The 115,343-nt window shown below is 68.4% G+C and carries 87 protein-coding genes and 4 pseudogenes (2 of these 91 running past the window's edge); 28 read left to right on the top strand and 63 right to left on the bottom strand.

Going from position 1 to position 115,343, the window contains the following annotated elements; translation table 11 throughout:
- The 4 genes in view from CFB49_RS06935 to CFB49_RS06920 are tightly spaced (at most 49 nt apart) and all read left to right on the top strand, a layout consistent with a single transcriptional unit that may run on beyond the window.
- Positions 1–244, top strand: partial view of a XapX domain-containing protein gene (locus CFB49_RS06935; RefSeq protein WP_050018056.1) — the 3' portion only. The gene continues 17 nt to the left of window position 1, outside the view; only the last 244 of its 261 coding nucleotides appear in the window; the start codon falls outside the window, past its left edge; its stop codon occupies positions 242–244.
- A 25-nt stretch (positions 245–269) separates the two neighbouring features.
- The gene (locus CFB49_RS06930) at positions 270–1,850 is read left to right on the top strand and encodes a cation:proton antiporter (RefSeq protein ID WP_089490970.1); all 1,581 of its coding nucleotides are present in this window, start codon (positions 270–272) and stop codon (positions 1,848–1,850) included.
- 49 nt (positions 1,851–1,899) lie between these two features.
- Complete coding sequence (locus CFB49_RS06925; RefSeq protein ID WP_089490969.1) at positions 1,900–2,292, top strand: OsmC family protein; 393 nt, start codon at positions 1,900–1,902, stop codon at positions 2,290–2,292.
- A 37-nt stretch (positions 2,293–2,329) separates the two neighbouring features.
- Positions 2,330–3,214: a pirin family protein gene (locus CFB49_RS06920; RefSeq protein ID WP_089490968.1), complete on the top strand. Its 885-nt coding sequence runs from the start codon at positions 2,330–2,332 to the stop codon at positions 3,212–3,214.
- A gap of 55 nt (positions 3,215–3,269) precedes the next feature.
- On the opposite strand, the gene CFB49_RS06915 is transcribed toward CFB49_RS06920, so the two are convergent.
- Genes CFB49_RS06915 through bcsB form a run of 9 tightly spaced genes read right to left on the bottom strand, consistent with a single transcriptional unit; the run spans position 3,270 to position 18,038 of the window.
- On the bottom strand, positions 3,270–3,467 hold the full coding sequence (locus tag CFB49_RS06915; protein ID WP_069617189.1) for a hypothetical protein: 198 nt from the start codon (positions 3,465–3,467) through the stop codon (positions 3,270–3,272).
- Positions 3,449–5,005 (bottom strand): cellulose biosynthesis protein BcsG, encoded by a 1,557-nt coding sequence (gene bcsG, locus CFB49_RS06910; RefSeq protein ID WP_089490967.1) that lies wholly within the window; start codon positions 5,003–5,005, stop codon positions 3,449–3,451. Before bcsG ends, CFB49_RS06915 begins: the two co-directional genes overlap by 19 nt.
- Positions 5,006–5,032: 27 nt before the next feature.
- Positions 5,033–7,570 (bottom strand): UDP-forming cellulose synthase catalytic subunit, encoded by a 2,538-nt coding sequence (gene bcsA / locus CFB49_RS06905; RefSeq protein ID WP_089435338.1) that lies wholly within the window; start codon positions 7,568–7,570, stop codon positions 5,033–5,035.
- A complete protein-coding gene (bcsQ, locus tag CFB49_RS06900; RefSeq protein WP_089490966.1) occupies positions 7,567–8,346 on the bottom strand; it encodes a cellulose biosynthesis protein BcsQ in 780 nt (259 codons plus the stop codon). Before bcsQ ends, bcsA begins: the two co-directional genes overlap by 4 nt.
- A complete protein-coding gene (locus CFB49_RS06895) occupies positions 8,343–8,606 on the bottom strand; it encodes a hypothetical protein (RefSeq protein WP_089490965.1) in 264 nt (87 codons plus the stop codon). Before CFB49_RS06895 ends, bcsQ begins: the two co-directional genes overlap by 4 nt.
- Entirely contained in the window at positions 8,603–10,594 is a 1,992-nt protein-coding gene (gene bcsE / locus CFB49_RS06890) for a cellulose biosynthesis protein BcsE (protein WP_089490964.1), read from the bottom strand. Before bcsE ends, CFB49_RS06895 begins: the two co-directional genes overlap by 4 nt.
- An 8-nt stretch (positions 10,595–10,602) precedes the next feature.
- A complete protein-coding gene (locus CFB49_RS06885) occupies positions 10,603–14,487 on the bottom strand; it encodes a cellulose synthase subunit BcsC-related outer membrane protein (protein WP_089490963.1) in 3,885 nt (1,294 codons plus the stop codon).
- On the bottom strand, positions 14,472–15,701 hold the full coding sequence (bcsZ, locus tag CFB49_RS06880) for a cellulose synthase complex periplasmic endoglucanase BcsZ (RefSeq protein WP_089490962.1): 1,230 nt from the start codon (positions 15,699–15,701) through the stop codon (positions 14,472–14,474). The genes CFB49_RS06885 and bcsZ overlap by 16 nt, the downstream gene beginning before the upstream one ends.
- Positions 15,702–15,704: 3 nt before the next feature.
- Positions 15,705–18,038: a cellulose biosynthesis cyclic di-GMP-binding regulatory protein BcsB gene (bcsB, locus tag CFB49_RS06875; protein ID WP_089490961.1), complete on the bottom strand. Its 2,334-nt coding sequence runs from the start codon at positions 18,036–18,038 to the stop codon at positions 15,705–15,707.
- A 278-nt stretch (positions 18,039–18,316) separates the two neighbouring features.
- On the opposite strand from bcsB, the gene CFB49_RS36705 reads away from it, so the two are divergent.
- The 3 genes and pseudogenes from CFB49_RS36705 to CFB49_RS36695 all read left to right on the top strand — a co-directional run bounded on the left by CFB49_RS36705 (position 18,317) and on the right by CFB49_RS36695 (position 19,212).
- Complete coding sequence (locus tag CFB49_RS36705; protein ID WP_249190248.1) at positions 18,317–18,628, top strand: hypothetical protein; 312 nt, start codon at positions 18,317–18,319, stop codon at positions 18,626–18,628.
- A 142-nt stretch (positions 18,629–18,770) separates the two neighbouring features.
- Positions 18,771–18,914 (top strand): annotated as a pseudogene (locus CFB49_RS36700) (GAF domain-containing protein); the annotation flags it as partial.
- A gap of 157 nt (positions 18,915–19,071) precedes the next feature.
- The gene (locus CFB49_RS36695) at positions 19,072–19,212 is read left to right on the top strand and encodes a diguanylate cyclase domain-containing protein (RefSeq protein WP_249190276.1); all 141 of its coding nucleotides are present in this window, start codon (positions 19,072–19,074) and stop codon (positions 19,210–19,212) included.
- A 16-nt stretch (positions 19,213–19,228) separates the two neighbouring features.
- Here CFB49_RS36695 and CFB49_RS06865 read toward each other — a convergent pair whose 3' ends face one another.
- Genes CFB49_RS06865 through CFB49_RS06850 form a run of 4 tightly spaced genes read right to left on the bottom strand, consistent with a single transcriptional unit; the run spans position 19,229 to position 23,521 of the window.
- On the bottom strand, positions 19,229–19,681 hold the full coding sequence (locus CFB49_RS06865; protein WP_089490960.1) for a hypothetical protein: 453 nt from the start codon (positions 19,679–19,681) through the stop codon (positions 19,229–19,231).
- Positions 19,681–21,090: a phosphatase PAP2/dual specificity phosphatase family protein gene (locus CFB49_RS06860; RefSeq protein ID WP_089490959.1), complete on the bottom strand. Its 1,410-nt coding sequence runs from the start codon at positions 21,088–21,090 to the stop codon at positions 19,681–19,683. The genes CFB49_RS06865 and CFB49_RS06860 overlap by 1 nt, the downstream gene beginning before the upstream one ends.
- On the bottom strand, positions 21,087–22,856 hold the full coding sequence (locus tag CFB49_RS06855; protein WP_089490958.1) for a bifunctional alpha/beta hydrolase/class I SAM-dependent methyltransferase: 1,770 nt from the start codon (positions 22,854–22,856) through the stop codon (positions 21,087–21,089). Before CFB49_RS06855 ends, CFB49_RS06860 begins: the two co-directional genes overlap by 4 nt.
- Before the next feature lie 59 nt (positions 22,857–22,915).
- Entirely contained in the window at positions 22,916–23,521 is a 606-nt protein-coding gene (locus CFB49_RS06850; protein ID WP_069617178.1) for a CDP-alcohol phosphatidyltransferase family protein, read from the bottom strand.
- Positions 23,522–23,991: 470 nt separating this feature from the next.
- Between CFB49_RS06850 and CFB49_RS06840 the strand changes: the two genes are divergently transcribed.
- Positions 23,992–24,624 (top strand): lysophospholipid acyltransferase family protein, encoded by a 633-nt coding sequence (locus CFB49_RS06840; protein WP_089435337.1) that lies wholly within the window; start codon positions 23,992–23,994, stop codon positions 24,622–24,624.
- A 39-nt stretch (positions 24,625–24,663) separates the two neighbouring features.
- Positions 24,664–25,593 carry a phosphatidate cytidylyltransferase gene (locus CFB49_RS06835; protein ID WP_006481850.1) on the top strand — a complete coding sequence of 310 codons (930 nt, stop codon included), beginning with the start codon at positions 24,664–24,666 and terminating at the stop codon, positions 25,591–25,593.
- A 55-nt stretch (positions 25,594–25,648) separates the two neighbouring features.
- Here CFB49_RS06835 and CFB49_RS06830 read toward each other — a convergent pair whose 3' ends face one another.
- The 4 genes from CFB49_RS06830 to CFB49_RS06815 form a co-directional block, all read right to left on the bottom strand.
- A complete protein-coding gene (locus CFB49_RS06830) occupies positions 25,649–26,473 on the bottom strand; it encodes a topoisomerase IV (RefSeq protein WP_089490957.1) in 825 nt (274 codons plus the stop codon).
- A gap of 408 nt (positions 26,474–26,881) precedes the next feature.
- On the bottom strand, positions 26,882–27,193 hold the full coding sequence (locus CFB49_RS06825; RefSeq protein WP_089490956.1) for an AtuA-related protein: 312 nt from the start codon (positions 27,191–27,193) through the stop codon (positions 26,882–26,884).
- Positions 27,193–28,551: an acyclic terpene utilization AtuA family protein gene (locus CFB49_RS06820; RefSeq protein WP_089491429.1), complete on the bottom strand. Its 1,359-nt coding sequence runs from the start codon at positions 28,549–28,551 to the stop codon at positions 27,193–27,195. The genes CFB49_RS06825 and CFB49_RS06820 overlap by 1 nt, the downstream gene beginning before the upstream one ends.
- A gap of 39 nt (positions 28,552–28,590) precedes the next feature.
- A complete protein-coding gene (locus CFB49_RS06815) occupies positions 28,591–29,889 on the bottom strand; it encodes a CitMHS family transporter (RefSeq protein WP_089434872.1) in 1,299 nt (432 codons plus the stop codon).
- Positions 29,890–29,986: 97 nt separating this feature from the next.
- On the opposite strand from CFB49_RS06815, the gene CFB49_RS06810 reads away from it, so the two are divergent.
- Positions 29,987–30,883, top strand: coding sequence for a LysR family transcriptional regulator (locus CFB49_RS06810; protein WP_089490955.1), 897 nt, complete (start codon positions 29,987–29,989; stop codon positions 30,881–30,883).
- Positions 30,884–30,916: 33 nt separating this feature from the next.
- On the opposite strand, the gene CFB49_RS06805 is transcribed toward CFB49_RS06810, so the two are convergent.
- Both CFB49_RS06805 and CFB49_RS06800 read right to left on the bottom strand, forming a co-directional pair.
- Positions 30,917–31,501, bottom strand: a complete 585-nt coding sequence (locus CFB49_RS06805; protein ID WP_069617172.1) for a flavin reductase family protein — start codon at positions 31,499–31,501, stop codon at positions 30,917–30,919.
- Positions 31,502–31,633: 132 nt separating this feature from the next.
- On the bottom strand, positions 31,634–32,059 hold the full coding sequence (locus CFB49_RS06800; protein ID WP_089434869.1) for a VOC family protein: 426 nt from the start codon (positions 32,057–32,059) through the stop codon (positions 31,634–31,636).
- A gap of 112 nt (positions 32,060–32,171) precedes the next feature.
- Between CFB49_RS06800 and CFB49_RS06795 the strand changes: the two genes are divergently transcribed.
- Positions 32,172–33,062, top strand: a complete 891-nt coding sequence (locus CFB49_RS06795) for a LysR family transcriptional regulator (RefSeq protein WP_089490954.1) — start codon at positions 32,172–32,174, stop codon at positions 33,060–33,062.
- Here CFB49_RS06795 and CFB49_RS36690 read toward each other — a convergent pair.
- Positions 33,035–33,246 (bottom strand): annotated as a pseudogene (locus tag CFB49_RS36690) (hypothetical protein); the annotation flags it as partial. The gene CFB49_RS06795 and the pseudogene CFB49_RS36690 overlap by 28 nt on opposite strands.
- A 438-nt stretch (positions 33,247–33,684) precedes the next feature.
- Positions 33,685–34,734 (bottom strand): annotated as a pseudogene (locus tag CFB49_RS06785) (RNA-guided endonuclease InsQ/TnpB family protein); the annotation flags it as partial.
- Between the two features lie 89 nt (positions 34,735–34,823).
- Between CFB49_RS06785 and CFB49_RS06780 the strand changes: the two are divergent.
- Both CFB49_RS06780 and CFB49_RS06770 read left to right on the top strand, forming a co-directional pair.
- Entirely contained in the window at positions 34,824–35,984 is a 1,161-nt protein-coding gene (locus CFB49_RS06780; protein ID WP_089490953.1) for a porin, read from the top strand.
- Positions 35,985–36,376: 392 nt separating this feature from the next.
- The gene (locus CFB49_RS06770) at positions 36,377–37,603 is read left to right on the top strand and encodes a transglycosylase SLT domain-containing protein (protein WP_089490952.1); all 1,227 of its coding nucleotides are present in this window, start codon (positions 36,377–36,379) and stop codon (positions 37,601–37,603) included.
- A 56-nt stretch (positions 37,604–37,659) separates the two neighbouring features.
- Here the strand turns inward: CFB49_RS06770 and CFB49_RS06765 are convergent, their stop codons facing one another.
- From CFB49_RS06765 to CFB49_RS06715, 11 genes are all read right to left on the bottom strand, one after another.
- Positions 37,660–39,783, bottom strand: coding sequence for a phospholipase effector Tle1 domain-containing protein (locus tag CFB49_RS06765; protein WP_089490951.1), 2,124 nt, complete (start codon positions 39,781–39,783; stop codon positions 37,660–37,662).
- A gap of 5 nt (positions 39,784–39,788) precedes the next feature.
- Entirely contained in the window at positions 39,789–40,268 is a 480-nt protein-coding gene (locus CFB49_RS06760; protein ID WP_089490950.1) for a DUF3304 domain-containing protein, read from the bottom strand.
- Between the two features lie 8 nt (positions 40,269–40,276).
- Positions 40,277–40,651 (bottom strand): DUF805 domain-containing protein, encoded by a 375-nt coding sequence (locus CFB49_RS06755; protein ID WP_089490949.1) that lies wholly within the window; start codon positions 40,649–40,651, stop codon positions 40,277–40,279.
- Positions 40,648–41,541, bottom strand: coding sequence for a DUF4123 domain-containing protein (locus CFB49_RS06750; protein WP_249190250.1), 894 nt, complete (start codon positions 41,539–41,541; stop codon positions 40,648–40,650). The genes CFB49_RS06755 and CFB49_RS06750 overlap by 4 nt, the downstream gene beginning before the upstream one ends.
- Before the next feature lie 5 nt (positions 41,542–41,546).
- Entirely contained in the window at positions 41,547–44,354 is a 2,808-nt protein-coding gene (locus CFB49_RS06745; protein WP_089490947.1) for a type VI secretion system Vgr family protein, read from the bottom strand.
- Positions 44,355–44,698: 344 nt separating this feature from the next.
- Positions 44,699–45,625 (bottom strand): hypothetical protein, encoded by a 927-nt coding sequence (locus CFB49_RS06740; protein WP_089490946.1) that lies wholly within the window; start codon positions 45,623–45,625, stop codon positions 44,699–44,701.
- A complete protein-coding gene (locus CFB49_RS06735) occupies positions 45,622–49,323 on the bottom strand; it encodes a type VI secretion system Vgr family protein (RefSeq protein WP_089490945.1) in 3,702 nt (1,233 codons plus the stop codon). Before CFB49_RS06735 ends, CFB49_RS06740 begins: the two co-directional genes overlap by 4 nt.
- A 61-nt stretch (positions 49,324–49,384) precedes the next feature.
- Entirely contained in the window at positions 49,385–51,784 is a 2,400-nt protein-coding gene (locus tag CFB49_RS06730) for a T6SS phospholipase effector Tle1-like catalytic domain-containing protein (protein WP_089490944.1), read from the bottom strand.
- A complete protein-coding gene (locus CFB49_RS06725; protein ID WP_089490943.1) occupies positions 51,781–52,401 on the bottom strand; it encodes a DUF3304 domain-containing protein in 621 nt (206 codons plus the stop codon). The genes CFB49_RS06730 and CFB49_RS06725 overlap by 4 nt, the downstream gene beginning before the upstream one ends.
- 84 nt (positions 52,402–52,485) lie before the next feature.
- Positions 52,486–53,346 (bottom strand): DUF4123 domain-containing protein, encoded by an 861-nt coding sequence (locus CFB49_RS06720; RefSeq protein ID WP_089490942.1) that lies wholly within the window; start codon positions 53,344–53,346, stop codon positions 52,486–52,488.
- 2 nt (positions 53,347–53,348) lie between these two features.
- Positions 53,349–56,144, bottom strand: coding sequence for a type VI secretion system Vgr family protein (locus CFB49_RS06715; protein WP_089490941.1), 2,796 nt, complete (start codon positions 56,142–56,144; stop codon positions 53,349–53,351).
- A gap of 481 nt (positions 56,145–56,625) precedes the next feature.
- Between CFB49_RS06715 and CFB49_RS06710 the strand changes: the two genes are divergently transcribed.
- Together CFB49_RS06710 and CFB49_RS06705 are read left to right on the top strand one after the other, a co-directional pair.
- On the top strand, positions 56,626–56,889 hold the full coding sequence (locus CFB49_RS06710; RefSeq protein ID WP_089490940.1) for a PAAR domain-containing protein: 264 nt from the start codon (positions 56,626–56,628) through the stop codon (positions 56,887–56,889).
- Between the two features lie 37 nt (positions 56,890–56,926).
- Positions 56,927–58,324 carry a hypothetical protein gene (locus CFB49_RS06705; protein ID WP_089490939.1) on the top strand — a complete coding sequence of 466 codons (1,398 nt, stop codon included), beginning with the start codon at positions 56,927–56,929 and terminating at the stop codon, positions 58,322–58,324.
- 217 nt (positions 58,325–58,541) lie between these two features.
- Here CFB49_RS06705 and CFB49_RS06700 read toward each other — a convergent pair whose 3' ends face one another.
- Both CFB49_RS06700 and CFB49_RS06695 read right to left on the bottom strand, forming a co-directional pair.
- Positions 58,542–58,877, bottom strand: a complete 336-nt coding sequence (locus tag CFB49_RS06700; protein WP_089490938.1) for a hypothetical protein — start codon at positions 58,875–58,877, stop codon at positions 58,542–58,544.
- A 279-nt stretch (positions 58,878–59,156) separates the two neighbouring features.
- Positions 59,157–59,903 carry a MipA/OmpV family protein gene (locus CFB49_RS06695; protein ID WP_069617166.1) on the bottom strand — a complete coding sequence of 249 codons (747 nt, stop codon included), beginning with the start codon at positions 59,901–59,903 and terminating at the stop codon, positions 59,157–59,159.
- A 245-nt stretch (positions 59,904–60,148) separates the two neighbouring features.
- Between CFB49_RS06695 and CFB49_RS06690 the strand changes: the two genes are divergently transcribed.
- On the top strand, positions 60,149–60,874 hold the full coding sequence (locus tag CFB49_RS06690; protein ID WP_089434864.1) for a response regulator: 726 nt from the start codon (positions 60,149–60,151) through the stop codon (positions 60,872–60,874).
- Positions 60,875–62,257, top strand: coding sequence for an ATP-binding protein (locus CFB49_RS06685; protein WP_069617164.1), 1,383 nt, complete (start codon positions 60,875–60,877; stop codon positions 62,255–62,257).
- 46 nt (positions 62,258–62,303) lie between these two features.
- Here the strand turns inward: CFB49_RS06685 and CFB49_RS06680 are convergent, their stop codons facing one another.
- From CFB49_RS06680 to CFB49_RS06655, 6 genes are all read right to left on the bottom strand, one after another.
- On the bottom strand, positions 62,304–63,344 hold the full coding sequence (locus CFB49_RS06680; protein ID WP_179234865.1) for a FecCD family ABC transporter permease: 1,041 nt from the start codon (positions 63,342–63,344) through the stop codon (positions 62,304–62,306).
- On the bottom strand, positions 63,341–64,333 hold the full coding sequence (locus CFB49_RS06675; RefSeq protein WP_089490937.1) for an ABC transporter substrate-binding protein: 993 nt from the start codon (positions 64,331–64,333) through the stop codon (positions 63,341–63,343). Before CFB49_RS06675 ends, CFB49_RS06680 begins: the two co-directional genes overlap by 4 nt.
- Complete coding sequence (locus CFB49_RS06670; protein WP_089490936.1) at positions 64,330–65,115, bottom strand: ABC transporter ATP-binding protein; 786 nt, start codon at positions 65,113–65,115, stop codon at positions 64,330–64,332. The genes CFB49_RS06675 and CFB49_RS06670 overlap by 4 nt, the downstream gene beginning before the upstream one ends.
- A gap of 11 nt (positions 65,116–65,126) precedes the next feature.
- Positions 65,127–67,337, bottom strand: coding sequence for a TonB-dependent receptor (locus tag CFB49_RS06665; protein WP_373453179.1), 2,211 nt, complete (start codon positions 67,335–67,337; stop codon positions 65,127–65,129).
- 319 nt (positions 67,338–67,656) lie between these two features.
- A complete protein-coding gene (locus CFB49_RS06660; RefSeq protein WP_069617160.1) occupies positions 67,657–68,097 on the bottom strand; it encodes a nuclear transport factor 2 family protein in 441 nt (146 codons plus the stop codon).
- 56 nt (positions 68,098–68,153) lie between these two features.
- Positions 68,154–70,178 (bottom strand): oxidoreductase, encoded by a 2,025-nt coding sequence (locus CFB49_RS06655; protein ID WP_089490935.1) that lies wholly within the window; start codon positions 70,176–70,178, stop codon positions 68,154–68,156.
- Positions 70,179–70,329: 151 nt separating this feature from the next.
- Here CFB49_RS06655 and CFB49_RS06650 point away from each other — a divergent pair, with 151 nt between their 5' ends.
- Entirely contained in the window at positions 70,330–70,896 is a 567-nt protein-coding gene (locus CFB49_RS06650; RefSeq protein ID WP_179234864.1) for a PadR family transcriptional regulator, read from the top strand.
- Between the two features lie 147 nt (positions 70,897–71,043).
- Here CFB49_RS06650 and CFB49_RS06645 read toward each other — a convergent pair whose 3' ends face one another.
- The 5 genes from CFB49_RS06645 to wecB all read right to left on the bottom strand — a co-directional run bounded on the left by CFB49_RS06645 (position 71,044) and on the right by wecB (position 78,625).
- Positions 71,044–72,024, bottom strand: a complete 981-nt coding sequence (locus CFB49_RS06645) for an NADPH:quinone oxidoreductase family protein (RefSeq protein WP_069617157.1) — start codon at positions 72,022–72,024, stop codon at positions 71,044–71,046.
- A gap of 142 nt (positions 72,025–72,166) precedes the next feature.
- Positions 72,167–73,996, bottom strand: a complete 1,830-nt coding sequence (locus CFB49_RS06640; RefSeq protein WP_089490933.1) for an acyl-CoA dehydrogenase — start codon at positions 73,994–73,996, stop codon at positions 72,167–72,169.
- Between the two features lie 175 nt (positions 73,997–74,171).
- Entirely contained in the window at positions 74,172–76,496 is a 2,325-nt protein-coding gene (locus tag CFB49_RS06635) for a xanthine dehydrogenase family protein molybdopterin-binding subunit (RefSeq protein ID WP_089490932.1), read from the bottom strand.
- A complete protein-coding gene (locus CFB49_RS06630; protein WP_069617154.1) occupies positions 76,493–76,954 on the bottom strand; it encodes a (2Fe-2S)-binding protein in 462 nt (153 codons plus the stop codon). The genes CFB49_RS06635 and CFB49_RS06630 overlap by 4 nt, the downstream gene beginning before the upstream one ends.
- 453 nt (positions 76,955–77,407) lie before the next feature.
- Positions 77,408–78,625: a non-hydrolyzing UDP-N-acetylglucosamine 2-epimerase gene (gene wecB / locus CFB49_RS06625; RefSeq protein ID WP_069617153.1), complete on the bottom strand. Its 1,218-nt coding sequence runs from the start codon at positions 78,623–78,625 to the stop codon at positions 77,408–77,410.
- Positions 78,626–79,807: 1,182 nt separating this feature from the next.
- Between wecB and CFB49_RS06615 the strand changes: the two genes are divergently transcribed.
- The 9 genes from CFB49_RS06615 (at position 79,808) to CFB49_RS06575 (ending at position 92,314) form a co-directional block, all read left to right on the top strand.
- On the top strand, positions 79,808–81,361 hold the full coding sequence (locus tag CFB49_RS06615; protein WP_089490931.1) for a glycosyltransferase family 2 protein: 1,554 nt from the start codon (positions 79,808–79,810) through the stop codon (positions 81,359–81,361).
- A gap of 3 nt (positions 81,362–81,364) precedes the next feature.
- The gene (locus CFB49_RS06610; RefSeq protein ID WP_089490930.1) at positions 81,365–82,360 is read left to right on the top strand and encodes a polymer-forming cytoskeletal protein; all 996 of its coding nucleotides are present in this window, start codon (positions 81,365–81,367) and stop codon (positions 82,358–82,360) included.
- Positions 82,361–82,370: 10 nt separating this feature from the next.
- Entirely contained in the window at positions 82,371–83,381 is a 1,011-nt protein-coding gene (locus CFB49_RS06605; protein WP_089490929.1) for a YaiO family outer membrane beta-barrel protein, read from the top strand.
- Between the two features lie 13 nt (positions 83,382–83,394).
- Positions 83,395–84,165, top strand: coding sequence for a hypothetical protein (locus tag CFB49_RS06600; RefSeq protein ID WP_089490928.1), 771 nt, complete (start codon positions 83,395–83,397; stop codon positions 84,163–84,165).
- Positions 84,166–84,500: 335 nt separating this feature from the next.
- Complete coding sequence (locus CFB49_RS06595; protein ID WP_069617148.1) at positions 84,501–86,639, top strand: polysaccharide deacetylase family protein; 2,139 nt, start codon at positions 84,501–84,503, stop codon at positions 86,637–86,639.
- Positions 86,640–86,731: 92 nt separating this feature from the next.
- Positions 86,732–87,820, top strand: a complete 1,089-nt coding sequence (locus CFB49_RS06590) for a hypothetical protein (RefSeq protein ID WP_089490927.1) — start codon at positions 86,732–86,734, stop codon at positions 87,818–87,820.
- Between the two features lie 49 nt (positions 87,821–87,869).
- Complete coding sequence (gene glmS, locus CFB49_RS06585) at positions 87,870–89,687, top strand: glutamine--fructose-6-phosphate transaminase (isomerizing) (RefSeq protein WP_089434853.1); 1,818 nt, start codon at positions 87,870–87,872, stop codon at positions 89,685–89,687.
- Positions 89,688–89,943: 256 nt separating this feature from the next.
- Positions 89,944–91,020: a glycosyltransferase family 2 protein gene (locus tag CFB49_RS06580; RefSeq protein WP_089490926.1), complete on the top strand. Its 1,077-nt coding sequence runs from the start codon at positions 89,944–89,946 to the stop codon at positions 91,018–91,020.
- A gap of 16 nt (positions 91,021–91,036) precedes the next feature.
- Positions 91,037–92,314: a glycosyltransferase family 87 protein gene (locus CFB49_RS06575; protein WP_249190251.1), complete on the top strand. Its 1,278-nt coding sequence runs from the start codon at positions 91,037–91,039 to the stop codon at positions 92,312–92,314.
- Here CFB49_RS06575 and CFB49_RS06570 read toward each other — a convergent pair.
- The 15 genes from CFB49_RS06570 to CFB49_RS06500 form a co-directional block, all read right to left on the bottom strand.
- Positions 92,278–93,318 (bottom strand): TadG family pilus assembly protein, encoded by a 1,041-nt coding sequence (locus CFB49_RS06570; protein WP_069617143.1) that lies wholly within the window; start codon positions 93,316–93,318, stop codon positions 92,278–92,280. The genes CFB49_RS06575 and CFB49_RS06570 overlap by 37 nt on opposite strands.
- Complete coding sequence (locus CFB49_RS06565) at positions 93,311–93,739, bottom strand: TadE/TadG family type IV pilus assembly protein (RefSeq protein ID WP_069617142.1); 429 nt, start codon at positions 93,737–93,739, stop codon at positions 93,311–93,313. The genes CFB49_RS06570 and CFB49_RS06565 overlap by 8 nt, the downstream gene beginning before the upstream one ends.
- Entirely contained in the window at positions 93,736–94,593 is an 858-nt protein-coding gene (locus tag CFB49_RS06560) for a tetratricopeptide repeat protein (RefSeq protein WP_089490925.1), read from the bottom strand. The genes CFB49_RS06565 and CFB49_RS06560 overlap by 4 nt, the downstream gene beginning before the upstream one ends.
- Positions 94,590–95,531: a type II secretion system F family protein gene (locus CFB49_RS06555; RefSeq protein ID WP_089434848.1), complete on the bottom strand. Its 942-nt coding sequence runs from the start codon at positions 95,529–95,531 to the stop codon at positions 94,590–94,592. The genes CFB49_RS06560 and CFB49_RS06555 overlap by 4 nt, the downstream gene beginning before the upstream one ends.
- Positions 95,528–96,505, bottom strand: a complete 978-nt coding sequence (locus CFB49_RS06550; RefSeq protein WP_089434847.1) for a type II secretion system F family protein — start codon at positions 96,503–96,505, stop codon at positions 95,528–95,530. The genes CFB49_RS06555 and CFB49_RS06550 overlap by 4 nt, the downstream gene beginning before the upstream one ends.
- A complete protein-coding gene (locus CFB49_RS06545; RefSeq protein WP_089491425.1) occupies positions 96,502–97,944 on the bottom strand; it encodes a CpaF family protein in 1,443 nt (480 codons plus the stop codon). Before CFB49_RS06545 ends, CFB49_RS06550 begins: the two co-directional genes overlap by 4 nt.
- Positions 97,941–99,164 (bottom strand): AAA family ATPase, encoded by a 1,224-nt coding sequence (locus tag CFB49_RS06540; RefSeq protein ID WP_069617138.1) that lies wholly within the window; start codon positions 99,162–99,164, stop codon positions 97,941–97,943. Before CFB49_RS06540 ends, CFB49_RS06545 begins: the two co-directional genes overlap by 4 nt.
- A 21-nt stretch (positions 99,165–99,185) precedes the next feature.
- Entirely contained in the window at positions 99,186–99,569 is a 384-nt protein-coding gene (locus CFB49_RS06535; RefSeq protein WP_089434845.1) for a CpaD family pilus assembly lipoprotein, read from the bottom strand.
- A gap of 14 nt (positions 99,570–99,583) precedes the next feature.
- Positions 99,584–100,966: a type II and III secretion system protein family protein gene (locus CFB49_RS06530; RefSeq protein WP_069617136.1), complete on the bottom strand. Its 1,383-nt coding sequence runs from the start codon at positions 100,964–100,966 to the stop codon at positions 99,584–99,586.
- Between the two features lie 63 nt (positions 100,967–101,029).
- Positions 101,030–102,064 (bottom strand): Flp pilus assembly protein CpaB, encoded by a 1,035-nt coding sequence (gene cpaB / locus CFB49_RS06525; RefSeq protein WP_069617135.1) that lies wholly within the window; start codon positions 102,062–102,064, stop codon positions 101,030–101,032.
- Between the two features lie 17 nt (positions 102,065–102,081).
- Positions 102,082–102,564 carry an A24 family peptidase gene (locus CFB49_RS06520; protein WP_089490924.1) on the bottom strand — a complete coding sequence of 161 codons (483 nt, stop codon included), beginning with the start codon at positions 102,562–102,564 and terminating at the stop codon, positions 102,082–102,084.
- An 89-nt stretch (positions 102,565–102,653) separates the two neighbouring features.
- Positions 102,654–102,836, bottom strand: coding sequence for a Flp family type IVb pilin (locus CFB49_RS06515; protein ID WP_050013708.1), 183 nt, complete (start codon positions 102,834–102,836; stop codon positions 102,654–102,656).
- Between the two features lie 600 nt (positions 102,837–103,436).
- Positions 103,437–106,022: an EAL domain-containing protein gene (locus CFB49_RS06510; RefSeq protein ID WP_373452640.1), complete on the bottom strand. Its 2,586-nt coding sequence runs from the start codon at positions 106,020–106,022 to the stop codon at positions 103,437–103,439.
- A 55-nt stretch (positions 106,023–106,077) separates the two neighbouring features.
- Complete coding sequence (locus CFB49_RS06505) at positions 106,078–109,767, bottom strand: response regulator (RefSeq protein ID WP_089434841.1); 3,690 nt, start codon at positions 109,765–109,767, stop codon at positions 106,078–106,080.
- Positions 109,768–109,809: 42 nt separating this feature from the next.
- Entirely contained in the window at positions 109,810–110,886 is a 1,077-nt protein-coding gene (locus tag CFB49_RS06500) for an ABC transporter substrate-binding protein (protein WP_256979899.1), read from the bottom strand.
- A 627-nt stretch (positions 110,887–111,513) separates the two neighbouring features.
- On the opposite strand from CFB49_RS06500, the pseudogene CFB49_RS06495 reads away from it, so the two are divergent.
- Positions 111,514–112,137, top strand: a pseudogene (locus CFB49_RS06495) (transposase); the annotation flags it as partial.
- Positions 112,138–112,411: 274 nt separating this feature from the next.
- On the opposite strand, the gene CFB49_RS06490 reads toward CFB49_RS06495, so the two are convergent.
- From CFB49_RS06490 to CFB49_RS06480, 3 genes are all read right to left on the bottom strand, one after another.
- Entirely contained in the window at positions 112,412–112,822 is a 411-nt protein-coding gene (locus CFB49_RS06490; protein WP_249190252.1) for a hypothetical protein, read from the bottom strand.
- A 65-nt stretch (positions 112,823–112,887) separates the two neighbouring features.
- On the bottom strand, positions 112,888–114,639 hold the full coding sequence (locus tag CFB49_RS06485; protein WP_249190253.1) for a DUF4150 domain-containing protein: 1,752 nt from the start codon (positions 114,637–114,639) through the stop codon (positions 112,888–112,890).
- On the bottom strand, positions 114,632–115,343 hold the 3' portion of the coding sequence (locus CFB49_RS06480) for a DUF2169 family type VI secretion system accessory protein (RefSeq protein WP_089434838.1). Its footprint extends 632 nt past the window's final position; 712 of the gene's 1,344 nt are visible here — the last part of the coding sequence; the start codon falls outside the window, past its right edge — the gene reads right to left on this strand; its stop codon occupies positions 114,632–114,634. Before CFB49_RS06480 ends, CFB49_RS06485 begins: the two co-directional genes overlap by 8 nt.

Here is a 115,343-nt window from a genome sequence, read left to right as displayed (position 1 = left end):
GTCGCTGCTCGCCGGCATCCTCGCCGGCGTCATCTACGGCGCGATCGGCGTGAACTCGCCCGCGCCGCCGGTCATCGCGCTCGTCGGCCTGCTCGGCATGCTGGCCGGCGAACAGATCCTGCCCGTCGCGCGGCGCATGCTGTCCGGCCATCGGCTGAACACCGCATGGCGCGACGCGAAGTGCAGCCAGCACATGTTCGGCGCGTTGCCGGGCGGCGCCGCGAACGACCGCAAGCCTTCTTGATCCACTCCATCGCCGCCCGCCGCGCATGACCAACGTCGAGCTGTTCCATTACCTGTTGCTGTTGATCTGCGGCGCGGGCGCGCTCACCTGGCTCGCCGAGCGAATCTCGATTCCGCCGGCCGTCGTGCTGCTGCTCGGCGGCTGCGTGGTCGCCGTCGCCGGCAAGCGCGTGCCCGACATGGACCCGGCGCTGTTGCTCGCGGCCGTGCTGCCTCCGCTCTTGATGTCGAGCGGGTTCTACACCGCGTGGAAGGAATTCCGGCAGGAGCTCGCATCGATCGCGTCGCTCGCGCTCGGGGCCGTGGCGTTCACGACCGTCGCGGTCGCGCTCGCGGTGCATGCGGCGAATCCCGCGCTGCCGTGGGCCGCATGCTTCACGCTCGGTGCGATCGTGTCGCCGCCCGACGCGGTCGCCGCGAAGGCGATCCTCCAGCGCCACCCGCTGCCCGCGCGGCTCGTCGCGGTGCTGGAAGGCGAAAGCCTCGTCAACGATGCGTCGGGCCTGCTGCTGTACCAGATGGCCGTGTCGGCCGCGCTCGCCGTATCGATCACGGCGGCGAGCGCGACCGGCCTGTTCTTCTCGCTCACGCTGATCGGCATCGCGGTCGGCCTCGCATGCGGCCACGCGATGTGCTGGGTACTGCAACGCCTGCGCGAGCCGATGCTCGGCATCGTCGTGACGTTCGCGATGGCATGGGGCAGCTACGGGATCGCGGAAGCCGTGCACGGCTCCGGCGTGCTGTCGGTCGTCACCTGCGGCCTCGTGCTCGGCGTGCGCCAGCATCGCGTGTTCGGCGCCGACATGCGGATCAAGGCGAAGGCGACGTGGGAAGCGATCGTGTTCGTGCTCGACGCGCTCGTGTTCATCCTGATCGGCCTCGCGCTGCACGCGATCCTCGCGGGCGTGAACCACGAAGGCGCGGTGCTGATGGCCGGCCTGCGGGTCGCGCTGCCGGCGACGGCCGCCGCGATCGGCGCGCGCATCGTGTGGGTGTTCGTCGCGATGTGGCTGCCGGGCCGCCTGCGTGCACGGCGCGCGGGCCACGCGGCGTGGTCGTGGCGCGAAGCCGTCGTGCTCGGCTGGTCGGGCATGCGCGGCGTCGTGAGCCTCGCGGCCGCGATCGCGCTGCCGGCCAACTTCCCGGGCCGCGACCTGATCCTGTTCAGCACGTTCCTGCTGATCATCGCGACGCTCGTCGTGCAGGGCGGCACGCTCGCGCCGCTGATCCGTGCACTGAAACTGCGTCCGGCCGCGCGCCGCACGATGTCCGAACACGCGGTGCGCGCGCACACGTTCGGCGCGGCGCTTGCCGAGCTCGACGCGCGCGAGCAGCGCGGCGCCGGCCTCGAACGCGCATCGCTCGACCGGCTGCTGACCGAATACCGCAGCCGCGTCGCGTTCAACGAACGCGCGCATCGCGACGGTGCGGAGCCCGCGGACGTGCGCGCGCGAATGCTGCGCGTCGAGCTCGAGCTGGTCGGCGTGTCGCGCGACGCGCTGCTCGGCCTGCATCGCGAGGGCCGGGTCGACGACGCGGTGCTGCACCGCATAGAATCCGAACTGGATTTCGAGGAGCTGCGGCTGCAGCGCCTGCTCGAACCCTGACGTCCGGCCTGCCCGGCAGGCCCGTCCCCTTTCCCCACCTGGAATTTCAATGAGCGAACTCACCGTCGAAGCGAGCATCGGCCCGGTCGATTACCTCGTCCACTTCACCGACGGCGTCCACCAGTGGCGCGCCGACGAACCCGCGTCGCTCGGCGGCGGCGATACGGCGCCGACGCCCGTCGCGCTGCTGCTGTCGAGTCTCGGCGCGTGTACCGCGATCACGCTGAAGATGTATGCGCAACGCAAAGGCTGGCCGCTCGACGAAGTGCACGCGAAGCTCGCGCACGAATCGGGCAGCGCGGGGAGCACGATCGTGCGCCGCATCACGCTCGACGGCGACCTGACCGACGAGCAGCGCGAACGCCTGTTGCAGATCGCGAACGCGTGCCCGGTGCACAAGATCCTCACGCACCCGATCGCGATCGACACGGCGATCGCCTGAGCGCCTTCCGTCACCGCCCCGCCACGAGATTCCCGCCATGTCCGCTCCGATCAAGACCCTGCTCACGCCGCGCGAAAGCGATATCGGCAACCTCGTCGTGCGCCGCGTGCTGCCCGCACGCGCCGCGCGCCTCGTCGGCCCGTTCATCTTCTTCGACGAGATGGGCCCGGCCGTGTTGCCGGCCGGCCGCGGCATCGACGTGCTGCCGCATCCGCACATCGGGCTCGCGACCGTCACCTACCTGTTCGACGGCTCGCTGATGCATCACGACAGCCTCGGCTTCCGGCAGAAGATCGTGCCGGGCGACGTGAACTGGATGACGGCCGGCCGCGGCATCGTGCATTCGGAGCGCTCGCCCGACGAGGATCGACCGCGCGAGCAGCCCGTGCACGGCATCCAGACCTGGGTCGCGCTGCCGGTCGAGCATGAAGACACCGCGCCCGCGTTCGTTCACCATGCGGCCGACACGCTGCCGTCGTTCACGCGCGACGGCGTGACGGTGCGCGTGATCGCGGGCACCGCGTTCGGGCGCGCGTCGCCGGTCGCCGTGTTCTCGCCGACACTCTATGCGTATGCGGCATTCGCGCCGGGCGGGCAGCTCGCGCTCGATGCGGAGCACGACGAACGCGGCGTGTATCTCGTCGACGGCGACCTGAGCATCGACGGCACGCCGCTCGCCCCGGCGACGATGGCCGTGCTCGAACCGGGCGCCACCGTCGCGCTGGCGAGTACGAACGGCGCACGCGTGATGCTGCTCGGCGGCGCGCACCTGCCGGGCGAGCGTTTCATCGAATGGAATTTCGTGTCGAGCGAACGCGCGAAGATCGATGCGGCGCGCGCCGCGTGGGCCGATCAGACGTTCGGCAAGGTGCCGGGCGAAGAAGACGAATGGACCCGCCAGCCGGAACGCAAGACGCAGTAGGCGGGTTCGCCCGACGAAGCCACGACGGCCGGCGATCATGCCGGCCGTCGTACGTTTACCGCTTCAATCCCATCAGCTTCGCGAGCGTCGGCCAGCGATCGAGCGACGCGTCGAACGCGCGGCGCGCCTGCTCGTCGACATAGCGCTCGGGATCGAGCGCGGGCAGATGCCGCGCGAGGCCGATCACGTCGTTCGGTTGCGACAGGCGATCGTCGTCGCCTTCGCCGGAAATCGTTACTGTTCGTCGATCCATACGCCGTCCGGAGTTTTCACCGCGTAACCCGCGGCGGTCTGCATCGTCACCGTGCCCTCGTTCTCGCCGATCATCCGCGTGCGCGGCAAATCGGTCGCGTATTGCGCGAGCGTCGCGCCCGGCTTGAACGGACTGTTCGACACGAGATTCGACAGCAACTGCGCGAGCGCGAGGAAGCTGGTCGGCTGCTCGATCACGGTCGTCGCGCCGTGGTTGCCGGCGAAGCCGACGAGCCGCACGCCGACCGGCCCGTGCACGATGCGCGGCGTCGGAATTTCGCGCAGCCCCGCGACCTGGTTCTTGTCGCCGCGCAACGCGGCGCCGTGCTCGGGCACGAACACGATCACCGCGCGGCGGCCCGATTGCGCGATCAGGTCGGCGAGACGGTCGAAGTCGGTCATCAGCTTCGTCGCGCGCTGCGGATACGAGTCGATGCTCGTCAGCGCGCTGCCGACGACGCGGTTGCCGTCGTGCAGGCTGATCGTGTTGTAGTACAGCGCGACGGGCCCCGGCACCGCCGCACGCTGCGCGTACCAGTTCGCGAGCGTCGAATAGTCGTCCTTGATCGCCGAGCCGTCGAACGCATGCATCGCGACCGGCGCGGCCGCGTTCGAGATCATCGGCGCATCGGCCACGCCGATGTTGTCGTGGATCACCTGCAGGAAGTTGTCGAAATGGCCGTCGTGGTTCAGCAGCGACTGCACCGTGTAGCCGGCGCCCGCCAGTTGCGAGAACAGATGGCACTGCTGCGGCGCGCTCTTGTACAGGTCCGCATGCGCCTCCTGCCCGCAGCTCGCGCGCAGCACGCGGATCGCCGCCGGGCCGCTGTAGCTCGCGGCCGTGCTGAAGTTCGTGAACAGGTAGTCGAAGTGGCTCAGCATCGGATGGTTGCGCACCTTCGCCGCATCGAGGTCGTCCCACGACAGCGAGCAGATGTGCAGCACGATCACGTCGAACTGCGCGGCCGGATCGCTGCCGAGATGGCCGAACGCGACCTGCCGCTGCGACTCCTGCGCACGGAACGTCGCGAGCGCCGCGTTGTGGTCCTCGGGCTGGTCGACGCGCGTGGCGCCCGCCGCGTTCGCCTGCGGCTGCGCCGGTGCGGCGACGCGCGCCATCAGGCCGCTGCCGGCCTGCCACAGCGGCATCACGACCAGCACGGCCACCACGAACGTCGCGACGCGCAGCCAGCGATTGACGATGAAATAGACGATCAGCACGCCGACGATCGTCAGCGCCAGCACGGGCGGCAACAGGCGCGGCAGCAGCTCCATCCAGTAGTCGAGGCGGAACGTGCTGACTTCGCGCGCGGCCTCCGCGAGACGGGCGAGCGGCGGCGCATGCAGTTCGCGCGCGAGCAGCGGCACCGCGATCGCGATCGCCACGACCTGCCGGACGATGCGCCACACGCGCGACCGGATCGGCGCGCTCGCCACGAGCGCCACCGCGAACGCGAGGTTCGCGAGCCAGAACGGCTGCAGGCGCCCGGTCGCGAACAGCGCGAACTTCAGGATGAAATACAGATTCCAGAACGTCATCTAACCCACTCCATGATGCGCGCCGCGTCAGTCGCGCGCGCGATCGAGTTTCGGCGCAAGCATGGCCTGCACGCCGCGCGCCGCACCCTTCCACATTCGTACATAGCCGTCCAGCCCGATCCGCAGCACTTCCTTGAGCCCGCCGAGCGGCGTGTCGGGCCGCGCGCTTTCGTGCCAGTCGAGCCACGCATCCGCGCGGCCGAACGTGCATTGCACGAGCTGGCGTTCCTGCTCGAGCGTCAGTTCCTCGAAGCTCACGCCGACATGGGTCGGCGTCGCACGGGTCACGCGCACCGGGAACGGAAACGCGCGGTCGCCGCGCGTCACGCACACCGTCAGCGTGTCGCCGACGGCGAGCGGCAGCCCCGGCACCGCTTCGAGCCCGAGGCCGCCGGTCGAATAGTCGCTCGTGAAGCACGCGGCGGTCGAGCCGTCGGCGAGCAGCAGCATCGCCGGCACGCGCATCGCGATCCGGTGCGTGACGCGCACCTGCTTGGTCTCGCGCGCGACGGCCAGCGCCGCACCGAGCATCGCGAGGTTGTAGACGGTCCAGCCGAGCGTGATCAGGATCGTCGACGCCTCGTCGCCCTGGTCGGCCACGAGCCGCCACAGGCCGGCGACGATCGCGAGCACGTTCAGCGCGAACAGCACGAGATACGGCTTCGACGTCGACCAGTCGACATAGCCTTCGTCGATCTTGCCGCCCTTGTCGGTCACGTTGAACTTGCCGTGCTTCGGGCTGAAGAACGCGACCGTGGTCGGCAACGCGATGTACCACGCGAGCACCGATTCGTAGACCTCGGCCCAGAACGAATGACGGTAGCGCCCCTGCATCCGCGAGTTCGCGACGTTCGCGAGCACGAGGTACGGGATCACGTAGCTCGCGAGCGCGAACGACGACGCGTTGATGAAGTACAGGTGGAAGAACAGGTACGCGAGCGGGATCGTCAGGAACACCAGCCGCGGAATCCCGTAGAAGAAATGCAGCATCGCGTTGCCGTAGCAGATCCGCTGGATGAACCCGAGCCCGCGCCCGAGGAACGGGTTGTCGATGCGGAAGATCTGCGCCATCCCGCGCGCCCAGCGCGTGCGCTGCTTCACGTGGCCGGCGAGGCTTTCGGTCGCGAGGCCGGCCGCCTGCACGGTCGGCAGGTACGCCGACGTATAGCCGCGCCGATGCAGCTTGAGCGCCGTGTGCGCGTCCTCGGTCACCGTCTCGACCGCGACGCCGCCGACCTCCTCCAGCGCGCTGCGCTTGAGCACCGCGCACGATCCGCAGAAGAACGTCGCGTTCCACAGGTCGTTGCCCGACTGCACGAGGCCGTAGAACAGGTTGCCCTCGTTCGGGACCTCGCGGAACGTGCCGAGATTGCGCTCGAACGGATCGGGCGAGAAGAAATGGTGCGGCGTCTGCACGAGCGCGCATTTCGGGTCGCGCAGGAACACGCCCATCGTCGTCTGCAGGAACGAGCGCGTCGGCACGTGATCGCAGTCGAAGATCGCGATGTAGTCGCCGTGCGTCTTGGGCAGCGCGCGGTTGATGTTGCCGGCCTTCGCGTGAAGGTTGTCGTCGCGCGTCAGGTAGTCGATGCCGGCCTCGGCCGCGAAGGCCGCGAACTCGGGGCGCCGGCCGTCGTCGAGCAGGTACACGCGCAGCTTCGCGCTCGGCCAGTCGATGCTCTGCGCGGCGAACACGGTCGGCTTCACGACCGACAGCGGCTCGTTGTAGGTCGGGATATAGACGTCGACGGTCGGCCAGGTGTCCGGATCGTCGGGCAGCGGCACGATCGGCCGGTCGAGCGGCCACGCGGTCTGCACGAAGCCGAGCAGCAGGATCATCCACGTATAGGCTTCGGCGCCGTACAGCAGGTAGCCGGCGACGGCTTCGACCGGGCTGCGGAAGTCGAGCGTCTGCGTCGTGCGCCACCACACGTAGCGCAGCGTGGCCAGCAGCGCGAGCGACGCGAGCGCGAGGGTCGGCAGATGGCCCGGCAGGCGGCGCAGCGCGAGCGCGAGCACCGCGACGATCGCGAAGAACGCGAACTGCGCGCCGGGCATCAGCGGCGACATTCCGGCCGCGGCCCACAGCACCGCGCCGGCGACGAGCAGCAGCGGCGCGAGCCAGCGACGTCGGCCGACGCCGTTCGCGCGCGCATCGAGCCAGCCGCCCCAGCGCGCCCACGGCAGACGCTCGAGCATCGCGTTGACGCGCCGGCCGACCGCACGCGCGGCCACGTAGACGGGCACGACGAACGTGTCGAACCACGCGAGCGGATCGCGCGCGGGCCGGCCGCCGGCCGCACGCGGCGCGCGCACGATCGCGCGCCACAGCCATTCGCGCACGCTGAGCGGCTGCAGCACGCCCCAGTCGTGCGCGAGCCGCAGGAACGCGACGCGCACCCAGCGGCGCACATGATCGGGCCGGCCGGGGGGCGGCGCGTGGAAGAACAGCCGCACGAACCAGTCCACCCGCGTGCGTTGCGCCGGCAGCCCGATGCCGCGCGCGCACCAGTCTGCCGCGCGCCGGCCGAACGCGCGCAGTCGCGACGCGAGCGCGGCCTTCATCGCGCGGCTCCCGCGCGGCCGGCGACGGCCGCCGTCAGCCACGTGTCGACCCAGTTCGCGACGCCGTTCAGGTCGTGCGACGCCTGCGAATACGGCGCATCGTCGAAGATCCAGCTGCCGCGCGCGAGCGCTTCGGGCATCGCCGCGTCGACGTGGATGCGCTGATCGAGCATCGACGCCGGCCCCGCGACCGCGCGCAGCATCGCCAGCGCGTCGCGCTGCATGTCGCGCGCCGGGTTCAGCCGGTTCACGACGATCCGCAGTTCGCCGCGGCCGGCCCGCAGCACGCCGAGCCGCGCGGCCGTCGTCGCGCAGGCGACCGGCTCCGGCGGCACGACGACGAGCGTCAGGTCCGCGCGGCGAATCGCCTGCTCGGCCTGCGGCGACGGATAGCGCGCTGTGTCGACCAGCACGACGCCGTCGGCCGGCAGCGCGATCTCGTCGAGCGCGCGCGACAGCCAGGCCGGATCGGCGACGAGCCGCGCATCGCACGCGGCGGCGCCGGCCGCATCGACCTGCCCGTACGGCACGAACAGCACGCCGTCGGCGTTGCGCCACGTATGCGCGTGCCACGGTTCGGCGCCGCCCAGCAGGCTGTGCGCGAGACCGTGTTCGGCCACCGTATCGAGGCCGAGCGTCGCGCCCATCAGGTTCTGTGCATCGAATTCGACGGCAACGACCGGCCGGCCGCGGCGCGCGAGCAGCACCGCGAGCGCGGCGGCCAGCGTCGTGCGGCCCGCGCCGCCTGCCGTCGACGTGAGGGCGATCGTCTTCATCGTGCCGCCTTGCTGTCGCGGTTATCGCGGTTATCGCGGTTATCGCGGTTATCGCGCTTGTCGCTTTCTTCGCCGCCGGCACCCGGCAACAGGCGGCCGCGCAGCGCGACCGGCACGAGTTCGCACGGCACCGCGTCGCGCCGGTCGATGCCGCGCGGCGCGTGGAAGCCGCGGCCGATGCCGAGGTGCTGCGCGACGATCCACACCGGCACCGCAATCACGATACCGACGATGAAGCCGATGACGAGTTCGCCGATCATGCGTTCTCCTGCTTGCGCAGCGGCATCGCGCTGCGGACGGCGCCGCGCGCACGCGCGGCGGGAATGACGGGCTCCAGTGCAGACGCGTCGACGGCATCGGCGGCGGCGGAATCGGACGCCCGCGGTGTGCCGATCGCGTCGAGCGTGACGACGGTATCGATCGCCTCGATCGCATCGCTCACCTCGCTCGCGTCGGGCAGCGCCGCGCCGGCGTCGACTTCGACGTGCGCGGGCGCGGGCGCGGCGCGTGCGGCGTGCGCCGGCTGCGTCGCCGCGAACAGGTCGCTGTAGTCGGCGATCGGCGCGCGCCGGTTCTCGGCCTTCAGCGCATCGAGCTCGGTGTCGATGCTGCCCTGGCCGAGGCATACGACGCGATCGGACAGCGTATCGACCGGCACGTCGAAGATCCGCGCGAGCGCATCGTCGGCGTCGACCGGCTCGCACGCGAACAGGAACACGAACAGGTGCCCCGCATCGGCCGTCACGACGTCGCCCGCGCGGCGCGGCCGGCAGTGCCGCAGCGCGTCGACGTGCGACACGCCCGGCAACAGCGTGAGCTTCGCGAGCGTGTGCGGCAGCGCAAGCACCGCGCCGCGGTCGAGCACCGCGCGAATCCGCAGGCAGAACGCACCGACCGGCAGATAGCCGAGCACCGAATCGCCGAGCGCGGCCGCGAGCGCCGCACGATAGTCGGCCGCGACGGGCCGCGCGTAGAGCTGGCCGTGCAACGCGTGCACGGCCGCCTGCATCCGCGAGACGGGCAGGTCGCGCGCGACGACCCGGTTCGCGCCGACGCTCAGCACGAGCACCTCGAACTGCTGGCGCAGCACCTCGCCACGCTCGACGACCGCGATCTTCAGCGCGCCGCCGCACTGCCGGCGCAGTGCGTGCACGTCCGCGCACAGCGCTTCGAGCTGCGCGTGCGAGCGGAACACGAGCACCGCGGTCGCGGCCTGCGCGGTCACGCACGCGGCGACGACGGCCGCGTTGTCGTCGACGATCTCCCAGCCGTCCGGCACGCGGCTCACGCCGTCGAGCACCGCGCGGCTGACCACCACGCGATCCTCGTCGCTCGCCAGCTTCATCCGGCGGGCCGGTTCGATCGCGCCGCCATCGACGCTCGCCGACAGCCGGCCGCCCGGCGCAAAGCGCAGCGGCCGCACCTCGCCGGCCGCGAGCGTGTCGCCCGCGCGCCAGAAATCGACCACCCACAGCAGCTCGCCGTGGGTGCGCTGCAACTGCGCGACGCCCGAGCAGATCCCGTGGAAGCCGCTGCGCGGCGTACGATCCGCGTCGCGCACGAGCGGCGCATCGTCGGTGCGCGCGTCGTCGCCCGCCCGGGTCGCTTCGGGGTCGAGCAGCAGCACGAGCGCGATCCGGCGCGTGCGGCACCAGTCGGCCAGCGCGTGCGCTTCATCCGCGAGCGCGACCGGATCGTCCCAGCTGAACCAGCGCTGCGCACCTTCGACGAAATACAGCGAACGGGCATGCAGCCCGTAGCGCTTCATCGCGCGCAACCCGCCGGTCAGCCGCGCGAACGGGCCCGGCGCCACGCCGCGCGGCGCAGCGGCGGTCACGCCGGCGTCGGCACCGGCGTCGGCCGGCTCGGCCGCCGGCGGCATCGCCAGCACGTTCAGGTTGCGCGGCCAGCCGGCCGGCTGCGCGCCGCCCGCGAAGCCGAGCGATTCCATGTGCGCGGCGACGCGCACCGGATCGCGCGCGAGCACGATCGTGACGTCGCGCGTGCGCGCCTGGCGCGCGCTTTCCCACACGAGCGCGTCGCATCCCGGCGTGCCGCCGGCCGCGTAGATCGCGTAAAGACCGCCGGCCTCCAGTTGCGTCCACGTATCGGGCAGGCCATCGATCGCGAGCCGGCTCAATGCGCCGGCGCGGCCGCGCGCCGATCCCGCGCGCAGCAGCGCGCGCAGGCGGTCGACCAGGCCGGTGGCGCCGGGCGCGTGGCGGGTGGCATCGAATTCCGTATTCACGCGTTCCCCTAGTAATCCGAATAAAGCCGCACGGGCGTCGGCGTCACGAGCCAGTTGCGCGGCGCGCGCGCATCGAACGCATAGCGCAGGTACACGAGCGCCGAGCTCGGCGCATAGTCGTGCGACCGGTCGATGTGCAACTGCGCGCCGACGCTCAGGTGCGGGTTCACGCGATACTCGACGATGCCGTTCACGCCGTACGAGAACGACACGCCGCGCGTCGAACTGCCCGCGTACACGAACCCGGCGGCGACCTGGGCGGCGCGCTGGCCGGTGAGCGTCGGGTAATACAGCGAATCCTTCTCGTAGCTGTTCGAGATCCCGCCGGTGACGGTCAGGTCCCACGACAGCGCATCGTGCCGCCCCGCCCATTCGATCGGCACGCCGAGCGACAGATAGCGCTGCGGGCTGTAGTAACCGCCCTGCCCGTACGTGTAGTAGCGCAGGTTCTGCGCGTAGTGCCACGCATTGCCGACGAGCCCGGTGCTGACCTTCATCGTCGCGCGCTCGTACACGGGCACCGTAAAACCGGTGCGTAGCGTGACTTCCGCATTGCGCTCGACGTTGCGGCCGGACAGCACGCCCGCGCCGAGTTCCGCGAACAGGTTCGTGCGGCCGACGTCGACCGACGCGCGCAGGCTCACGCCGTCGCGGCGCACGCCGCCCCACACCGCGCCGGTCCACGGGTCGCGCATCCCCGCGTACGACAGCACGCTGCTCGTTTCGGGCCGCCGCGACGCATTCACCGAGAAACTCGCGGGGCCCGCGTCGAAGCGGTAGCGCACGCCGCCGACGAGGTAATGCACGGGGAAGCCGAGCGGCGACGTGCCGAGATCGAAGCGCCACGCATCGGACAGGTAACCGGCGCCGAGCGCGACGCCCGTGGTCGACTGGTGCAGCGAGCCCGGCGGATTCGCGAGCAGCGCGGCGGCCGGCGGATTCGGCTGCGCCCTGAACGCCGCGTACGTGCCGAACGTCTTCAGCGAATACGCGTTCAGGTCGCTGGTATCGAGCGTGCCCGGATCGAGGTGTACGGTGTCGATCTGCGCGAACACGTGCCCGTCGTAGCGGACCGGCAGCTGCATGTAGATCGGCACCTGCTGGGCGCGATACGACGAGATGCCTTCGTCGCCCGACTTGTACGCGGGTATCCAGCCGGTCTCGATCTCGGGATTGCGCCGCTGCGCGAGCTCCGCGAACGCGGCCTGCGCGGGCGTGAGCCCGTCGCGACCGGGGCTCACGCCCGTCGCGCGTTCCTGCGACTGCGACAGCCGGTACAGCGACGCCGCGTCGTCATAGCGGCCCTGCGCCTCGGCCACGCGCCCGGCCGCGACCGTCACGTCGGCGCGCGCCGGATACGCGGCCTGCAGCCGGTCCGTCACCTGCGCGGCTTCGTCCGGGCGGCGCAGCGCGTTCAGGCGGCGCACGGCCGACAGTTGCGTGTCGACGTCGTCGTCCGGCGTGCGCGCCAGCACGGCCTGCACGCGCTCGCGTGCGGCGGCACGGTTGCCGCTGTCCTCGTCGATCCGGGCAAGCGCGAGCTGCGTATCGGCATCGTCCGGCGTACGCGCGACGACCGGCGCGAGCGCGTCGCGCGCCGCGTCGTAATGCCCCTGCGCGCGTTCGAGATCGGCGAGTTCGAGCGCATAACGCTTGTCCGCGCGGCCGGCCGGGCTCGCGCGATCGAGCAGCGTGCGCGCCCGTGCATAGTCCTGTCGTGCGATCGCGTCGTCGGTCTGCCGCAGCACGAGCCGCAGCGACTGGTCCTCCAGTCGCGCCGTCTGCGCGGGCGTCAGCGACGGATCGCGGCGCAGCGTGTCGAGCCACGCGGCGAGCGCCTCGTCGCGCCCCGCGCTGCCGAGCAGGTCGCCGTAGCGCAACCGCACGTCCGCGTCGGCTTCGCGCGGATGCGCGGCGATCCAGTCGCGCAGCGGCGCGAGGCCGCGCTCGGGGTCGCCCGCGTCGATCCACTGCGCGCCGATCGCCGCGAGCATGTCGGGATCGTCCGGCGCGCTCGCCTGCGCGTGCGCGAGCGTGGCCGCGAAGGCCGCGCGGTCCCCGCGTGCATGCGCGCCGCGCGCGTCGGCCAGCGCGCGTTCGGCATCGAGCTTGCGCGCGAGCGCCCGCATCCCGTCCGACCGGTGCGCGTCGTCGACCGGCGCCAGCGCGGCCTGCGCGCCCGCGACGTCGTCGATCGAGTTGCGATACAGCGCGCTCGCGTAGCGCATCTCGGGCGTGTCGCTCCGCGCGAGCCCGTCGTCCATCACCGTGCGGCCGAGCTGCGGCAGCCCCATGTCGCGATAGAGACGCGCGAGCGCGAAGCGCGTCCATGGCGCGTCGGGCGCCGCGCGCACGGCCGCCTCGTAGCGCTGCGCGGCCGGGCCGCGCGCGCCCTTGTCGGCCAGCGCCCGCGCTTCGTTCGCGAGCACGTCGCCGCGCAGGCCGTCGAGCGTGCGGCGGTCGTCGGCGCCCGTCACGCGCCCTTGCAGCGCGTCGAGTAGCGGGCCGATCCGGTCCGCGCGGCCGGTGTTTTCATACAGCGTGGCCGTGTCGCGCACGGCCGACAGGCTCGGCGAACGCGCGGCCAGCAAGCCGCGCAGCAACGGCTCGGCCCGCGCCCAGTCGCGCTGCGCGAGCAGCGCATCGGCGAGCTGCAGCTTCGCGTCGGGGTTGTCCGGCTGCATCGCGAGCGCCGCACGCGCGGCGCGCTCGGCATCCTGCGCGCGCCCGGCGCTGGCCGCTTCGCGGCCCTGGGCGAGCAGCCCCCAGAACTGCGCGGTACGCGCGAGGCCTTGCCATTTGCCGCGCTGGTCGGTCGCACGCGTCGCGGCCCGCGCGAACAGCGCGCGCGCTTCGTCGTGCCGCCCTTCGCGCAGACGCAGCAGGCCGAGGCCGCCCAGCGCATCGGCGTCGTCCGAGCGCGCCCGCGCGGCACGCGCGAGCAGCGGATCGGCGGCGGCCAGGTCGCCGCGCGCGAGCGCCTGCAACCCGCGCTGCTGCGCGATGTAGTCGGGATCGCGTTCGAGCCGGCGCTGCGCGTCGCGCTGCCGGTCGAGGCCGGCAGCGCGATCGCGGAATTCGGTATCGTCCGGCGCGAGCGCGAGGTACGCGTGCAGCGCATCGAGATACGCGGGGTCGCTGCCGGCCGACTGCAGCACGCGCCGCCACAGCGCCATCGCTTCCGTATGGTCCGCGTCGGCGCGCTTCGCGAGCGACCACGCGATCCGGTTCGCTTCCGCGCGCGTGTCGTCGCGCTGATTCAACAGCCGCGCGAGCGCGACCGACGCGCTCGTGTCCCGCGGATCGGCGGCGACCGCGCGGCGCAGCGCGGCGATCGCCGGCTCGCGCCCGCCCGGCGCATTCGACACGATCTGGTAATACTCGGCGCCCAGCGCGCCCGACGGCGCGCCGTTCGGAAACAGCGCGACGATCCGCCGGGCCGCCTCGTCGGCGCGGCCGCTGCGCGCGAGCAGCCGGATCTGCGCCATCTCGCCGCGCCCGCTCGTCGCGACGCGGTATTCGTCGGCCACCCGCCGCGCGGCAGGCGCATTCGGCGACTGCGCCTGCAGCCGCGCCAGCGACGCCTGCGCGCCTTTCGCGTCGCCGAGCCGCAGCAGCACGCGCACCTGTTCGGCCAGCAGGTCGGGATCGCCCGGCGCGATCAGCAGGCCCTTGCGCAACGCATCGCTTGCGAGGTCGTCGCGATGCTTGATGCCCCACATCCGCGCGGTGTCGAGCTCGCGCCGCGCATCGGCGGCAGCCGAGGTCGCCGGTGTCGCGGGGTTCGCGATCGCCGTGCCCGTGGCAGCGCCCGGCGCCGCCGCGCATACCGACGACGCGAGCCACGCGAATCCCGCGACGTGCGGCGCGGCGCGCTTCAGCGGGCGGCGCACGAACGGCCTCCCCAGCGGGTGTCGAGCGTGCCGTCCGCCCCGAACCGGTAGCGGCCGTCCCGCCAGCCGAGGCCGAACAGCGTCAGCACGCTCGTGTAATAGCCGGGCGCCGACTGGCGCGCGAGCGTATCGACGCGGGCCGCCTGTGCATCCGCGAGCGCGTGCTGTCCGCGCGCGTCGAGGAACGGCACGGCGGCCGCGGAGAAGCCGCCGTTGCCGTCGTTGGGCCCCGCGACGCCCGTCGTCGTATCGACCTTCTCGGGCGGCGCGCCATGCGCGGCGATATGGTCGGCGAACGGCGCGAAGCGCGCGAGCAGCGGCGCGGCGAGCGGATCGGCGCGGTCGAGCGTGCCGGCCCACAGGTACACGCGGATCGCGTTGTACGCACTCTCCGCATGCGTGTCCGGATCGGGCCCGAAGCCCTTGCCCGCGCGATACAGCGCCCAGTCGGGCGAGAAGCCCTTCGGCGCGGTGTCGAGCAGCACGCGAGCGGTGCTGGATGCCAGCGCGACCCAGCGCCGGTCGTCGGGCAGCCGCGCGCCGAGCGCGCGAATCACCTGCGGCGGCGAATAGCTCGGATTCACGCGCCATTGGCCGTTCGCGAGCTTGAAGCCGGTCGGCCCCGGCAGCAGCGTGAGACCGAGGCCCGGCACGGTCGCCGTCTCGTCGTCGAGCACGCGCTTCGCGAGCAGCGCGCCGCGCGCCGTATAGCTGCGCTCGTGCCACAGCCGCCCGGCCTCGACGAGCACATACGCGATCCACAGGTCGGCGTCCGACGCCGCGTTCGCGTCGAGCACGCGCCACGCGCCGTCGGGCGCGCGGCCCCACAGCCACGCCGGCAGGTGCGCGCTCAGGTCGCCCTGCGCGAGGTTGTTCTCGGTCCATGCGAGGATCGTGTCGAACATGCGCCGGTCGTTCGCGACCAGCGCGAAGAAAAGTCCATACGCCTGCCCCTCCGATACCGTGCGCGAATCGGCCGAGCCGACGTCGATCACGCGGCCGTCGGCCGAGATGAAATCGCGCTTGAACGCGTCCCAGCGCGGCCACGCCGCGCCGCATCCCGCGCCCGCCGCATCGGCCGCACCGGCCGCCGCGGCGTGCGCGCGCGTGGTCATGCCGACCGCCGCGCACGTCATCGCAACCGCCAGCGCGAGCGTCGCGCCGACACGCCGCGCCGGCTGCGTTGCCCGTCGCTTCGTCATTGCCCGCGCCATCCGTTACATCCCCCGTCGACGCGCGGCGATTCGCTGCAGCACGCTGAACACGCCGAGCGCGAGCAGCAGCCCCGCGACGACGCCGACCGCGCCGAGCACGACCGGATGCCGCGCCGCCTCGGTCCACACGCGCGCATACCACGGCACGAAGCCGACCACGTAAGGCTCGCCGACCCGCAGGCTGTCGACCTGCCCCGGCCGTACCAGCGCGAGGTCGCCCTGCAGTTGCGACACGAGCCCGGCGTTCTCGAACACGTCGAGCAGATCGCCGAGGCGCGGCTGGCCGGTCGCCGTCAGCGCGACGACGCTGCGGCCGCGGCTGCCCGGCAGCTCGAAACCGGCGAGCGCCGCGAGCGGGCCCGCCTGTTCGATGTGCGCGCCGCCGTCGGCGACGCCCACGCCGTTGCGCCAGCGCTCCTTCACCGTGAACGCGACGCGCGTCGCGCCCGCGCCGCCGGCCCCGCCCTGCTCGCCGATCGCGAGCGGCAGCGCCGTTCGCCACTGCGCGAGCAGCGGCGACGCGGGCGAGCCGTCGATCACGAGCAGGTCCTTGTGCCCCGACAGCGCGGCGACGTCGCCGGGCCGCGCGACCTGCACGCGCAGCGCCGGGAAGCCGGTCCATTCGCCCATGTGGCCGAGCATCGTCAGATAGGCCTCGAGTTCCTGCGGCGACGGCCGGTCGGGCAGTACGACGGCCGTCTGCGACAGGTCGGCGAAGCGCGTGAACGGGAAGCCGCTGTTCGCGAAAAACGCCAGATTCGGCAATTGCGCGTAATGGACGAAGTGCGAGAAGTCGATCGTCGAATCGGGATCGATCGCCGCGCGCTGCGGCTCGGTGGCCGTGCTCGAACACAGGCCCGTCTTCTGCGAATCGAGCGTGAAGCGGAACTGCAGCTGGTTGCCGCTGCCGACGCGGAACGCGGGAATGTCGACGTCGCTCGTCACGCGCCCTTCCGGCACCGACAGCAGCGGCAGCTGCATGCGGCCGTGCGCGTCCTCCGCCTGGGCCGGCCCGAGCCGGTACGACTTCACGAGCTGGTCGTTGATCTCGACCGCGAGCGTCGAATTGTCCTGCACGGTCGGCGCCGTGTAGCGGTAGCGCAGCGTGATCGGCACGCCCGCGCCGTTCCACGAATGCAGATCGGCCGGCACGCGCAGGTTCAGCCGGATCGCGTCGGGCGTCGTGCCGCGCACTTCCAGCTGGCGCGGGTCGTTCACGAGTTCGCGGAACGCGATCGGCCGGTTCACCGGCAGCCAGCGCGGCGCGTCGTACGGCTTGCGCGGCGCGCCGAGATCGACGTGCGCAACCGTCGCCGCCGGCCCCGACAGCGCCGCGCGGCCGAGCACGAGCGTCGCGACCGCGTCGTCGACCTCGGCCGCCGTACGGCCCGTGACGACCAGCAGCTTGCGGCCCGGCGCGGCCGGGTTGTCGGCGACCGCGAGCAGCGGGCCGTTCACGGGCGGCAGCGCGAGACCGGCCGGCAGCGTCGCGGCCGTGCCGACCACGACGGCCTGGTCGTCGGCCGGCAGCGTGGTCGCTACCGGGAAGCGCGCATGCCGATAGTCGGCCAGCGCGCCGAACCACGACGCGAGCACGCCCGCGCTGCGCAGCGTCGCCGAATCGGGCGCGGCAGGCAGCACGAACGGCAACCGCACGCGGCCATTGTCGCGGCGGTCGAAGAACGGCGCGGGCAACAGCGCGAGATCGTTCGGCAGGCGCACCGGCGATTCGTCGAGGATCAGCTCGCTCGTCGGGCTCACGTCGGCCCACAGCGCCGAGTTCGTCGGATCCTCGCAATGGTCGAGCGTGTAATGCGCGATCAGGCGCAGGCCGATCTGGTTGAAATCGGAAAAGTAACGCGGATCGATCGGGATTTCTTGCGTGACCGTACGGCCCGCGCGCGCGGCGTCGAACGGGACGGTCGCGACCACCTCGCCGTTCACCGACACCTTCAGGTGCGACAGCGGAAAGATCAGCGACGGCGAATACGCGTAAGTCAGGCGCAAGCGCGCGCCCGCGATCACGCGGTCGAGCCGCACGCCGGCGTTGATCGTGCGGGCGTCGTCGGCGCCGCGCAGACGCAGCGGATCGAACGCCCCGAGCGATGCGAACGGCACATGAACGGTCGTCGCCGGCAGGCCGGCGGCCGGCGCGCTGGCCGCCGGCGCTGCCGCGGGCACCGCGGCCGACGCCGCATCGGGCGCCGCCGCGTGAGCGGCCCCGGCCGTCGAGGCGGCGGCCGGCACGGCCGGCATCGGTGCGGCCGACAGCGCGGCCGTATGGAAAGCGCCGGTCATCGCGGCCGTCAGGACGAACAGCGACACGGCGGGCTTCATGCGCGGCCTCGCGTCGTCACGATCGTGCGGTGATCCTGCGCGTCGCAACCGACGCGCGCAAAGCAGCTATGCCCGTGAGTGCACATCCCCTCTGCTTCCCCTCATATCTGGCTTGATTGCATTTATCGGTACGACGCGGCGGATGCTTGAATAACCGGTTCGTCGCGCTGAGGGACGCCTGGCATCGGCGCCCATCATTCGTCACACTATCTCAAAAATAGAACAAAACTTACCGTGATTCGCGACTGAGAAGCGAAAAAATCTCAATTCGGTCGGAAATGCTGCGCAGGAAGAGTGAATGGCAAGAATTGCGCCGTTGCCAGCCGGACGGCTGGAACGGCATACCGCCGGCGCGATACGGCTGGCCGGGCATCGGCCACGTTCCGTTGCGGACCGGCCGGAATGCGCTGCCGCAAGCGGCGCGTATGCTACCGCAAGTACGCGCCGCGCGACGTACTTTCTTCATGGAAAACCGACCTGGATCAAATCGCCGGCTCCGCCACCCCATCCGCCGATCGCTGCTGCGCAGCAGCGCGGCTCAGGCCGAAATCGCGAAACTCGGCCTCGACCTCGGCAGGGTGATGGCCTAGCAGGTGCCGCAGCTCACCGGCGCGAGCGCCGCCGCGGTCGAATTCGCCGAAGGCGACGACATGGTGTACCGCGCCGCGTCGGGCACGGCCGCCGGGATGTTCGCGCTACGGTTGCGGCTCGGGCAGCCTGTCGGGCCTGTGCGTGCAGCAAGGCGAGTTGCTGCACTGCAGCGATTCGGAAACCGGCCCGCGCGTCGATCGCGATGCGTGCCGCCGGGTCGGCCCGCGCTCGATGCTCGTGATGCCGCTCACGCATGCCGGCACGACGATCGGCGTGCTGAAGGTGATATCGCCGGCCGATTCGGGCACGCTGCGGCTGATGGCCGACCTGATCGCCGCCGCGATGTTCCACGCGGCCCGCAACGAAGCGAACGAACGCTACCTGCGCGCGACGCACGACGCGCTCACGGGCCGGCGAGCCGTTCGAATTCGACGGGCATGCGCTGCGGCTCGGCGTCAGGGTCGGCATCGCGATGCTGCCGGACGACGGTACCGACGTGAATGCGCTGATCGAGCATGCGGACCAGGCGATGTACGAGCCAAGCGCACGCGGACGCAACGGACGGCCCGCGCGTCACGCGTGACGCGTCGCATGCAGCGCTAGCCGATCGGCGACACCGCGATCGCGATACCGACGACGAGCCACTGCACGACCGCGACGAGCACGGCGGCCCGGCACAGCCCGACCGCGCCGCGCACGCGCGCGTCGAGCGCGCGCCCGGCCTTCGTCGCATCGATCCAGTCCAGATCGGCGAGCGCGCGGTCGAGCGCCGCGAGCCCGTCGTCGACCGACCCGTCGCCGTCCACCGCCCGCGCCAGCGCGGCAAACAGCCGCCGATCGATCTCGATGCGCACCGCGTACCACAGCGCCGCGATCCCCGATCCGGTGCTGACGACGACCAGCAGCACGCGGGCGAGCGTCGCCGGCGGCCAGCCCGCCGCGATCCATCCGCCCGCGCCGGCCGCGGCCAGCGCGACCGCGATCGCCCACGCGCCCGCATCGAGCACGCCGCGCGCGGCGGCGATCCTGAACGGGCCGGACCGATCGCGCATCACACCGGCTCCGCGTCGCGACGGCGATCGATCCACTGCTGCAGCACGGCCACGCCGTCATCCGACCACACCGCGTGCGGCCGGACCGCGCGCACCGCGGCCAGCGCGTCGCGCGCATCCGTCAGCCCGCGCCGCGCGGCCAGCCAAGCGGCCGCGCACAGCACGCTGCGTCCGTAGCCGAGCGCGCAGCAGACCAGCACGTCACGCCCGTCGTCGTGCAGCCGCCCGAGCGCCGCGACGGCCTGCGCGAGCTGCGCCGCCGTCGGCGCGACGAGGTCGAGCTGCGGCACGCACGCATATGCGAGCGAGGCATCGGCCGCCGCCCAGCGCGGCATCTCGGCGGTCAGGTCGATCAGTGCGGTGAAGCCGTGGCGCCGGATCTCGCGCGTCGTCGGCGTCCGGCCGATCGACACGCGCTCGTCGATCCGCACCGGCGCCGGGTGCCGGAACGTCCACAGCCGTGAATTGACGAACGCGCCGGCGATCGTCGGCGCAAGCAGCCAGCCGATGGAAACCGGAAACCGCCCCTCCGCATCCTTCTGGAACGCGCCGGGCGCGCCGCGCCGGTATGCCCATGCGACGCAGGCGAGCGCCAGCGCGACCCACCCTGCCGCCAGCACCCACCCCGGCGCACGCGGCACGCACGCCAGCGCCGCGAGCGCGACCAGCGCGGCGCCGAACGCATAGCGGCGCGCGAGCGCGCGACCGGCCGCGGACGGCGACGCCTCGGCGCCGGCCAAGCGGCCCGCCGCATCGCGCAGCGGAAACAGGAACAGCGCGAGACAGCCGACGGCCGCCCCGGTCGGCACGTCGATCGCGTGATGCTGGTAAGTCGTCAGCACCGACACGCCGATCGCCGCGAACCACAGATGCAGCACGACGCGCGCGAACGTGCCGCGCACGTGCTTCGCATAGACGGCCCACAGCACGACGAGCAACCCGATATGCAGCGACGGCGCCTGGTTGAACGGCTTGTCGAAACCCATCAGCAGCGTGAACAGCGCACCGGCCACGCCGCCCGCGTCGGGCCGCTCGAAGCCGAAGCGCAGCGGCCACGCGACGAAACACGCGACCGACACCAGTTGCACGGTCAACAGCCGCTTCACGTGATCGAGCAGATCGTCGCGGCGCGTCCAGAAGAAGAACGACAGCGCATACAGCAGGTCGATCGACCAGTACGGCACGATCGTCCACGGCACGAACGGGATCGCATGCTCCCAGCCGAACGCGAACGTCGGCACCGCTTCGCGGCGCGCGGCGAGCCAGTTCGCGAAGCCGTACGTCGAGAAGAACACGGCGCCCATCGCCGCAAGCCAGCACAAGCGCAGCGCGAACGACGCGTCGCGCGCACCGGCCGCCGGCTCGGCCAGCCCGCCGCTCGCGTCCGCGCCGCCGCCGAGCGCGCTCATGACGCGTCGACCCGCTGCGCGAGGCTGACCGTGAAGATGCCCATCTCGTCGATCCGCTGGTCGAGCTTGCGGAAACCCGCCCGCGCGACGAGCTCGTCCATTTCGGCCTGCGAACGGCGGCGCATCACCCAGGTCGACTCGCCGCGGTGGTTGTTCAGCGCACGCGCGATGAATTCGAGCTGCGGATGCCACGGCTGCCCCGTATAGACGAGATAGCCGCCCGGTGGCACGGCCTGCGCGAGCCCGCGCAGCGAGCGCTCGATCAGCGCGTTCTCGCCGAACAACTCGTACAGGCCCGACACGATCGCCAGCGTCGGCCGCGGCTCGAGCGTCGCGAGCGATGCCTCGTCGAACGCATCGCCGCGCTCGAAGCGCGCGATCGGCTCGAGGCCGCGCTGGGCGATCAGCACGCGGCCGGCCTCGACGTTCGGCGGGCTGTAGTCGCGCAACGTGATGTCGTCGGGCGCCGCGCCGTCGCGCTCGGCGGCCGTGGCGATCGCGTCGAGCACGTAGCGCCCGTGGCCGGCCGCGATGTCGACGATCCGCACCGGCGTGCCGTTCCCGCGCAGGCGGCCGATCGCCGTGCCGATCAGTTCCTGCAGATGCACCTTGCGCTGGCGGATGCCGACCCAGCCCGGCGAATCGAGATACGTGCGGTCGATCAGCGCGCCGATGCCGAACCGCCCCTGCGCGCGGTTGCGGTACACGTAGTCGAGCGTCGAGCCCGAATCGAAGCCGAGCCGCAGCCCGAGCGCGATGCCGTCGGACAGCGCACCGCCGGCTTTCAGGCCGGCGCGCGTGAGCGCCCAGTACGCCCGCGCGAACACGCTGGCCGGCGGCCGGCCGAGCGCCGCGTATTCGTCGTGGAACGCGCCGCGGCGGTCGGCGTCGGCAAGCGACACGCGCGGGCTCGGCGCATCGAACTCGCGCAGCACGAACGCACGCAGCGGCGCGAGCGCCTGCGCGCGGTCGCGCTCGCCGAGCGTGTCGTGATAGAAGCCCGGCAGCACGATGCGCTCCTTGCGCGCCGCGCCGAGCCGTTCGAAGAAGCGGTCCTGCGGGCCGCGATGCACGACCCAGTCGGCGCCCGAGATCAGCAACTGCGTCGGCACGGTGATCGCGGCGGCATCGGCGACGATCCGCTGCGCGGTATCGTGCAGGTCGAGCAGCATGTTGACCGCGATCGGCCGCGTGATCAGCGGATCGGACGCGTAGCTCGCGATCCGCTCCGGGTCGTGCGTGAGGAATTTCGGCTTCACGTAGCTGTTCACGTAGAACAGCCCGCGCAGCTTGTGCATCAGCCGCAGCCCCGGCCGCGCGAACGGCACGTAGAGCTTGATGTGGAATGCCGGGGACGCGACGACGAGCGCGCGGATCGGCGGCGCGTAATCGTGCACCCAGGCCGCCGCGAGCACCGCGCCGACGCTCTGGCCGACGACAGCCAGCTCCTCGATCGCGATGCCATGCGTGTCGCGGATATGCTCGACGAAGGTCTGCAGGTCGCGCACCGACGCGGCCGCGCTCGGACTGTAGCCGCGCGCGCCCGGCGAGCGGCCGTGGCCGCGTGCATCCCACGCAAAAAAGGCGAAATCCGGCAGGTCGAGCTCGTCGACGAGGTGCGCGACGCGCGCCGAATGTTCGTGCCCGCGATGCAGCAGCACGATCGCGCCGCGGCAGCGCGGGCCCGTCGCGGGCCAGTGACGATAGAACAGCGTTGCGCCGTCGTGCGTGATGAAATCGGCCTCACGGGCCGTGCGTGCGTTCATGCGATCTCTCTCGTTTCGTTATTCGAATGGTGTGGCGCCGCCCTCGGGCGCCGGGTCCGTCAGCGGCCCGCTTCGGCGATGCCGGCCCGCACGCGCCGCACCGCCGTCACGATCGACAGCACGATCAGCAGCCGCCACAGCCACGCGGCGACGCCGCCGACCGGGAAGCCGAGGCCGATCCACAGCGCGAACGCGCCGAGGGCCAGCGCGCGGTCGCTCTTGCCGAACGGGCCGTCGTAGCGGCGCGTCGCGCCGACGAGCGGGCCGATCAGCCCCGCGCATTCGACGATCACCGCCGTCAGCGCGAACAGCCAGACGTCCGCCGGAGCGAACGCGGGAATGGCGAGGAACGGCAGCACGAGCGCGACGTCGGACACGATGTCGCCCAGTTCGTTCAGGTACGCGCCGAGCGTGCTCTTCTGCCCGTGCTCGCGCGCGAGCATCCCGTCGATCGCATTGAGCGCCATCCGCGCGAACAGCCACAGCGGAATCAGCAGGAACAGCGCGCGGGCGAATACGCCGAGCCCGGCGAGCGCGCCGACGACGATCGAGCCGCCGGCCGCGAACAGCGTGACCTGGTTGGCCGTGACGCCGCGTTCGGCGAGCGAATTCGCGAACGGGCGCAGATGGTTCTGGAATTTGGGTTTGAGTGCGTAGAGGCTCATCGTTTCGTATTCGTATTATTCGCGCGGCACGGTCGGATACGTTTCCCGCCGCCATGCCCCGGGCGGCGAAACGGCCGTCGTCGGCCTGGATTGAACGGCCCTCATCGTCGCCGAGCCGCCCCGATGCGTCAAGCATGCGGCCCGGCCCGCCCGCGTGGCGCCAATCTGGCGTTTTTCGGCGAAACTCGCGATAATCCGCTGGCCCGATCGCCGCGAGATTCCATTCGAACTGCAGACGGGCACTCGTGCAACAGCCGATTATCACGCCGCCGACCGGCGCATTCGCCGCGACGCAACCGCGTGCGACGGCGAATCGTCCGATTATCGCGGACCTGCGACAGGCAGCCACGAACTTTGAAAAAATTTAAACAAGAGCCGTTCGGCGCGCATCCTGCCGCGCCGGCATTCCGGGGTTCCGTCCGCCGCGCGTGCGCGACGGGCCGGGCATGCACGCAGGAGGCCACGCGCCGATGAACATCCTCAACGTCTGGCAGCGTGACTTCCTGCTGTCCATCGTGCGGCTCGTCGCCGGCGCGTATCCGGTCTGGCATCAGGCGCCGCCGTCCCCGACGCAGAAGATCTACTTCTCGAACCACACGAGCCACATCGACACGCTCGCGATCCTCGCCGCGCTGCCGCGCGACGTGCGCGCGGTCGTACGGCCGGTCGCCGCGCGCGACTACTGGGACAGCAGCGACGTGAAGCGCCACATCGCGCAGAAGCTGCTGAACGTCGTGCTGATCGACCGTCACCGCGAATCCGGAGGCGATCCCCTCGACCCCGTGCGCGACGCGCTGCGACAGGGTCACTCGATCATCATCTTCCCGGAAGGCACGCGCGGCGCCGACGTGCTGCCGCAGCCGTTCAAGAGCGGGCTGTTCCATCTCGCGACCGAGTTCCCGGACGTCGCGCTCGCGCCCGTCTACCTCGAGAACCTGCAGCGCATCATGCCGAAGGGCGCGATCTGGCCCGTGCCGCTGATCTGCAAGGTGCATTTCGGCGCGAACGAAGCGCTCGGCGCCGAGGAAGACAAGCCGACGTTCCTCGCCCGCATGCGCGACGCGGTCATCGCGCTCGCGCCGCCGCAGCGGCCGGCCGGCTGAACGCGGCGCGCCCCCTTCTCCCTTTTCCGGATACCAACCATGCGAACCCTCTTCTGGGAACTGGTCGCGGGCGTCACGGGCGTGCTCGTCGTCGCGACCGTGATCGGCGCGATTCTCGGCGCGCGCAGCGGCGGCACCAGCGCGACCATCGTCAACCTGAACCAGCGCATCCGCGCATGGTGGGCGATGATCGCGATCATGGCCGTCGCGATCGGCCTCGGCAACAACGTCACGTACCTGGTGTTCGCGCTGCTGTCGTACCTGACGCTGCGCGAGTTCATCACGCTCACGCCGACCACCGCGAGCGACCATACGACGCTCTTCATCGCGTTCTTCGTCGCGATCCCCGTGCAGTACCTGCTGCTCGGGATCAACTGGTACGGGATGTACTCGATCTTCGTGCCCGTGCACCTGTTCTTCGCGATGTCGCTCGTGTCGGCGCTCACGCAGGACACGCGCGAATTCCTGAGCCGCAACGCGAAGATCAACTGGGCGCTGATGGTGTGCGTGTACGGGCTGAGCCACGCGCCGGCCGTGCTGATCCTCGACATCCCGCGCTACGCGGGGCAGAACGCGCTGCTGCTGTTCTTCTTCCTGTTCGTCGTGCAGATCAGCGACGTGCTGCAGTACGTGGTCGGCAAGCTGTTCGGACGCCGCAAGATCGCGCCGCAGCTGTCGCCGTCGAAGACGATCGAGGGCTTCGTCGGCGGCGGCCTGCTGGCCACGCTGTGCGGCGCGTCGCTGTATCGCGTGACGCCGTTCAGCTTCGGCGCGGCGTTCGGGATCTCGCTCGCGATCGTGATCGCCGGCTTCGTCGGCGGGCTCGTGCTGTCGGCCGTCAAGCGCTCGCTCGGCACGAAGGACTGGGGCTCGATGATCGCCGGCCACGGCGGGATGCTCGATCGCGTCGATTCGATCTGCTTCGCCGCACCGGTGTTCTTCCACCTGGTGCGCTACCTGTACGTGTGACGCAGTTGCGCGATACGCGGGCGGCGCAATGCCGCTCGTTCCTGCGCGCGAGGGATCAGTACCCGTCGCGCAGCGCCTTCGGCACGACGTAGCGGCCGCGCGCGGCGTCGAACTTCACCGTGTAGCGTGCATGGATGGCCTTGTCGCCGCGCGTGCCCGTTTCCGTGACCGTCAGCGGATAGACGTCGCCCGTGCCGGTCGTGTCCGGCGCGATCTCGAAGCGGCGCTCCTCGCAACGCGCGCGAGCATGCGCGCATTCCGTCGACTCGGCATTGTCGAGCGCCTCGTCGATGCGCGCCGCCGCATGCAGCAGTGCATCGCCGTATGGAAGCCAGATCGAACGAAAGCGTTGCGTGTAGCCTTGCCGTGTGTCGCTTTCGCCGATGACGAACCCGAATAGGCGCGGCCCGAGCCGCTCGATGCGCACCGTACCCGGTTCGCCGCGCTGGCCCGATGCGATTTCCGTTGTCTTCGCGACCGGCTCGAGCGTCGTGCCGTCCGAAGAAGGCCTCAGCACGTACAGGTCTACCGCGCCCGGCGTCACGTCCGAATCCATGCCCGGCATCCCGTTCTGCACCGCCGCCTCGGTCTCGCCGCACATCGCGAGCAACGTGCGCGGGCCGTCCGCGGTCGCCACGCGCAGCATGCCGCACGGCGAATGGATGAAATCGCCGTCTTCCGCCTGCCAGCCCTTGCGGTCCGCGCGCCAGTTGCCGTACGTGTCGTGGATGAAGGTTTTCAGTTGACGGTCGAGCTGGGGCGGCTCGGCGGCATGAACGGCCGACAACGCGGCGAGCGCCGTGAGTGCCGTGAGCGCGCCAAGGGCGGTGAGCGAAGCCGCGAGCGACTTGAGACGTCGGTTCCGGTTCTGGACAGTCATAATGAGATCAGGTCGGATTAAGGTGTGGCCGATCGTTGCAAACTCAACGGAGCAAGGTTGCCAGGGCGATACCGGCGGCGCCGCGGCGGCCAGAGGCGGGACCACGACGCCCGCCGCGCCCTTCCCGCCGGCCGGCGTCACGATCTCGTTGTTCATTCCAGGCATCCGTTCGATACGCGCGGGAATCGGCCCGCGAGGCCGTAGCGTACACGCACGGGGACGCGCCGCAAGCGTCGAGCGGCCAGCCCGACATGGATACGCGCGTGAGCCCGACCTTGAAGCACGTCGTCTGGCACCGTTCGGTCGGCACCTCATCACGTCGCGAGTGAACGCATCGAGCATGCGGACGGGCGTCGCGAACTGCTGATCCCGTGAACGCCCGGCCCCGTCCCGGCCGCGATGCCTGCGTCACGCCGGGTCGGGCACCTCGATCGCCAGCAGCGCCGAACTGACCGACTTGCCGTGCGCGTCGAGCGCGAGCGAGCGCGTCACCCCGCCGCCGAGCGCATCGCGCAGCACGAAGTTGAACGCGCCGAGCGCGGGCAATTCGTAGCGTACGACGTCGCCGTGCACGATGCCCGAGAGCCACGCCTTCACCGCGTGCGCATCCAGATGCGTGCGCAGATGGTCGTAATGGCGCGGATCGCGGCAGATGACCGACACGTTCAGCGTATTGCCCTTGTCGCCGGTGCGCGCATGCGCGAGTTCACGCAGTTGCATCAGGCCTCCACGAATGAAAACGACGGCGTCACGGCCGCGCGCGGCAGCAGCACCGACTGCACGGCGATCACCTCGCGCGTCGACTTGAACGCGCCGCCGCCGCCGGCCGGCCCGTTCGTATAGAGCGTCTCGACTTCGTTGCCGATCCGCGCGGCTTCGGCGGCGTTCGCCGCGCGGCCGGCCACCCGCACGCGCACCTCGGCCGGCTCGCCGCGCACGGCCGGCGCCGCGTCGCCATACAGCGCATCGACGCCGATCAGGTCGAAGCGCAATTCGCTCGCCGCGACGCCGGTCAGCGCGAGCCGCTCGCGAACGATGTCGAGCGCGAGACGCGCACGCGCGAGCGCACCCGGCCCGCCGTACGAGATCTGGCCTTCGCCGATCCAGCCGTCGACGTACGCCACCGACACCTTCAGCGTATCGGGGCGCGCCGTGCCGCGCCCGCCCGTCACACGCACGCGATCGGCCGCTTCCTCGGCGACCGCCACGCGCGTGAAATCGGCCACGACGTCGGGTTGCAGATACCGCGCCGGGTCGTGAATCTCGTAGAGCAGCTGCTCCTTGCAGGTCGCCGCGCTCACGCGGCCGCCCGCGTGCGGCACCTTCGTGATCACGACCGTGCCGTCGGCCGCGACCTCGCCGATCGGAAACCCGAGCCGCGCGAGATTCGGCACGTCCTTGTAGCCGGGATCGGCGAAATAGCCGCCCGTCACCTGCCCCGCGCATTCGAGCAGATGGCCGACGACGGTCGCAGCCCCAAGCGCGTCCCAGTCGTCCATCCGCCAGCCGAACGCGTGGATCAGCGGCGCGGCGAACAGCGACGGATCGGCGACGCGCCCGGTCAGCACGACGTCCGCGCCGGCCGCGAGCGCGTCGACGATCGGTGCGGCGCCGAGATACGCGTTCGCGGACACGATGCGGTCCCGATACGCGGCGACGTCGTCGCCCGATTCCTCGAAGCGGAACGCGCCGCGCAGCACGACGTCGAGCACGTCGTCGCCTTCGACCGCCGCGACTTTCAACCCCGCGATGCCGAGCGACTGCGCGATCCGCGCGGTACGTCGGGCGGCCTCACGCGGGTTCGCCGCGCCCATGTTCGACACGATGCGCACGCGCTTGCCCGCCGCGACCGGCAACACCGCGTGCATCCGCGCGTCGAGCAGCGGATCGTAGCCGAGCGCCGGATCCTTGCGGCGCGCCTGCTGCGCGATCGCGATCGTGCGCTCGGCCAGGCATTCGAAGACCAGGTAGTCGAGCTGCCCGTGTTCGGCCAGTTCGACCGCGGGCTCGATCCGGTCGCCCGAGTAGCCGGCGCCCGCGCCGATGCGCACGCGCCGTTCAGGTTGCTTTGCTGTCATGTCCGTACCGTCGTCCGGCGAGCGCATCGCCGGCAGGAATCAAAAAACGCCGAGCACGACGCACGCGATCGTCATCACGATCGACGCGCCGAACAGCAGCGGAAACGTGAATTTCTGATGCTCGGCCAGCTCGATTCCGCACAGCCCGACGACGAGGAACGTCGCCGGCGTGAGCGGGCTGACCGGAAAGCCCGTCGTCATCTGGCCGAGCAGCGCCGCCTGTCCGACCTGCACGGCCGGCACGCCGAGCTGGCCGGCCACTTCCGCGATCACGGGCAGCACGCCGAAGTAGAACGAATCGGGATCGAACAGCATGCTGAGCGGCATCGACGCGAGGCCGAGCGCGACCGGAATATGGCCGGCCATCGACGGCGGCACGAAGCCGACCGCCGCCTGCGCCATCGCCTTCAGCATCCCGCTGCCCTGCATGATCCCGGTGAACACGCCGGCCGCGAGCAGGATGCCGGCCATCATCAGCGCGGCACGCGCATGCGCGTCGATGCGCTTGCGCTGCATGTCGACGTCGGGGTAATTCACCATCAGCGCGATGCACAGCCCGACCATGAACATGATCGCGGGCGGAATCTTCTCGCCCATCACGACCATCGTGCCGAGCACGACGAGCGTCAGCACGAGGTTGAACCAGAACAGGTGCGGCCGGCGCAGCGCCTGCTCGTCGGGCGTCAGTTCGCGCCGGGGCAGCGGGATCGACGCATCGTCGCGCGACAGGCCGAGCCGCTTCTCCTCGCGCCGCCCGAGCCAGTACGCGACGCCGAACACGAACACGAGCCCGATCGCCTGCACCGGAATCAGCGGATTGAACAGCGCCGACACCGGCAGGTGCAGCGACGCCGACGCGCGGATCATCGGGCCCGTCCACGGCAGGAAGTTGATGCCCGCGGCCATCGACACGGCCGCGGCCAGCACGCGCCGGTCCATCTTCAGCCGGTCGTACAGCGGCAGCACCGCGGGAATCGTCACGAGAAAGCACACGGCGCCCGAGCCGTCGAGGTGGATCAGCAGCGCGAGCAGCGTGGTGCCCATCACGATGCGCGTGGGCCGCGTGCCGACCGCGCGCAGGATCCGGTCGATGATCGGGTCGAGCGTGCCGGCGTCGGTGATCGTCCCGAAGTACAGGATCGCGAACACGAACATCCCGACGACGGGCGCGAGCCCCTTCAGCCCGTCGATGACGAATTTGCTGGTGTGCAGCCCGAAGCCGCCGAGCAGCGACGCGGCGATCGGCACGACGATCAGCGCGACGAGCGGCGACATCCGCTTCGACAGAATCGCGGCCAGCAGCACGACGATCGTGCCCAGCCCGAGTAACGGCAGCATCCGTGTCTCCTACCTTGTCTTTTGTTGGAGACGAGCGTAAGGTCGGCGCAGCGATAGCACAATTGAAATGATTTGATCGCAGCAATCACGAACCGTTATGGATCTGAATCTTCGCGACATTCGCGCGTTCGTCACCGTCGCGCACGTCGGCAACTTCACGCGCGCGGCCGCGCGGCTGCACCTGTCGCAGCCGGCGCTGACCGTGCAGATCCGCCGGCTCGAGGAAATCGTCGGCGCGCGCCTGTTCGACCGCAACAGCCGCAGCGTCGCGCTCACGCAGACGGGGCGCGAACTGCTGCCGCTGTTGCAGCGCTCGCTCGACGACATGGAGCGCGTGCTGCGCGATGCACGCGCGCTCGGCGAAGGCGCGAGCGGCACGGTGCGGCTCGCGTGCCTGCCGACCTTCGCGTCCAGCGTGCTGCCGGAGCTGATCCAGTCGTTCCGGCGCGACGTGCCGCGCGCGGGCTTCGAGATCCGCGACGGCGTCGCGAGCCTCGTCACCGCGCTGGTGCGCAACGAGGACGCCGATCTCGGGCTCACCGGCGGCGATACGTTCGATGCGTCGCTGGACGTGCTGTATGCAGGCGCCGACCGGCTCGTCGCCGTGTGCCCGCAGGATCATCCGCTCGCGCGCAAGCGCCGCGTCACCACCGCAGACGTCGCCGGCGTGCCGCTCGTGCTCACCGCGCGGGGCACGAGCGTGCGCAGCGTCGTCGACGCCGCGCTGGACGCGGCCGGCTGCACGCCCGACATCGCGTGCGAGCCGACCTACATGATGACGGCCGTCGCGATGGTGCGCGGCGGCCTCGGCGTGACGATCCTGCCCGCGACCGCCCGCGAGGTGCGCGCCGAACCCGAACTGGTCGCGAAGCCGATCGACGATCCCGCGTTCGTGCGGCCGATCGCGCTCGTCGCGAAGCGCGGGCGCACGCTGCCGCGCGTCGCGCAGGCGTTCGCCGACCTCATGCTGGCCGAATTGAAAAAGCGCGCATGAAGCGCGCCCGATTCGGGAAAGTCCGCGCGGCGCTTACTGCGCGTCCGGATCGACGTGCAGCGATTCGCCGATCGCATAGAAATTGCCGCCCGCGATGTAGTGCAGGCTGCGCAGCGCGGGATCGGCCGATTCGAAATACCAGTGGCCGTCGCGAAACACGCGCGTGTCCGACCATGCGCCGATCACCTCGCCGATGAACAGGTCGTAGGTCTGCTGATTGTGCGGTTCCGGAATCAGCCTGCACGCGAGCCAGCCCGAGCAGCCGGCGACGAACGGCAGGTCATGACCGTCGACGTCGAACAGCGTGACGCCCGCTTCGCGCAGCTTGTCGGGCCGCTCCGCGAGGCTGCGGCTGCCGACCGCATGCGTGAGCTGCAATTGCGCGGCCGTCGGCACCTGGATCACGAACGTGCCGCTGCGCTCGACGAGCTCGCGCGTCTTCGCGGATTTGTCGAGCACAACCGTCAGCTTCGGCGGCTGGAAGTCGAGCGCGCACGCCCAGGCGGCGGCCATCACGTTGTCGACGCCGTCGTGGCGGGCCGACACGAGCACGGTCGGGCCGTGATTGAGGAGACGATAGGCTTTGTTCAGCGCCACCGGCGCGATGTGACTGTCCATACGGATTCCTTGGAGAACGAGGCGCACGGACCCATACCGTGCGGCGCGGCGCCGGCCGTCGCACGTGCGTGCGGCCGGGCCGAAGGCTGCATTCTCGCACCCGATTTCAATCGGCGCCGGCGCCGTGGCCGGTCACTTCGCGAACAGCTGACCGATGTCGCGGAACGCCTTGAATTCGAGCGCATTGCCGCACGGATCGAAGAAGAACATCGTCGCCTGTTCGCCGACCTGCCCCTGGAACCGCACATACGGCTCGATCACGAAAGTCACGCCGAACGAACGCAGCCGCTCGGCCAGCGCTTCCCAGCTCGCCCAGTCGAGCACGATCCCGAAATGCGGCACCGGTACGTCGTGGCCGTCGACCGCATTCGTATGCGCGCCTTCCTGCGACGCGGTTTTCGGATGCGCGTGGATCACGAGCTGATGCCCGTAAAAGTTGAAGTCGACCCACTGCGCACTCGAACGCCCCTCTTCCAGCCCGAACACGCGGCCGTAGAAATCGCGCGCGGCCGGCAGGTCGTAGACCGGAATCGCCAGGTGAAACGGGGAAAGACTCATGATGGCCTCGTAAAGGAACGCTCGCGTGTCGCGAGGACGGCACCATGGTAGACAACGCCGCTCAAAAATTAAATCAATATAAAATTGGCTGATTAACAAACGGAATTGATGAATGATCCGCGAGCTGAAAACCCTCGTCGCCGTCGCCCGCGAAGGCACCTTTGCCGCGGCCGGCAATCGTATCGGGCTCACGCAGGCGGCCGTGAGCGCGCAGATGCAGCGCCTCGAAGCCGAGCTCGGTTTCGCGCTGTTCGACCGGCAAGGGCGATCGGCGCGGCTCAACGAGCGGGGCCATCACGTGCTCGACCAGGCGCAGGCGCTGATCGGCCTGTACGAGAACCTGAGCTCGACCGCGCCCGGCTCGCCGGACGCCGTGCGCGTGACGATCGGCGCGATCGCGTCGGTGCAGAGCGCGCTGCTGCCGGCCGCGCTGGCCGATTTCCATCGCCGGCACCCCGGGTGCCGCACGCGCGTGATACCGGGGCTGTCGATCGAGCTGGTCAACCGGGTCGACGCGGGCGAAATCGACATGGCCGCGATCATCCGGCCGCCGTTCGCACTGCAGAGCGACCTGCACTGGACGACCCTCGCGCAGGAACCGTTCAGGCTGATCGTGCCGCGCGGCGTGAAGGGCAAGGACTGGACCGCCCTGCTCGCGAACGAACCGTTCGTGCGTTACGACCGCGCGTCGTTCGGCGGCCGTCAGGTCGACCGCTTTCTGCGCAAGATGCACATCGCGGTGCGCGACACCTGCGAACTCGACGAGCTCGACGCGATCGTCAAGCTGGTCGAAAACGGCGTCGGCGTCGCGATCGTGCCGCAGACCGCCGTGTATCGCCGCTGGCCGGCCGGCGTGCGCGCGATCGACCTCGGGCATCACACGTTTCACCGCGACATCGGGCTCGTGCATCGTGCACGGCGCACGATGTCGGAGCCCGCGCAAGCGCTGGCGCAACTGATCGAGGCGGCGTCGCGGCGGCGCGCGGGCGCGAGCGTTTCGTAGTCCATCGTCGCGCCTTTCTCGTACGCGAAGATCGCGGCGTTGTCGGGTTGACCGTACACGGTCGCGATCGTGATCGCACCGAGCCCGGCTTGCCCCGGCTCATCGGCGCCTGCTTGCCGTACGCGTTCGTCGCGCCGGCCGGCAGCCCGGCCGCGACCGGATGCGGCGCGTTGACGAGCCAAGGCGAGTTCGCGGCCCGAGTTTCAACGTGCGGCGGCTACGACGCACCGACGGTTCGTGACGTGGCGAGACGAGGCCGTCACCGCTCACGCGCGACGCGCATCTATCACATTCATTTCAGCGCAGCCGATTCAATTCGTTAAATAACGATTTGACGGATCGAAAACAATATCGAGATTGCGGTAGTTCACCCGCAAAACACGCCGAATTATCACGACATGCGCAAAGCCCACTGAAAAACCGGCGGAATGGCAACCCATTGATACGCGCTTATCAATAATCCCGATCCCTCAACGGTGAATTCCGGGAAACATCCCTGTCTGCATCAGGCCACAACGAAGAATTCCATTTTTGCCGTTTCAGTGCGGCTCTGTAGTCTCGTGCCCTTCCGGATCACGAACCCACACCCATGCGCAAAGGAGTTGACGTCCTCCCCTCCCTGAAGGGAGAGGATTCCCACATCTGGCGATGCACGTCCGCATCGGAGAATGTTCAACGCAGCGTTGATATCACGATCATGTTCGACACCACAGTCACTGCAGGTCCACTCTCTTATTCGCAGTCCCGCGATACCTTTCGGCCGCGTCGTGCTGTCTTTCGACCCGCACGCCGAACAGGACTGGGTAGAACCGCTTTCGTCCACTTCCTCGAACGTGGCTCCGTGCGCGATCGCTTTGTAGCGGAGCTTGTTTCGGAAGGACGACCAGGATGCGTCGTAGACGCTTTTCGCCATCCTGGTTCTGGCGAGTTTGACAGCCGACACGTTGCCGACCGCGATGTAATCGAAGCGCCGCACCAGATCGAGCGCGAGCTTGTGTTGGAAGTCGGCTCGGGCATTCGCGACCTTGGCGTGCAGCTTTGCGATATGCCGCTTGTGCTTTCGCGCCCGCTGCGCTTTCGCCAGCTTTTCCGCCGCGCGTCGACCGAACCGATCATTGGGCAGCTTCTCGCCGGTCGAAAGTGTCGCGAAGTCTTTCAGGCCAAGATCGATGCCGACACCGGAACGGATCGGACGAGCCTGAACATCCGGCATCTCGATCACGATGTTCAAGAACCAATTGCCGCGTGCATCCTGCGCAAAGTTGGTCCCGTCCTTGATCTTGCCTTCGGGAAGCGTCCGGCTGTTGAATACGCGAAAGGTGTTGCCGGCGAAACGGAACGCGTCGCCCTCGCGCTTCAGGTCACGTCCCTTCAGCGGCACCCAGCCGAGCGACTTCCTGCCGCGATAGCGCAGGTACGGGCGACGGTGCTGGCTGCGCGACTTCGTGTATTGCTCACACGTCGCGTTGATCGTGCCGGAGTGGATGCCGAGCGCCTTGCTGCTGCCGGTCGTGAGCACATTCAAGTCGAAACCGGTCGGCCACTTCTTGCTCCACTTGAGCGCGTGCTTCTGCGTGTCGTTGCAGAAGTTCCAGACGTAGTTCACCGCGCGGCTCTGCTTGTTAAGCAGTCCGTTGAGCGACTTCACGCGGTAGCGGTAGACAAGGATCATGCCGGTGATCCTAACCCGTGGAAGAAGCTGTCTGTCAACAGCACCCCTTTCCTCCCCGTCCTGAAGGACGGGGTTTCTCGGAGCAACTGATGAAACGCACGGCCCTCTCGATGATTGCCCTCGCGTCGTTCGCGGCGATGTCCGTCGCGCATGCGCAGTCGAGCGTCACGTTGTATGGCGTGATCGACACGTCGATCACCTATGTGAACCATGCCCAAGGCAAGGACAACGCATGGATGCTCGGCAACAGCAGCGCTGGCAACCTGGCCGGCAGCCGCTGGGGCGTGAAAGGCACCGAGGACCTCGGCGGCGGTCTGAAGGCGCTGTTCCAGTTGGAGAACGGCTTCGACCCGAGCAACGGCCGGCAAGGCCAGGGCGGCCGCCTGTTCGGCCGTCAGGCCTTCGTCGGCCTGACGAGCGACCGCTACGGCACGCTCACGTTCGGCCGGCAGTACGACCCGCTCGTCGATCTCGTGCAGGGCATCACCGCCGACAACTATCTGGGCAGCGCGTTCGCGACGCCGGGCGACGTCGACAACTACGACAACAGCTTCCGCGTCGACAACGCGGTCAAGTACACGTCGGCCGTCTATTCGGGCCTGCAGTTCGCGGCGATGTACTCGTTCGGCGGCATCGCCGGCAGCACCGGCGCCGCGCAGTCTTACTCGGCCGCCGTGTCGTACAACAACGGGCCGTTCAGCGTCGCGGGCGGCTACTTTCACGCGACCAACAGCCCCGCGTCGAACGGCGTGCGCAACGGCTGGACGAGCTCGTCGGACGGCACGTTCGACGGCCCGATCAACAGCGGCTATGCGAGCGCGCACTCGTTCGGCATCGCACGCATCGCGGGCCAGTACGTCGCCGGCCCGTTCACGTTCGGCGTCGGCTACAGCAACGCACAGTACCGCCGCGACGCAAGCTCGGTGTTCGGCTCGAACGAGCACTACAACACGGGGCAAGGTTTCGTGAACTACCAGGCGACGAACGCGCTGCTCGTCGGCGTCGGCTACAGCTACACGCGCTCGGGCGGCGACACGTCGGCGACCTATCACCAGGTATCGGCCGGCGCCGACTACAACCTGTCCAAGCGCACCGACGTCTATCTGACCGCCGCGTACCAGCACGCGAGCGGCCAGACCGGCGACGGCAACGGCGGCTCGATGGCCGCGCAGGCATCGATCGGTTCGTACGGTTACGCGGGCACGAGCTCGCAGACGATGGTCAACCTCGGGCTGCGTCACCGTTTCTGACGGCGACTACCTGAGGATGGCCGGCCGCGCGCCGCGCGGCCGGCCGAATCCGCATGGCGCAAACGGCGGCTTCGGCCGCCGATTTTTTTATCTTTTCTTTCGCCCCGGGCGATTTTCCTGTTCGCCCGCTTCATCGCCGGTTTCATCGTGCGCCTGACGTAATACGTCAGGTTTCCATCGCCGCCATTGCATCGGCACTCACGCCAATGCCGGCCATTTTTACCGATCCGCGATCGCCTCGAACCGTGATCCGGCGCGATAAAAGTGCGCGGTGCCCGCACGGACAAATGCAAAGGAAAGTTTGACGCGAGCCATTTGCCCGCCTGCTATGGCACACTTCGCGTCTGCGTAATTTCCTTGCACCGGGCGGTCGGATTCCGCCCCATCCTGCCATGCCGCGTCATACTACTCGCCCGCTCAGCCGCCACACGCTGACCATCGCCTCGACGATCGCGCTCTCGTGCGCGCTCTCTGGCGTCGCGCGGGCCGATTGCCTGGACGACGCGGCCGCGTTCCAGCACGTGAGCGTCGCCCTGATGCGCGGCATCGCGCAGGTCGAGTCGGGGATGAATCCGAACGCGGTGAACACGAATACCAACGGCACGGTCGACATCGGGCTGATGCAGATCAACAGCACGTGGCTGCCGACGCTCGCGCGCGAAGGGATCACGCGGGAAAGCCTGTTCGATGCCTGCACGAACGCGTACGTCGGCGCGTGGATCCTGTCGCAGAACATCCGCCAGCTCGGCCCCAACTGGAACGCGATCGGCGCGTACAACTCCGCATCGCCCGACAAGCGCCTCGCCTATGCGCGCAAGGTCTATGATGCAATCCGGACCATGCCGGATTCGCCGGATACTCCCATGCCCATCCTTCCACCGTCCTTTACGCCGCCGCAACAGGCACAGACGTACAACCCGTTCGCGAGCCTGAGCGTGTCGGCGCCGCCCGTCACGCGCGCACGCACGATCTCGCCGGGCTCTGCGCCTCCGCCGCCGCAGGGCGGCCCCGCCGGGCCGGCCGGCACGTACAACTTCGGATGGACGGTCACCGGCGCCGACCAGGCCAAGCCGACCCAGGTGTTCGACGACGGCGCGCGGGTCTATGTGCAGTTCAGCGACATGAAGCACGTGCCGGCGATTTTCACCGAGACGTCGGCCGGGCGCGTGCTGATGTCGTGGGAGCTGCAGTTTCCGTATGCCGTCGTGACGCGTCCCGCGCAAACGTTGATCTTCCAGCTCGGGCCGTTCGAAGCGCGCGCGCAGCGCAGTGCGGCGGCCGCAGGCATGACCGCGCAGGCCGGGACGGCCGGGACGGCGACGGCCGGGGAATCGGCCTCGGCATCGAAGAAGTCGGCAGGGACGACGACGAATGCGGCGACAAACACGGCGTCCAAGGCGGCAGCGAAACGCACCGCGTCGGCCGATGCGCTGTGGTACGTGAATACGCCGTCGACGTCGGGAACGGCGGCGGCCTCGCCTTCGACCGCGAATATTCCCGCCACGCTGCCGACCGCAATCACGTCGAATACGCCGCCGCCCGCGCCGGCTCAACGACCGGCTGCGACCGCTCAGCCGTCGCGCGCCAGCGTGGACGCGCTGTGGTACATCTCGAAGTAACGCGCGGGCCCGGCTGCCTAGCGGCAGCCGGTGTCGGCGAGAGGCGGACGACCGGACTATCGAACGACCGTCGTGCCGGACGGTGTCGATACGGTCGATACCAGCGATTGGTACACGTCCGCGACGCGGTCCAGGAACGACTTGTCGGGTGCGGTCGCGATTTTCTGCATCGCCCGCGTGTTCATGTAGTTCTTGATCGACACGAGGTGGCTCCACACCGCCTCGACATCGCTCTCGGCCATGCTGTCGTGCACGTGCTTCACGAACAGCGGATACATCGCCTCGACCTGAGGTAGGCGCTCGCCCGGATTATTCCAGAGCCAGAAGAGCGCCTGCGCCTGCGGGTCGGTGTTGAATATCGACGGTGGCAACTCGCCGCCGAGCTGCTTCATTGCCTGCTTGCCATCGAAGCCGTATCCCGGGCGCGTACCGTGCTGCTTCTGGAAATCGATCTCGCGCACCAGCTTCTCGTAACGTCCGTACGCCAGCGGATTGGCCGCGCCGCCGAGCCAACCCGGCTTGCGCTGCGCCGCAGCCGCGCGATTCTCGGCCTGGTCGTACCACATGCGCAGCCACTGGATATACACGACCATGTGGCCCTTGAGCTCGCCCTGGATGTCCTTCGGCAGATCGGTCACGACGATCGGGCGCGGCGGCGCGGGATCGGGCACGCGGCAACCGTCCGTCATGTCGGGCACGGGTTTCGGATGGAGAAAATCGAGCGGCCCGATCGACGGCTTGAGCGTCGCCGACGGATAGCCGATCCCTGTGCCCAGTGGCGTGAGCGGCGGAATCTCGCGTGTCGTCGCCACGAGCTTCTTGACTGCCAGCCGGTAGTCGAGCTGGAAATTCTGGATCTCGGGCGGCGCGACGATTTGCTGATACAGCGCGCCGTCCTCGTTCGCCAGCGCGGTCAGGCTCGGCATCGGAATGCCCGCGCCGTACGCGCGGTGGTACATCATCTCGAGCGGCACGCGCGCCAGCTTGTCGGAAATGCCGTCCTCGCCTTCGATCGCGCCGCCGCCCACGTCCACCTGAGCGCCGGGAAACAGGCGCTCCTGCCGCCGACCGCGCATGTCGGACGGGTCGACACCGAGCATCGTCAGCGGCTTGTACACACGCAGTTCGTGGGCGGCCGCGTAGTGCACGCATTTCTCGATGTCCGGCGACAGGATCAGATCCGACGACACCGCGTTGCTCAGCGGGATGTAGCCCGTCAGCAGGTTGTCGTCGAAGCGGTTCGTCACGCAATCGAACAGCCCCATGAACTTGATCTTGACCTGAACGCCGTCGTATTTTCCGCCCTTGGCGACCTCGTCGAGCAATTGCTTGGCAAAGGCGAGCGCAAGGCCGCCGCCCATGTCGTAGCCGAAGATCGCGACATGGATCCTGTTCACCGTGCCGGCTTGCTTCGCACCGGCCACCGCCGCCTTGAAATCCTCTTCCGCCGCCTTCAGGCGCGTATCCACGCCCGTATTGAACAGTGCGGCGCCCAGCTTCGTATCGCGCGCGAGCTGGAACGACTCGGCCGCCGCGCCCAGCGATTCCTTGCCGACCTCCTTCAGCACGGTTTTCGGAATCCGGTATGGATATTTGACGACGTCGCGCCAGAAGCCCTTCCATTCGTGCCGCAGATAGCGCAGTGCGCGATTCTTTTCCGATCCGGGCCGCTCGATCGCGCGCTCGATCCGCTTGCGCGCGTCGCCCAAGCTGTCTTTCGTCTTGCCAACCAGCGTATCGAACGTGTCGCCCACGCGATTTCCGAACGTAGGATTGCCGATCTTGCCGCTCTGCTTCCACGCGTCCTCGGCGGCCTTCTGCACCTTTTCCTTGGCCTTGTCGACCGTCTGCTCCTTGAGCTTGTCGCCGACCTTCTCGCTGACCGTATCCGTTGCCTTGTCCTTCAGGACCTCGCGCAGCACGCCGGCCTCGGGATCGAAATCGGCGCCGAGCCCCGGATAGTAGAAGCGCCGCATGTTCTTGTTCTTCTTGTCGTACGCGGCGTTGAACAGCTTCAGGATATTGGTGCGCGGACCGTCCTTCTCGCCGAAGCCGAAGCCGTCGAAATAGAAGCTGACCCACAGCATGTGTTCGCATGCGGGACACATCTGCTCGGCCTCCGCCTTGACGCGGTCCGTCTCCGCGGAGACGGCGTCCTTCTTCAGGTTGATTTCGGCCATGGCACTTACTTCTCCTGCGTCGGCTTGAGTTCGGGCGCATTCATGTCGTCGACCCACTGCAACTCGGCCGTGCCGTTCTTGCGGAAATACACACGCAGATAGCGCGACGTCGGCGATTCCGGCTGGGGAATGGTCACGTCGATCGTCTTGCGCTCGGGCTGGATGCCGCGCTGAATGTCGTCCAGCGGCTGCGCGAATTCCCAGAACAGCTTTACCTTCTGTCCTGGCGTGACCTTGCAGCCGCAGGCAAAGCCGCCGCCGCCACCGAACGCCTCACCGTCCTCACGTGCCGACGGATTGCCGAAGCATCCCGACTTGTGCTCGTTGTCGAGCCAGAATTCGTGCAGCTTGCGACTGTACTCGTTGTATCCGGTGACGCACACGTTATGCGGCTCCGCCGACGCATCGACACCGTGCTTGCTGCATGCGGCGAGCACAGTCAGCCCGACCAGCGCCAAAACGTGCATCCCTGCTCTGAATTTCATCGATACCCTCACAAACTTGCGTCGTTGTTGCCTGCGTCCGGCGATGGCGGACCGAACCGGTTGCGCGCGTCGTCCCCGCGATAGAACCCGTTCATCGCAATGGCGATGAATGCGCCTCCGACAGGGATCGCATGAAGAAGCATCCACCACCCGGACTTGCCGATGTCGTGCCAGCGCCGCACCGACACCGCGACGAGCATCCAGATCATCACGATCGCGAATGCCCAGCCGACGACATCGACGAACGTCTGAGCCCGCTGCGCGGCGGGCAGATCGGCGAGCGCGTCGAGCGCGGAGCCGGCGAGCAGCAACGGCACGGTCACGCACCACCATTGCAAGCGCCCGGCCCGGCCGCGCAGTGAAAACAACGCCGGCACGCTCATCGCTGCGCCCCGTGTTTCGTCTCGGCATCCGCGGCATCGCTCCGCTCAATCAGGCGATCGAGCAATGCGTCGCACAACGCGTCGTGATCGTGCCGATAGGCAGCAATGCACTCGGCGACGACGCTCTCGTCGTCGAGCCCCACGTGGCCGACCATCGCCCATGTCGCGCCGATCCGGTAGGCGAGTCGATCGTCACTCAAGCCCTGCGCGTCCAGCACGCCGATCAGACGGCGCATGCGCGCGTAAGTGTCGAACGGATCCGCGTCGACGGGGATCCGGCCGTTGCGTCGCAATTCGGCGAGCACGGCGTCCGGCCGGCGCTCGTGCCGCAAGGCGTCGAGCTCGCGGGCATCCACCCGTGGATAGAAGATCCGTTCGTGCCGGCGCGGATGCCGCACCGTACCGACGGTGCCATCGCGACGCACCCAGGTCCACGACACGCACGGCGACAACAGCGCCTGATAGCGCGGCTCGGACAGCGCGCCCGCCAGCGTCTGAAACACCGCCGCGTCGTAGAACCGCAGCAGCCCGTCGCGATCGTCGGGCAGCGTCACGCGCGTCCTGATGCCGAGTTTCAGCACGAGTTCATCGAGCGGATATACGCTGACCAGCGACAGAAACGCGAACGGCCGCCGCGCGAGCTGCCGTTCAAGCAACGCCGGCACATGCGGCGCGCGATAATCGCACACCAACGCGCAGACCTCCGGGTCGCTCGCCTCGGGCTGGCCAGCGAGCACGTTGTGAACCTGTCCTTGCGCAATCAACTCGCGCCAGGGCGCCGCGTTGATCGGCAACTGCGACGCATCGGCCAACAGATAGCGATGGGCATCCGGAAACGCCGCATGCTCGGCGGCCGCCGTCGTTTCCCATGTCTGGAGCAGCGCCGTCATCGTCGTCATCCGCGCGTGGCGATCGCTTCGTGGCGATGCGCGAGATCCCGCATGCATTCGACGCATGCGGGCTTGTTCATCGACGGCAACTGGACGTTCGCGGATCGCGGGCCAGTCAGCGTGTGCTGGGCCGCATGGAACGTCGCCTTGCCCGGCGCGCCGATCACGATGTCGTTGCCTTCCATCTTCAGGAACGCGTTGGCCGCCGTCAGCAGCAGCCGCTTCGGGGACTGCAGCGCGACACTTGCCTGCGCGCTCGATACAGTCACCGCACGCTGCGCACTGGCGTCGAGCGTCCCGGCGTTCTGCGCCTGCACAGTGACGGCGCCCGTCGCGGCATGAAGCGCTATCCCGACGGCCGGCACGGGGCGGCTGCCGCCCGGGGTGCCGTGCGTGTACAGCGCGATGCCATCCTTCGCGACGATGCTCGACTTGCCCTGGACCGTGACCTGCACGTCGCGTCCGGCGCTCAGCACGGTTTGCGTGCCCGACGTCCACACGTGGCTTTGCGCCGTCAGCGCGGCGACGCCGGCCGCGCCGTGCGCGACCAGATGCGGATGCTGCCACGCAACCGCACCGCCGCCGCCCGCCCCGCCCGCGCCGCTGCCTTCGCGCGTTGCGCCGAGCGACACCTGGCTTTGCTGCAAGCCCTCGATCGCCGCAAGCTGCGATGTCGTGTCGCCGACAGTCGCGACACCACCGGGCTGCGCCATGCGCGTGCCCGGCTCCGCACCCTGCTTGCGCGCGAAGTTCGCGAGCCCCTGCAGCATCTCGCGTTGCTGCGCGAGCACCTGGCTCGCCGCACCCGCGTCCATCTGGTTCACGCCAGGCGCCGTGCTGATCAGCAAGCCGGCGCCGGCGCGCAGCGCAGCGGCGGCCTGCGTCGACAGTTCGGCGCCGTAGCCGCGATCGGCCAGACGCCGGTTGTCCTGCACTTGCTTGATGTGCCCGAGCGTCAGGCCGCTGCCGTGATCGGTCGTATAAAGGCGCGCACTCGACTGCCCGGCCGTATCGTCCAGCATGAATTGTCGCGAGCCACCCGCGCCGGTCTGACTCGCATTCAGGTCCTGCGTCTTGAAGCCGGTCAGCACGGCCGCGTGGTCGTTGCCGGCAAACCAGGCCGCCGCATTGGCCGTGCTGCCGCTCGGGCCGCCCGCCAGCGCATTGTGCTGCGCGTCCGCGTTGCCTTGCCCGTTGTACAGCGCGGCGACCGCGACCGGCCGGTCGGGCTGGCCTTCCAGCCATTCGGTCCAGACTTCCTGACCGACGCGCGGCACGCTCACCCCGCCCCAGTTGTCGCCGCCGACCGGTGTCACCATGCGTGTCCAGGTGCCCGCGCCGCGATCGGCCGGCGCGTTCGCCGCGCGCGGATGTTCGTCGCGACTCGCGGAATTCTGCCCGCGCTGCGCATGATGCTGGATCCGGATCCGGTGATCGCGTTCGGTATGAACCGGATCGCCCGCGCCAACCACGATGCTCGTGTGGGCGCCCGGCATCACCGCGACCGGATGCACGCGTGCACCGTGCCCGCTCGGCGCCAACGGCCGGTAAGCCTGGTCGAACGGCAGCGCGGCGAAGCGGTTCCGGTACACCTCATCGCCGTCTACCAGTGCGCCGCCAGCGTGCGTCGTGGCGTCGAATGCCGCGTGCAGCGCCTGCGCGCCGCCCTGCTCGCCGGGCGCGGCATCGAGCATCGGCGGAATCGCGCCCAGCCGTTGTGCGATCGCGCCGTGCACGTCGGCGCTCACGTTCGCACGCGCGTCGTGCTCGACGCGCAGGCACACGAACGCGCGCGATGAATCGAGCGACGGATGCTGCGACATCGCGAAGTGCAGCCCCGGCCGCAAATCGCGACGCGTGCCACTGCCTTCGGTCTGCAGCGCCGCCACGCGCTGCGCGTCGAGTTGCTGCTGCGCGCGCTGATCGCCGATCGCGGCGGTCTGGAACGCGTACGGACCCGCGACATCGCGATCCTCGCCCGGCGCGACCGCGCCGCTCGCGCGCACGGCGGACGGACGGGTCGAGAGGCTTCGGTGATCCCAGCTTGCGCGCGCGACGCTGCCGATGCGCCAACGGCGCGCATTCATGAATTGCCGAATGCCGCCGCGCGGATCGCCGTCGCTCGTCTGATGGAAGCCGACGACTTCGGGTTCAGCCGGGGCGAAACGCTGGTTCGTATCGGCGAGGACGAGCGTGTGCTTGCCAAGGTCCGTCGAGCGCGCATCGCCTTCGTGTTCGAACCAGTAGAAGATGCCCTCTTCAGCCCACAGTCGTTCGAGAAACGCGAAGTCCGATTCGCCGGCTTGTGCAGTCAGGCTGCGGTTCGCATATTTCGCCGGGTCGGCGAGCGCCCAGCGCCATGCCGGCGCGATCGCGCCACGCGCGTAGTGCGCGAAGATCTGCTCGCTGATCTCGACCACGCTCGCGTTCACGAAGTTGTAGCTGTCGACGCGCTGATGCAGCAGCGCGAGCCACGGCTCGACGACGAGCCGCACGCGCGCGAGCCCGCCGTTGTAGCCGACGAGTTCCGCGGCCGTCACATGGCCGTGGAACGGGCGCCGTGCCTCCTGCCCGTCCGCGGCCTGCCATTCGACGAGGATCGGTGCACCGATCAGCTTGTCGAGCGGCACGTCGGGACGCTCGGTCAGCGCGGTGACCTGAAACCGGAAGCCGCCGCGATCGAGCGACTCCCATCCGTGCAGGCTCTCGGCGACGAGTTTGTCCGCGCCCAGCGGCGTGGTCAGCCACAGAAACCGGTCGTGCTGCGACCAGCCGCGGAAGAATGCCTGGATGAGGTCAGATTGGGTCGACATGTTTGGTTCGGGGTTCGCTGCGCTATGTCTCAAATCGGTTCTGCCGTGTATTTTTCGATGCCCGTATACTTCGCCGGCGCGACGATGCCCATATCCCGATCGGCACCTCACACGGGGAAACGTCAATCAGCATCGCGCCGCTCCCGCGCCGTTGCTCCGCTCGACTTCGACATATTGCCGACTCGGGATCGCAAGATTGTTTGTCCAGATATCCATTCCATCGATGCGCGGCCCGTGCCGCCGTCACCACCTGAATTCGAGTGCGACCGGCATGCGATTCGAGTGGGAGCGAATCGACAATGCCGGGTCGGACGGCGATGCGTGTAGCCTGCATCACGTCAGGATCACTTCCCCGTCAGTTTCACGTTTTCCAGCCGGTTCATCGGCGTAAAGAACCGCCCGTCCATTTCCTGCGGATGCAGGATGTCGAGGTTCACCGTGCCGACGAAGAGGTAGTTGCCGGCATCGACACGCCGCATCGCCGAATGACCGGTAAAGGTCAGCGCTGCGTACGGCACGACAAATTCGACCCGCTCGCGGTGGCCCGGCCCGACGACGATTTCCTGGCGGTAACGGCGGGACGTGTCGCTCAGATATTTGCTGACGAGTCTGACGTCGAATTCCACATTGTCGCTGCCGCCACCGATCTGCACGTATTGCAAATCGGGACGCGCCAAATCCGCCGACCAATGATCCGGACCGTCGACCGTCACGTCCTGCTTGCCATCGTTCGAGAACGTTACCTCGATCACAAGATGCTCTTGCGCGGGCCGCACCGAGAATGTCGGATGCAGATTGATTTCCGGGGTGCCGCGCGCCAGCAAATCATGGGCAAGATCGTAAAGTACCGAGAGCTTGTCGTTGAATTGATCGTCGAACTGGTAGTTGTACGTGCCCTCGTAATGCTGGCCGCCCTTGTCAAACGAATAGACGAGAACGGCCCCCTTATTGACTGCATGGATCTGGGGAATCGCCCTGCTGCTCAACGTCGCCTTCACCAGGTCGACATGCTGGCGATAGGTTCCTGTGAGACTCGCCGTATATTTTCCGATTCCAAGGTAACTCGATGGCGGCATCGGGTCGATATCCCGGCCCCGAGAAAAATACGACACCTTGTGGCCATCGGCCGTGAAGACCATCGACGGCGACGGATTCATCTGTCCCTGTCCACTACGAATCTCGAAATAATCCGGGCGATCTTGCGCAAGCGCCATGTCCAACACTCCGAAAGAAATCATCGACATCACAACAACGAGAAAAAAGCGCTTCATTTCAGCACTTCCCAGTCAATTCCGGTCTTTTCGTTGAACCAGTCACGGAAGCCATACATGTAGTACTTCGGAATTTCCGGCTTTTGCGTGAACATTCCGCGGCCCATCAAGTTCGTTTCGGTGGAGCGCTGCCAGTTGTCGTCGAGCTGTGCCATCGTCACGTCGACCAGATGTCGCGAATTGATGTACTTCCCGAACACGGCGCCGCCGTCAGTAAAGTATTCATCTGGCCAGCCGAACAGATGCCCGCTCTCATGCGCGATCGCATTCTGGGTCGATACCGGGACATACCGTTGCTGCCGCGGGTTCCACTCGACTTGCACTTCCCCCCAATTCTCCGAGTTCGCCCGCGTGACCTTCGGAAAGAGGTTGATCTCGGCATGGCATCTCCCGGTTTGAACGAGTTCGACTTCAAGTTTCACCTTGACCTTGCATGTACATGCCTTGCCGAGCGGACATGCCTTCGGCTGCATCGAGTAATTCCCCCGGTTCAGTCCTTCCTCGATGCGCTTCTTGAAGCCCGACACGGCAGCAAGACCACCGGGTCGGTCCACTACCCTGATGATCAAGCCTTCCCGTATGCCGTCGCTGTTGTACGGCACCGAAAAAGGCTTGCCCGTCGACGGATCCATATGGACACGCCCCTGGTTGATCCAGTATTGATCCTTCAAATGAACCTTGATACGGACGGTTGCCGTCAACGTCGCCGTCGCAGGTGCATAGCCGATATCGTACGTCCCGGTCGATGCCGCATATTGAAGCCAGTTGAGTTGCCCATTCTTCAGCTTCGGATTGCCGCCCTCATCCGTCTCATAATAGTCGGCGGCCCCCATACTGACGGTGTGCTCTTCCTTCTTGATCGCGGGAACGTGAAGGTTGCACGGTCCACCGTGCGCAGCCGCACCTTTTTTCGGCATGCCCTCCAGCTCACTGGACACAGGTGGCGGCGTCGAATAACCGAGCGAAGGACCCGGCCCCCTTCCCGCCGCGGTGGGTGCAGCCGCGGAAGGCGCGGGCAGCGGTTGACCGGGCGCACGGGAAAATGCCTGCGCCGCGCCCACGGCACCGCCCGCTGTCGGTAGCGTCGTACCGGCGATCGAATTCGCCGCACCCACCAAACGTCCGCCCCCCGCGACCGCCCCGCGCCCCGCCGGACTTGCCGCCAGCGCCTGCACGAGAAAGTCGCACGGATCGCCCTGCGGCAACACCGGCAGCGCCGGCAGCTTCACGCTCGTCGCGCGCGGCCCCGGGAACGGATGCCCGCCCGCCTTCACCGCGAACTGCCCCGGCGTCTCGACGACGATGTCGCCCCCCTTCAGCGTGATCCGGTTCGGCCCCTGCTGCAGCACGATCGCCTCCTGCGCGAGCACGTCGACGCGCTCGTCGGTCGACGTCACGCGCACGGTCTGGTCGGCGAGAATCTCCATCGTCGACGCATGCGCCTCGATGCTCACCGGCCCTTCGCCCGCGATCGCCTTGAGCCCGCCCGCCACGCTGTACAGGCTCATCGCATCGCCCGTCGCCGCGGCCACCGTCGCACCGGCGCCCACGTGTGCATCGCCTTGCGACGTCAGATGAACGTGCTGCGCCGCATACGACACCGCGCTCTCCGGCGTCGTCACCACGATGTTCTCCTGCGACTCCATCAGCACCGCGGGGGTCGCGAATCGCTCGACGGGGTCGCCGCCGTCGCGCTGTGCCGCGGTCGGCTTGGTCGCGCTCTGGCCGCCCACGCTACCCGCATACTTGCCGTCCTGCGCGGGATCGATCGCCTTCAGGAAATCAGTCTGCGCCTTGTTCGCGCTCAGGCCGACCGCGTGCGCACCCGTCGCCGCCGTGTCGAGTTCCCGCGCCGTTTTCGCCGCGTCCTTCAGTTGCTCCACGCGTTCGGCGACATCCATCTGCGTCGACGCGCCGAGTCGGCGCGCGGTACTCGACAGCAGCACGCCCGCGCCGGCTCGCACGACACCCCAGCCCTGCGTCGCCAGTTCGAAGCCTTCACCGCGATAGGCGCCGCGCATCGTGCCCTGCTGGTCGATCAGATAGCCCTGCGCGAGGCGCGTGTCGGCAGTCGAATTGCTCAGCTCGTGACGCAGTTGTCCGGCCGCATCGTCCATCACCCAGCGACTGCCGGGTTGCCCATCGAGGGTTTGCGTCTGCAGGCCCGTCAACGTTCCCGAATGATTCGCGTCGCTGCCATCGCCGGCCGCGAACGGCGGACGCACGCGCCCGCCATACACCTGGCCGAGCACGACCGGCGCATCGATGTTGCCCGACTCGAAGCCGACCACTACTTCCGCCCCCACGCGAGGCACAAACGCATGACCGAAATTCGGCCCGGCCGCCTGTTCGGCGACGCGAGCCAGAATGCCCGAACGGTGATCGCCCGGCGCGTGGCCGGCGGGATTGGACCGGCTGGCCGTATCCGTCAACCCGCCCGGCAGCGGCGCGACACCGCGCATCCACGGAAACTGAATGCGGACCTGGTGATCGCGCGTGCTGCTGACGCGCCCACCCGGCTCGCCGACGACGATCGCAGTCTGCACCCCGTACACCGTCGGCCGGTCGCGGAACGGCGGCACGATAGGCGTGTCCTCCGGCACCGCGACGAAGCGGTTGCGATACAGACCCTTGTCGAGCTCGCCGCGTCCGAACAGCTGCCCGATCTGCGCGCCGAGGTTGTTCACGGCCTCGTGCTCGATCGACAGCGGCACGAATCGCACGGTGCCGCCCAGATAGTCGTTCAGCGTATGGATCTTGCCGGTCTCGAGCGTGCGCGACGAGCCGCCACCACGGTAGACCCGTTTCGCGAGCTGCAGCGCGTCGAGACGTTGTTCGGCATAACGCTGCGCATCGCCGCTCGTGTCGAAGCGGCCGGCGCGCTGGCCGTCGTAAATCTCCCGCACCGGCAGCAGCGGCGCGTCGGCGTCCGCGGGCTGTTGCGCATGGCCGGCAAGCGCATGAAGTTCGCTGGCTTTCCAGCTCGTCGCCACCACGCGATCCGGCACGAGCTGACGCCGATCGGAGAATTGCGTCATCACGCCGTCCGGATCGCCGACGTCCTGCGCATTGAATGCGATGGCGCTGCCGTCGGGCAGCCGCGCATGGCGGTCGAACACAACGACGGTATGGTCGCCCGACGGCGCCTTCCCCCCGTCCTGCCCGTGCTCGATCCGAAACGACAACCCGGCCTCGGACAACTGCCGCAACACGAACTCGAGATCGGTTTCGCGATACTGGCCGCGCAAGCGAAACGATCGCAGCGGCTCGACGAGTTCGTAGCGCCAGTGCGCTTCCGGATAGTCGCCGAACACGCGCTCGCAGATGCGCTCGGCATCAACGTCGACGAAATACAGGCAATTGCGGCGCAGCTGCAGCAGCGCGAGCCACGATTCCATCGTGAGCCGATAGCGCGTGAACTCGCCGTCACTCTCCGCATAAGCGGCATGCGTGACGTAGCCGTTCCAGCATCGTTCGCCCGCCGCCGTCGCGAGACGCAGCCGCACGGCGCTGCCGATCAGCGGCGCGAGATCGAGAAACGGCTCGCTCGACAACACGTCGATCTCGAACCGGAACGATTCGCTGATCCCTTCACGACCGTGAAAGCGCTCGACCACGAAGGCGCCCGGCATCGCGGTATCGATCTGGATATGACGGGTCGCTTGCCCGTACCCCGTTAACGCGGCAACTAGATCCATGTCGTTTCTCGGCAATGGCGCGCGAATGCGTGTCGCGCCGGCTGGTTCGTATCCAATCGGTTCATCGGAACAGCTTGCTCATGTCGACGTTGCGCTGCAGCTGCTGACGCATCGCCTCCATGTCTTCCTGCACGCTCGGCACATGGGGCGCGTCCCAGCGCACGCCGTTCACGTAGACGGTGCGCCAGCGCAGGTAGCCCCAGACGAACGAAAACTCGCGTCCCGAATCCTGCAGCGCGAGACCACCGGTGACTTTCGGGTCGGTCAGCACGGCGCTGTCGGTCGGCGCGGCGGCATCCCGGGCCGCGCGGGCTTTCTGTGCAGCCTGCTGCGCGGCGTCGTAATGTTTCAGGATGCCGGCCTGCTGCGCGGTCAGCGGCGAACGCGGTTCGGGCTCCGGCGCGACGTTGGCGGCCGGCCCGAGCCCGAGCGCACCCGCCCCCATCATCTGCATGATCTGCGACGGTCCCGGCACGCCGAGTTGCTGGCGCTTCTTCCACTCGGCGTGCTGACGCTCGAACTCGGCCTGGCGGGTTTTCAGTGCTTTGATCTGGTTGTGGTTCCACACGTCGTCGTCGTCGCCCAGCGGCTTGAACCACGCGCGCGAGTCATGCATGAAGTTGTCGTACAGCGCGCTGATCGGCGCTTCCGGCGGCCCCATGTTCCAGTCGCCCCGCACCTCGAGCCACTGCTTCCATTTCTCGTCGAGCTGCAACTGGAAGAAATCCTCGGCGTGCTTGGTACTCGCGCGCACCAGCGGGCCGACGAGCGGAATCGCTGACTGCAGGCCCGCGGCGATCGGCAGGACGGCCGGCGAAATGACGGCCGCCGCCTTCGGGTTCTGCGTGATCTTCCGGCTGACCGTGTTGCCCGCGTACCGGCTCACGGTCGGTCCACCTTCTTTCTCGCATTCGAGCAGGTCGCGCCATTCGAGCCGCAGCTCCTCGTTCGCGCTGTCGAGGTCGACGGCATCCTGCGGATAGGCAGCCTTGGCGGCGAGAAACGACGGTTGCGAACGCAAATTGTCGAGCCGCATCTTGCGCCAGCGCAGGTAAAGCCCGTAGTGCGCGCGCATCAGGCCCGGCGTGCCGTGCTCCTTCGCGTAGTAATAGTCGGCGCTCGTGCTCACATAGGCCGAAAACGCGCGCTTGAGCGCGGGAGAAATCGCGAATGCCGCCGCCGCTTCGGCAGCGACACCGGGCCCCTTGATGTCGAGTGGAACACCGGCCTTGCGCGCTTCGCGATACATGTCGAGCAACGGCACTTGCGACAGCTTGTCCGCGTCGCCCGTGCCGCGCCCCTGCTCGCCCGGCCCGTAACCGCCGCCGACATCCGAATGCACGCCCGGATAGACGATCTCCTCATGCCCGTCCCGCGACGCATCGATCAGGTCGAGCGGGAACGATCCGCGCGGCTCGTGGGCGGCGACCATATGGACGCAACGGCGCACGTAGTGCGGCACGCCCATCAGTTCCTTGCGCCCCCAGCCGCCATGCCCGTCGAACAGCGTCGCGGCCGTGCTTTGCGCGATGCCGACCGACGCGACCGTATCGAAGATGCCGAGAAAGTCGTACGACACGGGTACGCCACACAGGCTGAAATCGGGGTCCAGCGCATCGGCCAGCCAGTTCGAGAACGTGCGGGCCTCGGCCGCCCCGCGCGAAAACCCGAACACGTACAGGCGAATGCGCTGCAGTCTCGGCTTGCCCTTCACCAGCAGATCGCCGACGCGCGCCTTCAGCTGCGCGCACCTGGCCCGCAATGCGACGCGGCGCTTCTCGTCCCACCCGCGCATCGTCGCGGTCCAGTTCGCCGTATCGACTTCGCCCTTGAGCTGCGCCCAGATCGTATCGCGATCCCACGTCAGTTCGATTCCGTTCTGCTCGGCGGCCATCAGCCTGAGCGCACCGACGCTCGAACTGCCGCGCGCGTTGATGTCGCCGAGACTACCCGGCTTGGGCGGGGTGCCGCCGAGATCGATCCCCTTGAAATTCAGGTCGACGCTGACGGCCTTCGCGAGTTCCTTGTCGCTCTTGCCGAGCGCCGCGGACAGCGAATTGCCGAACGCGTGCGCATGCACGACGTTGTGGATCTGCAGCAGCGCCCAGTTGATGCGCCCCTCGCCGGCCCATCCCGTCGCCGCGCCGGCCGCGGCCTGCAGCCCGACACCCTGGTCGCCGATCTCGTCGACGAACGGTGTGCCGACGCCGGCCACATAAATGGCACTGTGGTACTTGTCGCGGGGAAACACGTCGAACAGCCGCGCGACGTTGCTGTGCTTGCCGCCCGCGCGATCGCGATCGGCGTTGTTGCGCGTGCCGTCGAAGAAGATGCCGACATGCAGCGTCTTGCAGCAACTCATCCCGTCGTCGTCGTGCAACCGACGCATGATCGCGTCCTGCTCCTCCCGGGTGACGACGCCGACGTCAGGCCGGTCGGCGCTCACGAAGCGGAAACTCATCGCACGATCCTCTTGTCGGGATTCGGGCACCGCGGGTCGCTGTTGCGCAACGTGAAGTTCCCGGGGCACGCTTCGTCGGGCGCCTGGAGATTTTCAGGGAAGCCGCGGTAGCCGGGCATCCACTGAGACGCATAGACCTTGATTCGATCGTGCGGAAAGAACAGGACCCACAGGAAGCCGTCCGAGAATGTGTCGTAGCGCTCGACCGGTACGACCCGGCTCGCAAGCGCCTTCGGATCCTTCCTGTACAGGTTGTCGTCCCGCCACTGCAGGTTGACGGTCAGCCCCGGATGCCATTGTTTCGGCAACGCGACGCAGCAGATGATCGCGCCGCCGCCGCTGCCGATACGCGCCGGTACCGTCCCGCCCCAGGTGCCGTCGACGTAGAACGCGCCGATCGGAACGTCGGTGTAGTTGAGCGCATTCAGCTTCAGCCCCATCGTGCCGGATGCGGCCGCCGCACCTGCCAGGCTCGACGCGCCGCCCGACGTCCCGGCCGTACTCGATGCGGCAGGCGACACGTCGGTCGCGCGCGAGCATCCGGCCGTCCCGAGCAGGATGGCCATGAACATCAGCAGCCGAGCGGCAAACGTCGTGGAACCGGCATTCAAACTCATCTTTTCATCCTCTTGTCCGACGCCGTGCGGCGTGGATCGCTATCAACCACGTGCCCTGTCGCAGGCACGCAAACCCGCATCGTTCTATGCGGACGAGGCCACCGGCGCGCGTTCCGTCACCAGATACCCCGCCGCCACGAGCGCATCGAGCGCGGCTCGCGACGCCGCCGCAGGGGAACCGTCGTGCCGCGCCCACGCCGCACTCACACACGCATGGGCTTGCGAGGGCGTGGCCACCAGACGGCCGAAACTCTCCGGACGCTGGCGAACATGAAAAATCAGCGTGTCGATCTTCGCGGCCTGTCGAAGCCGTTCGATCTGTTCGTCGTCGAGCAAGTATGGCTCGCCGCTACGCCCGGCGTCCGCCTCACCGCCAGCCGCCTCGCCCACGGTGTCGAAATCGAGCGCGACGAGCGCCCCGGTGCGATCGAACACGTGCCACGCGTCGATGCCGTCCGTGAAGCGGCGGCGCTGTGCGGGCGTCAGCGCCGCGAGCCAAGCGGGCAGGCAACGCGTATCGGCGAGACGTACCAGAAACGCTTCGCCGTCGGCCGCCGCACTCGCCTCCATCTGTCCGCGCAGATGCGCGGCGAGCGCGACCGTATCGCGCCCACCATGCAGCAGGCTCACCATCGGTCGGCCTGACGTCTCGCGCAGCACGGTCTCCAGCATCGCCCGGCGCGCCGCCGCGTCCGCCGGCAACGGCACGAGGCACGGCGAAATCGCCAGCAGGTCATCGCCGTCGTACACACCTTCGTACAACACGACGACGGCGTCGTCGCGCTCGGCTGCGGGCATCCGGTCACGCAACGCCGGCGCGAAACCCATGTCGAGCAGCAGGTGCCAGCGACCGTCGTCCGCCTGCACGCGCTCGAAGAGCGCATCCAGCCGGTCCGGAGTGTCGTCGGCATAGCGGTCGATCCAGTCGGTCGTCTCGATCGTCATGCTCAGATCGCCTTGCCCGCGAGTGCGCTGCCCGACTGCATCGCGTGCAGCAGGCATTCGACACAGACCTTCTCGGGAAACTGCGGCAACGGCGTATTCAGTTGATCAGGGCCCACGAATGCATGCTGCGCGGCATACACGACGAATTTGCCGGGGCAACCGAACGTGACGTCGCCACCTTCGATCGTCACGTGCGCCCCCCCGCTCACCGCGAGATGCACGGTCTTCTTCGCGGCGATCTCGACGTCCGCGCTCGCGGACGCGAGCTTCAGATCGTCGCGCGCGCGCAGGCCCAGCACATCGCGCTGCGCCTGCAGCGTCAGTCCGTCCTTGCCGGCGATCATGCCGAGGCCGATACCCTCTGCATGGCTCGCGCCGGCCAGCCAGCCGATGCCTTGCCCGCTGTGAATGCGCAGCTGCTGCGCAGCGGCGAGATTGAAATCGCCGCCGCTGCCGAGCGACAGCGTTTCTCCGGCCGCCCATTGCAGCGCCTGCCCGGCAACCAGCCCGTGCCCACCCCGTGCCTCGATGCCGAGCACGGCGTCGCCCGTGTGCGGCAATGCGTTGCCCGTCGACCGCTGTGCGGCGTCGGCCGACGCCTGCGTGTAACCGTTCGCGCCGACCGTCGTCGCGAAGCTCTGCGCAAGCGCATCGAGCGGCGCGGCACTGCCGTTCAGCGACGACTGGCCCGCCTGCTCCACGCCGCGCTGCGCGGCGAACGGCAGTGTCCCATGCGTATCGGCCGTCTGGTCGAATCGCCGAACCAATGCGGTGTGCCGCGCGAGCAGCGCCTGCAGCGCGGACGCATCGCCCGCCGGCTGCGCGGCGCCGGCAGGCGCATAGCTCGACACCAGCAGGCCGCGTGTCGCACGCATCGCACCATACGCGTCCGAGCGCAATTCGACGCCCTGGCCACGAAAACTGCCGAGATAGTTGTCCGCCTGATGCCGCAGATGACCGAGGTTCAATTGCGTGGCCGCGTGCGTCGTCGCCATCTGCAGGCGTCCCATGCCGTCGGAATCGTCGGCGACGAGCTGGTTGTGGCCTTGCCCGTCGAAACCCTGGCTCTTGAAACCCGACAGCGCGCCGGCGTGATTGTGGCGATCCGTGCCGCCGCCGGCGCCATGCCACGCGGGGCTCATCCCGCTTGCCAGATTGCCCTGAGCGCTTGGCGCATGATCGCTTGCCTGCGTGTAGATCGACGCGTCGAGCGGCTTGCCGGCCGCCCCGCCCGGCGAAGGCGACTCGCCGCCTTCGCCGCGGCCATTGAACAGGCCGCCGAGCACGATCGGCCGGTGGATCAGCCCGTGGTGAAACTGCACGAGGACTTCATGACCGATGCGCGGGACCTGCTGAAGACCGTGCCCGTCGCTCGCGAGCCGTTGTATGGCGCGCGTCGGATACGTACCCGCATCGTCTTGCGCCTGCCAGTGGAAGCGAACGCGCAACCGCCCCTGCGCATCGGCGTGCACCGGTCCCGTCGAACCGGGCCGTGCGTCGCCGGCCGGCCCGACGACGATCGCCGTCTGCGCGCCCAGCGCCGTCGGCACCGGATTGAGTCGCTGCCCGGTTCCGTCGGCCAGCGTGGGCCGCCAGACCTGCGTTCGCGGCACCGCATCGAACCGATTCGCATAACCGGCGGCCTTCGCTTGCCGAACCACGCTCGGATCGAGCGCCGCCGCCGGCAACGGCCCGAGTTGCCGTTCGATGGCTTCCATGACGGTCGACGGCAGATTGTTGATCCCGACGTGCTCGACGCGCGTCAGCAGAAAATCCTCGGGCGTCGCGGCGCCGCGCACGGGCTGCCGGCCGGCATCGACGAGTTTCAGCACGCGTCCTGCGCGCGCCGTGCGCAGCGTGCCGTAGCCGGTCCAGAAACTGGCGCGCGACACGATCGCGTCGGCCTGACGCCGTACCGTATCTTCCGCTTGGCGCAAGCTGTCGAACGCCTCCGGCCCGACGTCGTCGTAGAGCTCGCGCGCGCCGTCCGGCCGGCCGAGCGCCGTACTCGCGGTAGTTGCCCGGTTCACGCGATAGTCGCTGCTGATCAGCGTGATGCGATCGGCGGTCAGCGACAGCGACTGCCCGATCCCGAGGATCACGTCGTCGGTACCGGTCGCCGTCCCGCTCGAGCGGCGCGGCACCCCGCCGCGTCGCGCGGACGTATCGTCCTCAGCCAGTTGCGCGCTGTCGTCGAAGACCAGCATCGCGTGCCCGGCAGGCGCGTCCTCGTCTTCGACGAAACAGAAGCCGAGGCCAGCCTCGGCCAGCAGATGCTGCACGAATTCATAGTGCGTATGGGTCCGGTACTGCACGCGATACGCCGTGGGGCCCAGCGCATCGAGACGCCGGCTGGCATCCGGCGTGAGGCGCCAGCGCGCGATCCCGGCGTACGGTGCGAACACCGTGTCGAGCACGTCGGCAAGCGTCTGGTTCACGAAGGTGCGCTCGTCGCGCGCATGCGTGAGTGCGGCGAGCCACGGCACGATCCGGAGATGATAGCGAGCGAGGCCTGCGTCGTAACCCCTGCACTCGGCCTCGGCGACGAGACCGCTGCGCAGCGTCGTCGTGCCGTTCGCGAGCGTGGTGCGAATCGCAACACGCTGCCCGAGCATCGCGTCGAGGTCCAGTGCAGGATGCGTCGACAGCGCATCGACGTTCCATTCGAAGAGATCGGAGAGCGATTCACGCCCGGTCCAGCGCTCGATTTGAAATGCGGCAAGCGCGCCCGATCCGTCCAGCGAATACAGGCGATTGAATGCGCCAAAAAGAGACGCAAATTCCGTGATGACGCTCATGCGATCCCGCTCTCTCAGGATTTGACGTTTTTAAATAGATATTGCCGCGACGAACACGGAACGATGCACGATTGCCGGCATCGCGCGACCGCCACGCCGAACCGGCAGGTAACGCACGGGAGCCCCCGAAATACCGCCCGCTGTCTCGCTGAACGCACGCCAGCCGGATCGGGTGATGCGACCCCTATTCGAAGCTTACTATTCTAGATTACGCCGGTGGGCTTCGCCATAGGCAAACAGACCCAGGTTTAAAAATGCAGCCCTTGACGTGCGGGCATCACGCCCGATAATGACGGCCTTCGGTTCGAAAGCTACATTACGACCGAATCGAAACAGGCAATTATTGCCGAAAGGTGATAAATGCCCAATTCAGCCAAAATCGGTTCGAAAACCGTTGCAGATGACAGACGCGACTTCCGCCCGCACCCGGCGGCGAAGCCGCGATGCATCGTCGATGATTCCAGCCACGAGGCCTATCCGGATGACCAAACCCTTCATCGTCCTTGGGGACAAGCACAGCCACGGCGGCACCGTGACCAGCGCGTCCACGCTGTCGTCGGTCGATGGCCGCGGTATCGCGCGCCGCAACGACACGGTGACGTGTCCGATCCACGGCCCGAATTACATCGTCGACGGTGACGACACGATGATCGTGCAGGGCGAAGGCGTCGCGCGCGACGGCTACAAGACGGCCTGCGGCGCCGTACTGATCGCCAGCCGGACGGCCGGCAGCGACGGCAATTGATATACGACGCCGCAAGTCACGTGGAGAATCGACGGAAATGATCACGCGATTGCGCAAGACGGCATTCGTCGCCGCGCTGTTCGTCGCGGTGTGGATCGCCGTGTTCGTCTGGTGGAAAACGACCCGGCATGCCCCCACAACCCGGGAGTGGGTGCTGTGCGGGCTCGTGCTGCCGGCGGCCCTCGCCGTCTGCGCGGCATGGCTGCGCCGGGGGCTCGGTCAGCATCCGGCGCTCGCGGCCGCCGCACCGCCGAGTTCGTCCGCATCGACGGACGCCTCTGCCGCGCAGGATCCGACGTCGCACACGTGGTCGGTCCTGCTGCTCGACAGCAGCGTGAGGCTGCCCACGGGGGCGACGACCGCGGACATCGATGCGGCGGCCCGGGAAGCGCGTTCCGTCGCGCTTCATCCCGAACTGCAACGCCCGGACGGAACCGGCGTATTCGCGAGCACGGTCGAATCGGTGTCGCTCGACCGGTTCGATACAAGCCTGCTTGCGACCGATGCGCAAGAAACGCTGCAGGACGAGCACTGGCGCGGGCTGCTGCTGGCCGCCGATGCGCTCGACGAATTGCGCGAGCGTCATGCCGTGTTGTCCGGCGCGGCCGCCGACACGCCACCGCTCAGGCTCCATCTGCTGATCCCGGAGCGCTGGCAACCGGTCGCCGCCACGCTTGCCGCATGGCTCGATGCACACGCGGCGCGGGAAGCCGTCGCACCGGGCATCGTACGTGCGCAACTGCGCACGGTCGCCGATCCCGTACAAGCATGGGCAGTCGTCGACGAACTGATCCAGGCGTTGCACCTGCAACCGTCCGGCGAGCTGCACGTGGTGCTCGCGTTCGACTCCACCGCAAGCCAGGACGCAGTCGACGCGCTGGATCGCGCAGGCCGGCTCTACGGTCGCGATCGGCCGAACGGCATGATGCCCGGCGAAGGCGCATGTGCATTGCTGCTCGGTCATCCCGACACGCCGCATGCGATGTCCGTCCCATCGATCCACCGGCTCGCGGCCGCGCGCCGCGCGGGTTCCGCCGATCACGGCAAGGCAGAAGCGACGACGCTCGAACAGTTGCTTGTGGCGACGGGTACGCGCTTGTCGACGCTACGTCCCGACCTGTCGGCACCCGGATTCGTCACCGACGCCGATCAACGCAGCAGTCGCCGCACCGAAGTCGTGACGGTCAGCGAGCAGATCTGGGGCGATGACGCCGCCGAGCGCAGCCGCCACCTCGGGCTCGCCAACGGGGCAAGCGGCGCGGCGCTCGCGCTCGCTGCACTGGCCGTCGCCGCCGATCACGCGACAGAGGAAGGACAAGCGGTATTGGCGGCATCGGTCAGCGACCCGCTCGCACGTGGCGTGATGCTCGTCACGCCGGCGATGACGGTCGACACCACGGCATCGGTCGCGCAATCCGGAACGGTCGACGCGTGACGCGCCGGCGAGCGCGCCGCGTCACGCGTCGTGCGAGCCCCGGTCTACAACGGTATCGAGGCGCCTGAGCGCCGCAGCCACCGATACCGCTGCCCGCGGCGATGAATCGCGACGCGTGCGGCCGACCGATCGGTCGCGCGCGACGAGCATGCCTGCGATAGACTCACTCGCAAAAGCGACATCAGCCGCAACCGATTTTCGTCGGCGGCTGTATGCGTCACCCGCGCCGCACCCAGATCACTTTCCCGTCACGAATGCCGAGATTGCGGCGCTCCTCCCGGTAATCCATCGTGCCCGGCAACGACTTTCCGTCGCGCTCGAGCACGCGCCACAGGCAGCCGCCGAGCAGCGCGGCCGCATCGGTCTCGGTCTTGCCGACCAGCGCATCGTCCGGCGCGCCGTCCGCCTTGCATACTTGCGCGGCGCCCGGCTGCAACGAGGCCCTGGCCGCGCCGCCGGCGGTGGCGTTGGGGTGCTTCGTGTCCATGTCCGCACATCCTGCAAAGGTTGCGCTCGCAACGAGTGCAACGAGCATCGCGATCGTATTCTTCATCGGTTTCTCCCTGTCTCGGCCCGGCGGTCCATGTGCGGCATTCGTGCACGACCGGGCATCGCATGATCGGTTCCCCACGCTGCCGGCCGTTTCCTGCCGGAGCCGGCCCGCGCATGGCGGCCTGTCGCGACTCGGCCGAGGCCACGTCGGCGCCCCGGCGTCGCAGGCCCGGCCTGACGCCGAACCCGCCCGCATGTTACCGCACGCGGTTCGCGGCGACGGCGCGACGCCGACACATCGTGTGCGCGCCGCGCGCGACAGCCCGCGTCGACAATCCGCTCAGAACTTGTACGTGACGCCCGCGATGCCGTAATAGTTGCTGCGCGACTGGACGATCGGGCTGTCGCCGGCGCGGCCGAGTAACCGCGTCACCCCGCCGGTCGCGAGCACCGACCAGTGCCGCGACAGCGTCCAGTTCCATGCAACCGCCATCGACGCGCTGTCGATCCCGCCGCTCGCCGAATACGGCCGGAACCGGCTCGTCATCGACTGTGCGTCGGTCACGCCGTAAAAGGTCTGCATGTAGCGTCCCGAGCCGGCGTGCACGGTGCCCGTCACGATGATCTCGTGCTGCGACGTCTTGAGCACCGGCACCGCGAGATCCACGTGCCCCGACACGCCGCGCGACGTGTGCGTCACCGGCGTATCGATCGTGACGCTCAGTTCCGCCGTGTCGAAGAACGTCACGCCGGCGCGCACGCCGACGAGCACCGAGCCCGGAATCCGGCCCATGCCCTTCAGGTAGTCGGAGCCCGGCAGGTCGAAGCGGTTCTCGTCCGCGCGGCCCGCGTCGTAGTTCACCGCCGCCGACACGAACGCCCCGTGCGGCAGGTCCAGCCGGTAGCCGGCGCCCTGCGTGCTGTCGACGAAGAAGCCATTGCCGAACGTGGCGGAAAACGACGGCGCAACGACGCCGCGATACTGTTTGCTGCCCTGGTAGCGCGGGGCGACCCCGCCGCCGAGCGACAACGAATACTGGTTTTCCGCGTGGGCGGCGGCGGCGAGGGTCAGGCCGGCGAGCGGCATGCAATAGCGGTAGCGGCGAAGGGATGGGCGCACAATATTGAGATATGAGTAACGAAGCCCGCAGTCTAGGTGCCGCCCCGCGCCGAGACTGTCCCGAATGTGCGGCGAATGTGTGCTCAATTGTGTTCGATTGTTCGCGATTGTCGCCCCGCTGCCCCGGCGGTCGATCCGCCGGATAGAATTCGCGTGCCGCGCCGCCCGTCGGTCTGCCGGGTGGGAGATGGCGCGTGCATCCCGAGGAAACCATGAACGAAGTTCCGCTCAAATACCGCGTGCTGCTGATCGAGGACGACGACCGCCTCGCGCAGCTCGTCCGCGAATACCTCGACGGCTATGAATTCGCGGTGACGGTCGTGCGGCGCGGCGACCTCGCCGTCGCGGCGGTTCGCGAGCACCAGCCGGCCCTCGTGATACTCGATCTGATGCTGCCGAATCTGGACGGCATGGAGGTCTGCCGGCGCATCCGCGCGTTCACCAACGTCCCCGTGCTGATCCTGACCGCGCGCGCGGACGTGTACGACCAGGTCGCCGGGCTCGAGACGGGCGCCGACGACTACGTCACCAAGCCGATCGAGCCGCGCGTGCTCGTCGCGCGCGCCCGCGCGCTGTTGCGCCGTGCGCAACCGGCCGCGGCGGAAACGCCCGCGGTCGCGCCCGACGCGCTCGTATTCGGCGAGCTCGCCATTTCGCCGCCGAACCGCACCGTCACGTGGCGCGGCGAGCCGGTCGAGCTGAAGACCGCCGAATTCAACCTGCTGCTGATCCTCGCGCGCGCGGCCGGCACCGTGCTGAGCCGCGACGACATCCTGAAGCAGTTGCGCGGGATCGAATTCGACGGGCTCGACCGCTCGGTCGATTCAGGCATCTCGAAGCTGCGCCGCCGCTTCGAGGATGCGTCATCGGAGCCGCACAAGATCAAGACGATCTGGGGTCGCGGCTACCTGTTCAGCCCTTCTGCGTGGGAAGAATAAATGCTGCGCCCGTTGCTTCGGTTGTACCTCGTCGTGATCCTGTTCGTCGGCGCGTCGATCATCTTCATCCAGCTGTCGTTCGACCGGATCTTCTACGAGCGCGGCGCGCAGGCGCAACGCGACTCGCTGACGACCTATTCGTTCGTGCTGAACGACTACCTCGAACGCCATCCGGGCGCGCAGCGCGAACTCGCATTGCGCGAACTCGCGCTGCACGGCCGCGAAGGGTTCGGCTTCATGTCGATGGCCGACGCACGCGCGCAACTGAGCGGCGCGCCGCTGCGCGATCTCGACGCCGGCAGGATCGCGATCAGCTACAACGGCAAGGATTACTACATGCCGCTCGCGGACGGCTCGGTGCTGCATGCGCGCCCGATCGAAGCGCCGGACCTCGACATCCGCATCTATGCGTACATGCTGCTCGCGCTCGCGACGCTGTTCGCGGTGGTGCTGTGGATTCACTATCACTGGCGCGACATTCGCAGGCTGCAGGACGCCGCGCGCGCGTTCGGCGCCGGGATGCTGTCGACGCGCGTGAAGGTGTCGGGTAAATCGAACATCTACGAGCTGTCGCAGCAGTTCAACGACATGGCCGCGCGCATCGAGGCGTCGATCAAGCAGCAGCGCGAAATGATGCACGGCATCTCGCACGAACTGAAAACGCCGCTCGCGCGACTCGAGTTCGGGCTCGCACTGCTCGCCGACGCCGACGAAACGGGCCGGATGCGCGAGCGCCGCGACGCGCTGCGGCGCGACGTGCGCGAACTCGACGAACTCGTCACCGAACTGCTGACGATCGGCCGGCTCGAACAGGGGGCGAGCGAACTCGCGCCGATGGAGGTCGTCGTCGACGCGCTGATCGACAGCGTCGCCGGCAACGTCGCGGACGATATCGCCGAGCGCGGCATCGCGCTCGACGTGTCGACGCTCGACGCGGCCGCGACCCACGTCTGCGATCCGAAGCTCGTCGCCCGCGCGCTGCTGAACCTGATCCGCAACGGCGCGCGCTATGCGTCGCGCAAGGTCGTGCTGGCCGCCGCCCGCGACCGCTCCGGTGCGCTCGTGCTGAGCGTCGACGACGATGGCCCCGGCATTCCGCCCGCCGAGCGCGCCCGCGTGTTCGAGCCGTTCCAGCGACTCGACTCGAGCCGCGACCGGCAGACCGGCGGCTTCGGGCTCGGGCTTGCGATCGTGCGGCGCGTCGCGCAGGTGCACGGCGGCGACGTGCGGCTCGAGGATTCGCCGCTCGGCGGCGCGCGCTTCGTGATCACGCTGCCCGTGCGCACGCTGCCCGACAGCCTTTTCGACGTCGCGCACGACGTCGCGACCCGGCACGCCGATGCGCGCCGCCGCAGCGGCACGCGTAGCGTCGTCCCGCTTTGACGAAACGGGCGGCGCCCCCGCCCGCCCCCTCGCCTGCCGCGCGCTGTCAGCGCCGGCGCAGCAGCGCGACGAAGAACAGGCTGCCGAACAGCGCGGTCACGATGCCGATCGGCAGATCCTCCGGCGCCGCGAGCGTGCGCGCGGCGACATCGGCCCACACGAGCAGGATCGCGCCCGCCAGCGCGGCGACCGGCAGCAGCCGGCCGTGCTCGGCGCCGACGACGCGTCGGCACAGATGCGGCGTCACGAGCCCGACGAAGCCGATCGCGCCGCTGACCGCGACCATCGCGCCCGTCGCGAACGACGCGACGACGAACACCTCGCGCCGCATCCGCGCGCTCGGCACGCCGAGCGACGCGGCGGCGACATCGCCCGACATCAGCGCATTCAGTTCGCGCCGGCGCGCATAGAGCGCGCCGCCGGCAAGCACCGCGCACACGGCCGGCACCGGCAGCAGATCCCAGCGCGCGAGCCCGACGCCGCCGAGCATCCAGAACAGCACCGACGACGCGGCGCGCTGGTCGCCGAGATACAGCAGCAGGTTGCCGAACGCGGCCATCATGAACGACACCGACACGCCCGCGAGCAGCAGCCGGTCGGATTCGAGCCGGCCGCTCCGGTAAGCAAGCGCGACCACGCACGCGGTAGCTGCAAGCGCGCCCCCGAACGCGGCGGCCGACAGCGTGAACGGGCCGAACGCGGCGCCCGCCACCACCGTGACCGCGATCGCGCCTAGCATCGCGCCCGCGCTCACGCCGAGCAGGTGCGGATCGGCCAGGCGGTTCGCGGTCGCCGCCTGCAATGCGACGCCGACCGCCGCCAGCGTCGCGCCGACGATCGCGGCCAGCAGCGCACGCGGCATCCGGATCAGCCACACGATGCTGTCGTCGCCTGCGGCGGCCGCGAACGCGTCGGCGCCGCCGAACGCGGACGCGACGTGCGCGGCGACCATCCGCACCGCGGCCGGCATCGCGATCGGCGCCGGGCCGAACGCGGCCGACACGACGATCGACACGATCAGCAGCACGGCCAGCCCCGGCAGCACCGCGCGCATGCGGAGCCGCGCCGCCTCCCCGCGCACGCTCATCGTGCCGCTGCCGCGAATGCGGCCGGATACAGCGCGCGGGCGAGTGTCTCGACGGCCGCGACGTTCTCGGGGCCCGGCGTCGCCGCATCGTACGGAATCACGACGAAGCGCCGGTCGCGGATCGCGGCCACGCGCGCGAGCGCGGGCTGGCTCGACAGGAACTGCTGCTTCTGCGCAGCCGTGACCGCCGAATAGTCGACGATCACGATCACCTGCGGATCGCGCGCGACCACGCTTTCCCAGCTCACCTGGGTCCAGCTGCGCGGCAGGTCGTCCATCACGTTGCGCGCGCCCGCCGCCGCGAGCAGCGCGGTCGGCATCGCGAGGCCGCCCGCCGTCATCGGCTTGTCGGTGCCGCTGTCGTACACGAACACGCGCAGCGGCGCCGGCCGCCCGATCGCGCGCCACACTGCCGCGAGCCGCGCGCGCATCCCGGCGACGACCCGCGCGGCGCGCGCATCGACGCCGAAGATCCGGCCGAGATTGGTCAGGTCGCGGAACACGTCGTCGAACGACGCGGCCGACTGCTTCATCACGTGCGAACACGATTCGGTCAGTTCGTACGTGCGGATGCCGAACGGCGCGAGCGTCGCGGGCGTCACCGGCCCGCCGACATGCATTCCGTAGTTCCAGCCCGCGAGATAGAAGTCGGCGCGCGCGGCGGCCAGCACTTCCAGCGACGGATACTGGCTCGCCAGTTCGGGCACGCCCCGCAATGCGTCGCGCACGCGCGCGGTGCCCGTCTTCCAGCCGCCGATGCCCGTATAACCGACGAGCCGGTCTTTCAGGCCGAGCGCGAGCATCATCTCGGTCAGGTTCACGTCGTTGCTGACCGCGCGCGTCGGCGCGCGCTCGAACGTCACGTCGCGATCGCAACTGCGCACGGTGACGGGATAGGCGAGCGCGTGAGCGGCCGCGCCGCCGAGCACGGCAGCGGCAACGAGCCGGCGGGAGATGGAGGACAGAACAGGAAACGGCATGGCGGTCATTCCGGATGAAGCGGCGTGATGCGCGGGCGGCCCGTGACGGGATGGCGATCGACGAGCGCGGCGACGCCGAACACGTCGCGCAGCAGCGCTTCGGTCAGCACGTCGTCCGGCGCACCGGACGCGACGACGCGGCCGTGCGCGAGCACATGGAGCCGGTCGCAATACGCGGCCGCGAGATTGAGGTCGTGAATCGTCGCGAGCGTCGCGATGCCGAGGCGGCGCACGCGCGCAAGCAGTTCGAGCTGATGACGCAGGTCGAGATGGTTGGTCGGTTCGTCGAGCAACAACAGCTCGGGCTGCTGCGCGAGCGCGCGCGCCAGCAGCGCGCGCTGCTTCTCGCCGCCCGACAGCGACGCGAAGCGCTGTGCGCGACGCTCGACGAGGCCGACATCGTGCAGCGCGGATTCGACGATCCGGCGATCGTCGGCCGACTCCGCATCGAACGGCCGCTTGTGCGGCGTGCGGCCCATGCCGACCAGTTCGTCGACCGTCAGCCCGAAATCGTCCGGCGTTTCCTGCTGCAGCACCGCGATGCGCTGCGCGACCGCACGCGGCCGCATGCGCCACACGTCCTGCGCGTCGAGCGCGACGCGGCCCGCGTCGGGACGCGCGTAGCGGAACACGCAGCGCAGCAGGCTCGTCTTGCCGCTGCCGTTCGGGCCGACCAGCCCGACGAATTCGCCTTTGGCCACCGTCAGCGTCACCGAATCGAGCACGTCGATCGCGCCGCCGGCAGACCAGCTCACGCGTTCGATATCGAGCATGTGGGTGACGGGACGCATGCCGTCCCGCCCTAGAAGCGCATCGTCGCGACGAGCTCCGCCGAGCGCGACGGGCCGAGCAGCCATTGCTCGCCGCCGTTCGACGTCGTCACCGCGTACGTACGGTTCGCGAGATTGCGCAGATACAGCGCGAGCTCGGTGCGTGACGTCGGCTGCCAGCGCAGCGACGCATCGAACACCGTGTATGACGGCACTTGCACGCGATTCGCGTCGTCACCGTACGTCGCGCCGACGTAGCGCACGCCCGCATCCGCGCGCCAGCGCTCGGCGAACGCCCAGCCGAGCCACAGGTTTGCCGTCTGCTGCGGCACGCCGGACGGCACGTTGCCGGCCCGCGACACCGTCGCGCCGCCGACCGTCTGGTTGAATGCGTCGTAGCGTGCCCGCAGCAGCGCGACGTTCGCATCGATCGTCCAGCCGTGCGGCAGCCGCGCGCCGCCGGTCAGCTCGACGCCGCGCGACGACTGCCGGCCGACCTGCTGGCGCAGCGCCGGATTGAACGGGTCGGTGCTGAGCAGATTGCGCTTCGTGATGTCGTACACCGCGAACGTCCAGTACGCGCGACCGTCGAGCAGCATCTGCTTGAGCCCGGCTTCCCACTGTTCGCCGGTCGCGAGCCGGTAGCCCGCCTGCGACGCGGACAGCGTCACGAGGGAGCCGACGCCCTCCGCGCCCGTCGTGTACTGCGCATACGCGCTGAACGTCGGCGCGATGTCGAACACGAAACCGGTGCGCCAGCCGACGTTCGCGAACCGCTTGTCGAAGCCCGCGCCGGTCGCCGCCTGTTCGCGGCTGAACGCGATGTGGTCGTAGCGCAGGCCGCTCACCCACGCGAGCCGCGGCAGCACGTCGAGCCGGTTCTCCGCGAATACCGCCGCCTGCCGCACGCGCGTGCCGAACTGCGGCACGGTCGGGTCGGGGCTCGTGAATACGCCGGGATCGAAGCCGTGCGCCGGCACCGACGTTTCACCGCCGTACGGCGAATTGTTGATGCCGCTGAATGTGATCCGGCTGAATTCCGTGCCGACGACGAAACGGGTCGCGCGACCGAACAGCGTGCCGTCGATGCGCGCGCTCAGCCGGTCGCCGATCTGCCGCTGATGGTGGCCGATGTCGAGATAGTCCCCGCGCGCGACGCGCCCCGTCGCCGCGTCGAGCGCATACGATTCCGCGTTGCGCCAGTGGCGGTTCGACGTCAGGTAGTAGAGCTGATTGTCGATCGTCACGCCGGGCGCGGGCCGGTAGCTGGCCGACAGGCGCGTCCACTGGTCGTAGTACGAAATCGTCGCATCGCCAACCGTGTAGTTCAGCTTGCGCAGCGACGAATCGAGCACGCCGTTCGGCGCGGGCACGCCATAGTACGTCGCGGGCATCTGGCGCCCGTAGTCGTAGTCGAGCGTCAGCGTGAGTCGCGGGCTCACGTCGAATGTCAGCGCGCCGCCGATGGCCGTCGTATGCGTGTCGGCCCGCTCGGCGAGACCGTTCGCGCGCGCATCGCTCGCGTAGAAGCGGTACGACGCCCACGGGCCGAGCGCGCCTGTCGTATCGAACGCGAAGCGCTTCGCGCCGTCGGGGCCGACGCCGGCCTGCAGCGTCGTCTCGCGCGTGCGCTGCGGCCGCTTCGGCACCACGTTCACGACCCCGCCGATCGCCCCTTCGCCGTACAGCACCGATGCCGGGCCGCGCAACACCTCGATGCGCTCGACCGACCACGTGTCGAACGGAAACGTGCTCGTGCCGGCCGCCGGCATCAGCCGCACGCCGTCGAGCAGCGTCATCACCGATTCCTGCCCGCTGAAGCCGCGCACGCTCAACGCGGTGCCGCCGGTGCCCGGCGCGATCGCGCTCGCGAAGCCCGCGGTGCGCGTGACCGCATCGCGCACCGTGCGATCGCCGCGTGCGTCGATCGTGTCGGCCGTGACGGCTTCGACGCTCGCGGGCGTGTCGAGGCTCGCGAGCCCGAGCCGCGAGCCGGTTTCGAGTGGTTGCGTCAGCGGGTCGGCCGGTGCGGACGAAGCCGTGACGTTGATCGCAGGCAGCGCGCGCCGGTCGTCCGGCGACGATGCCGCGGCTTCGGCGGCCAGCGCGCCGGTGGTCGCGATCGCGCAGCCGACCAAGGTCGTGCAACTGCGTGCCGCGCGCGTGCGCCAGGCGCTCGCGTGCCGGCGCGGCGCGGCATGGCGCCGCTCCCCGCGCGCCGGGGTGTGTCCGGTTCTCGTCACGTCGTATCGATCTTCGTTGGATGTCGTCGCACGCGAGCGGCCCGGGCAGCCGGCCGACCGGCGACGAAAACGTCAGATGATACAATATATCAACTTAATCCGTCAGGATTTTGACAGCTCGAGTTGCCGCTCCGCGCGTCTACGGCGGGAAGCCGAACTGCACCCACGGCGTGTCGGCCTGCGGCCGGTTGTGTGCCGCGAACGCGTGCATCCGCACGCGCGCGCGCTTGCCGCGCGCCTCGTCGAGGCTACCCACGACCTCGCGCGCAGAGCCCGGCTACGCGACCGCAAGCCGGTTGCACGATAGTCGCCGCACCGCTCAACCGCCGGTCTTGAACGCCGGCAACTGCTGCCCGAGCCGCGCGCCCATTTCCGCGCCGAGCGCCTGCAGGGCATTGAACGGCCGGATCATGACCTCGAACTCCACGATCCGCCCGTCGTCGTCGAAGCGGATCATGTCGATCCCCTTCAGCGCCTTGTCGCCGATGGTCGCGCCGAACTCCAGCACGACGCTCTTGCCGTCGTCGGCCGCGAACTGGCGGTGATACGTGAAATTCTCGAGGATCGTGATCACCGTGCGCAGCGCCATCAACAGCGCGGGCGCGGGCCCGTACGGCTTGAACGCCATCGGCGAACGGAACACGGCATCCGGGTGGACGATCGATTCCAGCGCGCCGAAATCCTTGCGTTCGACCATCGCATGCCATGTGTCGAGCGATTTCGCGACGGCGGGATGAACATGCAGCGGGGAATGCGTCATCGCAGTCTCCAGTCATGTGGTGGGACGGAACAGAAACAGAAACGGATCGGTATCAATCAAAGGGTCGCCGCCAGCGTCGTGCCCTGGTGAATCGCGCGCTTCGCATCGAGTTCGGCGGCCTCGTATGCGCCGCCGATCAGATGCACGCGGCATCCGGCAGCCTGCAGTTGCGCCGCCAGCTCGCGCGACGGCTCCTGCCCCGCGCAGATCACCACGTTGTCCACCGGCAGCGTCTGATCGACGCCGTCGATCGTCACGTGGAAGCCGTCGTCGTCGATCCGCCGGTATGTGACCGACGACGACATCCCGACGCCGCGCGCCTTCAGCGCGGTACGGTGAATCCATCCGGTGGTCTTGCCGAGCCCGTCGCCGACCTTCGACGCCTTGCGCTGCAGCAGGTGCACGTGCCGCGCCGCCGGTTCGGGCCGCGCTTCACCCAGGCCACCGGCATTCGCATACGACCGGTCGACGCCCCATTCGCTGAAGAACCGGTCCGCATCGACACGCTCGCCGCCGTCGCGATGAACGAGATATTCGGCGACGTCGAAGCCGATGCCACCCGCGCCGACGATCGCGACGTTGCGACCGACGGCCTTGTCGTCGCGCAGCACGTCGAGATAGCCGAGCGTCTTCGGATGCCCGACGCCGTCGATCGGCGGCGTGCGCGGCACGATGCCCGTCGCGATCACCACTTCGTCGAATTCCCCCTGCAACAGCATCTCGGCGGTCGCACGCGTATTGACGTGCAGCGCGATGCCGCGCAATTCGATCTGCCGGCGGAAATAGCGCAGCGTCTCGTTGAACTCTTCCTTGCCGGGCACCTTCTTCGCGACGTTGAACTGGCCGCCGATCTCGTCGCCGGCTTCGTACAGCGTGACCGCGTGACCGCGTTCGGCCGCCGTGACCGCGAAGCCGAGGCCGGCCGGCCCCGCGCCGACCACCGCGATCCGCTTGCGCCGCGGCGCCGGCTGGATCACGAGCTCGGTTTCATGACACGCGCGCGGATTCACGAGGCACGACGTGATCCGCCCGCTGAACGTATGATCGAGACACGCCTGGTTGCAGCCGATGCACGTGTTGATTTCGTCCGCGCGCCCTTCGCGCGCCTTGCGCACGAAATCGGCATCGGCAAGGAACGGCCGCGCCATCGACACCATGTCGCAATAGCCGTCGGCGAGCAGTTGCTCGGCGACTTCCGGCGTATTGATCCGGTTGGTCGCGACGAGCGGGATGCCGACCTTGCCCATCAGTTGCCGCGTCACCCACGCATACGCGGCGCGCGGCACCTTGGTCGCGATGGTCGGAATGCGCGCCTCGTGCCAGCCGATGCCGGTATTGAGGATCGTCGCGCCGGCCGCCTCGATCGCCTGCGCGAGCCGGATCACCTCGTCGAGCGTCGAGCCGCCTTCGACGAGATCGAGCATCGACAGCCGGTAGATGACGATGAAATTCGTGCCGACACGCTCGCGCACGCGCCGCACGATCTCGACCGCGAAGCGGATGCGGTTGTCGTACGCGCCGCCCCACGCATCGTCGCGATGGTTCGTGCGCGCGGCGATGAATTCGTTGATCAGGTAGCCCTCGGACCCCATGATCTCGACGCCGTCGTAGCCCGCGTGCTGCGCGAGCGCCGCGCATCGCACGAAATCGGCGATCGTCTCGTCGACCTCGTCGCTCGTCAACGCATGCGGCGTGAACCGGTTGATCGGCGCCTTCAGCGCGCTGGGCGCCGCGAGCGCCGGATGATAGGCGTAGCGCCCGAAATGCAGGATCTGCAACGCGATCCGGCCGCCCTCCGCGTGCACCGCGCGCGTCACGACACGATGGTGTTCGGCCTCCGCTTCGGTCGTCAGCATCGCACCGCCCGGCCCCGGACGGCCGCGCTCGTTCGGCGCGAATCCACCCGTGACGATCAGGCCGGCCTCGCCGCGCGCGCGCTCCGCATAGAACGCAGCCATCCGCTCGAAGCCGTTCGGCGCTTCCTCGAGGCCGACGTGCATCGACCCCATCAACACGCGATTCCTGAGCGACGTGAAGCCGAGTTCGAGCGGGGTCGTCAAATGCGGATAACGGGAGGTCATCGGGGCGTCTCCATTTTTATGCAACAAGTTGCACAGATGGTAGCGCGTCGATTTTGTTTATGCAACATGTTGCACAAAGAGGCCCCACCGTTTGTGCCGCGGCACCGATATGGCAAGATTCGGTTCATTGCGCAGCCTTCCCCGATCCGACATGTCCCTGCCTCACGCGCTTCTCACCGCCCTCGCCGAACGCCCCGGTTCGGGGTCCGAGCTCGCCGACCGTTTCGATCGATCGATCGGCTATTTCTGGCAGGCGACGCACCAGCAGATCTATCGCGAACTCGGGCGTCTCGAGGAAACGGGCTGGATCGAATCGCTGCCCGCCGAGTCCGGCCGCGGCCGCAAGCGCGCGTACCGGATCCTGCCGGCCGGCAAGAAGGAATTGCGCCGCTGGATCGCCGAACCGGAAGATCCGACGCCGCTGCGCGAGGCGTTGATGGTGCGCCTGCGCGCGGAAGCCGTGCTCGGGCCGGCCGGCCTCGAGGACGAGATCCGGCGACGCATCGCGCTGCATCAGGAAAAGCTGGACTTGTATCTGCAAATCGAGGCGCGTGATTTTTTGGCGGCCGGCGATCCGGCGGACGGCGCTTCGGTGGCCGGCGATTCGCGCACGAAGCGCCTGCAGCATCTGGTGCTGCAGGCCGGCATCGCGAACGAACGGTTCTGGGTCGAGTTTTCGCAGCACGCGCTCGACACGCTGCGTTTGCCGAAGGATTGAAGCCGCTGCGGCGTTCGCTTCAGCGCCGATCGACATCGTGCGCCCGACTGTCGGGTCGCGACGCCTTTACAATCGATCGCACCGCGCCCGCTTTCGTGAAGCCCAGGCCGCGCGGCCTGCGTCGAAGCAGCGCGCGGCGAAACCGGATCACGCGTCCGGCAAAATCACCACCTTGCCCTTCACCCGCCGGTTCGCCATCCGCGCGATCGCATCGGCCGCGCCGTCCAGCGACACGCGTTCGGTGATCGTGGGCCGCACCTTGCCGGCCGCGAACCATTCGGCGAGCAGCCGCATGTTCGCCGCATGCTGCGCCGGATCGCGACGCACCGCATCGCCCCAGAACACGCCGAGAATGTCGCGCTCCTTCAGCAGCGCGAGGTTCAGCGCAAGCTTCGGGATCTCGCCGGCCGCGAAGCCGACCACGAGAAACCGGCCGCGCCACGCGGTCGCACGCAGCGCCGCTTCGCTGTATGCGCCGCCCACCGGATCGTAGACGACGTCGGCGCCGCGCCCGCCGGTCAGTTCGTCGACGCGGCGGCGCAGGTCCTCGGTCGCATAGTCGATCGTCTCGTCGGCGCCTGCCTCGCGGCACAGCGCGAGCTTGTCCGCGCTCGACGCCGCCGCGATCACGCGCGCACCGAGCGCTTTCGCGATCTCGATCGCGGCGATCCCGACGCCGCCGGCCGCGCCGAGCACGAGCAGCGTCTCGCCCGCCTGCAGACGCGCCCGCTGCTGCAGCGCGTGCAGCGACGTGCCGTACGCGAGCACGAGCGCCGCGCCCTGCTCGAACGTCATGTCCGGCGGCAGCGCGGCGAGCTGGTGCGCGTCGGCCACGCACTGCTGCGCGAACCCGCCGTGGCCGGTAAACGCCATCACCGAATCGCCGGGCCGCCATGCCGTGACGCCCTCGCCGACCGCGTCGACCACGCCGGCAAACTCGGCGCCCGGCGAAAACGGCAGCGCCGGTTTCACCTGATACAGCCCCTGGACGATCAGCGCGTCGGGGAAGTTCAGCGACGCCGCCTTCACCTGGATCCGGACTTGTCCGGCAGCCGGTTCGGGAATCGCGACGTCCGCGATGCGCAAACGGTCGATCGGGCCGAATGCGGTACACAACAGGGCTTTCATGCGCTTATCTCTCCTTGCGCGGCGTGGCCGGGCATCGGTACGGTGTGCGGGACATCCCCGCGCGGCCGGTTCACGACGCGTATGCGATGCCCGACGGCATCGGCAACATCGTCAGCATTCCGGAATGTCGTTGAAGCCACGGTCAGAACCACGCATCGCGCATGTCGAGCGTCGTCGTGTCGACGCTCGACAGCAGGTCGAGCTGTGCATCCACCTTCGGCAGTTCCCAGCGGAAAAAGTACCGGGCCGCCGCGCGCTTGCCGTCGTGGAAATCGCCGTCGCGCCCGTGCGCGGCGAGCGTCACGTCGAGCCACAGCCACGCGACGACGAGATGGCCGAACGCTTCGAGATACACGCTCGCGTTCGCGAGCCGCGTCTGCGGATCGCCGATCGCGCCCAGTTCCCGCGTGACGTCGCCCAGCCGCGCCCAGCGCCGCGCCAATGCATCGGCCTGCTCGCGCGTGCCGGCCTCCAGCGCTTGCGCGCGCTCGACGGTCGCGCCGACGCGTGCATCGAGTGCGCGCAGCGACGCGCCATCGTCCTGCACGACCTTGCGGCCGAGCAGATCGAGCGCCTGAATGCCGTGCGTGCCTTCGTGAATCGGGTTCAGGCGATTGTCGCGATAAAGCCGTTCGACCGCATAGTCGCGCGTGTAGCCGTAACCGCCGTGCACCTGGATCGCGAGATCGTTCGCGGCAAGACACCATTGCGACGGCCAGCTTTTCGCGATCGGCGTCAGGATGTCGAGCAGCCGCGCGGCATCGGCGCGCACCGTCGCATCGTCGTGCGCACGCGCTTCGTCGACGCGTTTCGCGCAGTACAGGATCAACGCGAGGCCGCCTTCGACATACGCCTTCTGCGCGAGCAGCATGCGGCGCACGTCCGGATGGTCGACGATCGGCGCCTGCGGCGCGGCCGCATCCTTGCCGGCCGGCCCGAGCGGGCGCCCTTGCGGACGGTTGCGCGCGTAGTCGAGCGCATGCAGATAGCCGGTGTAGCCGAGCGCCACCGCGCCCGCGCCGACGCCGATGCGCGCTTCGTTCATCATGTGGAACATATAGGCCAGCCCGTGATTCGGCTGACCGACCAGGTAGCCGATCGCGCCCGCGCGCCCTTCCGGCCGGTACCGCGTCCCTTCGCCGAAATTCAGCAGGCAGTTGGTCGTGCCGCGATAACCCATCTTGTGGTTCAGCCCGGCGAGCACGACGTCGTTGTGCTCGCCGTTCGCGCCGCCATCGGCACCCGTCAGAAACTTCGGCACGATGAACAGCGAGATGCCGCGCGTGCCGGGCTGCAGCCGGCCGTGCTCGTCGGGAATCTTCGCGAGCACGAGATGGACGATGTTCTCCGCGAGCTCGTGCTCGCCGCCGGAAATCCACATCTTGTTGCCGGTCAGCCGGTAGCGCGCACCGAGCGGCGAATCGCATTCGAAATCGGCGCGCGTCGCAATGTCGGACAGCGACGAGCCGGCCTGCGGTTCGGACAGACACATCGTGCCGAGGAAGCGCCCTTCCAGCTCCGGGCGCGCAAACGCGTCGATCTGCGCGGCGCTGCCGTGCGCGACGAGCAGGTTCGCATTGGCGACGGTCAGGAACGGATACGCGGCCGTCGCGATGTTCGCGGCCTGGAAGAACAGGAACGACGCGGCTTCGACCAGTTTCGGCAAGCGCATGCCGCCGAGCGCTTCGTCGTGGCCCGCGGCGATCAGCCCGGCGTCCGCGAACGCGCGCACGGCCGGTTCGACTTCCGGGATCAGCGTCACGCGTTCGCCGTCGAACCGCGGCTCCTCGCGATCGCCGCGCGCCGCGTGCGGCGCGAACAGGTCTTCGGCGATACGCTCGCTGGTGTCGAGCACCGCATCGAAAGTCTCGCGACTGTGCTCCGCATAGCGCGGCAGCGCGACGAGCGCTTCGGCGTCGAGCCAGTCATACAGCAGGAACGCAAGATCGCGTCGCGACATCAACAGGCTCATCGTGCTGCCTCCCGGGGTGCTGGCCGTGCCAGCCGAATGAAGGGTTGCGTGACGCCAAGTGCTGGCAGGAATTTAGCACGGTCGTTCGCAAACGACAACGACGCGCCTGCTCGTCCGCGTATCCGGGAAGTGGGCCGGGCCGCACGGGGCGACCCGGCGCGGGACAGCCGTCGCGTCAGCCCGCCTGCGGCTTCGCGAGCTGATCGGCAACCGGCAGGCTGCGGATGCGCGTGCCGGTCGCCGCGAAGATCGCGTTGGTCAGCGCCGGCACGACGGGCGGCAGGCCCGGTTCGCCGACACCGCCGAGCGGCGTCGCATAGTCGTCCGGCGCGACGAGATGCACGCGGATTTCGCGCGGCGCCTCGTTCATCCGCAGCACCTGGAAGCCGTTGAAGTTGCTCTGCTCGGGGCGGCCGTCCTTGAACGTGATCTCGCCATGCAGCGCGATGCCGAGCCCCATCACCACCGCGCCCTCGAGCTGCGAGCGCACCCGCTCCGGATTGACCTGCGGCCCGCAGTCGATCGCGATGTCGACGCGCGGCACCGAGATCCTGCCGTCCGCATCGACCTGCACCTCGCACACCGCTGCCGTGTACGACACGAAGCTGCGATGCGCGGCGATCCCGAGCCCGCGCCCCTTCGGCAGCTTGCGCCCCCAGCCGGCTTCGCGCGCGACCGTCTCGACCACGCGCCGCAGCCGGCCCGTATCAACCGGATACAGCGCCGGATCCTCGCCGTAGTTCACGTTTTTCACCGTGATGTGCGGCTCGAAACGCCGCGCGGGCCCGATCAGGTCGAGCAGGAAATCCTTCGGATCGCGGCCGGCCGCATGCGCGAGTTCCGACACGAAGCTCTGGATGCCGAACGCATGCGGGATGTTGTACACCGAGCGGAACCAGCCGATCCGCGTGTGCGCTTCGGCCGCCGGATTCTCGATCCGCACGTTCGGAATCGCGAACGGCAGATCCGCGATGCCCTGCGCGAGCTCGCCCGGCTGCTCGTGCACGACGCCGGCGCGGAACGTCGACTGGATCGACGGCGCGACCGTGCGATGCTGCCACGCGATCACCTTCCCCGCCGCATCGATCCCGCCGTCGAACGCTTCGAGCGACACCGCGTGGAAGTAGTCGTGCGCGATGTCGTCCTCGCGCGTGAACGTCAGCTTCACCGGCGCGCCGACCGCCTTCGACAGCAGCGCGGCTTCCACTACGTAATCGGGCTTCGACTTGCGGCCGAAGCCGCCGCCGAGCAACGTCACGTTGACCGTCACGCGCTCGGCCGGCACGCCGAGCGCCTTCGCGATCTCGTCGCGCGTGGTCTGCGGCGCCTGCGTGCAGGTCCACACTTCGCAGCGGCCGTCGGCCACCCGCGCCACCGCCGCGGGCGGCTCCATCGTCGCGTGCGCGAGATGCGGAACGTAGTACGTCGCGCGCACGCGTTTCGCGGCGCCGGCGAGTGCGGCCGCGGCATCGCCGTCGTTGCGGATCACGTCGCCCGGCTGCGCGGCGGCCGCTTCGAGCGTCTTGCGATACGCGGCCGAGTCGTAGCCCGCATGCGGCCCGCGCTTCCAGTCGATCTTCAACTGCGCGCGTGCCTGGATGGCCGTCCACGTATCGCGCGCAATGACGGCCACGCCGCCGAGCGGCTGGAAGCCGGACGGCAGCGGCGTCGACGCCAGTTGCACGACCTTGACGACGCCCGGCTGCTTCTCGGCGGCCGATGCGTCGAACGACGCGACCGTGTCGCCGTACGCCGGCGGTCGCGCGACGACCGCATACAGCATGCCGTCGAGCCGCGTATCGATCCCGTACCGCGCGCGGCCGCCGACGATGTCGCGTCCGTCGATCAGCGCCGTCTTGCCCTTGCCGATGTAGCGGAATTCGGCCGGCGCCTTCAACGCCACGCTTTTCGTATCGGGCACCGGCAACGCGGCTGCCTTCGCGGCCAGTTCGCCGAAGCCGAGCTTGCGCCCGCTTTGCGTGTCGACGACCTCGTGCACCGTCACCTTCACCTGACGCACGTCGACGCCCCACACGGCAGCGGCCGCCTGCGCGAGCATCGTGCGCGCGGCCGCCCCCGCACGGCGCAGCGCGGCGAAGCTCTGGCGCAGGCTGCGCGAACCGTCGGTGTTCTGGTTGCCGTAGCGCGGCTCGTCGCCGACTGCTTGCGCGACCTTCACTCGCACCCAGTCCGCGCCCAGTTCGTCGGCGACCACGAGCGCGACGCTCGTGCGTACGCCCTGGCCCATCTCGGAACGGATGCAGGTCACCGTGACGGTGCCGTCCGGTGCGATCGCAACGAACAGGTTCGGATCGTCGCGCAAGCCGTGCGGCATCCCGGCGCCGCCATACTGCGGATTCGCGCTGACGGGCGGCTGCACCGGCGCGGCCGCCTGCGCGAGCGTCGGCACGCCGAACGCGAGCAGCAGCCCGCCCGATGCGAAGCCGAGCAGCAGCGCGCGGCGGCTTTCGTTGTGGACGGAGAGTTCGGGTGCGCTCATGCATCACCTCCGCGGCGCACGGCCAGCCGGATCGCCGCGCGAATGCGCGTATAGGTGCCGCAACGGCAGATGTTGCCGGACATCGCATCGTCGATGTCGGCGTCGCTCGGATGGGGATTCGTCTTCAGCAGCGACGCGGCCTGCATGATCTGCCCGGACTGGCAGTAGCCGCATTGCGCGACGTTCAGTTCCTGCCACGCCTGTTGCAGCGGGTGCGTGAGATCCGTCGACAGCCCCTCGATCGTCGTCACGCGCCGGGACGCGGCCGCCGCGACCGGCGTGATGCACGCGCGGATCGCGACGCCGTCGAGATGCACGGTGCACGCACCGCACAGCGCCATCCCGCAGCCGAACTTGGTGCCGGTGTGGCCGAGCACATCGCGCAGATACCAGAGCAACGGCATGTCGGGATTGCCGTCGAAGTGCTGCTCGCTACCGTTGACGGTCAGCGTGATCATCATTCACCTCCTGGTTGCGATGCCCGCCGGGCAGGCATCGAGTGGGGATTCGAACGGCGCGGCGCACATTCCGAACGATCAGGCAGGCGTGGCGCCGTTTCGTCGACCGTGTCGCGTGCACGCACGGTCGGGCGGATGCCGCGAACGATGCCGTCGGCCGGTTGCCTGCGCAACCTTTCACCTTCGCCCCGGCCGGCGCTCGTCCGCATGGATCGCCGTCCGCATTATCGAACCATTTCGGATTTGACGTCGGCTCCCGGCGATTCGGGAGTTTTAGGCAAGCGGGGAGAAGGCACGGCCGGGGACCGGACGTGTCATTGGTGTGACTTCCGAGTGCGTCGGGATGCGTGCGTTCCGGGTCGCACATAGACAAACATCCGGCGACCTCGCGGCCGGACCGGATGCTTGATGGTTGCGCCGAACGCGCCGCAACGCGCTAGCGGGCGATCTTCCTCACGGCGACCGCAACGCCTGCAACCCGAGCGTGAGCGCGTTGAACGGCATCTCCGCGGCGCCCATCGAGAAGCTGGTCGTCTTCGTGGATACGCCGGGCGTGCGCATCAGCGCATGGACGATCCGCTCGCTCGCGTGGCCGTCGCCGTACGGATTGCTCGCGCGCGACATTTCCTCGTATGCGCTCTCGCTGTCGAACAGCCGCGACGCCTCCCACACGATCCGGTCCTGATCGGTGCCGACGAGCCGCGCGGTGCCGGCCTGAATCGCTTCGGGCCGCTCGGTCGTCTCGCGCGTGACGAGCACCGGCTTGCCGAGCGCCGGCCCTTCTTCCTGAATGCCGCCCGAATCCGTGATGATGAAATGCGCGCGCGACATCAGGAATACAAACGACAGATATTCCTGCGGCTCGATCAGGTAGATGTTGGGCACGCCGCCGAGCCGCGCGCGCGCCGGGTCCCGCACGTTCGGGTTCAGGTGCAGCGGATAGACGAACTGCGCATCGCGATAGCGGTTCGCCAGCGTGCATAGCGCGTCGCAGAAATGCCGGAACGGTTCGCCGAAACTTTCGCGGCGATGGCCGGTGATCAGCACGACGCGCCGCGACGGTTCGAGAAACGGGAAGTACGCGGCGATCTTGTCCGACAGCGCGGCGGTGCAATCCAGCATGCGCTTGACCTCGTGCAACGCATCGATCACGGTGTTGCCGGTCAGCGAGACCGCCCCGCCCGGCACGCCCTCGCTCAGCAGATTGTCGCGTGCCTGCCCGGTCGGGGCGAAATGCCATGACGACACCGCATCGGTCACGCGGCGATTCAGCTCCTCCGGCCACGGCGACCAGATGTCGCCGCTGCGCAAGCCGGCCTCCACGTGACCGACCGGCAGATAGCGATAGAACGCGGCCAGGCTCACCGCGAGCGTGGTCGTCGTATCGCCGTGTACCAGCACGACGTCCGGCCGAAAATCGTCGAAGACGATGCCGATCGCCTGAAGAATGCCGGTCGTCACGTCGGTCAGCGTCTGGCCTTGCCGCATCAGGTTGAGATCGTAGTCGGGCTTGATGTCGAACAGCGTCAGCACCTGATCGAGCATTTCCCGATGCTGCGCGGTCACGCACACGCGGGCGTCGACATCCGCCTGCGCCTTCAGCGCACGCACCAGCGGCGCCATCTTGATGGCCTCCGGCCGGGTCCCGAACACAAGCAAGATCTTCTTCATCGTTGTCCTCGTTTAGCCCGCTTCGCGCCTGGCGATCCTGCACGTGGCGCGAAGCATGTATTCGGGCGGCGCATCCCGTATTCGCACGCGAGCGACACGCGGCGGTGTTGCGGGGCGAGCGCACCGCTTCGTCCGCGCGGTCCGGGCCGCGCGAATCGTCGTACTACCGGCGTCCCGTTGCACTGGATCAATCACGTCATGAGTCGTTCCTCGCCGTGTCGAGCGTCACGTCCTCCCACACCAGCAATATTCAAACCAGCCGGCTCGCGTCGCGGCCCGCTTCGCTCGGCGGCCATTGCCCGCGAACGGTGCGTGACGGAATGTTTCACAACTGCTACGGACGCCCGCATCGCCGGATCGACGCGACACCGATAAACGGTCGGACGATCGCGCGATCCGTCTGACGACGTCGTCCGACGAATCGCGCATGCAGGTCGCGCCCCCGTGACGATGCGGATCGCGTTGACCTTTCGACGCGCGTTGCGTCGCCTCGATTCGCCCCTTTCGTCTGTGCAGTGCGCGGTGCGCACTCGAGCGTCGACCGTCGTCGCGCGCGCAGGATTTCATCGACATCCGACGCTGCCTTGCATCACACGAATCGGGGCGCGGGAAATGTTGCGGATGTGTAACGCGGATTCGAAACCGGCAAATACATCGGAGTCCGGTCCATTTGTCTCATGTGAAAGCAGTGCGCCGTGGTAATCGCGGGGCCGACGCATGCACGCCGACCGGCACACGACGGCCCATCATGCCAAGCCGTACCCGGCAAGCCGGCATCTGCGGCTTGGACGGCCGGGCGCCGCGCGACGCGCTCGCGGCGCGCGCCCGACCGTGCGGGGTCGGATGCGACGTGCTCATGCTGATTCGTCAGTGAATCAAAACACGCCGGCTGCACGCGCGCCGCATCCGTTCCCCGCGCGCGCGCCCTTGCTGCGCGGGGCATCGCGGCAGATGGCTCACGCCTTGCTTGATGTCGGACACGTGCGTCCCGAAGCACTCGCATCGCAGCAGACGGACGGGAACACCAAAGCAACGAAGCCGGGAGACGACGCGACACGTCCGTCCGGGGCAGCCTACAACCGCCCTGCAACGAATGCGCCATCGTTTCCCATTGACGTCCGCGCGATCCACGGAGCGCCTTCAGCTCTCATCGGTCGTCGTTGCGGGCACGGGGATGGGGACATGAAGAAAACGCTGGCGGCGTCACTCTGCGAGCAAGGCATCCTGCTGCTGATCGTGCTTGCCTGCTCGCTCATCGTGCGCGACACCGCCTCGCAGGCGATCGCCGAACCGGTCCGGTTCGGCGTGCCCGCCGCAACGACCGCAACCACCGGACTCGCGATGGAGCGCACCGCGCTCGACAGCGTGACGCTCTCGCTCGTCGCGCCGGCCTCGCCCGATACGGACACGTCGCTCGAGCCGCCACTCTCCCCTCCGCCGGGCATCGCGTTCGACCCCGAGCTGCTGCTGATACCGTGTGTCGCGTACCTGTGGCTGTTCACGCTGTTGACGTGCGCGTATGCCGCACGGCACTACGTATTCAGCCTCGACCGCCTGTTCAAGCCGCAGCACGCGCCGTACCGGACGATGACCCACGGCGACTGGCCGCGGCTCACGGTCTTCGTCGCCGCCCACAACGAGGAAACCGTCATCGTCGATTGCCTGATGGCGCTGCTGGCGACGACCTACCCGCGCGACCGACTGACGATCATTCCGGTCAACGACCGCTCGACCGACAACACGCGCGCATTGATCGACGAAGTCCGCGCACTCGCGCCCGAGCTGATCCAGCCGTTTCACCGCGAGACCGGCAAGCCCGGCAAGGCAGCCGCGCTGAAGGATGCGCTGCGCTTCATCCGCGGCGACATCATGGTGGTATTCGACGCCGACTACCTGCCGCGCCCGGGGCTGCTGAAGGAACTGGTCGCACCGTTCTTCGACCCGGAAGTCGGCGCGGTGATGGGCCGCGTCGTGCCGCAGAACGCCGACAGCAACCTGCTCGCGCGGCTGCTCGATCTCGAGCGCGCGGGCGGCTATCAGGTCAACCAGCAAGCCCGCAACAATCTCAACCTGGTGCCGCAATACGGCGGCACGGTCGGCGGCATCCGCAAGGGCGCGCTCGACGCCGTCGGCGGCTGGTGCGACGACACGCTGGCCGAAGATACCGACATGACCTACCGCCTGCTGCTGAGCGACTGGCGCACGGTCTATCTGAACCACGCCGAATGCTACGAGGAAGTGCCGGAGCGCTGGGCCGTCCGCGCGCGGCAACTGACGCGCTGGGCGAAGGGCCACAACCAGACGATGCTGCGCTATCTGGTTCCGGTGCTGCGCACCCCGCTGATCTCGCGACGCTGCCGGCTCGACGGCGCGCTGCTGCTCGGCGTGTTCGCGATGCCCGCGCTGCTCGCGATCGCCTGGAGCGCCGCGCTCGCGCTCTACCTGTTCAACGGCGTCAACTCGACCGCGCTCGGCCTGCTCCTGTCGCTGTTCGCGCTGTTCTCGTTCAGCACCTTCGGCAACTTCGGCGTGTTCTTCGAGATCGTCGTCGCCGCGCGGCTCGACGGCCGCGCGACGCGGCTGAGGCTCGTGCCGGTCAACGTCGTCGGCTTTTGCGTGACGATCGCGGCGGTCGTCTCCGCGCTGTGGGGCCTCGCGCTCGACGCCGCGTTCCGCCGCGAACTGAAATGGGACAAGACCGAGCGTTTTCGCCGGCAGTTGAAACCGGAGCGATGAGCGATGACGACCTTCAACGTGATGGTGCCGGTGGCCGGCGTGCTCAGCCTGCCGTTCCTGCCGATGCTGCATGAACTGATCCGGCGCAGCGACGTCGCGGCGCTGCCGATCGGCGACGGGCCGTTCGTCGATCAGGCGCTGCTCGCCGCGCGCTGGCACGACGCGCTGCGCGCGCACGTGGCCGGCACGCCGCCGCCGGATGCATCCGGCGCGCCGCCGTGGCAAGCGCTCGGGCTGCCCGTCGAGCATGTGGACGCGATCCATGTCGCACGCGACGCGCATCGCGACGACGTGCTCTACGCCGATCGTTCGATCACGCTCGACGACGGCGCGCGGGCCGCGTACGCGTTCGCCGACGAGCGCATCGACATTCATGCCGGCGCGACGATCGGCACGCTCGCGCATGCGCCGCTGATCGACGTCGACGACGCGGTGCTCCGCGGCGTCGTGGTCGGCGACACGGTGCGCCTGCGCGGCGCCGGCGGCTTCGCGTGCCTGTATGGCGAGCCGATCGTCTTCGGCGCGGCACCCGGCGAGCGGCCTGCCGACACACCGGCCGCCCCGCGCCGCGCGATCACGCTCACCCGTCACTTCGCGTCGCTGCCACATCGCTTCCTGCACGGTCGTTACCTGCTGCCGTGCGACGTTCGCCTGCCCGCGCACACGGTCGTGCAAGGCAACCTGATCGTCGAAGGGACGCTCGTCCTCGGCGAAGGCTGCGTGCTGCGCGGCAGCGTCAAGGCACATCGCGTCGAACTCGAACGCCGCGCATTGCTGCACGGCGCGGTATTCGCGCGCGACGACGTGTTGCTCGCCCACGCGAGCTGCATCGACGGCGTCGTGTCGGCCGGCGGCCTGCTGCGACTGACGGGTGCGCGCATCGGCGTCGCCGGTCATCCGGTCAGCGCGTGCGCGCGCGACGTATCGATCGTCAATCATGCGTGCGTGCATGGCGATCTCGTCGCGTGGCGCAGCGGCTGGTTCCACACATCCCGTTAAGGAGCGCCTCATGTCCGATCGCCCCAGCCATCGCGGCCCGCGCGTGCCGGTTGCCACCCTCGCGATGCTGTGCGGCGTCGCCTTCGGCGCGCCCGCGGCGCTGGCGGAGCAGCCGGACGATGCCGCCGCCGCGCCCGCCGTACAGCCGCCCCCCACGACCGTCATCACGCCAAGGATGCGCGACGAATCGATGTTCGTGCGCGTGGAGGCCGAAGGCCTGCCGGACGGCGTGCCGCTCGCCGAGTTCACGCCCGAGGATACGAACCGGCCGCCGCTGCCCGATGCAGTCGTCACCCATGTTCAGGCGCCGCAGGAATCGCACACCGAGCTGTCGCTCGGCTATTCGAGCGCACATCTGACGCACGGCTACGGCGACTGGTACGGCGTGCACCTGCGCGGCGTCTATCAGGACGGCAGCCGCACCGTGCTCGGCGAACTGGCGCAACTGCACCGCTTCGGCGAGAACACGCAGCTCGGCGCGCTGACCTACGTGCAGAACCTCGGCCCCGACTGGTTCGGCGGGATCGGCTTTTCCGGCACCACGTCAGGCACGATCCTGCCGAGTGCGCGCATCGACGCGTCGATCAACCGCAAGCTGTTGCCCGATCGTTCGCTGGTCGTGTCGCTCGGCGCCGGCTACGCATGGAACCGCAGCGGCCACCGCGATCAGCTCTATCACGCCGGCGTGATCTGGTACGCATTGCCGAAGTGGATTTTCGAGGCGGGCGCGAACTATACGGTCGATTCGCCCGGATCGGTGAAGGCGCCCGCCTACTACGGCGCCGTCACCTACGGCGAAGTCGGCAAGAGCGTGATCGTGCTGCGCGGCGGCGTCGGCCGCGAAGCGTATCAGGTCACCGGCTCGGGCTCGCAGATCGCGGATTTCCGCAGCCACGAGATCACCGCGAAATGGCGCTACTGGGTCACGCGCAAGTGGGGAACGCAACTCGAATTCGCCTACTACCACAACCCGTACTACTCACGAATCGGCGGCGAGCTCAGCGTCTTCTATCGCTGGTAAGCGGGCGGGCGCCATGCACACGCATCCCGTCCGTCCCCCCGTCGACCGTTCGCTGCGCACCCACGCGCACCCGCAGCGCTGGCTGTCGTCGATCGCGCTGCTGACACCCGCGCTGTACGCGTCGCTGTGGTTCGGAATGCCGCTCTCGTGGCGCTACTGGCGCGCGGTGATGGCGTGGGGCGCGCGCCAGATCGATCCGGCGCTTCATGTGATCGTGATCGGTTATCCGGCCGACGCACCGCGCGTGCCGCTGCTGTCGATCGACGTCGCGGCCCGCATGCCGGGCGGCACGCTGCTCGTCGCCACCACCGCGCTCTGTATGATCGGCTTCGCCGCATCGTTCATCCGGCGCTCGCACTGGCTGCCTGTTGCATATCTGTTACGTATCGCGAGCTTCACCCAGCTGCTGATTTGCGCGTACTTCTGGCTCGCGCCCGGCACGTTCCCGTACGTCCCGCAGCTGCATCTGCGCGACATGTTCGTGCTGCACGGCGCGGCGATCGCCCTGATTCCGCTGGTCATGGCCGCACTGTACTACCCGCTCGATTTCTCGCTGCTGCAAAAAGCCGTCGCGTCGCTGCTGGTGCTCGGCTACTTCGTGTTCGCGCTGCCGTTCGTGATGCTGCTGCACGCGACGATCGTCCATCACGGCTCGCTGCTGTTCTTGCCGTTCTGCTATTTCCTGCTCGGCGGGCCGCTGCTGATCGGCCTGCTGGTCACGCTCTATACCTACTGCGCGAGCTGGCCCGGCGCACTGACGCGCGATCGCGATTCCGTCTGCTGATAGCGCGTCCCAACGCGCCGTATCAGCGATGAAACGAATCCGCCGGGTTTGCGACCGTGCCGCGCGACCTGCAGCGCAAGAAGCCCGCAGGACCGGGCCTCCTGCGCCAATGGCACGTTGTTCGCTTCTTTCAATGCGTCGCATCGAGTCCTCTCACCGGTGAAGGCAGCGCGGCGCACCGGCGCATTTGCGCAGTCGGACCGCCCTGACACGCACCGCTCGATACCCGACGACCCGGACAGCCGCACAACACCTTCGGGGCTGGATTGCTCGACCTGGCGGCACGCGTATCCCGGCTGCCGCACGCCCCCCATTCCTTGAGCGAGGAGCACACCATGTTGGCAAAGTCAGGCAAGTTCTTGCGGATCCTGTTCGCGCTGTTCGCGCTCGCGTTCGCATTCAGTCCGGGCGGCGTTCAGGCGGCCACCAACCAGCTTCTGCTGTTGGTGCCCGATACGCTGACGCTGCCCGATTCGCGCGTATCCGCATGGCTCGACAGTGCCCAGGAGGAAGGGCTGCAGATCAAGGTGATGACCGACAGCCAGTTCATGGCGGCCGGCGCGACGCTGTCTCAGTATCCGGGCCTGATCCTGCCCGATCAGGTGCATACGACAGCCGCCGACGCGCTCGTGACGGCGATTCAGAACTACGCGCTGAACGGCGGCAAGGTGATGCTCGTCTACGATTTCGGCGTGCTGAATTCGGCCGGCTTCTACGTCAGCCCGAAATCGCGCTTCAGCAGCATGGTCGGCGTGGACTATGTGCTGTATGACCAATACGGCGGCAACATGATCGGTCTCGGCAACGTAACCGGCATGAGCAGCTGGCTGCGCACGCTCCAGGTGCCCCCCGGCAAGTCGATGGCGTGGACCACGACTTCGTCGACCGCCACGACCGCCAGCGCGTTCGCGGCGACGAGCCCCTCGGGCACGTCGACGACTTCGACGTCGGGCAGCGCACAGTTCCTGTCCGCGAGCCCGTCGAACCCCGGCGGCCTCGCCAACTACAACCACGGCGCATGGTTCCAGTACACGACGCCGTCCACCGGCAGCGGCGTGCTGAACCAGACGGCCCCGAAGCTGACCGGCACCGTCGCCGGCAAGCTGAAGAAAACCACGACGTATACCGCCAATTCGCTGCTGAGCACGTCGACCGGCAAGACGGCCAACGCGCTCGCGTCGACGCTGGCCACCACCGCCGACACGCTCGAAGGCATCTCCGGCTACGTGTACGGCTTCCTCAGCTATCCGAGCTTCGTCACCCAGGGGACGTACACCGGCACGACGATCCTGACCTCGCCGACTTTCGGGCTGGTGTCCGGCTACAACACATACGGCAACGGCGGCGTGCTGTTCGTCAACCTGCCGCTCGCCTACCTCGACGGCCAGACCGACGGCATGCTGATTCACGGCTACCTGCATTATTTCGGCACGCAGATGCTGAATCTGCCGTCGCTGTCGCCGTTGCCGAAGGCGATGGCCGGGCTCGTGTTCAACTGGCACTTCTGCGCGGGCGACCAGATCCAGCCGGCGCTCTACCTGAAGAGTCTCGGCGTGTGGAACAACGGGCCGTTCTCGCTCGTGGTCACGGCCGGCCCCGATGAAGCGGCCTTCGGCGACGGTGGCGGCATCAATCTCGCGAACAACCCGTCCGCGCAGAATCTCCTCAAGTATTTCGTGAGCAAGGGCCATCGCGTCGGCAGCCACGGCGGCTGGATTCACGACTACTGGGGGGCGAATGCGAGCGAAACGAACGCGAGCACGTTCACGCAGTACCTGGTGATGAACCACCAGGCCGTCCAGGCGACGACAGCCTTGCCCGATGTCGAGTACGCGGCGCCGGAAGGCAACACGCCGACGTGGTCGGTCAACTGGCTCGAAAGCAACGGCTTCAACGGCTATTACTTCACCGGCCACACCGGCTCGGCGCCGACCCGCGCATACCGCAACGGCGCGCTGCTGAACCCGGGCCTGTGGGCTTACCCGGTGATGCCGTTCGGCAAGTACGCGACGTTCGAGGAGTTCCAGCAGTATGCGGTGCCGACTGCCGATGTGAACAACTGGTACGCATCGCTGATGAACTTCGTCGTCGCGAACCGCACGAGCCGGCTGATCTATGCACACCCGCTCGGCGCATCGTCCTACACGTCGACGCTGTCCGCGATCTTCAATCAAGCCAACATGCTGAAGCTCACGGGTCAGTTCAAGTGGTACACGATGACCGACATCACGGTGTTCGACCGCGCACGCCTGAACGTCACGTGGTCGGCCACCGATACGGGCAGCGGCTGGGCATTCGCCGCCAGCCACCCGACCAGCCTCGCGAACATGACGTGGCTGCTGCCGAAGAAGGCCTTCTCGCTGCCCTTGATCACGCAAGGCCTCGGTAGCGTCGTCATCACCGACTCGACGTACTGGCTCGTGACCGCGAACAGCGGGACCAGTCTCAAGTTCACCAGCGCCAAGGTGCACTGAGCCGCGACATCGACACACCCGCCGGCGCGCGACGCGGCCAACGCCGCGCCCGGCGGAATTTGCGCAGGACCACCGCGCAGGAGCCCCCCATCATGAACCGGCCCGCGCTTTTCCCGGCCGCACGCGCACGCGTGACGGCCACCGCCCGGCTATGCCGCCTGTGGTGCATCGCCTGCTGTGTCGTCGCATGCGGCGTCGCACCGCAGGCGAGCGCCGCCGAACTGCAGCTCAACGGACTCTACCAACGTCCCGACGGGGCGATCACCGTGCGCCTGAACGGCGCCGGCATCGATCCGTATTTCGCGGCGAAGGCATTGCTCGGCGCCGCCGATGCCGGCCTCGACGCCCATCAGGCCGCGCTCGCATGGATCGCGTGGCTGTTGCCGCGCCAGCGGCCGGACGGCGGCTTCGATCGCTATTGCGTGAAGAGCGGCCAGTACAGTTCATGCGCCGAAGCCGACGCCGACGACGCGATGATGGCGACCTGGATCGAACTGCTCGCCCGCTTCGCGCCGCCCGACGGCCTGCCCGCCGCATGGGAACTCAGCCTGAATCGCGCCGGTGCGCATCTGGATACGCTGCTCAGCAAGCCCACGGGCGTCTATCAGATCTCGTCGACGCTGCACGTCGCGCTGCTGATGGACAACGTCGAGGTACACAGCGCGTTCCAGGCGCTCGCCGCGTATTACGTCCGGCATGGCGACTCCACGCGCGCCGGCCCGTGGAGCCAGCGCGCCGACCGGCTCGCGTCCGCGATCCTGAAGGTGTTCTGGCGCGGCACGCAGTCGGGCTTTCGCGCGAGCACGCAGCGCATCAGCGACACGACGTTCTATCCGGCGAAAGTGGCGCAGATCTTTCCGCTCCTGTCGGGCATTCAGATTCCACAGCAATCGAACGATGTGTTCTACGCGCAGTGGATGCAGAAGTACGCCAAGACCTGGCTGCAACTGGCCAGCTCCGATTATCCGTGGGGCTTGATCGCACTGGTCGCATTCAAGATGAACGACAGGAACACGGTCGCGTGCTGGCATGCGCTATCGGGCCCGTACCGGCACGGCGCACACTGGAACGTCCTGGAGGAAGCGCTTTATCTGGCATTCGAAAGCCGGATGGCCGACCCGGTCGCGCCCGCTCAATGCGGTTTCACGACGGCGGCGACAACGGAGACCGTGTCACGCTGATCCACGCGTGCGCACGGTCCGGGGGAATCTACAGGGAAGGAGACGTGTCATGTGTGGCATCGTCGGCGCGGTCGCGCAACGGGACATCGTCCCGATTCTGATCGAAGGTTTGCGCCGCCTTGAATATCGCGGCTACGATTCATGCGGCGTGGCGACGGTCGTCGACGGCCAGGCACGCCGCGAGCGCAGCATGTCGCGCGTGGCGGATCTCGACGCCCACGTGCGCAGCGCCGGCCTGGCCGGCAGCACGGGCATCGCGCACACGCGCTGGGCTACCCACGGCGCACCGGCAACCTGCAACGCGCATCCGATCTTCTCGCGCGACGAAATCGCGCTCGTGCACAACGGCATCATCGAGAACCACGAGACGTTGCGCAAGCAACTATCCGCCGAACACTACGAGTTCGACGGCCAGACCGACACCGAGGTGGTCGCGCACCTGATCCACAGCAAGTATCGCGGCGACCTGCTCGCCGCCGTCCGCGACGCGACCTCGCAATTGCACGGCGCGTATGCGATCGCGGTGTTCAGCAAGCGCGAGCCGCAGCGGCTGATCGGTGCGCGGGCCGGCTCGCCGCTCGTCGTCGGCGTGAAGGACGGCGAGTGCTTTCTCGCGTCCGACGCGCTCGCGCTCGCCGGCATCACCGACCGCTTCATCTTTCTCGAGGAAGGCGACATCGTCGAACTGACGCCGGGCGGCGTGCGGGTGCTCGATCGCACCGGCGCGCCGATCGAACGCGCGATACAAACCGTTCCGTCCGTGCAGGGCGTGGTCGAGCTCGGGCCATACCGGCATTTCATGCAGAAGGAAATATTCGAGCAGCCGCAGGCCGTGGCCGCGACGATCCCCGATGCCGGACTGTTCGATCCGGCCGTATTCGGCCCCGACGCCCCGCGCGCGTTCGAGCAGATCGATAACGTGCTGATCCTCGCATGCGGCACGAGCCACTACGCCGGCCTGACTGCACGCCGCTGGCTCGAGACGATCGCGCGCATCCCCGCGCAGGTCGAGATCGCGAGCGAATACCGCTACAGCGACGCGCTCGCGATGCCGAATACGCTGGTGGTCAGCGTGTCGCAATCCGGCGAAACCGCCGACACGCTCGCCGCGCTCAAGTACGCGCAGGCGCTCGGCCACATCGACACGCTGGCGATCTGCAACGTGCCGACCAGCGCGATGATGCGCCAGACCGGCCTGCGCTTCCTGACGCGGGCCGGCCCGGAAATCGGCGTCGCGTCGACCAAGGCGTTCACGACGCAGCTCGCCGCGCTGTTCATTCTCGCCGTCACGCTCGGGCGGCTGCGCGGCTACGTCGACGATGCGCAGCTCGCGCGCTATACGACGCAGTTGCGGCGCCTGCCCGGCGCGCTCGAAGACGTGCTGGGGCTGGAGCCGCAGATCGAGCGCTGGGCGGCGGAATTCTCGCAGCATGAAAACGCGCTGTTTCTCGGGCGCGGGCTGCACTACCCGATCGCGCTCGAGGGCGCGTTGAAGCTGAAGGAGATTTCGTATATTCACGCGGAAGCGTATCCGGCCGGCGAGCTGAAACACGGGCCGCTGGCGCTCGTCACGCATACGATGCCCGTCGCGACGATCGCGCCGAACGATGCGCTGCTCGAAAAGCTCAAGTCGAACATGCAGGAAGTGCGGGCGCGCGGCGGCCAGCTTTACGTGTTCGCGGACGCCGATACGCGGATCGACAATGGCGAAGGCGTGTCGGTGCTGCGCATGCCCGATTACTACGGGCTGTTGTCGCCGATTCTGCACGTCGTGCCGTTGCAGTTGCTCGCGTATCACGCGGCGTGCCTGCGGGGCGCGGATATCGACAAGCCGAGGAACCTGGCGAAATCGGTGACGGTCGAGTGACGCGCGGTTCCTGGACTCGGGCGGGCCCGCGAAGGTCTTCAACCGATCAATCGGGCCCGCGCGGCACGCCGCGTGCGCGATTCGCGCCTTGTCGAATCCCGAATACTTCGTACAATATTGAGAGCTCATGTCGTCCGTTCCACGGTGGAAAGGCTGGCCGGGACCGCCTTCGCCCCGAATCGGGTCGCCCCGTTCGGCAAACGACAACGCAAACCTACCGTGCAACGCAGGCCGAATCTCTCCGGGGGGCCGCAACGTGTCGACGCATGCCAGGAAGCCGCTGATATCGCTCGTCGTGCCTTTTCACGACGAAGAAGAAACGATCGACGCATTCTTTGCGGAAACGCTGTCCGTTCTCGAGTCGGTGGCGTCGGCGCGCTTCGAGATCGTCTGCGTCAACGACGGCAGCCGCGATCGCACGCTGGACCGGCTGCTGTCGGTCGCCGCCGGCGACCCGCGCGTGCACGTCGTGGATCTCACACGCCGCTTCGGCAAGGAAGCGGCGCTCACCGCGGGCCTCGACGAAGCGGCCGGCGCGGCCGTGATCCTGATCGACGCCGACCTGCAGGACCCGCCCGCGCTGATCCCCGCGATGCTCGAACGCTGGCACGCCGGCGCCGAGGTCGTCGCCGCGAAGCGCACCGACCGCCGGTGCGATCCGCTGATGCAGCGCGTGGCCGCCGCGCTCTACTACCGCGTGCACAACCGGCTCTCCGAAGTCGAGATGCCGGAGAACGTCGGCGATTTTCGGCTGATGGACCGCGAGGTCGTCGACGCGCTGCGCGCGCTGCCCGAGCGGCGGCGCTTCATGAAAGGCCTGTTCGCGTGGGTCGGCTACCGTACCGAGATCATCGAATACACGCGCGCGGCGCGCAGTGGCGGCCGCTCGAAATTCTCCGGATGGCGGCGCTGGAATTTCGCGCTCGAGGGCATCACGAGCTTCAGCACGGTGCCGCTGCGCGTGTGGACCTATGTCGGCCTCACGTTCGCGATGCTGTCGCTCGCGTATGGCGCGTTCATCGTGGCGCGCACGCTGCTGTACGGCAATCCGGTGCACGGCTATCCGTCGCTGATTTCCGTCGTGCTGTTCGTCGGCGGCATCCAGTTGATCGGCATCGGCGTGATCGGCGAATACCTCGGCCGGATCTATCACGAATCGAAGCAACGCCCCGTCTATCTCGTGAGGCGGCACTACCGTGCCGAGCGCGATGCGGCCGCGCGACCGGCATCGAAGCTGCTGCCGTTTCCGCTCAAGCGTGCGCCCTCGGCGCGCCGCCGGGCCGCGACACCGGCGGCCGCGGGCATCGCCGCCCGCAAGACGTCGTTCAAGTAGCACCGGGCCGCGTCAATTGGACATCCTCCGGCAATCGACACGCGCGGCCGAGCGGCCGGTCGTCGCGTGGCTCACGTCGCGACGCGTCGTCCTGTACAGCGTGCTGGTGCTGATGTCGTACGCGGTGTTCATCGCGATCTGGACGGCGGTCGCGCGTCACGCGTCCGCCACCGGCGGCGTGATGCCGCGCCCGGGCGCCGACTTCTCGGTGTTCTGGTCCGCGTCGTACGTCATGCTGCACGGCGCGCCATCGCAGGCGTACGATTTTTCCGCCTTCTCGCGGCTGACGACCGGGCTGTTCCCGCACCTTCCCCGCGACGTCTTCGCGCCGTGGCTGTACCCGCCCACCTATCTGCTGCTCGTGACGCCGCTGGCGCTACTGCCGTTCGCGCTCGGTTATCCGCTGTTCGTCGCGCTCGGCGTGCTCATGCTCGGCCTCGCCGCGTGGCGCGTATCCGGCCTCCGCGCGATCCCCGGCGCAGCGCGCGCCGGCGCATTCGCGCTGATCGCCGCGCCGTGCGTGTTCGTCACCGCGACGCTCGGGCAGAACGCGTTCCTGACCGCAGCGTGTGCGGCGCTGGCCGTTTATTGGGCCGAGCGTCGACCGCCGTGGGCCGGCCTCTGCATCGCACTACTGTCGGTCAAGCCGCAGATGGCGCTGCTGTTCCCGTTCGTGCTGGTCGCCGTGCGCGCATGGCGCACGATCATGTGGGCCGCGCTCGCGACCGGCGCATTCGTCGCGTCGAGCGTGCTCGTCTGCGGCATCGAGTCGCCGCGCCTGTTCGTCGCGAGCGCCGGCCTCGTCCGCTCGATCATCCTCGAGCATGGCGTCGGGTTCTGGCTCGCGTCGCCGACGCCGTTCGCGGCGTTCCGCCTCGCGGGCGTGCCGCTCGGCGCCGCGTATGTCGCCCATGCCGGCATCGCCGCGATCGCGATCGCCGCCGCCTGCGTCGTCTGGACGCAATCGCGCGACACCCGCGTGCGCGCGGCCGTCCTGGCGGTCGCGACGCTCGTGGCGAACCCGTACGTGTGGCACTACGAGCTCGCGTGGCTCGCGATCCCGATCGCCTGCATGCTGTCGATCGGCTGGCGCGACGGCTGGCTGCGGGGCGAACAGGCCGCGATCGCGCTGATGTGGGCACTGCCGATCGCCGAATACCTGAACCCGTGGCTGCAGTTGCCGCAGATCGGCCCGGCCGTGACGCTCTTCGCACTGCTGATGCTGGTGCGCCGCGCACGGCACGACGCGCGCAACACTTACAGCGCGAGCCGCGGCGGAACATACACGCCGTAATACGGCCCGACACCGGTCGCGACGCCGGTCATCTTGACGCCGGCGACGAAGTGCCCCTGGATGTACTTGTAGGTGCCGCCCAGCGACACGTCGATGCGGAACGCGGCGAACGCGACGATCGGCACGGAGGTGCTGCTCGACGTCTGCGTGACGACGGGCAGCACGACCGTCGTGCCGACCGGCACCGACGTGTAGAGCGTCGCCTTCACGCCGGTCGCGAGATTGATGCTGTCGCCGATATTGAGCGTGGTCGGGTTGCCGGTCACCATCAGGCCGCCCATCGTCGTCGTGTCGGTCGCGGTCGACTGGAACGACGTCCACTGGCCGCCCATGCACAGCGCGCCATACGTCTGGCCGTTCGTGATCGAAAACTCGTACGGCAAACCCGTCAGCGGATTGATCAGCGGCTGGTTGGTCTGCGCGTTCCAGTACTGGTTGTACACACACTGGTCGATCGCGATCGGAAAGAGCCCGCCCGCCGCGACGCCGCCCGGCGCGGCAAGCACCGCGATCGCGGTCGCGCCGCCGGATGCGCCGGGGATGCCCAGCAGCCCGCCGAGCAGCAGCGGAATCGAGCCGCCATTGATGCCCGGCGCGCGCGACACGGTCACCTGCACTGCCGGCACGTCGTAGGGGCCCGGCGTGATCGTGGTCGGCTGCATCGATGCCGGCGTGCGCGTCACGTTCCAGTAGCCGGTCGTCACCGTGCCGGTCGCCAGCGGTGCGCCCGCCGCCGAATTCTGCGCGATCACGCCGTTCGCCGCCGGCGCGGCCTGCGACCAGTTCAGCGGCCCGCCGGTCGGCGACATCATCGCATCGGCCGCCGCGAGCGCGGCCGCATCCGCGGCATTCTGCAGCTGGTTGCGCACCGTGGCGATCCATGCGATGTCGATCGCCAGTGCGCCGAACGACAGCAGCGGAATCAGGAACATCAGGAAGAACAGCGCGACGGAGCCGCGCTCGCGCGCCGTGCCGCCGGATCGCGTGTCGGCCGCGTCATTCATAGAGCATCACCGAGCTGGCCGTGAGCGTCACCGGGCCGGTCAGCGCACTGAATGCCGAGCCGAGCACCATCCCGGAATACGTGTAGGTCACCGTGACCGTCAGCGCGGTGCCGGCCGTCGTGCCGTTCGCCTGCGTCACGGTCACGGTCGGCGTCGTCGGCGTGCCGCCGGTGATCAGGCTGTTCTGCGTATAGTTGAGCGCGACGTTGGCGATCTGCGTCGGGGTCAGCATCGGCACGCGCAGCACGACGCCGGCCCGCGCGGCTTCGCGGCTCGCGTTCGTGATCACCGCCTTGTCGCACAGCAGCAGGCTCACGTCGATGATGCCGATCAGCACCATCAGCAGGAACGGCAGCATCAATACGAACTCGAGGGATACGACGCCGCGCGCGTGGCGGACGCGCATCGCCGCGCGTGTCATTTTGCGGCCGCCGCGACGGGCGGCACCGTATGCGGCTCGAGCGCGGCGCCCTTCGACGGCCGCCCCGCATCGGCAGCCGGGCGCGCCGCGAGCCGCGCACGCACCGCCTGGTACACGCGCAGATTGTCGGCCACCGCCGACGCCGGCAGATCCGCGGACAGCAGCTTCTTCGCCGAATCGGTGTTGCCGAGCACGCCATACGCGAACGCGAGATTCTGGCGCGCCTGCCACGGCGCATCGGGCAGCCCGGCCACGTCGAGCAGCACGTTCACGCCCTCGCGCGGACGATTGCTCAGCACGAGCGACAGCCCGAGGTCGACGCGCAGCCCCTGCGCGTCCGGATGGGCGCGCAGCGCGTCCCGGTACACGGCCTGGGCGTCCTCGTGGCGGCCCTGCAGGTCGAGCACCGTGCCGAGCCCCTGCGCCGCGAGCGGCAGGTTCGGTTGTGCCGCGAGCAAGGCGCGATAGCGGCCGGCGGCCTCGTCGAGCCGCCGCTGCCGCAACGCAACGCGCGCGAGCCCGACCTGCGGCCCGAGTTCCGCGGGCGCCTGTTGCCGCGCCTGCTCGTAGAGCACGCGTGCGCGCTCCAGATCGCCGGCGCGGTAGTTGACGTCGGCGAGCCCCAGTTGCGCCGCGAGCGAGTCGGGATGCCGGGCGAGCACCTTGCCGTACAGCGTCGACGCGAGATCGACGTTGCCGCCGGCCAGCGCGCTGTCGGCAATGCGCAATTCGGCCTGCGGGTCGTCGCTCTTGTGCGACAGCGCCGGCCGCGTCTGGATGCCCGGCGCGCAGCCGCCGGCCAGCAGCGGCAGCACGGCCGCGAATGCGAACGCGCGTCGCGCGGAGCCTTTCATTTGAACACCTCGAGCAGACGGATGGCCGCCGGGCCTGCCGCGATCAGGCCGACCGTCGGCAGGATGAACAGCATCATCGGCAGCGTGATCTTCGGCGCGAGCTTCGCGGCCTGTTCCTCGAGCGCGACGATCTGCTCGGTGCGCTCGCTGCGCGACAGGGTTCGCAACGCCTGCGTGATCGGCGTGCCGAACCGCTGCGATTGCGTGAGCGTCGTGGCGAGCGAGCGCGCCGACGCGAAATCGACGCGGAGCGCGAAATGCGCGAGCGCTTCGGACACGTTGCCGCTCAGCGTCAGCTCGTCCGCGCAGACCGTCAGCTCGTCGGCGAGCGGCGGGCAGATGCGCTCGAGCTCGCGCGCGACGCGCCGCACGCCCGACACGAGGCTGTTGCCGGCCATCGTGCAGATCACGAGCAGGTCGAGCGCATCCGGAAAACATGCGGCGATGATTCGCCGGCGCCGCCGGATCATCGCGCCGAGCACGTATTCCGGCACGATCACGCCGATCACGAACGCGGCGATCATCGCCACCGCACGGATCACGAAGTATTCGCCGAAGCGCGGAATATACGGGCTGAACACGATCGCCACGCCGGCGAACAGCACGCCGCAACTGAGCTTGATGCCGATCATCGACGACACCGCGCGCCGTTCGCGAAAACCCGCGCGCGTCAACTGTAGCCCGAGCTTCACGCGCTGCATCGGATCGAGCACGGGCAGCCGCTCGCCGAGCTGCGCGAGCCGTCGCGTCAGATCCTGACGCACGTCGCCCGGCAGACGCCCGCCTCCCACCGACGGCGGCCGCTGTCCGGCGGCCTGCTGCACGCGCACGGCGATCCGCCGGCGCGTGCCGCCGCCCGGCGTCGCGAGCGCCGCCGCGACGCACGCGATCAGCAGCAACAGTTCGAGGCCGCGGGCGGCCAGCATCGACGTCGTCATCGCGCGGTATCCAGTTTCGAAATCTTGTGAATCGCCAGCAGGCCGATCGTCAGCAGCACCGCCGCGATCGTCAGCATCACGCGTCCGGCATGCGTGTCGAACAGCAGCATCACGTACGCGCGGTTCACGAGAAACAGCGCGCCGATCATCACGAACGGCACCGCCGAGATGATCTTCGTCGTGATCCGCCCCTCGGCCGTCAGCGCGCGTGTCTTCAGCCGGATGTCGCGGCGCGTGCGGATGATGCTCGACAGCTCGTCGAGCGTCTCGCCGAGACTGCCGCCGGTCTCGCGCTGCAGCAGCAGGTAGACGGTGAAGAACGAGAAGTCCGCGATCCTCAGCCGGTCCGCCGCGTGCGTCAGCACGTCCTTCAGATCCGCGCCGACGCGCAGGCTGTCCCCCATCGTGCGGAAGGTCGAGCGCACCGGCTCGGCCGCGCTGTCGCCGACCGTGCTGATCGCCTGCGTGACCGGAATGCCCGCGCGCACCGCCCGCACGATCAGGTCGATCGCATCGGGGAACGCCTCCAGAAAGCGCAGCCGGAAACGCTCGACCAGCATGCGGTAGCTCGCGCGCATCGCAATCAGCGGCAGTCCGACGTAAATCGCCGGATGCACGACGCTCGGCAGCGCGACGAGCTTCACCGCGACGATCCCGGCGATCGCGCCGGCGATCGTGCTCGCGATGACGATCCGCAGCCCGCGCTCCCCGCCCACGGCGCGCACGCGCGTCACGTAGCGCTGCATCCAGGCACGCACGCGGCTTTGCCGGCGCGGCAGGTTGAACAGCGCGACACCGGACCCGGCGGCCTCACCGGCGTCGCGGCCCGCAAGCGACGGTGCAAGGCGCTGCAGCCGCGCGCGAATGCGCTGCTCCGGCGTATGGCGCGCACGCTCGAGCAACGCGGACAGCCCGAGGCCCGCCGCAAGGATCGCGACGAACGCGCCGAGCGTGAAGAGATCGGCAGCCCTCATTGCCGGAATACCTCGGAGAGCACATCCTCGACGCCGTAGTACGCGGCCCGCGGCGCGAACGCGGGCCGCAGCGACGACGCCTCGAACACGCCCTTCACCACGTCGCGCGTCGTGTCGCCCTCCTGGCGGAACGCGAACAGGTCCTGCGTGATGACCACCTCGCCTTCCATCCCGACGATCTCGGTGATCCGCGTCACGCGGCGCACGCCGTCGCGCATCCGCTCGACCTGCACGAACAGGTGCACGGCGCTCGCGATCTGACGCCGGATCGACAGCAACTGCAGGTTCGCGTTCGCCATCATGACCATGCTTTCGAGCCGGCTGATCGCGTCGCGCGGCGAGTTCGCGTGGATCGTCGTCATCGAGCCGTCGTGGCCCGTGTTCATCGCCTGCAGCACGTCGAACGCCTCCGCGCCGCGGATTTCGCCGAGGATGATGCGGTCGGGCCGCATCCGCAGCGCGTTGCGCACGAGATCGCGCTGCGAGATGCCGCCGAGCCCTTCCGTATTCTCCGGCCGGGTCTCCAGACTCACCACGTGCGGCTGCAGCAGTTGCAGCTCGGCCGCGTCCTCGATCGTCACGATCCGCTCGTGCTCCTCGATGTGCTGCGACAGTGCGTTGAGCAGCGTCGTCTTGCCCGATCCGGTGCCGCCCGAGATCACGATGTTCAGCCGGCATGCGCACGCGATCTTCAGGACCTGCAGCATTCCGTGCGAGATGTTGCCCTGATGCGCCATCCGCGCGAGCGTGATGTCGCGCTTCGCGAACTTGCGGATCGAGATCGACGCGCCGCGCATCGCGATCGGCGGCAGCACCACGTTCACGCGGCTGCCGTCGGCGAGCCGCGCATCGACCATCGGGCTGCTTTCGTCGACGCGGCGTCCGACCGCCGCCGCGATCCGCTGCGCGACGCTCGTCACGTGCGCGTTGTCGCGAAACTTCAGCGGCGTGAGCTCGAGCCGGCCCGCGCGCTCGACGTACACCTGGTCGGGACCGTTGACGAGGATGTCGGACACGGTGTCGTCGGCGAGCAGCGGCTCGATCGGCCCGACGCCGAACATGTCGTTCAGGATCGCGTCGACGATCAGCACCTGCTCGCCCGCGGTGATCTTCAGGCGCTCGCGCTCGACCGTGTGCGCGGCCACCTGCTCGATGCCCGCGCGCACCTCGTCGCGCGTCTTCATCAGCGCCGCCGACATGTTCATCGACGCGAACACCGCGGTGCGGATCGCATCGAACTTGCCGGAACGGATGAGGGCCTCCTGCGTATCGGCCGTCGCAGCCGCGCGCGCGGCCGCGGACGCGGATGCGGAGGCGGACGTGGACAGGGACGCCGGCACCGGGCTCGCGGCCAGCGCGGGCGCATCGTCACGCGGCGCGGCACCGGACCCCGCCGGCGCGGGGTCCGGCGTCGACCGCTTGCGGGTACCGAACGTCACGATCCCTTCCTCCATTTGACGAAGCGCGCATACCACGGCTCGGCGACGGCCATCGATTCGCCGGTGATGCCGTTCGCGAGCAGCCGGATTTCGTCCAGGAAGCCGCGGCGTTTCGAGCTTTCGATCGGCTCGCCGAGGTTCTCCGCGATCGCGAGCGACTGCGCGTCGTGCGGCAGCTCGCGCAGCCGCACCCCGCCGAACGCCTCCTCGAAATCGGACGGCGCGACGCGCCCCTTGACCGGCTCGAGCGGATTGTTCAACACCATCGACAGCACCCGCTCGCCCGGCATTTCCTTCACGAAGCGCGCCAGCCGCGCGGCTTCGTACGCGGCGTGCACCGACCGATCGGCGACGATATAGACGAGATCGGACGCCGTCAGCGCATCCTCGAACAGCTTGCCGGCACGGACGCCCACGTCGAACAGCACGTAATGGAAGCGGTCCTTCAGCATGTCGACGAGCTGCGCGATCGCATCCTCGCGCAGCAACGCGTCCTCGCCGTACGCGAGTTCGGCCGACAGCACGTGCAGGCGGTCGCCCTTCGTGACGAACATGCGGTCGAACAGCGCGTCGTCGGGGCGCAGTTCCATGTTCAGCAATTCGATCAGCCCGTTGTTGCTCGACAGCCCCAGCATCGAGTTCGCGCCGCCGCCGTGCAGGTTCAGGTCGACGTAGGCGACGCGGCGCCGCTTCTCGCCCGCCAGGCAGCGCGCGAGGCTGACCGCGATCGTCGTCGTGCCGACGCCGCCGCGCGCGCCGACGAAGCTGACGATCTTGCCCGTGCGCACCTGCACGACCGCCTCCGTCGTGGTCAGCGCGCGCCGCATCAGCTCGACGGTCAGCGGCTTCACGATGTAGTCCTGCACGCCGATGCCGAGCAGGTTGCGGAACAGCCCGACGTCGTTCTGCGTGCCGATCGCGACGACCCGCACCGACGGATCGCACACGTCCGCGAGCCGCATCAGGTCCGACACCGGCAGCACCGAATCCGATACGTCGACGATCAGCTGGCGCGGCGAGCGCTCGTGCTGCTGCAGCAGCCGGATCGCGTCGTCGCAGTTGCCCGGCTGCACGTGGGCGCGCGCGATCGACAGGTCCTGCGCGACGCGGCGGATCACATCCTCGCTGCCGGCGTCGGACACGACCGCGATGAGGTCCGCCGCACCGGCGGCGGCGGCGTGCTTGGCGTTCTGGCGGTCGAGGACGTTCATGGGCGGCATCGCGATCGCATCGGAAGTGGGTCAATGGCCGGGCGAGCCGGTCGTCGTCAGCGTCTTGCCCGGCGTGGGCTGCTTCACGCGATCCTCGACGTAGCGGCGCACCGCGTCGGCCGCGACTTGCGCATCGGCACCGCCGTACGGCACGGGCGCGACGAGGTCTTCCGGCCGCGCGAGCATCGTCGCGAGATTCGTGTAGGTCGCGCAGCCGAACGGCACGCCGGGCCGCCCGAAGCCGGCATCGACGAGATGCGACGGCTGCATCAGCTTCGCGCAGTCGGGCGGCACCGCACGGACGCCGTCGAAGCCGATCGCGCGCGCATCGGGCAGGTTGATCGGCGGCGGCGCCGACAGGCACGCCGCGAGCGCCAGCGGCAACGGCGCGGTGAACAGGGTTCGGACTCGCATGCGTGCTCCTCCGGTCAGTACACGAAGCCCGCGGCGCCGACGAGACGCGGCGTGTCGCCGGTCAGCAGGTCGAGCCCGAGATTGCGCTGGATCGCGAACTCGAGGTCGCTGCTCGGCCGCGCGACGGTGTCGAGCGCCTGCTCGAGCTGGCCCGGCCCGGTCGGCTGCACGATGTACGGCGTCACGATCACGACGACCTCGGTCTTGTTGTCCTGGAAGTTCTTCGACGAAAACAGCCGGCCGATGATCGGCAGCCGGCCGAGCCCCGGGATCTGCGACACGGTGTTGGCCGTCTGGCTCTGCAGCAACCCGCCGATCGCGAAGCTCTGCCCGCTCGACAGCTCGACCGTCGTCTCGACGCGCCGCACGGAGAGCCCGGGCACCGTGACGCCGCCGGTCGTCACGCTGTTGTTCGGGTCGACCTCGCTCACCTCCGGGCGCACTTTCAGGCTGATCCGGTTGTCGGCGAGCACGGTCGGCGTGAAGTCGAGCGACACGCCGAACGGCTTGAACTCGACCGTGATCGCGCCGGTCGTGTTGCCGGCCTGCGCGACCGGAATCGGAATCTCGCCGCCCGCGAGGAAGCTCGCGGTCTGCCCGGACATCGCGGTGAGGTTCGGCTCCGCGAGCATCGTGATCAGCCCTTCCTGATCGAGCGCGTCGAGCACGACGTCGATCGACCAGCGCCCGGCATGGAAGCCGCCCACCACCGAATACGCGCCGGTCGGCGACAGGTTGAACAGCCGGTTCGTCGGATCGAACAGCGTGCGCCCGTTGAACAGCCCGCCGATGAAGTTGCCTGCCGCGCCGAGCGAACTCCAGTTGATGCCGAGCTGCTGCGTGATGTTGCGGCTCACTTCCGTCACGCGCACGCGCAGGTTCACCTGGATCGGGCGCGACAGCGTGAGCCGGTTGACGATCTTTTCCTTGTCGTTCACATAAGGCGCGAGCGACTGCATCACGGCGTCCGCGTCGGCCGCGCTCGGCACCTTGCCCGATACCATCAGCGAGCCCGGCGCGCCGGACACCGACAGCTTCAATTGCGGGAAGCGGCTGTCGAGCACGGTCTGCAGCGATGCGGTGTCGACCTGCACGATCACGGTCCGGCGCAGGATCGGCCGATGATTCGCGCCGAGCGCGATCAGCGTGGTGGTGCCGGCCTTCTTGCCGAACACGAACACGGTGCGCGGCGACGGCACCTGGATGTCCGCGATGCTCGGGTCCGCGACGAACATCGCGGTCGCCGGTTCCGGCAGCGACAGCATCTCGCCCTTGCCGGTCGCGATCGACAATGCCGCGCCGGCGTCCGCCGCCTGCGCGCGCTGCGCGAACGCGACACCCGGCGCGACGACGGCGGCCAGGCACCAGCAAGCGATCCAACGAACCATGCGCACCATGCGTGTTCCCGTCAAATGCCGGCCGCCGGGCGGCCGGATCCCAATCGACACCTCGTCATCGCGTCACTGCGCGAGCGCCGCCCGCGGCGCTTGCGCCGTCGTGTCGGCGGCCGCATTGCCCACCGCGGGCGCAGGCGGCGCAACCGGCGTGCCCGGCCAGCCGGACGGCAGCGGCGGGATGCCCGGCATGCCGACGCCACCGCCGCCGCCACTGCCACGCGAACCGTCGTCCACCGACGAGCCGCGATAGATCACGACCGTGTTGCCCTGCGGAGCCGGCCGCATGCCCGTGTCGGTCTTCGCCGACGGCGAGCGCGTCGCATCGCGGAACGCGCGCGAGACGTCGCCGGCCCACACCGGCGGCGTATCGGGCTCCTGTTCGTCGCCGCCCGCGGCCTGGCGGCGGTCGCTCGTCGCGAAGCTGCGCAGCGCGAGCGACAGCGAACCGAGGCGCGTCGCGACCAGCACGACCTGCGCGGTGCGCGGCGCGACCTCGAGCGTGACCGTGCGCGCGCGCACCGGCGCGTCGGGCGCGCTCGCGGCCGTCTTCGCACGCTGGAATTCCGAACCGACCGCGAGCACGCGCGCGCGGCGCACGACCGTCTCGGCTTCGAACGTGCCGGGCGTCGTTGCGGAACCGCCGATCTGCTGCGTGAGCACCACGTCGACGAAGTCGCCCGGCTGGATCAGCCCCGCGTTGCCCGACACGTCGTCGACCGGCACCGAGATCGCGCGCATGCCGGGTTGCAGCGCGGCCGCGAGAAAATCCGGCGCGCCGGCCGGGATCACGTTGTCCGCGCGAATCGGCGCACCGGCGTCCACGCGGCTGCGCAGCAGCGCGCCCTTGAGGTCCGCGCCTGGCTGGGACTCGACGAATGCGCCGGCCGGCACCTGCGCGCGCGGCATGCGCTTCCACGCGAGATCGTTGTCGCGCAGCAGCAGCCCTTCGGGCAGGTCGGCCGCCGCGACGCGCACGTCGACGTCGCTCGCCACGCCGGGCGCCGACGGCGTCGACGCGGCGACATAGAGCTGGCGCAGCAGGAACGCACCGATGGCGGCAGCAATGATCAGCACGGCCATTCTCAGAGGTTTGGGCATGGCGGCGTGCGTCCCCGCTAGGTGAGCGAAACCGCGTGAGGAAACGGTGCCCAGACGGCCAGTGCGCCGCCGAGCGCGAGCGCGATGCCGTACGGCACGCCGCGCGTGTCGATCGCAGGCGCCGGCGCGATGCGGCGACGCTGCCACGCCACGGCCGCGAGCATGGCGACACCGCATGCGACGCCGCTCGCCCCGACGATCGTCAACACCGGGAACGCGAGCGCCGGGCCGGCCCACAGGAAGACGGCCGCCGCCAGCTTCACGTCGCCGCCGCCGATCCAGCCGGCGTGACGCAGCCCGGCGAACAGCAGCAGCATCGCCGCGGCGGTCGCGACGTGCGCGGCGAGCTGCGCGAGCCCTTCGCGCGCGAGCGCGGCCGCGACGAAATACAGCATCGCGAACGCGAGGACCGCGCGGTTCGACAGGCGCCGCGTGCGCACGTCCTGCAGCACGAGCGACATCAGCACGAGCGTCGCCGCCGACTGTACGAGATAGAGCATCGGAGAGCCGTCCGTCGGCGCGCCCCGGCTGGATACGTCGTACCGCTGCGGATCCGTGTATTCGTCGGCGGCGCGCGGGTTCAGGGGGATCAGATCAGCGCCGTGACCTTGTTGATCAGCGATGTGAACACGGCCGGCAGGCCGCCGGTGTTGCTGCTCAGGATCACCCCGACCGCAGCCAGCGCGACGACGACGATGCCGGCGAGGACCGCGTATTCGAGCGAGCTGACGCCGCGTTCATCGCGCAGCAGGGATTTGACGTAGTGCAGCATGACAACCTCCGTGTGACGGGGTCGTTGATCGACCGTTGAATGTAAAGACGCGGCGTTGCTTCGGTGGCGTTCACTGCGTTTCGCCCATTCATGACTCATGCGGCAGGCCTGGCAACGGGCCGTTCGCATCCCCCGGAATCCATTCGATCACTGCAACGCGAGTTCGGCGGCAATGGAATCCGCCATGACCCGCACTCGCTTGTTACCTGCCCGCATCGACGCAATGCGGATCCAGCCGTTCGTCTAGGGTATAGACAATTTTTTTGGCGTTTTCAAATAATTTAGCGTCGAAATGTATTTATGGAAAAACCTGTTCACAAGTGAATGGAGATCCCGCCAGTCGGCGTATTATCGCGGCTCCGCATTATGTGGTCGCCATCCACTTTAATAGTCTTACGGCGCCGGGCGGAATGATTTTCCGAATCGCGCACAATTTACGCATTTGTTCAGTTTTCGATTGCCGGGCGGTCCTCTTTATTGCCCGGGTATCGAATTCCGATAGCCGAGCGGCGTCGCGCGAAACACGTTCCGCGAGCGCGTCGGTCGACGCAATGCGCACCTCCGCACCGTCCATGCGTCGAGCGCGCCGGCGGCTTTCGGTCAACGGCGATCGCGCGACTCCGCCCTGCCGAGCGAGCGCAGCGGAGACGGGCGGATGCCGAGGCGGGCCACGCCGAGATCGGCCCCGCTCATCGACGCGTGCTCGAACCGCTGGAACGACTCGGTGATGTGCTTGCGCAGCAGTGCGACGTCCCATGGCTTGATCAGCAGCTTCTGAACGGACCCGCTGCCGGACGCGTCCTCGATCGACGCGCCGTCGCCGTAGCTGGACAGCAGGATGCGCACGATGTCCGGGTACAGCGCCTTGACACGCTGCAGCAGGTCGAGCCCGGACACGCTCGGCATCCGGAAGTCCGACACGATCACGCCGACGCGATGCTGCGCGAGCAGGTCGAGCGCCTCGTCGGGATCGGTGGTGGCGAGGATCTCGTAGCCGTCGCGGCCGAGCGCCTGCCTGAGCATCTGCAGGACCGCGCGGTCGTCGTCCACCAGCAGCAGCGTGCGATGCAGCAGTTCGCGCTGCCGGCAGTGCTCGGGCAACTCCGAGCCGGCGGACAACATGTCCGCGATCTCGTCGCCGGTGACCGGATGGCTGAAGTAGTAACCCTGCATCGCATGGCAGCGATGGCGGTTCAGGAACGACAGCTGGGCTTCCGTCTCCACGCCCTCGGCCACCGTCTCCATGTGCAGCGACTCGGCCATCGCGATGATCGAGCGCGTCAACGACGCACCTTCCGCGCTGGTGGTGACGTCGCTGAGGAACGAACGATCGATCTTGACGACGTCGATCGGCAAGTCCTTCAGGTACGACAGGCTCGAATAGCCGGTGCCGAAATCGTCCAGCGACAGCACGACGCCGAGCGCCTTCAGTTCGCGCAGCGTATGTGCGATCGCATTGGAATCCTCCATCAGCACGCTCTCGGTCAACTCGAGTTCGAGCGAGTCGGGCTCGAGACCGGTTTCCGCGAGCGCCGTGCGCACCAGGTGCGCCACGTCCTGCTGCCGGAACTGGCGCGCGGACAGGTTGACGGCAATCCGGATCGGCGGATGCCCTTCCCGGCGCCACGCGACGGCCTGGGCGCACGCGGTGCGCAACACCCATTCTCCGATCGGAAGAATCAGCCCGGTTTCTTCGGCGATCGGAATGAAGCGGTCGGGCGGAATCACGCCGATTCCCGGACGTCGCCAGCGAATCAACGCCTCGACGCCGCTGATCTGACCGGTCTTGAGATCGACCTTCGGCTGGTAGTACAGCTCGAGTTCGCCGTTCGCGACGGCCTGATGCAGCGCGTTTTCGAGGATCGTCTGCTCTTCGACCCGCGCGCCGAGTTCACGCGTATAGAAGCTGTAGCAATTGCGCCCGTGTTCCTTCGCGCAATACAGCGCGGCATCGGCCGTCTTCAGCAGCGTCTCCGCGTCGGTCCCGTCGGTCGGGTAAAGGCTGACGCCGACGCTGGTCGTCACGTGCAGGTCGTGGCCATCGAGCACGAACGGCGCAATGAAGGTGTCCAGGATCTTGCGGGCGATCGCGTCCGCATCCGACGCCGTCGCGAGGTTGACGAGCATCACGACGAACTCGTCGCCGCCGAGCCGCGCGACCGTGTCGCCGTCGCGCACCGAACTCTTCAGGCGCGCGGCGACGACCCGCAGCAGCCCGTCGCCGGCCGAGTGACCGAAGCTGTCGTTGATGTGCTTGAAGCGGTCCAGGTCGAGCACCATCACCGCGATCAGCTGCCCGGTGCGCCGCGCCTGCGACATCGCCTGCTCCATCCGGTCGCCGAGCAGGTTGCGGTTCGGCAGGCCCGTCAGCGCGTCGTGATTGGCGAGGTATTCGATACGCCCTTGCTGCATCTTGCGTTCGGTGATGTCCTGCACGATGCCGCGCAGGATGATCGCGTGGTTCGGGTCGCGGCCGGACTCCGCCTGGTGCAGCACGCAGCGCTCGGTGCCGTCCGCATGGATCAGCCGATGCTCGATCGAGAACGCGACGCCTTCGGTGCGCAGGCTCGTGTAGGACTGCACGAGCAGCGGCTGCTCGTCGGGCGGAACGGCCTGCACGAGGCGTTCGAACGTCGGCGGCGTGTGGGCGGCGTCGAGCCCGAGAATCCGGTACAGCTCCGGCGACCAGTAGCCGTCCGTCCGCCCGGCCTGGTATTCCCAGTTGCCGAGGTGCGCGAGCGCTTGCGCATGCGTGAGGCTGACCTCGGTCGTCGCCAGCTTTTCGACCGCCGCGGCCGCGCGCAACAGATAGCGGACCCGATACCCGAGCAGCTTCCACCGCATCGGCTTCGACACGAAGTCGGTCGCGCCGGCGTCGAACGCGCTGGCGATCGATGCGTCGTCGTCGTTGCCCGTGAGCATGACGATCGGCACGCGGCGGCCCTCGGGCAACGCGCGCAACGCCCGGCAACACTCGAATCCGTCACCGCCGGGCATTTCGACGTCGAGCAGGACCACGACCGGACGATGACGCAGGAACGCGTCGATGCCCTCCTGCGGCCCCGTCGCTTCCTCGACGCGGAAGCCTTCGGGTTCCAGCGTCTCGACGACCAGCAGGCGCGTCATGGCGTCGTCGTCGATGATCAGAATCGCCGGCACATCGGCATGTTCCTGGTTCACGAGCATCCTCCTGTTTTGCCGCCGCGCAATCGCCCTGGCGATCGGCCGGTCCGGCGTCCATTCAACCTTCGACGCGCTCCGCGATCAGCGCCGCGTGCGCGTGCCCGAATTCCGCGTCCGTGCCGGCGACCAGCTCCACCGCCGCGCCGACGTCGGCCGCGCGCGCCAGCTGCTCGATCGCGCGGCAACGCGCCGACAGCAGGTGCGCGCCGACGTTCGCGCTGCTCGATTTCAGCGTATGGGCAGCCAGCTTCAGTGCATCGGCGTCGCCCGCTTCGACCGCCGCATGCATGTCGCGGATCAGCCGCGGCGCATCCGCCGCGAATTGATCGATGATCCGCGTCAGGACATCCGGGCGGCCCGGCCGCTGAAGCGCGCGCAATGCATCGAGCGCCTTGTGGTCGATCACGCTTGCGTCGTCGTCTGGATCGGGGGCCGCGCCACCGCCCGCTTCCGGACGCGTGTCGATGCCCGCGTCCGTCGTCGCCGCATCGCTTTCGGTTGCCGGCGCGCACGCCGCGCCGCCGACATGGCGCGCGAGCATCTGCAGCAGCGCATCGCGGCGGAACGGCTTGCCGAGATAGTCGTCCATCCCGGCGGCCAGGCAGCGCTCGCGGTCGCCGCTGAGCGCATTGGCCGTCAGCGCGATCACCGGCAAGCGCGGCGCGCCGGCTTCGGCTTCGCGACGGCGCAGCTGCCGCGTCGCCTCGAAGCCGTCGAGCTTCGGCATCTGGCAGTCCATCAGAACGACGTCGAATCGGTCGTCCGCCAGCCGCTTCAGCGCCTGCTCGCCGTCGTCGGCCACGTCGACCTGATAGGCGGTGTCCTCCAGCATCGCGAGCGCGATCTGCTGATTCACGACGTTGTCCTCCACCAGCAGCACGCGCGCCGCGATCGCATCGAGCGGCCGGCCCGGACTCGCGTCGGCGTCGTCGGACACCGGCTCCGCCGACGTCGGCCGCGGCGGCATCACGTGCATCGCCGACGCGATGGCCGTATGGAGATCGGCGCCATGGAGCGGCTTCGTCAGCCGGGCGGCGATGTCGAGTTCATGCGCGACCAGGACGCTGTCCATCATCTCGAACGCGGTCAGCGTGATGATCCTGAGCGCACGCAGCGACGGATCGCGGCGGATGTACTGCACGAGCGAGATGCCGTCCATGCCCGGCATCCGTACGTCCACGATCGCGAGATCGAACGGCGCGCCGTCGGCGACCGCCGCGCGCAACTGCGCCAGCGCGTCGTCACCGCCGATCGCCGTGGCGACGCACAGCTGCCATTCGATCGCATGTTCGAGCAGCACGCTGCGATCGGTTTCGCTGTCGTCCACGATCAGCACCTTCAGGCCGGCGAGCGACGGCCTTGCCTCCGATGCGACGCCGACCTCTCCGGACGCCGGCTCGAACGGGGTCGTCACGGTGAACACCGAGCCCTGGCCGGGCGTCGATTCGAGCGTGAGCGCGCCGCCCATCATCTCGGCCAGCTGCCGGGAAATCACGAGGCCGAGCCCGGTTCCGCCGTATTTGCGCGCGGTCGAGTTGTCGGCCTGCTGGAACGGCCGGAACAACTGCGCGGACACCTCGGGCGCGATGCCGATGCCGGTGTCGGCGATCGTGAACACGATGCGGCCGTCGTCCGCATACGACACGCTGAGCGCGACGTGTCCGTGCTCGGTGAACTTGATCGCATTGCCCAGCAGGTTCGTGAGCACCTGGCGCAACCGCACCGGGTCGCCGCGCATCCATTCCGGAACGGTGTCGCCGCGCCGGTACACGAGCGCAAGCGCCTTGCGTTGCGCGTTCGGCTCCAGCAGCGCGACGACGTCGTCGAGCAATTGATGCAGGTTGAAATCGATGCGCTCCAGCGTCAGCTTGCCGGCCTCGATCTTCGAGAAATCCAGAATGTCGTCGATCAGCACGAGCAGCGTCTGACCGGATCGATACACGGTGTCGACGAACTTGCGCTGCTTCGACGTCAACCGCGTGCGTTGCAGCAGTTCGGTCATGCCGAGCACGCCGTTCATCGGCGTACGGATCTCGTGGCTCATCCGCGCGAGAAACTCCGATTTCGCCGAATTCGCGGCTTCGGCCGTGGCGATCGCCGCCTGCAAATCGACGTCGCGGCGTTGGATTTCGTCGAGCATCATGTTGAAGCCGGCGACCAGCGCCGCGACTTCATCGCGACCTTTGTGCGTCATGCGCAACGACAGGTCGCTGCCGCTGCGAATGCGCGCCATCGTGCGCGTCAGGCGCGACAGCGGCCCGGAGATCGACGCGCCGAGCCGATGACTGATCAGCAGCCCGCCGATCGCGAGCAGGAACGATACCCCCACGATCATCAGGATCGCGGTCGCCACGGCCCGGTAGACGTCCGATACGATGCCGCGCTGCTGAAGGTCGACGCGCACGGCCTCCTGCTCCGTGTAGGCCGCGAGGCGATTGGCCGTCGTGTCGACGTCCGCGACGATGCCCTGCATGGCCACGTCGTTGGACAGCATGTCGGACTTCACCGCGAGGATGCGGCGCGCGGATCCGGCCAGCTCCGTGGTCAGCCCGACGACCTCCTGTGCGCGCTTCACGTTGCTCTGGCCGTCCGCGGCGAGCGCATCGCGCAGTGCGCCGGCGGATGCGGTGAGCGCGCCGATATTCTTGTGCAGATCGTCGTCGCCGCGCGCCAGACGGTCGTTGCCGTCGCTTTGCGCGATCATCCGCAGGTCGAACGCCAGTGCGCTGATCCCGCCGTTCACGATCGCCGACAGCGACGCGACCCGCGCGGCTCGCCGCCGGAATTCGATCGCCTCGTCGAGACGCTGTCGCGCCTTGACGATCTGCAGTGCAAACGGATCCGCGATCTCCGCAAGCTTCGCGTCCAGCGCATCGAGCGACTGCAGCACGCTGTTCTCTTTCGCGCGGTAGCGGGCCGCGACGGACGGCTCGGCGAACATGGCACCGCGCAGCGCGACGAGGCCGTCCTGGCCGTCGAGGATGTCGGCCGCCACGCGCCCGAGTGCGGCCGTCACGCCCTGCGCGGTGGCGGCATCGAGGTTCTGCGCCGCGAGCGCGAGCGCATGGCGCGCGCCGTCGATCGACGCCTGCATGCGCTCGCGCAGCGGCGCGAGCCGGTATCGGTTCGGCGCGACGTCGACGCGGCCGGCGACGGTGATGATGTCCTTCACGTTCGTGCGCACCTGGTCGAGCGCATGAATCGTCCGGTTGTATGCGGTATTGGCCGCGAGCGCGCCGCTCACCGCCGCATCGGCGTCGTCGTCCAGCCGCTCGGTTTCCTTGCCGATTTCGGTCAGCAGCGTGGCGCCCCGCGCCTGCACGCGTTCGATCAGCCGGCGCTCGGCGACGAGCTGCGCATCGCCGCGCAGGCGCTTGTCGACGCCTTCGTTCATCGACCGGAGCATCGTCCGCAGATCGGTGGCCGGTTCGTCGATGCCGTGCCGGTCGATCGCGCGCACGGCGGCCGTGATGCCGGAGATCCGCTGCAATTGCGTTTCGATCTGCGACGACGACTGCTGTCGCTCCGCCGCGTCCTGCGCGTGCTCGAGCCGGCCGAACTCCACCGCGAGTTCCGCATACGCGCGCTGGAGTTCGTTGCTGCGCACCTGCAGCGGCAGCGATTCCGTCGTCAGCGTGCGCACGCCGGACGCAATGCCGTGCACCGCGATCAGGCTGGTCACGGAAATCGCCACCGCGCCCAGCAGCATCAGGCTGGTACTGGTGACGAGCTTCGCCTTGATGTCCATGCAGCCCTCCAGGATCGGAATGGCCTGACGGCCATCCGCCGCTCATTGCGCCGGCACGACTAGCGGCGTGACGCGCCCGTGCGCGATTTCGGTGAGGAACACGTCGTTCAGTGCCTGGTGATCGTCGGCGCTCAGGTTGACCACCAGGCCGCCGAGGTCCAGATGCCGGATCGATTCGAGCGCCTGCTTCAGCGTCGCTCGCGTGGGCGATGGCCCCGCGCGCTCCAGCCCGATCAGCGCGACCTTCGCGTCGAGGCAGCCCTCGATGTGCACCACGCCGATGTGCTCGTCCGGAAAGCGCTGGGCGATGAGCCGCGCGCAGTCCCGGATCACCGGGCGATCGCTCTGCGGCAGCGGCACGACCTGCGAAATCAGCATGCCGTTCCCTTCGTCGCCGATCAGGCGCAACAGGTCGTCGGTGCCGACGAACGACACCGCCGCGAGATGGGCCGTAAGGCCTTCGCGGTGCGCGGCCCGAACGAATGCGGCGACCGGCGTATACGGGCCGACCATGATGACGACGTCGGGCCGCCCTTCGAGTACGGCTGCGAGGCCCGTGTCGACCGCCGTCGTGCCGCGGCGGAACGTGCCGGTGGCGACGACGTCGAGGCCATGGCGGCGCAGCGCGAGCTGCGTGCCCGCCAGCACCGCGAGCCCGAAGCCGTCGTCCTGGTAGAACACCGCGAAACGCGTTGCGCGGTCGTGCGCGATCAAATGATCGACGAGCGCGCGCGTTTCGTCGTCATAGCTCGCCCGGACGTTGAAGACCTCCGGCGTGACCGGCTTGCGCAGCGCCATCGCGCCGCTGAACGTACCGACGAGCGGAATGCCGGCGTCCCGGATCATCGGTAGCACCGCAGTGGTCGTCGGCGTGCCGACGTAGCCGAACAGCGCAAGGACGTTGCCCCGCTCGATCATGTCCAGCGTGTTGTCCACAGTCCGGTCGGGTTCATAGCGATCGTCGGCGATGACGAGGTCGATTTTTCGCCCGTGCACGCCACCGCGAGCGTTCGTGTCGTCGAATACGGCTTGCGCGCCGATCAGCAGCCCGTGTCCGAGACCGGCGGAATTGCCCGATTGCGCGTTGACCATGCCCAGGCGGATCGTGTCGCCGGTCACGCCGGGCTCCGCAGCGAAGCCGGCGCCCTGGCCGCTCAGTGCAGCGCAGCATGCGATCAGCGCCAGCGCCTGCCTGACGCGGGGACGCGCGAGTGCGCGCAGTAGGTTCGAAGACCAGGTGCCGGAACACATTGGTGCGACTGACACAGTCTCGTCCATGTTGGGCTCCCGTTCGGCACCCGGTTGTTCTGATCTGACGATGCGCCCCGCCGCATGCCGCACCGCTGCCGTGGTACGAGTCGATTAGTCATATATATAGTTTGCATCCCTTGCGACTGCAAGGCGGAGGCGCCGAGCCACGCCGTCGTCGCGAGTTGTTGCGCTGCGGCGATGGAATGCGGGCGGGCGCGACCGAGCGGGATCGCGCTGGCGGCATTTCGATACGATTGTCAGTGCGTCGCTTTGTTGCGGGAATCGATGCGCAAGAGCACGGCGCCCGGGCGATGGTGCGCGGCCGATTCCGGCGTTCGGAAGAGGGAATGCGCAGCACGCGGATGGGCGCCGCCGCCGCTGCAGCGATACGCCGACGCGTCGCGTAGCTACGCCACGCCCGTTGTTGGTGTTTCAGTTGAATGCCGCAAGCCGGTTCGACGGGGGGATAAATAATGGACTGCCAAACAAGCAGAGGATTTATTGAGACATCTCCGCTACCCTGCCGGTGCGGCCAAGCCGGCCAACGCCATGAATCAGCGCAACGGACGGGCCCCAAGACGGTCCTGACTGAAGACGGCCCGATTCGCATCGAGGTGCCTCGCCACCGCGACGGCAGCTTCGAACCCATTCTGATACCCAGGCTCGAACGGCGCTTCGCCGGGTACGCCCGAAGCCTTGGCGATGGTGTTTCCGGCCACCACACTGCAAACTTGTATCGTCCGTCTGATCCGCAACAGCCTCGATTACGCCAGTTGGAAAGACCGCCGAGGGTTGGCTGCCGCGATCAAACCGATCTACGCCGCGCCCAGTGCGAAAGTGGCCCAGGCCGAACTCGATGCGTTTGCTGATGGGCCGTGGGGCCGGAAATTCCCGACCGTCAGTAGCGCGTGGCGCAACGCCTGGGATCGCGTGATCCCGTTCTTTGCGTTCCCGCCGGGCGTGCGCAAGATCATCAAAACCCGCAGGCACTTCCCGACCGACGAGGCAGCCACCAAACTCATCTGGCTGGCCCTGCGCAACATCACGGCAAATTGGGGTAGTGCAGTTCATGACTGGAAGACCGCCATGAACCAATTCGCTATCCTTTACGCTCTACGCAGATCGATTCGTCCGGCCTTCCGTGTAATTACTCAACCCGCCTTGAACACGGAAATCCTGACACCCCGAGCTCCCGCCCCTTGCTGTAACAAATTTGTAGCACGCAATAAAGCCCGCTCGCAGCGGGCATTATTACTTCCAGGCATCGATCCGTCCGGGTGTTTAGAAACTGGCAGTGCCCACTGATGCATAGGCACCGCGCAATATCTGCCAAGGATTCAGGCAATGCCGACGCTGCGACCCGCGCCGAAAGGCCAGCGTTGCGGCAGCCCCATCATTCCTCCTCCGCCAAGCCACTCAGATCTAGCGGCGTAGGATTTATCTGCGCGCTAACAGCACGTTGGAGCGTCCCCTGCTTCCTACGTAACGCATATGCCCGCATCACTGACAAGGGCGCGAATTCCAGCCCTTCTACTGGAGTGTGACCAACAATGACAGGAGTATTGAAATTTACATTCTTCTCGTCATCAAGAGGCAACTCCCATTTTCCACCGTAGTTTTCTCTGACGATCTCCCCAAGAAAACGAGCAAATGCAACCACAAGGCCAGAGACATAATCTTTGTCCTTACCATCAGACATAAGGTCGAACAATTTTTCCAGTTTTGGCAAATCGTCCAACTTAACCGTCAATTGGATCCCATGTTGTTTCGCCTCATCAGACAACCAGTCCAGTTGATCGTCCATGATCATCAAGAAATCGTCAAATGCCTCTTCAGCTACCTTTCTGTCAAATACCATTTCCGTTCCCTTTAAGGAATTTTTGGACCAATGTGCGCGTCGATGCCCGCTCTCTTTAGCGCTTCTAGATACGGCTTTGACGCGCCTTGTTCAAGGATGTGCTCGACCTGCCACCCTTGCTTAACCAGTTCGGCATCTTTCTGAATCGCCACGATGTTATCCTTTGTCAAACTCACGGGACCGGTTTTAAGTTGCCCAGCATACATCTCATCTGACTTTAGAATATCAATTTGACGGTTTGTCAGCGGCGTCTTGAGCGTTCCCTCAGAGGCACTCATGGCATCGCGATACGCAGCCTCCCTCTCGGCACCATACTGATAGTTCCGCATATTTGTATCGTATTGCTTACTCCACGCATCGTAGTCTTTCTTCCCACCTCTCTGTTTGTATCGCTCCCACCTCGCCGCCTTATGCTCAGGGGTACCCGGCTCTAACTTAACCTTCCGAGGAACCTTTACCCCATCTCCAGCTGGCCCCACTTCGGCAGGCTTTGCTACCTTGGAGGCGTCGGCAACCCCATCAGCGACTTCCGCCCCCTTGGCCGTCGCCGCCCCCGCCTCCGCGACTTCCCCAGTCTTCCCTACCGCGTTCGCAACTTCTCCCGTTTTCCCAGCGACATTTGCAACATCAGCAACCTCGCCGGCCTTACTGGCGACGTTCACCGCCTCGCCAACCTTGCCGGCCACATTCCCCACTTCGCCGGCCTTACCAACTGCGCCGACGCCCCCAGCGAGCAAGCTGCCGACGTCAATCGCACCGCGACCAAGCGCCTCACCATAGTTGCCCTGACTCCACGCTTCCATGTACGGCTTCGTGATACCGTCAACGATCGCCTTCGGATGGTCATAGATCGCCTGCGCCGTTTTTCCGGCAGCGTGCAGTGTTTGCGAGTACCCGTGATAGTCGTACAGCCCCGTCAAATCAGACAAGCCCTCAGCGGCCTGCGATACCGGCGACAGCTTAGCGGCTCCGATGCCTAAACCCACCAAACCCTTTCCCATGTCCCAGACTGCACCGCCGGCCCCCTTAAAGAACCCGCCGACCTGATGCATGACGCCCTTCTCGGGTGGCGGATTAGCATCCCCCACGACATTCCCGCTCGCATCCACCGAGCTTCCGGGCGCAGGTGCCGTCACGTAGGTTCCCGTACAGTTGCCGGAATTCATTGTGCACGGATCACCGTCACGAATGACCGGATGGCCGCCCGCGCGAACCGTCGTGCTTCCCTTCGTGGGTTTGGTCTCGCCTCCCACCGTACCGGAGCCCACCCCATCGGCCGAGCCCGCCTCGTCGCCCGTACATGTCGGGACCACGCTCTGATCGAGCACGTACGCCGGCTTGCCGTTGAATCGCACGCTGGGCACGACGCCCGATGAACCGCTCAGATCCGAGACGACCTGATAGGGCACCGGCGGCGTCGAACTGCCCATCGGCGTCTTACAAACGTCGGGCGTGCTGCTGACCGCCTTAAAGCTACCGTCCTGTCTCGACGCGATCCGATTACCCTTGGAGAAATGATCGGACGGTTGCGCCTGATCCTGCGGCTTATAGACGCCTGTTTCAAAGCGCCTTTGAACTGACTTCCCCGCCTCGTCAAATATATCCCGCAGGTCCGGACGGTCGCTCCACGGATTCGGTGTGTTCCATAGCGCATCCAGATTCTTCACCGCATCCCGGGCCTGCTCGACACTCTGGATGTTGAAGTGCTCACGGAAAACATCGCCTGCGTCGCCGGTAACTGTAATCTCCAACGGTTCAGCCATGTTGCGCTCCCGTCGATCCGATCGAAGTTGCCGGCGACCCTGCGGCAAGCCGCTCCAGTTCAGCACGGTCGACAAACCTTGCCTCGAAGCACTGCGCACGCACGGACTTCATTAGCGTCGCACGCCACACCAACATCACAACGGGCTTCGCAGCATCCGATACGTCGATAGACAGCGTATCGAGCAGCAGCGGCGCGAACTTGAGCGACTGGTCGGTGTAGACCCATCCCATCGGCAGATGTCCTGGCAAGGCAATGCGCAGGATCGTATTGCCCTGCTCGTCCAGGGTCGATCCGGTCGTGCCGACGGGAACAAGATTCGTCAGCACGATCGTCTCGTTACCCTTCATGTGCGGCACCTGCATCAGCTGATGCGCGCCGTTCCAGTACCTGAACTGAAAATCGTCTGGCAAGCCCGGATGGCGCTCAGCGAGCCACTGGTCATCATAGGTACCAGCAAGCTCACGCCTCGATCGCCACGCTTTCCCGACAATGCCAAAGCCAGCCGGATGCAACGAGGCTTGCGCCTGCCCGTTCGAAGCCGCGAGCCACGCCTGTACCGAGATGGGTTCACTGCTGGCTTCGATCTGCGGTGCAGCGACTTTTTGCAGCTTTGTCGCAGTAAGAAACCAACGCTCGGCAAATCCTAGACCGACAGGATTATCTTCGCAGGCCGTATGCGCCACCGGAACGCTGTCTTGATCG

The organism is Burkholderia sp. AU17457, assembly GCF_002223255.1.
GTDB lineage: Bacteria > Pseudomonadota > Gammaproteobacteria > Burkholderiales > Burkholderiaceae > Burkholderia > Burkholderia sola.
The sequence above is the reverse complement of the archived record's forward strand: the minus strand, read 5'-3'. Positions and strand labels throughout refer to the sequence as shown.

Bases quoted from the DNA above. Each gene is read 5' to 3' on its own strand.
- CFB49_RS06605 (WP_089490929.1), top strand. From the start codon at position 82,371: ATGTCCGATCGCCCCAGCCATCGCGGCCCGCGCGTGCCGGTTGCCACC.
- CFB49_RS06825 (WP_089490956.1), bottom strand. From the start codon at position 27,193: ATGCAACTGCGTGAACTCGCGCATGCGCGCACCGGCGACAAGGGCAAT.
- CFB49_RS06510 (WP_373452640.1), bottom strand. From the start codon at position 106,022: ATGCTCGTGAACCAGGAACATGCCGATGTGCCGGCGATTCTGATCATC.
- CFB49_RS06610 (WP_089490930.1), top strand. From the start codon at position 81,365: ATGACGACCTTCAACGTGATGGTGCCGGTGGCCGGCGTGCTCAGCCTG.
- CFB49_RS06710 (WP_089490940.1), top strand. From the start codon at position 56,626: ATGACCAAACCCTTCATCGTCCTTGGGGACAAGCACAGCCACGGCGGC.
- CFB49_RS06515 (WP_050013708.1), bottom strand. From the start codon at position 102,836: ATGCTGCACTACGTCAAATCCCTGCTGCGCGATGAACGCGGCGTCAGC.
- CFB49_RS06630 (WP_069617154.1), bottom strand. From the start codon at position 76,954: ATGATCACGCTGACCGTCAACGGTAGCGAGCAGCACTTCGACGGCAAT.
- CFB49_RS06565 (WP_069617142.1), bottom strand. From the start codon at position 93,739: ATGACACGCGCGGCGATGCGCGTCCGCCACGCGCGCGGCGTCGTATCC.
- CFB49_RS06760 (WP_089490950.1), bottom strand. From the start codon at position 40,268: ATGAAATTCAGAGCAGGGATGCACGTTTTGGCGCTGGTCGGGCTGACT.
- CFB49_RS06780 (WP_089490953.1), top strand. From the start codon at position 34,824: ATGAAACGCACGGCCCTCTCGATGATTGCCCTCGCGTCGTTCGCGGCG.
- CFB49_RS06895 (WP_089490965.1), bottom strand. From the start codon at position 8,606: ATGATCGGCGAACTCGTCATCGGCTTCATCGTCGGTATCGTGATTGCG.
- CFB49_RS06865 (WP_089490960.1), bottom strand. From the start codon at position 19,681: ATGCGCGATCGGTCCGGCCCGTTCAGGATCGCCGCCGCGCGCGGCGTG.
- CFB49_RS06915 (WP_069617189.1), bottom strand. From the start codon at position 3,467: ATGGATCGACGAACAGTAACGATTTCCGGCGAAGGCGACGACGATCGC.
- bcsZ (WP_089490962.1), bottom strand. From the start codon at position 15,701: ATGGCGCGGGCAATGACGAAGCGACGGGCAACGCAGCCGGCGCGGCGT.
- CFB49_RS06755 (WP_089490949.1), bottom strand. From the start codon at position 40,651: ATGAGCGTGCCGGCGTTGTTTTCACTGCGCGGCCGGGCCGGGCGCTTG.
- CFB49_RS06550 (WP_089434847.1), bottom strand. From the start codon at position 96,505: ATGAGGGCTGCCGATCTCTTCACGCTCGGCGCGTTCGTCGCGATCCTT.
- CFB49_RS06530 (WP_069617136.1), bottom strand. From the start codon at position 100,966: ATGGTGCGCATGGTTCGTTGGATCGCTTGCTGGTGCCTGGCCGCCGTC.
- CFB49_RS06860 (WP_089490959.1), bottom strand. From the start codon at position 21,090: ATGAGCGCGCTCGGCGGCGGCGCGGACGCGAGCGGCGGGCTGGCCGAG.
- wecB (WP_069617153.1), bottom strand. From the start codon at position 78,625: ATGAAGAAGATCTTGCTTGTGTTCGGGACCCGGCCGGAGGCCATCAAG.
- CFB49_RS06485 (WP_249190253.1), bottom strand. From the start codon at position 114,639: ATGGCTGAACCGTTGGAGATTACAGTTACCGGCGACGCAGGCGATGTT.
- CFB49_RS06750 (WP_249190250.1), bottom strand. From the start codon at position 41,541: ATGACGGCGCTGCTCCAGACATGGGAAACGACGGCGGCCGCCGAGCAT.
- bcsG (WP_089490967.1), bottom strand. From the start codon at position 5,005: ATGACGTTCTGGAATCTGTATTTCATCCTGAAGTTCGCGCTGTTCGCG.
- CFB49_RS06855 (WP_089490958.1), bottom strand. From the start codon at position 22,856: ATGAACGCACGCACGGCCCGTGAGGCCGATTTCATCACGCACGACGGC.
- glmS (WP_089434853.1), top strand. From the start codon at position 87,870: ATGTGTGGCATCGTCGGCGCGGTCGCGCAACGGGACATCGTCCCGATT.
- CFB49_RS06815 (WP_089434872.1), bottom strand. From the start codon at position 29,889: ATGCTGCCGTTACTCGGGCTGGGCACGATCGTCGTGCTGCTGGCCGCG.
- CFB49_RS06765 (WP_089490951.1), bottom strand. From the start codon at position 39,783: ATGGCCGAAATCAACCTGAAGAAGGACGCCGTCTCCGCGGAGACGGAC.
- CFB49_RS06770 (WP_089490952.1), top strand. From the start codon at position 36,377: ATGCCGCGTCATACTACTCGCCCGCTCAGCCGCCACACGCTGACCATC.
- CFB49_RS06535 (WP_089434845.1), bottom strand. From the start codon at position 99,569: ATGCGAGTCCGAACCCTGTTCACCGCGCCGTTGCCGCTGGCGCTCGCG.
- CFB49_RS06690 (WP_089434864.1), top strand. From the start codon at position 60,149: ATGAACGAAGTTCCGCTCAAATACCGCGTGCTGCTGATCGAGGACGAC.
- CFB49_RS06745 (WP_089490947.1), bottom strand. From the start codon at position 44,354: ATGTCGACCCAATCTGACCTCATCCAGGCATTCTTCCGCGGCTGGTCG.
- CFB49_RS06685 (WP_069617164.1), top strand. From the start codon at position 60,875: ATGCTGCGCCCGTTGCTTCGGTTGTACCTCGTCGTGATCCTGTTCGTC.
- CFB49_RS06830 (WP_089490957.1), bottom strand. From the start codon at position 26,473: ATGACTGTCCAGAACCGGAACCGACGTCTCAAGTCGCTCGCGGCTTCG.
- CFB49_RS06705 (WP_089490939.1), top strand. From the start codon at position 56,927: ATGATCACGCGATTGCGCAAGACGGCATTCGTCGCCGCGCTGTTCGTC.
- CFB49_RS06930 (WP_089490970.1), top strand. From the start codon at position 270: ATGACCAACGTCGAGCTGTTCCATTACCTGTTGCTGTTGATCTGCGGC.
- cpaB (WP_069617135.1), bottom strand. From the start codon at position 102,064: ATGCCCAAACCTCTGAGAATGGCCGTGCTGATCATTGCTGCCGCCATC.
- bcsB (WP_089490961.1), bottom strand. From the start codon at position 18,038: ATGAAGCCCGCCGTGTCGCTGTTCGTCCTGACGGCCGCGATGACCGGC.
- CFB49_RS06595 (WP_069617148.1), top strand. From the start codon at position 84,501: ATGTTGGCAAAGTCAGGCAAGTTCTTGCGGATCCTGTTCGCGCTGTTC.
- CFB49_RS06540 (WP_069617138.1), bottom strand. From the start codon at position 99,164: ATGCCGCCCATGAACGTCCTCGACCGCCAGAACGCCAAGCACGCCGCC.
- CFB49_RS06800 (WP_089434869.1), bottom strand. From the start codon at position 32,059: ATGAGTCTTTCCCCGTTTCACCTGGCGATTCCGGTCTACGACCTGCCG.
- CFB49_RS06675 (WP_089490937.1), bottom strand. From the start codon at position 64,333: ATGACCGCCATGCCGTTTCCTGTTCTGTCCTCCATCTCCCGCCGGCTC.
- CFB49_RS06590 (WP_089490927.1), top strand. From the start codon at position 86,732: ATGAACCGGCCCGCGCTTTTCCCGGCCGCACGCGCACGCGTGACGGCC.
- CFB49_RS06835 (WP_006481850.1), top strand. From the start codon at position 24,664: ATGCGAACCCTCTTCTGGGAACTGGTCGCGGGCGTCACGGGCGTGCTC.
- CFB49_RS06505 (WP_089434841.1), bottom strand. From the start codon at position 109,767: ATGGACATCAAGGCGAAGCTCGTCACCAGTACCAGCCTGATGCTGCTG.
- CFB49_RS06920 (WP_089490968.1), top strand. From the start codon at position 2,330: ATGTCCGCTCCGATCAAGACCCTGCTCACGCCGCGCGAAAGCGATATC.
- CFB49_RS06715 (WP_089490941.1), bottom strand. From the start codon at position 56,144: ATGAGCGTCATCACGGAATTTGCGTCTCTTTTTGGCGCATTCAATCGC.
- bcsA (WP_089435338.1), bottom strand. From the start codon at position 7,570: ATGAAGGCCGCGCTCGCGTCGCGACTGCGCGCGTTCGGCCGGCGCGCG.
- CFB49_RS06925 (WP_089490969.1), top strand. From the start codon at position 1,900: ATGAGCGAACTCACCGTCGAAGCGAGCATCGGCCCGGTCGATTACCTC.
- CFB49_RS06810 (WP_089490955.1), top strand. From the start codon at position 29,987: ATGGATCTGAATCTTCGCGACATTCGCGCGTTCGTCACCGTCGCGCAC.
- CFB49_RS06730 (WP_089490944.1), bottom strand. From the start codon at position 51,784: ATGAGTTTCCGCTTCGTGAGCGCCGACCGGCCTGACGTCGGCGTCGTC.
- CFB49_RS06670 (WP_089490936.1), bottom strand. From the start codon at position 65,115: ATGCGTCCCGTCACCCACATGCTCGATATCGAACGCGTGAGCTGGTCT.
- CFB49_RS06600 (WP_089490928.1), top strand. From the start codon at position 83,395: ATGCACACGCATCCCGTCCGTCCCCCCGTCGACCGTTCGCTGCGCACC.
- CFB49_RS06555 (WP_089434848.1), bottom strand. From the start codon at position 95,531: ATGACGACGTCGATGCTGGCCGCCCGCGGCCTCGAACTGTTGCTGCTG.
- CFB49_RS06635 (WP_089490932.1), bottom strand. From the start codon at position 76,496: ATGAGCGCACCCGAACTCTCCGTCCACAACGAAAGCCGCCGCGCGCTG.
- CFB49_RS06655 (WP_089490935.1), bottom strand. From the start codon at position 70,178: ATGACCTCCCGTTATCCGCATTTGACGACCCCGCTCGAACTCGGCTTC.
- CFB49_RS06660 (WP_069617160.1), bottom strand. From the start codon at position 68,097: ATGACGCATTCCCCGCTGCATGTTCATCCCGCCGTCGCGAAATCGCTC.
- CFB49_RS06795 (WP_089490954.1), top strand. From the start codon at position 32,172: ATGATCCGCGAGCTGAAAACCCTCGTCGCCGTCGCCCGCGAAGGCACC.
- CFB49_RS06840 (WP_089435337.1), top strand. From the start codon at position 23,992: ATGAACATCCTCAACGTCTGGCAGCGTGACTTCCTGCTGTCCATCGTG.
- CFB49_RS06740 (WP_089490946.1), bottom strand. From the start codon at position 45,625: ATGAAGCGCTTTTTTCTCGTTGTTGTGATGTCGATGATTTCTTTCGGA.
- CFB49_RS06720 (WP_089490942.1), bottom strand. From the start codon at position 53,346: ATGACGATCGAGACGACCGACTGGATCGACCGCTATGCCGACGACACT.
- CFB49_RS06570 (WP_069617143.1), bottom strand. From the start codon at position 93,318: ATGAATGACGCGGCCGACACGCGATCCGGCGGCACGGCGCGCGAGCGC.
- CFB49_RS06490 (WP_249190252.1), bottom strand. From the start codon at position 112,822: ATGGACGATCAACTGGACTGGTTGTCTGATGAGGCGAAACAACATGGG.
- CFB49_RS06735 (WP_089490945.1), bottom strand. From the start codon at position 49,323: ATGGATCTAGTTGCCGCGTTAACGGGGTACGGGCAAGCGACCCGTCAT.
- CFB49_RS06725 (WP_089490943.1), bottom strand. From the start codon at position 52,401: ATGAGTTTGAATGCCGGTTCCACGACGTTTGCCGCTCGGCTGCTGATG.
- CFB49_RS36705 (WP_249190248.1), top strand. From the start codon at position 18,317: ATGCTGCGCAGGAAGAGTGAATGGCAAGAATTGCGCCGTTGCCAGCCG.
- CFB49_RS06640 (WP_089490933.1), bottom strand. From the start codon at position 73,996: ATGAGCCTGTTGATGTCGCGACGCGATCTTGCGTTCCTGCTGTATGAC.
- CFB49_RS06650 (WP_179234864.1), top strand. From the start codon at position 70,330: ATGTCCCTGCCTCACGCGCTTCTCACCGCCCTCGCCGAACGCCCCGGT.
- CFB49_RS06820 (WP_089491429.1), bottom strand. From the start codon at position 28,551: ATGACAGCAAAGCAACCTGAACGGCGCGTGCGCATCGGCGCGGGCGCC.
- CFB49_RS06680 (WP_179234865.1), bottom strand. From the start codon at position 63,344: ATGAGCGTGCGCGGGGAGGCGGCGCGGCTCCGCATGCGCGCGGTGCTG.
- CFB49_RS06850 (WP_069617178.1), bottom strand. From the start codon at position 23,521: ATGAGCCTCTACGCACTCAAACCCAAATTCCAGAACCATCTGCGCCCG.
- CFB49_RS06805 (WP_069617172.1), bottom strand. From the start codon at position 31,501: ATGGACAGTCACATCGCGCCGGTGGCGCTGAACAAAGCCTATCGTCTC.
- CFB49_RS06560 (WP_089490925.1), bottom strand. From the start codon at position 94,593: ATGAAAGGCTCCGCGCGACGCGCGTTCGCATTCGCGGCCGTGCTGCCG.
- CFB49_RS06645 (WP_069617157.1), bottom strand. From the start codon at position 72,024: ATGAAAGCCCTGTTGTGTACCGCATTCGGCCCGATCGACCGTTTGCGC.
- bcsQ (WP_089490966.1), bottom strand. From the start codon at position 8,346: ATGAAGACGATCGCCCTCACGTCGACGGCAGGCGGCGCGGGCCGCACG.
- CFB49_RS06615 (WP_089490931.1), top strand. From the start codon at position 79,808: ATGAAGAAAACGCTGGCGGCGTCACTCTGCGAGCAAGGCATCCTGCTG.
- CFB49_RS06700 (WP_089490938.1), bottom strand. From the start codon at position 58,877: ATGAAGAATACGATCGCGATGCTCGTTGCACTCGTTGCGAGCGCAACC.
- CFB49_RS06695 (WP_069617166.1), bottom strand. From the start codon at position 59,903: ATGCCGCTCGCCGGCCTGACCCTCGCCGCCGCCGCCCACGCGGAAAAC.
- CFB49_RS06520 (WP_089490924.1), bottom strand. From the start codon at position 102,564: ATGCTCTATCTCGTACAGTCGGCGGCGACGCTCGTGCTGATGTCGCTC.